We start from the raw sequence: 108,036 nt of genomic DNA on the forward strand, positions 1-108,036 counted from the left end.
AAGAAAAATAAATTAAGTCCGCCGCCGGGCGGAACTCCCGGCCTCGGAAAACAAACCAGCGACAGGAGGTGAACCAGATCAAGCCGCCTCCTCCTCAAGCTCAGCAGAAGACCGACGCGCACTCCCCCCACCCAACCGATCAAACGCCAGATAAATAACAGGCGTAGTGAACAAAGTCAGCAGCTGACTAACGATCAACCCGCCAAAAATGGCCAACCCCAGAGGACGCCTCAACTCCGCCCCATCCCCAAAACTGAACATCAGCGGCACAGCAGCAAACAGCGCAGCCAAAGTAGTCATCAAGATCGGCCGAAACCGCAACAGAGCAGCTTGATGAATGGCTTCCCGAGCCGACTTCCCCTGCGTCCGCTCCGCATCGATAGCAAAGTCGATCATCATGATCGCGTTCTTCTTCACGATGCCGATCAGCAGGATGATCCCGATGATCCCGATCACCCCCAGATCATTGCCAGTCAGCATCAAGGCCAACAAAGCCCCAACCCCAGCAGAAGGCAACGTAGACAAGATCGTCAACGGATGCACATAGCTCTCGTACAGCACCCCCAGCACGATGTACACACAAACCACCGCCGCCAAAATCAACCACAGCTGATTCGACAACGACTTCTCATAAGCCCCAGAAGCCCCCAGAAAAGTCATCGTCACACTGCTCGGCAGCCCGATCTCTTTAGCAGCCGCGCGAATCGCGGCAACCGATCCACCGAGCGACACCCCCGGCGCCGTATCGAAGTTCAACGTGCTCGCCGGATACTGCGCCACGTGCGTAATCTGCAACGGCGCCTGCCGCTCGCTGATCTCCGCAAACGCCGACAACGGCGTCGCCGTGCCAGACCCCGCAATGAGGTTCAACTGCCCCAGCGTCTGCGGCGTGTTCACCATGCCAGGCTGGGCCTCGAGGATCACGCGGTACTGATTCGTCTCGGTAAAGATGGTCGACACGATCCGCTGCCCGAAGGCGCTGTACAGCGCGTCATCCACCGAACTCGCAGTGATCGACAGCCGCGACGCCGTATCGCGGTTCACGTTCACATACGCCGCCAGCCCCTGCGCACCGGCATCGCTGCTCACGTTGCGCACCTTGTCCGACTCCTGCAGCTTCGCCACCAGCTTCTGCATCCACTCGGTGACCAGCGCACTGTTCACGCCTTCGAGCGACACGCGGTACTCGGTCGGCCCGGTCTCGGCGTCGATGGTCAGGTCCTGCGTGGGCTGCAGGTACAGCGTGAGGCCGGCCACCTGCCGCACGCGCTCGCGCAGGCGCTCCATCACCTCCTGCTGGTTGTCGTGGCTCTTGGTCAGGTTGATGAGCATGCTGCCGGTGTGCAGCATCGTGTTGTTGGCCGCGTCCACGCCGACGAAGGAGCTGAGGTTCTCGACGTCATGGTCTTCGAGGATGGCGCGCGCGGCCTGCTGCTGCAGCTGCGCCATGCGCTCGAAGGAGACGTCTTGCGCGGCCTGCACGCGGGCCTGCAGCTGGCCGGTGTCCTGCGTGGGGAACAAACCCTTGGGGATCGTGAGGTACAGCACCACGGTCAGCACCAGGGTGAGCAACGCCACCAGCAGCGTGAGCGGCTGGTGCGCGATCACCCAGTGCAGCGAGCGGTCGTAGCGCACCATCACGCCGTCGAAGAAACGCTGGGCGCGCGCGCCGAAGCCGGTGCCCGATGCGTCTTTCTTCGGCTCGTGCTTGAGCCAGCGCGCCGACATCATCGGCACCAGCGTGAGCGACACCACGCCCGAGATCAGGATGGTGATCGCCAGCGTCACCGCGAACTCGCGGAACAGGCGGCCCACCACGTCGCCCATGAACAGCAACGGGATCAGCACGGCGATGAGCGACACGGTCAGCGAGATGATCGTGAAGCCGATCTGCGCCGCGCCCTTGAACGCGGCCTGCAATGGCTTCTCGCCCTCCTCGATGTAGCGCGCGATGTTCTCGATCATGACGATCGCATCGTCGACCACGAAGCCGGTGGCGATGGTCAGCGCCATCAGGCTCAGGTTGTTCAGGCTGTAGCCCAGCAGGTACATCAGGCCGAAGCTGCCGATGAGAGAGATCGGCACGGCGATGCTGGCGATGACGGTGGCGCGCAGGCTGCCCAGGAAGGCGAAGATCACCAGCACCACGAGCACCACGGCCAGCACCAGCTCCATCTCGACGTGCTGCACCGACGAGCGGATGCCGGCGGTGCGGTCGCTCAACACCTCGACCTGCAGGCCCGCGGGCATGCCGGCCTGCAGCTCGGGCAGCTGCTTCTTGATGGCGTTGACGGTGGCGATCACGTTGGCGCCGGGCTGGCGCTGCACGTTCAGGATGATGGCCGGCGTGAGCTGCACCTGCCCGTCGACCTTGCGCCCGGCCCAGGCACCGAGCTGCGTGTTCTCGGCGCTGTTGACCACGCGCGCCACGTCGACCATGCGGATCGGCGCGCCGTTCTTGTAGCTGACGATGAGGTTCTTGTAGTCGTCGACCGTGAGCAGCTGGTCGTTCGAGTTGATGGTGTAGGCGCGCTTGGGGCCGTCGAAGCTGCCCTTGGCACCGTTGGAGTTGGCCGCGCTGATGGCCGTGCGCAGCGAATCCAGCCCGATGCCGTTGGCCGCCAGCGCCTGCGTGTTGGCCTGGATGCGCACGGCCGGGCGCTGCCCGCCGCTGAGCGACACGAGGCCCACGCCGGAGACTTGGCTGATCTTCTGCGCGAGCCGGGTGTTCACGAGGTTCTGCACCTCGGTGAGCGGCAGCGTGTCGGAGGTGATGGCCAGCGTGAGCACCGGCGCGTCGGCCGGGTTGACCTTGGCGTACACCGGCGGCGCGGGCAGGTCGGCCGGCAGCAGCGAGCCGCCGGCGTTGATGGCGGCCTGCACTTCCTGCTCGGCGACGTCGAGCGTCTGGCCCAGCGAGAACTGCAGCGTGATGATCGACACGCCCGCCGCGCTGGTCGAGCTCATGCGGTCCAGGCCCGACATCTGGCCGAACTGGCGTTCGAGCGGCGCGGTGACGGTGTTGCTCATGACCTCGGGGCTGGCCCCGGGGTAGAGCGTCTGGACCTGGATGGTCGGGTAGTCGACCTGCGGCAGCGCCGCCAGCGGCAGGAAGCGGAACGCCACCAGGCCGGCCAGCACGATGGCCAGCATCAGCAGCGAGGTGGCGACCGGCCGCAGGATGAACGGGCGCGAGGGGCTCATGGGCTGCGCCGTCCCTCACCACCGCGTTCGCCACCGCCGCCGGCGCCGCCGCGCTCGGCCATGCGCTGCCAGCGCTCCAGCGCGGCCGGCTCGCCGCGGTCGAGGGCTTCGAGGAAACGCTTGCGGCGTTCAAGCTGTTCGGGATCGTCCTTGGCCGCGTCGAGCATGCGCTGGCGCTGCTCGGCGGTGGGGAGCTTGGCGGGCGTGGCTGCAGGTGCAGGCGTTGCTGCCGCTGGCGCTGCAGCCGGCGCAGCCGTTCCGGCGGCAGGTGCAGCCGGTGCCTGCGATGGCGAAGCCGGTGCCGCCGCTTCGGCGGGACGAGCACCGCCGCCCTGCGCACCACCGCCACCTTCCTGCCGACGTCCTCCACGCCGTCCGCCCGGCGCTGCAGCGCCCGAGGCCGCACCGGCCGGCCGGTCGACCGTGGTCTGCACGCGCGCGCCGTCCTTCAGGCGGTCGCCGCCTTCGGTGACCACGGTTTCGCCGGGCTGCAGGCCCTTGGTGATGGAGGCGAAATCGACGCTCGATTCGCCGCGCGTCACCGGCCGTTGCGAGGCCGTGTTCTCGGCCGTCACCACGTACACGTAGTCGCCGTTCGGGCCATGGCGCAGCGCCGTGACCGGCACCACCACCGCGCTGCTCACGGTGCGCAGCAGCAGCCGCAGGTTGACGAACTGGTTCGGGAACAGCGCACCGTCGGCGTTGGTGAAGCGCGCCTTGGCCTTCACGGTGCCGGTCTGCGTGTCGACCATGTTGTCGAGCGTGGAGAAGCTGCCGTCGGCCAGCCGGCGCGTGCGCGTGCGGTCGAAGGCGGTGGTGGCAAGCGTCGCGCCCTGGCCCAGCCGCTCCTGCACCTCGGGCACGCGGTCTTGCGGAATGGCGAACTCGACGTCGATGGGCGCGATCTGCGTGATGGTGGCCACGCCGCCGGTGCTGCCGGTCGAGATGTAGTTGCCCGCGTCCACCGGCCGCAGGCCGATGCGCCCGCTCACCGGCGCCGTGATGCGGCTCCAGGCCAGGTTGAGCTTGGCGGTGTTCTCGTTGGCGCGGTCGATGGCCACAGTGCCTTCGAGCTGCTTGACCAGCGCGGCCTGGGTGTCGACGTCCTGGCGGGCGATGGAGTCCTGGCCCAGCAGCGTCTGGTAGCGCTGCAGCGTGACGCGCGCCGCGGCCAGCTGCGCCTCGTCGCGCTGGCGAGCACCGGCGGCCTGCGCCAGCGCGTTCTCGAAGGGCTGCGGGTCGATGGTGGCGAGCACGTCGCCCTTCTTGACCATCTGGCCTTCCTTGAACAGCACGGCCGTGAGCACGCCCGACACCTGCGGCTGCACCGTCACATTGGCCAACGGCGTGACCGTGCCCAGCGCTTCGAGCTGCACCGGAATGTCGGCCTGCCGCGCGACGGCGGTGCCGACGGTGCTGGAGGCCGGGCCTCCGCCGCCCGCCCGACCGCCGGGCCCGCCGCCACCTGGGCGGCCTGCGCCTGCACCCGGTCCGCCCGCGCCCGGTGCCGGCGACTTGGAACGCTGCACCAGGTACCAGGCGCCGCCCCCGAGGGCCACCAACAGAAGCAGGGCCAGCAGGCTCCCGACCCAGCGGCGCCGGCGCGCCGGAGGATGGGTCGGCGACACGACGGGAGGCAGGGGTTCGGGAGGCGTTTGGGAATCCATGGGCGGTGCGTGCGAAGGGGTGCGAAAAGGCGGCCTGAAGGGAGGCGGCCTAGAGTACAGCGCGAAATATCACTCCCGCAGTTTTCCGTGCCGTAAAGCGACGGTAAAGCTTCCGTTTGCGCGGCGACCCCGCCATCCCGCGCCCGCCATTCGCGCCGGTGGCCGGCACTTCACGCCGCCCACCCGCATTTCGTCGCATGGCCGTGGCGGGGGCCGGGCGGCCTCGGCACAGTCCGCTCCATCGATTCCCTGCCCCCTTTGTCTTCTTCCAACCGAACGGAGCCTCTCATGCTGATGCAAATCCTTCTTCACACCCCGAAGTGGGTGTTCGCCGTGTTCGTCCTGCTGGCCTGGCTCGGTGGCCGGCAGCTCGTGGCCAACCGCATCGGCCTGAACCGCGTGCTGGTGATGCCGGTCGCCATGGCCGGCCTGTCGTTCTGGGGCGTGGTGTCGGTGTCCGGCGAGTCGGCCGGCGCCCTGCTCGGCTGGGCCGTGGCCGCGCTGCTGCTCGTGGCGCTGGTGCTGCGCCGCCCGCTGCCGGCGACCACGCGCTACGACGCCGCGGCGCGCCAGTTCGAGGTGGCCGGCACCGCCGTGCCGCTGATGCTCATGATGGGCATCTTCCTCACCAAGTACGTGGTGGGCGTGTCGCTGGCCCTGCATCCGGAGCTGCGCCACCAGGCCGCCTTCGCCCTGGGCGTGCCGGCGCTGTACGGCGCCTTCAGCGGCATCTTCGCGGCCCGCGCCGCACGCCTGTGGCGCCTGGCCGCCGCGTCGGGCGCGATGGTCAGCAGCGCCCGCGCGGCCTAAGATTCCGACGCCCCGCCCGCCCTTCGCCGCCAGGAACCGCCATGACCGTGCTCGTGTTGATCCTCAAGATTTCCATCTCGGTGGTGCTGCTTGCCTCGCTGGCCGAAGCGCTGGTGCTGTCGTGGCGCAACGGCTGGCGCAGCTACGACTGGAAGGCGGCGGGCATCTCGGTGTTCGACTTCCTGGTGCGCGAATACCCGCTGCGCTGGCTGCTGCCGCTGGCCTTCTGGGTCGGCGCGATGGACTGGCTCTACGCCCACCGGCTCTTCACGCTGCCGATGGACCACTGGACCGGCTGGCTCGCCTGCTTCGTCGGCCAGGAGTTCTGCTACTACTGGTACCACCGCGCCGCGCACCGCGTGCGCTGGTTCTGGTGCACCCACGCCGTGCACCACTCGCCGAACCAGCTGAACCTGTCGGCCGCCTACCGCTTCGGCTGGACCGGCCGGCTCACCGGCACGCTGGCCTTCTTCCTGCTGGCGCCGCTGCTGGGCATGCCGCCGCGGATCATCCTGCTGATGCTCACGCTGAACCTGCTCTACCAGTTCTGGATTCACGCGACCTGGATTCCGAAGCTCGGCCCGCTCGAATGGGTGCTCAACACGCCCTCGGCCCACCGCGTGCACCATGCCTCGAACCTGGAGTACCTGGACGGCAACTACGGCGGCGTGCTGATCGTGTTCGACCGCCTGTTCGGCACCTACATCCCCGAGCGAGCCGACCTGCCCTGCCGCTACGGGCTGGTGAAGCCGATCACCTCGTACAACCTGTTCGAGATCGAGTTCAGCCAATGGCGCGACCTGTGGCGCGACCTGCGCTCGGCGCGTTCGCTGCGCGCCTTCGTCGGCTACCTCGTGAAGCCGCCGGGCTGGCGCGCGGACGGGCCGGGCGAGACCACCGAGGAGCTGCGCCAGCGCGCGGCCCTGCCACCTTCACCGTCGATGCCGGCACCGGCCGCCAGCGACTTCGTTCCCCTTTCACCTGTCTCTCTCAAGGAGCTGTCATGACCCCCATGTCCTCTTCCTCTTCCTCTTCTTCCTCCCCTTCTTCGTCCGCCGACATCGAACGGCGCGCCCGCCGCCGCGCCGGCGCCAAGATGGGTTGGTTCATCCATGCCTTCGTCTATGTGGTCGTCAACGTCGGGCTGGTTGCACTTGCCGCCTCGCGCGGCCACAACTGGGCCGTGTACCCGCTCATGGGCTGGGGGCTGGGCCTGCTGATCCATGGCGCCGTGGTCTGGCTCATCGCGCCCGGCGGCGGCCTGTACGACCAGCTGCTGGAACGTGAGCGCCGCGCGCTAGGTGGCGGGGACCGCCGGTGACGGCCACGGCGGACGACACGCCACGCCCGTCGCGCTTTCGCGCCGAGAACCTGCGGGACATCCTGCGACACGGCCTGATCACGGCCGCCTTCTGCTGCGTCATCGCCGCGGCGCTGACCGTCTCGGGCATGGGCAGCTGGAGTTCGCAGATGGTGTATTCGCTGTCGATCGGAACGATCAGCTGGCTGGTCATCGACACCGGGCGCCTGTTCATCAGCGGCCACCAGAACGTGCTCTGGCCGCACGGTCCCTGGGGCTTCGTGCTGGTGGCCTTCGGCGTCACGCTGGGCTTCCTCGGCGGCGGCGCCATCGGGGACGCCTGGGTCGGCCGGCCGCTGTTCGACTTCACGGGCTTCGCCCGGCACCGGATGGTCTCCACCATCGTCATCACGCTGGCGGCCACCATCGGCATGTGCTACTTCTTCTACAGCCTCGGGCGCAGCAAGCACATGCAGCGCCAGCTCGACCTGGCGCAGCGCGACGCCACCGACGCGCGCCTGAAGCTGCTCGAAACCCAGCTCGAACCGCACATGCTGTTCAACACGCTGGCCAACCTGCGCGTGCTGATCACCGTCGACCCGCCGCGCGCCGTGGCCATGCTCGACCGGCTCAACAGTTATCTGCGCATGACGCTCAGCGGCTCGCGCGCACTGTCGCATCCGCTATCGGCCGAGTTCGACCGGCTGGGCGACTACCTCGAACTGATGTCGGTGCGCATGGGCGAGCGCCTGCGCTACACGCTCGACCTGCCCGACGACCTGCGCGACACACCCGTGCCACCGCTGCTGCTGCAGCCGCTGGTCGAGAACAGCATCCGCCACGGCCTCGAGCCCCAGGTCGAAGGCGGCGAGATCGCCGTGCGCGCGCGCCGCGAGGCGGGCGAACTGGTCATCGAGGTGAGCGACACCGGTGTCGGGCTCGATGCGGCACCGCAGCCGTCGGAAGGTGGCGGCTTCGGGCTCGAACAGGTGCGCGAGCGGCTGGCCACCGTGTACGGCGAGCAAGGCCGCCTGAGCCTGGCCCCCGCGCCCACGGGCGGCGGAACGCGCGTCACCCTGAACCTTCCCCTGCCCGCTTGAACAGGCCCCACGACGACAACAAGACGATGCCCCTCACCGCCCTCATCGCCGAAGACGAACCCCTGCTGGCCCAGGCCCTGCAGGCCGAACTGGCCGCCGCCTGGCCTGAGTTGCGCGTGGTCGCCACCGCCCGCGACGGCCGCAGCGCCGTGCGCGAGGCGTTAAGGCTGCTGCCGCAGGTGCTGTTCTTCGACATCCGCATGCCCGGCCTGGACGGCCTGGGCGCCGCCGCCGAGCTGGCCGACAGCTGGCCCACCGACGAGGCGCCGATGCCGCAGCTGGTGTTCGTGACCGCCTACGACGAGTACGCCGCGCGCGCCTTCGAGGCCGAAGCCATCGACTACGTGCTCAAGCCCGTGCAGCCCGAGCGCCTGCGCAAGACCGTGGCGCGGCTGCGGCAGGCGCTGGCGGCGGCCGCGCCGTCGATGACGCCGCCCATCCCGGCCGACGAGGCGCTGGAGCGCACCCTCGCCCAGTGGCGCCAGGTGCTGGGCGCCGCCGGCGGGGCCCCGTCGGCATCGGCGTCGCCATCAGCGCCGCTGCGCATGATCGCCGCCAGCGATGCCGGCGGCGCCACCGTGCGCATGGTGCCGATCGACGAGGTGCTGTATTTCGAAGCCGCCGACAAGTACCTGCGCGTGCTCACCGCCACGCAGGAATACCTGATCCGCACGCCCCTCAAGCAACTGCTGCCCCAGCTCGATGCCGACACCTTCTGGCAGGTGCACCGGGCGGTGGTGGTGCGCAGCGCGGCCATCGAGGCGGTGCACCGCGACGAGGCCGGCAAGCTGCACCTCGCGCTGCGCGGGCGGGCCGAGAAGATCCCGGTCAGCCGGCTCTACGCCCACCTGTTTCGCGCCATGTGAAATCCAGGCGCCGGGCACGCAGCAAAAAGCCGGCCTTTTCGGGGCCGGCTTTTTTCATTCAGTCACGAATGGCGTTGTAAATCAGCGCCAGTGGCCGTGTCCGTGGCCATGACCGCGGTGATAACCACGACCGTAGTAGCGCGGGCCGTAATAGGCCGGCGGCGGTGCGTAGTAGACCGGTGCCGGACGGTAGTACACCGGCGGCGGCGGACGGTAGTAGACCGGGGGCGGCGGTGCGTAATACACCGGGGCCGGCGGCGCATAGACCGGGGCCGGGTAGTAGGCGGGACCGCCCACGCCGACCGCCACGCCGGGCACGCCGACGCCGATCGACCAGCTCACGTCGCCGCGGGCGCTGGCCGAGGTGGCGGCAAACAGCGCACCGAAGGCCACCGCACCGGCGGCGGCCCATTTGAAGAGGGTAGAACGTGTGACGCTCATGATGTGGGACTCCTTGTTGGGGGGCGTTGTGCGCCCCATGTCCGTATTGAACGCTGCAATTGCAAAGCGGGTGGACGCTGCATTGTGAAGAGCGTTGCCAAAAGTAACCCCCGCAGGCCCCCCTCTAGAATGACGCGATGACCTCCCCGACCGACAAAAGCGGCACCAAAACGACCGCTGCACCGAGCAATTTCCTGCGCCACGTGATCGAGAACGACCTCGCACAGGGTGCCTACGCAGGCCGCACCTGGGGCGGTTCCCCGGGCGACGCCGCCCACCACGCCCAGGGCATGCCCGACCCCGCCAAGGTCCGCATGCGCTTTCCGCCCGAGCCCAACGGCTACCTGCACATCGGCCACGCCAAGAGCATCTGGCTGAATTTCGAGCTGGCCAAGGAATACGGCGGCGTGTGCCACCTGCGCTTCGACGACACCAACCCCGAGAAGGAAGAGCAGGAGTACGTCGATTCCATCCGCGACGCCGTGAAGTGGCTCGGCTACGAAACCTATCTGGCCGACCGCCCCAGCGCGCCCGGCACGATTCAGGAGCACGAGTACTTCGCCAGCAACTACTTCGACTTCATGTACGAAGCCGCCGAGTACCTGATCGGCACTGGCCTGGCCTATGTCGACGAGCAGACGCCCGAAGAAATGCGCGCCAACCGCGGCGACTTCAACACGCCCGGCACCGACAGCCGCTTTCGCAGCCGCACGCCCGACGAAAACCTGGCGCGCTTTCGCGAGATGCGCGACGGCAAGCTCGCCGACGGCGCCGCCATCCTGCGCGCCAAGATCGACATGGCGAGCCCCAACATCAACATGCGCGACCCCGCGCTGTACCGCATCCGCCGCGCCACCCACCACAACACGGGCGACAAGTGGTGCATCTACCCGATGTACACCTACGCGCACCCGATCGAAGACGCGCTGGAGCAGATCACCCACTCCATCTGCACGCTCGAATTCGAAGACCAGCGCCCCTTCTACGACTGGCTGCTCGACCGCCTGGCCGAAGGCGGCCTCGTCGCCAGCCCGCACCCGCGCCAGTACGAGTTCGCCCGCCTGAACGTGACCCACGTGATGACCAGCAAGCGCAAGCTGCGCCAGCTGGTCGAGGAAAAGCACGTCGACGGCTGGGACGACCCCCGCATGCCCACCATCGCCGGCCTGCGCCGCCGCGGCTACACGCCTGCCGCGCTGCAGCTGTTCTGCGAACGCAGCGGCACCACCAAGTCGGGCGGCTGGATCGAGTACGCCAGCCTGGAGGCCGCGCTGCGCGACACCCTCGACCCCATCGCGCCGCGCGCCATGGCCGTGCTCGACCCGGTGAAGCTCGTCATCACCAACTGGGGTGAGCTGATGGGCAGCAACGACGCGCTCGACGACTGCTCCGCCCCCGTGCACCCGCACCACCCCGAGATGGGCAAGCGCGAATTCAAGCTCGGCCGCGATGTCTGGATCGAGCGCACCGACTACGAGGACGTGCAGCCCAAGGGCTTCTTCCGCCTGTTCCCCGGCAACAAGGTGCGCCTCAAGTACGGCCACGTCATCGAATGCACCGGCGCCACGCGCGACGCCGACGGCAAGCTCCTCGAAGTGCAGGCCACGCTGGTGCCCGACACCAAGAGCGGCACGCCCGGCGCGGACGCGATCAAGGTCAAGGGCAACATCACCTGGGTGGCCGCAGCCGATGCCGTGCAGGCCGAGGTGCGGTTGTACGAGCGCCTCTTCGCCGAAGCCAACCCCGGCAGCGGCGAGCTGCTGGACGAGCTGAACAAGCACAGCCTCGAGGTGTGCACGGCGTTCGTCGAGCCGTCGCTCGCGAAGGCCGAGCCGGGTGTGGGCATCCAGTTCGAGCGGCATGGCTACTTCGTGCGCGACACGAAGGGCGCCGCGGCCGGCGGACAGGTGGTGTTCAACCGCGCGGCGGGGATGCGGGACAGCTGGGCCAAGTAGGCCCGCTGGTCGCGTTCTCCCGCAAAGCCGGGGCCGTTGTGGCTCCGGCTTTTTTCTTGCGCCGAGCGTCGACAGACCCCGGCTATCCTGTCGGTTCATGAACGCTACGAGCCCTTCTTCTCGCCTCATCCGCTTCAACAAACCCTACGGCGTCCTCAGCCAGTTCACGCCCGAGGGCCGTTGGCGCGGGCTGAAGGACTTCATCGACCTCCCCGGCGTCTACGTCGCCGGCCGGCTCGATGCCGACAGCGAGGGCCTGCTGCTGCTCACCGACGACGGCAAGCTCCAGGCGCGCATCGCCGATCCGCGCTTCAAGATGGAGAAGACCTACTGGGTGCAGGTCGAGGGCGTGCCGACCGACGAGGCGCTGGCGGCGCTGCGCAACGGCGTGCAGCTCAACGACGGCCCCACGCGCCCCGCACGGGCGCGCCGGCTCGATCCGCCGCCCGACGTGTGGCACCGCGAGCCCCCCATCCGCGAGCGCAAGCTCATTCCCACCGCGTGGCTGGAGCTGGCGATCAGCGAAGGCCGCAACCGCCAGGTGCGGCGCATGACGGCGGCCGTCGGGCTGCCGACGCTGCGCCTCATCCGCGCCGCCATCGGGCCGTACACGCTCGACGGGCTCGCGCCCGGAACCTGGCTGGAACAGAGCGGCGGCTGAGCCGCCGCACCATCAACTCCTCATTCGAATCCTGTCCATGCACATGAACCTTCCTCTCTCCGATCTCCCTTCTGCTGCGTTGATCCGCCGCAGCGCCGTGCTCGGCGCCCTCGGCTTGCTGGCGCTGCCCGCCGGTGCCGCGGCCCCGGCCAAGAAGAACAACAGCAAGCCGCAGGCGCCCGACGTCTGGCCGCGCGCCTCGCTGGTGCCGGGCGGCGTCGCCCGCCTGTCGCTCGGCCCCGCCGCCACGCGCCCCAAGGCCTTCGCCGGTGATGTGCCGGTGCTCGTGCTGGGCGATCCGATCGAATGGACCGCGCTGGTCGGCATTCCGCTCTCCACCCCACCGGGCGAGGCCCGCATCAGCGTGCGCGCCGAAGGCAAGCCCGAGCGCCAGATCGCCTACACCGTCGCCCCGAAGCAGTACCGCGAACAACGCCTGACGGTGGCGCCGCGCACGGTCGACCTGTCGCCCGAAGACGAAGCGCGCTACACCAAGGAACGCGATCACCTGACCGGCGTGATGGCCACGCTCACCGACCTGCGCCCCGACGCCGCGCTGCAGATGCGCGTGCCCGTGCCGGGCCGCCGCTCCAGCTCGTTCGGCCTGCGCCGCGTGTTCAACGGCCAGTCGCGCAATCCGCACAGCGGCATGGACATCGCGGCCGGCACCGGCACGCCCGTGCGCGCGCCGCTGGCCGGCAAGGTGATCGACACCGGCGACTACTTCTTCAACGGCGGCACCGTCTGGGTCGACCACGGCGGCGGCCTGCTGACGATGTACTGCCACCTGAGCCGATGGGACGTGAAGGTGGGCGACGTGCTCAAGGCCGGCGACCCGTTGGCCGCGGTGGGCGCGACGGGACGGGTGACCGGGCCGCACTTGCATTGGGGGGTGATGCTGAACCGGACGATGGTGGACCCGGCGTTGTTCGTTGCGGGTTGAGGCACCCAGCCGGAATGCCGTCATGCCTGACAAAGCGCCGCCCCTCTTCACCGAAGCCTGCCTCGCCTCCTCGTTCGCCCCCACCGAACGCCGCGAAGCCCTCGCCCGCCTCAACACCCTCTTGCACCCCGCCCTGCAGCGGATCGTCGCCGCCGAAGTCGCCGCGGGCAACCGCGTCGTCGATGTCGGCATCGACTGGCCCGACGAGGGCTCGGTGCACGTCACGCTCCAAAGGCATTTCACGGCCCGGCACGCCGGCAAGCAGGCCGCGTTCAGCCTCTGCGACGACCCGCACTACTGGCATGCCGACTACAGCACCGCGGACAAACCGCGGCACCTGCTGATCTGCTGAACTGAAGGGCGCCGGCCTCAGAGCGGCCTGGTCAGGTACACCGCTTCGCGCCCCACGATCGTGCGCTGCGCGGGCATGAAGATCGTGCAGTCGTCGCACGGCGCGCGGATTTCGTCGGGGCCGTTGGTGGCGATCAGCTCGCCCTTGGCAAAGGTCTCGAAGCCGATCAGTGGACGCACGAAGGCGAAGTCTTCCGACTTGATCACGTGCGTCTGGAGCAGCTCGAAGCGACGCTGCTCGCCGGGCGCGGGCACGGCCGGGTCCTTGTCGATGAGGCCGAAGTGCGCCAGGAAGTCGAGCGAGATGGCGGTGGCCAGCTCGGAGGCCGAGCGCAGGAAATGCTGGCCGCACTCGGCCACCAGCGCCACGCCCTTGCCGTCGGCCCGGCCATGCTGGCCGTGCTGGATCAGCGGCGTGCCCGAGCCCAGGCCGTCGGGCATCACCAGGTGCACCGACGGGCGGCCGATGGCCATGGCGGCCTCGGCGTTGCGGTCGAAGGCCGGATACACCCAGAACGGGATCACGGGCTGGCTCGTGGAATGGATGTCGAGGATGTGGTCGGCCGCGCTCACCACCGGGCGCAACTCGCGGGCGCGGCGCAGCTCGGGGCTGTCCTCGCTGCCGTCGAGCCATTCGGGCGACCACACGCGGTTGAGGTTGTGCACCAGCTGGCGGCTGTCGAAAGGCAGCGCCTCGTTGAAGGACTCGTAGGCCGCCACGTTGGCAAAGCTGACGGTGAGCGTGCCGATCTTCGGGCGCACGCCGGTGTCGAGCAGGTGCGTGGCGGCGGTCATGCCGCAGATCTCGTTGCCGTGCGTCAGCGCGTTGATCAGCACGTGCGGGCCGGGCTTGCCGGACTCGAAGCGGTGCACGTAGTCGATGCCGACGTTGCCCTCGCGGTAGGCGGACAGGTCGCGGGGGAGGACTTCGAGGGCGGGGGGCAATTGGGTCATGGGGTGGTGAACAGGTGGGATCGGGGGCCGCCGGCAAGTTTGCTACAGCTGGCAAATTCGTGCCGTGCGCCGCAAATCCCCCGATGCGGCTCATGTCCTGAGCCGCATCGCCCTCACCAGTTCACTTCCCGCTCCGGCGTCGCCGAAATGTGGTGGATCGACAGGTCCGCCCCGTCGTACTCCTCCTCCTGCGACAGCCGCAGCCCCATCGTCGCCTTGAGCACGCCGTACACCACGGCGCCGCCGATCAGCGCCCAGACCACGCCGAGCAAGGTGCCGATGAGCTGCGCCCACAGGTTCACGCCGCCGATGCCGCCCAGCGCCTGCGTGCCGAAGATGCCGGCCGCGATGCCGCCCCAGGTGCCGCACAGGCCGTGCAGCGGCCACACGCCGAGCACGTCGTCGATCTTCCATTTGTTCTGGGTGCGCGTGAACATGAACACGAAGATGGCGCCGGCCACGCCGCCCGCCACGAGCGCGCCCAGCGGGTGCATCAGGTCGGAGCCGGCGCACACGGCCACGAGGCCGGCGAGCGGGCCGTTGTAGACAAAGCCGGGGTCGTTCTTGCCCATGGCCAGCGCCACCAGCGTGCCGCCGACCATCGCCATCAGCGAGTTGACGGCGACGAGGCCCGAGATCTTGTCGATGCTCTGCGCGCTCATCACGTTGAAGCCGAACCAGCCCACGCACAGCACCCACGCGCCCAGCGCCAGGAACGGGATGTTCGACGGCGGGTGTGCGCTCAGCGAGCCGTCGCCGCGGTAGCGGTTGCGGCGCGCGCCCAGCAGCAGCACGGCCGGCAGCGCGAGCCAGCCGCCCACGGCATGCACGACGACCGAGCCGGCGAAGTCATGGAACTCGTGGCCGGTGACCGAGGCGATCCAGCCCTGGATGCCGAAGGCCTTGTTCCAGGCGATGCCCTCGTACAGCGGGTAGACGAAACCGACGATCACCGCGGTGGCGATCAGCTGCGGCCAGAACTTGGCGCGCTCGGCGATGCCGCCCGAGATGATGGCCGGAATGGCCGCCGCGAAGGTCAGCAGGAAGAAGAACTTCACCAGCTCGTAGCCGCTTCTTGCCGACAGTTCGGTGGCGCTGACGAAGAAATGCGTGCCGTAGGCCACGCCGTAGCCCACCAGGAAGTACACGATGGTCGACACCGAGAAGTCGACCAGGATCTTGACCAGCGCATTGACCTGGTTCTTCTTGCGCACGGTGCCCAGTTCCAGAAAGGCAAAGCCGGCATGCATGGCCAGGACCATGATGGCGCCGAGAAGGATGAACAGCGCGTCAGCGCCCTGTTTGAGTGCGTCCATGAGAGCTTCTTGCAGGTTTTTGGTTTGATTTGGTGCATCGCACCCGAACGGCTCGGGGCGCCGGCGCAAGAAAGCAAAAATGGTGCCTGAAGGCTCTTGAATGGTGCGAAACGACCCAGGAATGGGCCGATTTCGCAGGGCACGCACCGGATCGGAACGCGACGCCGCAGCGATCAGCCCGCGCCGCCGCGCAGGGCGTCGCGGTAGCGCCGGCTGCAGGGCACGGTCGTGCCGTCGTGCATGTGCAGCCGGGCGTCGCCACCGTCGAGCGGCTCGATCTCCTTGATGCGACCCAGGTTCACCGCGTGGCTGCGGTGCACGCGCACGAAGGTGGCGGGGTCGAGCTGGGTCAGGAAGTCGGTGAGCGTGGCACGCAGCAGGTAGTCGTGGCCGTTGACGTGCAGGCCGACGTAGTTGCCCTCGGCCTGCAGCCAGTCGATGTCGGTGGCGGCGATGAGGAATTCGCGGCGCAGCTTGCGCACGAGGAAGCGTTCGGGGCGGGCCGGCGGCGGTGCTGCCGGCGGGGGCACGTCCTGCACGGAGGGTTCGAAACCCTCCGGTTCCGCCAGCGCCTCGGGCACCGGCGCCACACCCTCTTCCGGCGGATCGAGCACGCGCGCCTCGCCCTGCAGCCGCAGCATGAAGAGCCGATAGGCCCACACGCCGAAGACCATCGTGGCGTAGACCCGCACGTCCTTCAGGTACTCGTAGCCCCATCGCCCCATGGCGCCGGCGAAGTCGTAGGACTCGCCGGCGGCCGCGTACACCGCGGCGCGCAGCCCGAACATCGCCGCGACGTGCGCCAGGCTCAGGAGCACGCTGGCCACCAGATGCCCCGCAAGAAAGCGCACCCAGTGGTCGCGCGCCAGCGGCGACAGCCGGCGCTCCACGGCCACCAGCACCGGCACCAGGGCCAGCAGCGCGATGTGGCTCGACACCTCCCAGGTGACGACCTCCCAGTTCGCGCGCGGCACGGCGCGGCTGCGGGCGTCGATGAGCGCGACCACGGTGCTGATCGCGGCATGCACCGTCATCAGCACGATCCAGAAGCCGACCTCGACGTACCGTCGGATCGGTTCGTAGCGCTCGTACAGGTTCTTGCGCGGCTCGCTCATGCGGGGATTCTCGCGAACCGGGGGCCGGATTTCGTCCCTGAGGGCCATCGTTCGTCACAAATCCGGGCCGATCCGTCCCGGCGATGGCCCCGGGGACGGGCGCGGGGGCCACGATGACCGCCGTTTCCTCGTTCCAGGAGCTCGCCATGCCCTCCGATTCCGTTCCCACGCCACAGCGCCGCCACGACATCGACGCCCTGCGCGCCCTCGCCTTCCTGCTCGTCATCCTCTACCACGTGGGCATGTACTACGTGGCCGACTGGCCCTGGCACCTGAAGAGCCCGCACGCGGCCGAGTGGCTGCCGTGGCCGATGCGGGTGCTGAACCTGTGGCGCATGGACCTGGTGTTTCTCATCTCGGGCGTGTCGCTCGGTTTCCTGAGCCGGGGTCAGGGCACCTGGGGCCTGTTGCGCAGCCGGGGGCTGCGGCTGATGCTGCCGCTGGCCTTCGGCATGGCGGTGGTCGTGCCCTACCAGGCCTATGCCGAGGGCGTGGCGCGCGGGCTGGTGGCGCCGGGCTTCGGCACCTTCCTGCTGCGCTACCTGTCGATGGGCGCGCCCTGGCCCAAGGGCGCGTTCGCGGGGGCGGAGTTCGGCATCACCTGGAACCACCTCTGGTACCTGCCCTACCTGTTTCTCTACACGGCACTGGTCGCGTTGACGCTGCCGCTGTGGCGCTCGGCGGCCGGCCAGTGGGTGCGGCGGCGCTTCAACGGGCTGCGCGGCTGGCAGCTGCTGATGCTGCCCGCGCTGCCGCTGCTGGCGTGGACGGTGCTGCTGGCGCGGCACTTTCCGGCCACGCACAACCTGGTGTGGGACTTCCACCTGCACAGCATCTACTTCACCGTCTTCCTCTACGGCTACTGGATGGGCGTGGACACCGGCATCTGGCGCGAGCTCGAACGGCTGCGCCGCGTGTCGCTGCTGCTGGCGGTGGCGGCGATCGGCGCGTTCATCGCACTGCGCGTCGGGGCCGTCGTTGCGCCCAAGGGCCTGTTGATGAACGTGCTGCGCACCGCCTACCTGTGGCTCGCGGTCGCCACGATCCTGGGCCATGGCCACCGCCACCTGAACCGCCCCTGGCCGTGGCTGCGCTGGGCCAACGAGTCGGTCTACCCGTGGTACATGCTGCACCAGACGCTGATCGTCGCGGGGGTGGCGCTGCTGGTGCCGCTGGCGCTGGGCCCGGTGTGGGAGCCCGTGGCGCTGGTCGCCGTGACCATCGCCGGCTGCTGGCTGCTGACCGACGGGCTGATCCGCCGCATCGGCTGGCTGCGCCCGCTGTTCGGACTGAAGCGCAAGCCCGAGGCCGAGCCTGCCGTGGTGGTTACGCCGCCTGCTTCGGCTTCGGCGTCGTCGACGCCTCGTCCACCGGCACCAGGATGGCGTTCGCCGTCGCCACGAGCTTGAGCTTGTCTTCGCCCTGACCCGCAGGCTGAGCGAAAAGCTCGGCCCCGACGAACACCTGCTTGCGCCCCGCCTTCACCACGCGCCCGCGCGCCACGAAGGCCTCGCCGATGGCGGGCGAGATGCAGTTGATGGAGAAATGCGAGGCCAGCACGCGGCCCGCCACGGTGGCGGCCGCGAAGCCGCTCACGGTGTCGAGCAGCGCGGCGATCATCCCCGCGTGCAGGAAGCCGGTGTACTGGCCCATGTCTTCCTCGCGCCATTTCATGCGCAGTTCGGCCTGCCCGTCGGCGGCCTGGGTGACGTCGAAGCCGGCCCAGCGATTGAAGGCGGCCGAACGGTTGATGGCCTGGATCGTGTCGAGCATGGGGGGTCCTTTCAGGGTGAATCAATGGAGGGAAGGCGAGACCCACTCTAGGAAGTGGAACCGCCGCGCACCGTCTCTTGGGTGACCGGTTCGCCGCCGGCAGATGCCTGCGCGACAGCAACGCGCCCGCGTCACACCGGCGTCATGAAAAAAACTTCGCGACGCCTTAACCCCGTTCGCCCGCCCCGTCCGTAGAAGCGGAGATTCGTCACCGACTTTCTTCCGGAAGGCTTTCCATGCACACACCGTTCTCCGCCCGTCCCCTCCTGCGTGCCACCGCCGTCGCCGCCCTCTGGCTGACCGCGGGCGTCGGCGCCCATGCGCAGCTGCAGGCCGATGCCTCGCGCATCACACAGGTCAAGGTCTATCCCGGCAGCGCCACGGTGGAGCGCGTGGCGCGCGTCGCGGCGGGCAGCCGCTCGGTCACCTTCGCCTGCCTGCCGGCCGGGCTCGACGTGCAGAGCCTGCAGGTGTCGGCTGGTGCGGCCGTGCGCGTGGGCGAGACCTCGGTGCTCAGCGAGGCGCACGAGCTCTCGGCGAACTGCGCGACCAGCGCGCTCGACGGCCGCATCCGCGAACTCGAAGACCGCAAGGCCGCGTTGCAGGCCGAGACCGATGCGCTGGGCATGGTCACGGGTTATCTCAAGGGGCTGTCGGGCACCGAGTCGGGCCCCGGCGCGCGCGCGCCGATGGACGCGCGCAACCTCACAGCCGTGACCGACGCGATGCGCCGCTCGGGCCAGGACGCGCTGCTCAAGCAGCACCAGATCCAGCGCCGCCAGACGGACCTCGACCGCCAGCTCCAGCCGCTGCTGGCCGAGCGCGGTCGCACGCAGGGCCAGGGTGCGCAGGTGACGGCCGTGACCGTCACGCTGGCCGCCAGTGCCGACGCCGACGTGAAGCTCAGCTACCAGGTCAACGGCCCCGGCTGGACGCCGAGCTACCGCGCGCTGCTCGACACCACGACGCGCAAGGTGCGCATCGAGCGCCAGGCGCTGGTGGCGCAGGCCACGGGCGAGGACTGGCGCGGGGTGAAGCTGGTGCTGTCCACCGGCCAGCCACGCCGCGAGACCACGGGGCGCACGCCGAGCGCATGGCGCATCGGCATCGAGCCGCCGCCGCGCGCGAATGCCGAGTCGGCGTACATGGCCGCACCGATGCCTGCCGCCGCCCCGGCCGCCATTGCCGCCGACCGCAAGATGGCCATGGAGCGCGCACGCGAGCCGCTGTTCGACGTGAGCGTGTTCGACAACAGCTTCGCCACCGAATTTTCCGTGCCGCAGAGCATTGACGTGCCTTCCAACGGACAGCGCGTGACCCTGGCACTGGGCCAGCATGAGGACACGGCGCAGCTCGCCGCGCGCACCAGCCCGCGCGTGGACCCGAGCGCCTTCCTGGTCGCCGAGATGGCGCAGCCCGCGGGCGTGTGGCCGGCCGGCCCGATGCAGCTGTACCGCGACGGCAACTTCGTCGGCCAGGGCCGCTGGAATGCGCCGAGCGACGCCAAGCTCACGCTCTCGTTCGGCCGCGACGAGCTGGTGCGCGTGCAGGTCGAGCCCGAGCGCGACAACCAGGGCTCGGGCGGCTTCGTCGGCTCGCGCGCCGAGCGCCAGGTGCAACGCGCCTACGTGGTCGAGAACCGTCATCGCACGCCGATCGCGGTGCAGGTGCTGGAGGCCGCGCCGGTGTCGGTCGACGAGCAGGTGCGCGTGACCACGCGCTTTGCGCCGCAGCCGGCCGATCAGGCGTGGAACAAGCAGCCGGGGCTGGCGATGTGGCGCTTCGACCTGGACGCGGGGCAGACGGCGCGGGTGTCGGCGGACTACACGATCGGGTATCCGAAGGATGCGCGACTGCAGATGCGCTGAAGCGGGGGTTGTTCAGGGCGTGTGCACAGGCCACCGGGTACTTCCCTCCGCGAATGTCCCCCGGCCTGCGGCCTCCTCCTTGATTTCGCTGCGGGAAGCACCCAGTGTCCTGCGCACACTGGGCGCTGTCGGTTCTCCTCAGCGGCCGGGCTTCAGAAATCGAACTTCGCCGACACCTCGAAGGTCCGCCGCGGCGCCAGCAGAACCTGGCTCGCGGCGCGGCCGGTCCAGGTCGCGTAGAGCCGGTCCGTCAGGTTGCGCACGCGAAAGCTCAGCAGCGCGTTCTTCAAGCGATAGCTCACGGCCGCATCGACCGTGGTGAAGCCGTTGATGCGGATCTGGTTGGCGTTGTCGGTGTACATCGGCCCGGTGTGGTTCAGCGACGCGAAGTATTCGAACTTCGAACCGTCGGGCCGGTAGGTGGCGAAGACGTTGGCCATGCGCTCGGGCACGTTCGGCGGGGTCTTGCCCACGCGCGGGACGTTGCCGGCTTCCACCAGCGTGTCGAAGCGCGCATCGAGCGCCGCCAGGTTGCCCGCCAGCGTCCATTCGCGCGTGGGCTTCCACACGGCCGACAGCTCGAGGCCACGTGACGACTGGCGGCCGTTGTTCACGGTGGTGGCCGCGTTGTTCGGGTCGCGCGAGAGCACGTTGTCGAGTTCGATCTTGTACAGCGCTGCGGTCCACTCCATGTTGGCCGCGGGCAGGCTCTGCTTGAAGCCCACCTCGGCCTGCTTGCCGCGCGACATCGGGAACGCAGCGTTCGACGCCGACAGCAGGAACAGCGAACCCACCGGCAGCGTGGCGTTGGTGTACTGCGCATACAGGCTCGACTGCGGCGACAGGTCGTACACCGCGCCGAGGCGCCCGGAGGTGGCGCGGTAGCTCGCGCCGAAGCGCGTGACGCTGCCCGCGTTCAGGTCCCAGATGCGGCGGTCGACCTCGGTGCGGTCGTGGCGCAGGCCGCCGACCAGCGTGAGGTCGCGCATCGGCTTGAGCGCGTCTTCCACGAAGACCGAAGCGACCTTCACGCGCGAGAAGGTGTCGGCGCGATTGCCCGCGCCGGTGGTCAGCGCGGGGTTGTCGTCGAAGTAGCCGGTGTACGGGTCGAACACCGGCACGCGCAGTTGCGCGGTGGTGGTGGGGCTGCTGTTGGAGAAGCGGCGCTGGCTGCCGAAGCGAGTTTCGCTGTACTCGCCGCCGACGACGAAGCGGTTGTCCAGGCCGGCGATCTTTCCCTTGTGCGTGGCGTCGAAGCGGTCGAGCCAGAAGTCCTGGTCGTGCGTGATGAGTGTCTGGTCGCGCGCGATGCTGGCGGGCGGCACGAAGGTGGCGCTCTCGGAATTGCGGAACATGCGCTTGGACTGGTTGGCCGAGAACTCGTTGCGCCACGACCAGCCGCCGTCGAGTTGCCCCGTGAGGCGCGCGCGCAGCCAATAGGTTTCTGAAGAGTTCTCGTCGTCGCGCACGTTGTAGTTGGTGCGCGCCATGCGCCGGTCGATCACGCGGCCGTCGGGCGTGCTGACGACGTTGGTCGGCTGCGTGGCGAAGCTGCGCGGCACGAGCGGCGTGCCCCAGTAGGCGTCGTTGTCGTCGCGCAGGTAGTCGAACGACAGGTCGAGCTTCACCGAGCCGCCCAGGTCCACCAGCAGGCCGCTCGTGAAGTGGTCGATGCGCTCGCCGTTGCGGTCGATGGTGCCCACCTTCGTTTCGTTGCGGCTGTAGTCGAGCCGGTAGGCGCTGGCCTCGCCGAGTGCGCCGCCGAAGCCGAAGGCCGCGCGCGTGGAGCCATAACTGCCATACGAAAGCAGCGCTTCCTTGTGCGGGTTGCTGCGGTCGGGCCGCTTGGTCACGAAGTTGACGATGCCGCCGATGGCGCCTTCGCCGTCGAGCACCGAGGCCGGGCCCTTGAGCACTTCGATGCGCTCGTAGTTCCAGGTGTCCTGCACGCGGTTGGTGACGCCCGCGCCCGAGCTGCGCACGCCGTCGTACAGGTACATGAGGCTGGTGAAGCCGCGCAGCGACAGCGTGGTCGGCGACGACGGGGGGCCGCCGCCCGACAGGCCCGCCATGCCGCGCAGCGCCTCGCTGAAGGTGCGCGCGCCGCGTTGCTGGATCGCGTCCTGCGACAGGATCTCGACCGAGGCCGGCGTCTCGCGCACCGACAGGCCCAGGCGCGAAGCCGAGCCGCTCGAATCATCGAGGTGCAGGCTGTTCGCGTCGCGGCTGCCTTCGATGGTGACGGTGCCGAGTTCGGCGTTGCTGCTGTCTTGTGCAGAGGCGACTTGCAAGGCGGTGAAGGCGGCCAGCGCGACGGTGGTGCGGGTGAACGGGGTCATGGAGCGGTGCGTGGAAGAAATGAAGAAAGCGTCAGGCCACCGAGAAGCGCCGCAGCCGCCAGGCCGCAAGGCCGAACAGCAGCAGGCTCGGCACCAGCAGTTGCAGCACGGCGAGCGCGGCCTGCCCGCGCACGAGGTCGGCGGGCTCCTCGTGCCAGGCGAAGGTGGGCATGCGGTCGAAGTCGGCCGGGGCGAGCGCATCGCGCGCGTCGATGCGCGGGAAGAAGAAGGCCTTCCAGGCTTCGTGGTGCGCCACGGTCTGCGCATCGAAGCGCGCATGGCGGCGTGCGCCGTTGCCGGCCAGTGCGGTCATGCCTTCGTAGGCCACGGCCGCCGGCGACACGGCGCCGAAGCGGCCCACCAGCGCCTGCTGTGCCGCCTGTTGTGCGTCGAAGCGCGCGAGCGCGGGGCGGATCGCTTCGTCGACCTCGCGCTGGATGCGGTAGTTGGCCAGCGAGCGGCCGGCGATCTCGATCTTGCCGTCGCGCGGCACGAGGATGGCGCCCTGCCCCACGTGCTGGTATTCGGTGCCCAGCAGGTCCTGGTAGCGCTTCATCGCCTCGGCCGTGACCACGCGCTGGCGCGTGGCCAGCTCGGTGCGCGACGGCGCGGGCGCGGCCTGCGTGACGGCCAGGTTCAGCAGCACCGGCGCCACGAGCACCAGCAGCACCCAGGCGATGACGAGCACCATCGCGTTCGTCGCCGACGAGGCGCCAAAGGCGTTCACCGCCACCACCAGCGCGAACCAGAACAGCGCGTAGGCGCCGACCAGCAGCGCCCACCACAGCGTGGCGCTGCCCGCGCCGCCGGCAGTGAGCCCCGCATGGCGCGCAATCCACAGCACCGCCACCGGCAGCAGCACCGCCGGCCCCAGCAGCACGGCGGCGCGCACCGTGAGCTTGCCCGCGAGCAGCGTGCGCAGCCGCAGCGGTTGCGACAACAGCAGGCGCAAGGTGCCGTTCTCACGCTCGGCCGACAGCAGGTTGTAGCTGAGCGCGAAGATGAGCAGCGGCAGCAGGTAGACGATGACGAAGGCCAGGTCGAAATGCCCGCTCAGCAGGTGCCACGGGTTCTCGATGTCGCTCGGGTTCATGAACACCACGCGGCTCTGGTTCGTGACCTGGTACTGGCTCGGGAACAGGTCGCTCTGCCCCAGCGCCACCGGGCCCAGCGGCGCGGTCGGCAACAGCACGTGCTGGCCGCCGTAGCCGCTCGCCATGCGCGAGGGGTCGGCCGGGTTCTCGAAGGGCGTGGGCTGCGCGGTACCGGCGAAGATGGCTTCGAGCAAGGTGCGCTGCGCGGTGCGGGTGTCGCGGTCGGCCTGCGCCACGGCCGCCTGCGCGCGGTCGCGCTGGGCGGTCTGCAGCAGGCCATTGCCCAGCGCATAGGCGACGAGCAGAAGGAACAACGCGCCGACGACCCACAGGCCGCGCTCGGCGAGCATCAAACGGACTTCCTGGCGCATCACGGCCAGCAGGCGGCGGCCTTGGGGAGGATGGATGGAGGACATGGGTGGCATCCCCTCTCAGAGCGCGCGCTGGCGCAGGGTGGCGAAGGCCGCGAACGCCGCCGCGAGCAGCAGGCCGGCGCACAGCACGAGGAAGCTGCGCGCCTGGTGCCGCAACGCCCACCCGGCCCCCGGCGGGTGGTAGTCGAAGGGCGGCACGGTGGCCCAGAGCTCGGGCGTGGCCTGGTAGGAGAAGTGGCGGTCGCCGAGCGGATCGGCATGCGCCACGAGGTCCTTGCTCATCAGGTCCTGGATGTGGCGGCGGTGCAGTTCGGCCGCCGTGGTGAAGCGCCGGTGGTGCGAGAAGTCAGTGCCCGCCATGCCCATCGAGAAGCTGCGCACCGCGAGCAGCGGCAGCAGCAGGCCGCTCCACTCCTGCACTTTCTGCTGCTGTTCCCAGGTGTCCCACAAGCGGCCGTAGTGGCGGTCGTACACGGGGTACGAGGCCTGGTCGTCCAGGCGCAGCGCGATGCCCCACTTGCTCAGCGGCACATCGCGCCCCCAGCGTTCGGTGGTGCCGAAGTTCTGCTGCCAGACCTGGTTCGACACGGCCTTGAGTTCCGCGCCCAGCGCTTTGTTGAACTCGAGCCGCGTTGGGCTCGGATACCAGGTGCGCGAAAGCTCGGACAGCACGCGCGGCGCCATCACGGCCTGCCCGATCCACAGCGCGAGCAGCACGGTGATCGCCATGCGCGAGGTCGACGACAGCGCCGACACGCCCAGCACCAGGCACACGAAGATGCCGAGGTACACCGCGTAACCCAGCGACCACGCGCCCAACCGCAGCAGCGCATCGACGCGCCCGCCCGGCTCCGCGCCCACCGCCACGGCAACGGCCGCAACCAAGGCCGCCGGCACCAGCAGCACCGCGAGCAGCGCCGACAGCGCGAGCGCCTTGCCGGCCAGCAGGCGCAGCGGTGCCACGCCCAGGCTCAGCGTCTGGCGCAGTATGCCCTGCTCGCGCTCGCCCGCGAAGGCGTTGAAGCCCAGCACGATCACCAGCAGCGGGCCGAGCACCTGCAGGATCCAGCCCACCGACAGGTTGCCGAAACGCTGCAGGCCCGTCGCGTCCTGCGCGGCGTTGAACTTGACCTCGCTCTGGCGGTGCGCCTGCAGCCACACGGTGCTGCCGATGTAGGGGTTGATGCCCGCATCGACCATCGACAGCGGCGGCTCGGGCTTGAAGGCATGCATGCCCTGGTGCGCGGCGTCGTGCGGATGGCGCTTGTCCTGGTGCAGCCAGTCGCGGTAGTCCATGGCCTGCGCGACGACCTGCTCGGCATGCGCGCCGCGCTGGTGCGCCCAGCCGACGGCCAGCGCGGTGAGGAGCAGCACGGCCACGAGCCCGCCGGCCCAGTACAGGCGGCCGTCGCGCAGGCGTTCGGTGAATTCGCGTCGGGCGATCCAGCGCATCGTCATCGGGTCAGGCCCTCATGTGTTGCAGGTAGAGGGACTGCAGGTCGGTCTGGCCGATCTGCGCGCCGTCGAGGCTTTCGACCAGCCGGCCGCGCTTCATGATCCCGACGCGCGTGGCGGTCTGCTGCGCATGGAACAGGTCGTGCGTGGTGGTGAGCACGGCCACGCCGCGGTCGGCCGCGCGGCGCAGCAGGTCGGAGAACTCGGCCGCGGCATGCGGGTCGAGCCCCGAGGTGGGCTCGTCGAGCAGCAGCGCCTTGGCCTCTTTGGCCAGCGCCACCGCGATCCACACCTTCTGGCGCATGCCCTTCGAATACATGCTGACGCGCTTGTCGGCGGCGGCGTGGTCGAGCCCCACCTCGGTCATCAGCGCGAGCAGGCGTTCGCGCGGCAGTTCGTGGCCCAGCGCCAGGCCGGCGAAGAAGCGCAGGTTTTCCAGGCCCGAGAGCGTGCCGTACAGCGTGACCTGCTCGGGGATGTACGCCACGTCCTGCTTGGTCGCGACCGGGTGGCGCGTGACGTCGGTGCCGTTGATCTGCACCGTGCCGTCGGTCGGCGCGATGAAGTTCAGGAACAGGTTGATGGTGGTCGTCTTGCCCGCGCCATTGGCGCCCAGCAGGCAGTAGATGTCGCCGCCGCGGATGTCGAGGTCGAGACGGTCGAGCGCGGTGTGCGCGCCGTAGCGTTTGGTGAGGCCGGAGGCTCGGAGCATGGCGGAGGGGTTCCGATGGAAGGAAGAAGGAAAGGAAAGACGCGCGCAGGCACGCCCCGGCGTGGGCACGCCGATGCGGTCATCGAGGGGGAATGAAGGCGGCAGCGGTGCCGCCGCGCGTCAGCGCTTGTTCTTGTTCTTTGCGCCGCCTTGCCGCGCCTTGAAGCGCGGGTTGGACTTGCAGATGACGTAGGTGCGGCCGCGCCGCGTCACCACCTGGCAATCGCGGTGACGCTTCTTGGCTTCCTTGAGCGAGGACAGGACTTGCATGTGCGTGGCCGGGGAGTTCGTTCGGACACGCGAATATACGTTATTGCGAATTCATTCTCAATAACTTTGTTGACCTTTCCCCGGCATCCGGGGCCCCGCCGTCGTCAGTGCGGCGGGTGCGCCTTCGGCGCTTTCGCGCCGGCGTCGACACAGGCGGCGCACAGGCCATGCAGCGTGACCTCGTGGTGCGTCACCTGGAAGCCCTTGGGGGCCAGGTCGTGCATCGGCCCCGGGCAGGCGTGCAGCAGGAACACCTGGCCGCACTGCGAGCAATGGAAGTAGTGATGGTGGTGGTGCCCCGCGTCGTCGCTTGCGCCGTGCGAAGCGTGATCGTGTGGATCAGCCTTGCAGGCCACTTCGTAACGCGCCGGTTCGCCCGGCAGTTCGACCTTGGCGATCTCGCCGTCGGCCAGCAGCAGCGAGACCTGGCGGTACACCGTCGACAGGCTGATCTCGGGCACGATGGCCCGTGCGTGTTCGAGGATTTCGGGGGCGGTCAGCACGCGGCCGGCGTCGCTGAAGGCGGAGAAAACGGCGTTGCGCTGGCGCGTGAGACGTTGCATCTCTCGATGATAGGGGCGGCCCGCGCGGCGTTCAGCGCGGCGCGCGCAAGACCTTCACGCGTCGGCCGTTGGGCCGCCGTCTGCCTCGGGCGCCTCGGGCTTGGCCTTGCCCTTCTTGCCGCGCGCCGCCTTCTTCGCGGCGCGCTCGGCGTCGGCGCGCTGGCCGGCAGCCAACCACTGCGCGAACTCTTCGGGCGTCTCGAGCGTGATGCGCCCCAGGTTGCCGGCGCGGAACTCGTGCATCACGATCTCGGCCGCCTTCTGCAGGTTGACCTTGCCCTTGCCCAGCAGCGCGCCGCGCTTGCGGCCGATGGTGTCGAGGACGTCTTCGTCCTTCATGCCGCCCAGGGTGGCGGCATCGAGCTCGACGAGCTTGAAGCGCGCGACGATGCCCTCGGCGTAGTTCGCCTTGAGATAGTCGAGCAGCTCCAGCGCCACCTCTTCTTCATCGAAAGCGTTGCGCCCCACCGCGCCGCTGGCCGCGAGGTTGTAGCCGCTCTTGGGCACGATGATGCGCGGCCACAGCATGCCGGGCGTGTCCCACAGATAGAAGTCGTCGGCCAGCGTGATGCGCTGCTCCAGCTTGGTGATGCCGGCCTCGTCGCCGGTCTTGGCCTTGCGCCCGCCGGTGAGCGTGTTGATGAGGGTCGACTTGCCCACGTTGGGAATGCCGCAGATCAGCACGCGCATCGGCTTGGCCATGCCGCCGCGGTTGGGCGACAGCTCGTGGCAGGCGCGCACGATGCGCTGCGCGGGCATGGTCAGGCTGGCATCGAGCGCGATGGCGCGGGTGTCGGGCAGCGCGTTGTAGTGCGCCAGCCAGGCCTCGGTGCGCGCAGGGTCGGCCAGGTCCTGCTTGTTGAGCACCTTCAGCGTGGGCCGCCCGGCCGTGAGCTCGGCCAGCATCGGGTTGGCGCTGGAGCCGGGCAGGCGCGCGTCGAGCAGTTCGATCACCACGTCGATGTCCTTCACCCGTTCGGTGATGGCCTTCTGGGTCGAATACATGTGACCGGGGAACCACTGGATCGCCATCGATGGATGCTCTTTCTTTCGCGCTGTCTGGAAGGGGACCGGCCTCGCAGGCCGGGTGCGCATTGTGAACCGGGAAACGGACCGATTCCTCGTTGCTGCGCTTTTGATAGCACCAACTGGCGTATTCACTGGCTTGTTGGCCGCCAGATCACCCCTAGAATCCGCGCGCTGCGCCCGCAGCCGTTTCAAAAAGTCACACCGAGGGAGATCCTTTTCATGGTCCAGCGCCTTGCCGCCGCCCTGCTCGCGGCCACCACCATCCTGTCCGCCACCGCTGTGCATGCCCAGCGCCCGTCGCCACCGCCCGGCCCGCTGACCGACGGCTTCCTGTGCTGCAACATGCGCACCTACGGCGACTCGATCAGCGACATCAACTACGACGAACAGGGCACGAGCGTCGTCCCCGTGGGCACGCCGGCGCGCATCACGGCCTACGACTTCCGCTTCTTCAACCTCGATCTCGCGGGCAAGCCCCAGCGCATCAAGAACGACTACAGCCGCAACATCACGCTGATCGACTTCGCCAAGCGCTATGTGGTCACCGAAGACCCCAAGCGCAAGATCGCCAGCTTTCCGCCCGCGGTGGGCGCCGCCATCCTCGCGGGCAAGGTGATGCCGGGCATGACGCGCGAACAGGTGCTGATGGCGCTGGGCTACCCGGTGGCCAGCGAGAACCCGAGCCTGGACGCGCCGGTGTGGCGCTACTGGCGCGACAGCTGGTCGGAGTTCCAGGTGAACTTCGACGCGCAGGGCCTCGTGAAGGACGTCGCGGGCAATGCCGTGGCGCTGAGCCGCGTGCTCGCCGCCGCGCCCTGAGCACCCTTGATCATCCCCGGGTTCGTGTGCGCGGCATGACACGCGCAATACCCGGGAGGGTTTTGCATCGCGAAGGGCGATTCCGCCCCTATGATTTGTCCGAAGCACGGCGCCGCCACGTGCGTCGGCCGGATCGAAACCCCTGAATGGAGTGCCTGCGATGAAACCCGTCTCCGAACTGCTCAAGCGCCACGATTCCGCCGCCTGGCGCACCTCGCCCGACACCAGTGTGTTCGACGCGCTGGCCACGCTGGCGCATTTCGAAGTGGGCGCGCTCATGGTGATGGACGGCGAAAAGCTCGTGGGCTTTTTGTCCGAGCGCGACTACACCCGCAAGGTGGCGCTGCAGGGCAAGAACTCCAAGGAGATGAAGGTCGCCGAGATCATGACGCCCGACGTGATGACCGTCACCCCGCAGACCCGCACCCGCGCCTGCATGGCGCTCATGAGCCAGCGCAAGTTCCGCCACCTGCCCGTGGTCGACGGCGACAAGGTGGTCGGCATGATCTCCATTCAAGACCTGATGGACGACATCATTTCCGAGCACGAGCAGACCATCACCCAGCTGACCAGTTACATCCAGAGCTGAGCACGCGGCCATGCCCCGGCAAAAAGGGGCAACACACCTACGCACAGGGGCACTCTTTCGGGTGCACAGTGAAGGCTCGTTCACCATCCAGCAGGGACATACGCAATGCAGATCCAGGTCAACACGAGCAATGGCATCACCAACAAGGACACGCTGGAGCGCTGGGCAGACACCGAGATCAAGCAGCACCTGAGCCGTTTCGTCGAAGACGTGACGCGCGTCGAGGTGCACCTGAGCGACGAGAACCACGACAAGGCCGGCGGCGGCGACAAGTGCTGCGTGATGGAAGCGCGCCTGGCGCACCACCAGCCGCTCGCGGTGACACAGCACGCCACCAGCCTCGACGAGGCCTTCCGCGGCGCGGCCGACAAGCTCAAGCGCCTGCTCGACAACACGCTGGGCCGCCTCAACAACCACCGCGCCCGCGATTCGATCCGCCGCGACGGCGAGGGCTTCGTCGCCGAGTAGTCGAGTCGAAGCTCAGCGCGCCGGCTTGCGCTTCGGTGCGGGCAGGCGCTGCGGCGTTTCCACCGGAATGAGCGGCGGGCGCCGCCCGTCGGCCATCCAGGCGTCGTAGAAATCGATCTTGCGATCAACCAGCGACAGCGCCTGCTGCCAGTCGGCGATCGTCTGGTGCACGCGCGCGCGGTGCGCCTCGAGCAGGTCGCGCCGCTGGCGCAGCGTGGCCTTGCCCTGCAACGCGAGCGCCGTGTAGTCGCGCATCTCGGCGATCGACATGCCGGTGCGGCGCAGCCGGTCCATCAGGTCGAGCCAGCCCACGTGCAGTTCGCCGTACACGCGCCGTCCGCCCGCGTCGCGCGCCACGCCGGGCACGAGGCCCTGCGATTCGTACCAGCGGATGGCGTGCACCGTGCGGCCCGTGCGTGCGGCCAGCTCGCCGATGTGAAACGGCGCGGCGGCAGCGCTAGAGTCAGCCGGCATGGGCAGTCGGCGCATCGAGCGCCCGCTCGACCAGCGCGGTGTCGAAGTACTCGGTCAATGTCTTCACCTGGCCTCCTTCGAGTCGGTAGACGTAGCAATAGCGGTTGTTGTAGCGCTTGCCGGCCTTGGTGGGCACGTCGCCGCTGAACAGCACCACCACGCGGTCGCCTTCCGCAATGATGCATTCGGTCTTGCTCACATAGGGCCCGGCGAACTGCCCGAACAGCGGCTTGATCAGCTCCTCGCGGATCGCCTGCTTGCCCTGGTACGTGCGCGACCAGGGCGTGCTGCCTTCCAGCGTCCAGCTGGCGTCGTCGGCCAGGCTGTCGATGAAGGCCTGGCCGTTGCCCTTGTCCAGCTCCGCGTGGATGCGCTGGACCAGGGCCTTGTTGTCGATCGTGTGCATGGCGTGATTTCCTTGGATGAATGAAGACACCGGACATCCGGTGAATTCATTGGAAATGCTCGAGTGCGCTCGAAGTCAAGCGCCCTGCACCGCGTGACGAAGGCTCAGCGTCGGCCGGCGTTCGCCTGGCCCTTGGCGACTTCGTTCGCGCCCTGGGCGGTGCCGCTTTGCGGCACGGCCTCGCCCTCGCGCGCGGTCACTTCCGACAGGCGCGCGGCCAGTTGCTCGGGCGTGTCGGCGGCAATGCCCAGCCAGGCGCCCTGCGTCAGCGTGATGTGGGCGGCCTCGAAGGTGCCGGCGCCGGCGCAGAGGATCGTGCGGTTGGGCGCGTCCTGCGCGGCCAGCACCAGCATCGCGGGCACCACGGCCTCGGGGCGGAAGGCCTCGAGCATGTCCTTGGGGAACAGGTCTTCCGTCATGCGCGTGGCGGCGGTGGGCGCCAGGCAGTTCACGCGGATGTCGTTCTTGGCGCCTTCGATGCTCAGCGTCTGCATGAGGCCCACCAGCGCCAGCTTGGCGGCGCCGTAGTTGCTCTGGCCGAAGTTGCCGTACAGGCCCGAGGACGAGGTGGTCATCACGATGCGGCCGTACTTCTGCTCGTTCATGAGCGCCCAGACGGCCTTGGTGCAGTTCACGGCGCCCATCAGGTGCACGTCGACCACCAGCTTGAAATCGTCCAGTTCCATCTTGGCGAAGCTCTTGTCGCGCAGGATGCCGGCGTTGTTCACCAGGATGTCGACGCGGCCCCAGGCGTCGACCGCCTGCTTGACCATGGCCTGCACGGCCTCGAAGTCGGTCACCGAGGCGCCGTTGGCAATGGCTTCGCCGCCGGCCGCCTTGATCTCGTCGACCACCGCCTGTGCGGCGCTGACCGAGCCGCCGGAGCCGTCGCGCGCGCCGCCCAGGTCGTTGACCACCACCTTGGCGCCGCGCGCCGCCAAGGCCAGCGCATGCTGGCGGCCCAGGCCGCCGCCCGCGCCGGTCACGATGGCCACGCGGCCCTGGAAGTCGATGGAGGTGCTGTTGCTCATGAGGTCTCTGCTCGCTGTCTGAACTGTGTGGGTCGGTGTTGGTGAGGGTTGCCAATTGACAACAACCCAACGTTTTACCTCAGTTCCCCGCCCCGTTCGCCGCCGGGCGCCCCCGGCGGGAGTCACCCATGCGACGGCTGGACGGTGGCGCAGTACGCCACCAACTGGTCGAGTTCGGCTGATTTGTCGAAGAAGGCGTCGGCACCCAGCTGCTGCGAGCGCAGGCGCATGTCGGCGGTGGCGTAGTTGCTGAGCACCACCACCTTCTGGTGCGGCGAGCGCTGGCGGCAGGCGTTCAGCACGGCCAGGCCGTTGCCGCGCTGCAGGAACAGGTCGACGATGGCCAGGTCCCAATCGCTCTTGTGATCGCGCAGCCAGTCGAGCGCTTCGTCGGCGGTGCTGGCCGAGGCGATCACGTGCGCATCGACCACGTCCTCGAGAAAGTCGACCAGGTTCTCGCGGATCACCGGACTGTCCTCGACCAGGTAGGCATGGAGCGTCATGGTGGGTGTCTCGGGTCCGGAACTGGGCAGCGCATGACGCCATCTTCCGGGCTGGCCGCCGCGCCACGGTGAGCCGGACAGGTCAATGGCTGTAGGCCATCGGCCAGCGGCGCTGTCGGCATGCGCCGGCCGGCGCCGCCGGGGTGACCGTCTCAGGCCGCGACCGGCAGGCGGCCGGGGGCCATGCCCAGGCGCGCCGGCGAGACGTACTGCTCGCGGTAGATCTCGAAGGGCATGGTGTCGGCCGCCTCGATGCGCTTTTGCGCCTGGATCGACTCGGCCGTCATCTGCTCGAACCCGGCCTGCTGCGCGGCCGAGAACGGCAGCGCCAGCAGCGCGGCGCGGGTCTGCTCCGACTGGGCGCGCACGAAGCCGACGAAGGAGTTGCCGTGCTGCTGCTCGATGGCCGCGAGCACGCGGGCCGAGGGCAGGCTGTCGGGGTTCTCGAGGCCGGCCTTGGCGGCGCGCACCGCGTCGACGTGCTGCGTGCCGCCCTGCGCCGCGTCGAGCGCGGCGGCAATCGGCAGGCACTGCTCGACCAGCTCCAGGCCCCAGTCGGTGAGCCCGACCTCGCGCCCGTCGCGGCGCAGCTTCAGCCCCGGCTCACGGCCGCGCGCGGCCGTGAGGTGCTGGTTCTGCGCCAGGTCGGCGATTTCTTGCGGCGTGTCGTCGGGGCTGTCGTTCAGCAGGCAGTGCAGCAGGAACACGTCGATGAAGCGCATGGTCTGCGCATTGATGCCGACGGTCTCGAAGGGGTCGAGGTCCATCAGGCGCACCTCGACGTACTCCACGCCGCGCTCGCGCAGCGCATGCAGCGGGCGCTCGCCGGAGTGGATGACGCGCTTGGGGCGGATGGTGCCGTAGAACTCGTTCTCGATCTGCAGCAGGCTGGTGCCCAGCTGGTTGTAGTCGCCGCCCAGGTTGCGGATGCCGATGGCCTCGTAGGCCGGCCACGGGCGCGTGAGCGCGTCCTGCAGCGAGGCGCCGTAGCCCTCCAGGCTGTTGTAGCTCACGGCCAGCGAGGCCTGCGCCTCGCTCTGGTAGCCCAGGCGGCCCATGCGCAGCGATGTGCCGTGCGGCATGTACATGCTGCCGTCGCCCAGCGGCTGCAGCTCGTGCGGGCGGCCCGCGACGAAGCTCGAACACAGGGCCGGCGAGGCGCCGAACAGGTACAGCAGCAGGAAGGCCTGGCGGCGGAAGTTGCGGATGAGCGCGAAGTACTCTTCGCTCGACACCTCCGGCAGCGACCAGTTGTAGTGGATGCCCGAAATGGTCTGCATGCGGCGGCCATAGCGATGGCTCAGGCCCATGCGGTACACGCTCTTGGCGCGGCCCACGTTCGACGAGCCGTAGCGGCCGATCGGAATGGTCTCGTCGGTCGGCAGGCCGCAGGGCATGCTCGACACCCACAGGCGCTCGTCGCCGAGCTGGTCGAGCACGCGGTAGGTGAACTGGTGCACCCGCGTGAGCTCTTCGAGCGCCGACTCCACGCCCGCGTGCACGCCCGTGATGAGTTCGAGCTGCGATTCGCTGAAGTCGGTCGTGATGTGCGGATGCGTGAGCGCCGAGCCCAGCGCCAGCGGATGCGGCGTGAGGGCCAGCTTGCCGTCGGGCAGCGCGCGCAGGCTTTCCTTCTCGATGCCGCGACGCATTCCCTTCAATCGCGCGGCCGGGAGTGCACCCAGCCTCTCCTGCAATCTGTTGCTCATGTTCTTATGACCCATCAATCTTCTGTGGGGCTGGAAGGTAGCACGGGCGGACAGGCACTGCTGAAGCAGGGAATCCCGCATCCGGCTATGCTGTTTTTTGCTACTTTTTTCATAGCTACCCTCTCAAATACCACCGGCCTTTCGGCGCGCAGCGGGGTTCGAAATTCAGGCCTTGGCGCGGCCCGCCGACAGGTCGATCTCTTCCGACTGGTAGACATGGATCGACGGCACGCCGTCGGCCATGGCCGCGAGCGCCTTGCCGAAAGCGCGCGACGCATCGACGCGAAAGTGCGCCTGCAGCGCCGCCATGTCGCTCCAGCGCTCCACGAAGGTGAGCTGCAGCGGGTCTTGCACGTCGGTCGTGACGTCGTGCGAGATGCAGCCGGGCTCGGCGCGCGAGCGCAGCACGTGTTCCACGCTGATGGCCAGCATCGCCTGCAGGGTGTCGGCCTTTGCCAGCGCGTGTCCGATGACCAGGATCATGGGGGTCTCCTTCTGTGCGTTCTTGCGGGGTGACAGGATCAGGATGGATGCGCGCGCGGCCCGGCGTGGCGGGCCTTCAGCCGAACACGCGCAGCAGGAAGTGGTTGAGGTCGGCGATCTCTTCCATGCAGACCGAGTGCGCCATCTGGTATTCGTGCCATTCGACGGGGTGGGCCAGCGCCACCAGCGCGTCGCGCGACTGTTCGGCGCGCGCCAGCGGCACCACCGGGTCCTGCCGGCCGTGCGCGAGGAACACGGGCGTGTCGTGGTTGGCGCCGTGGCGCTCGGCCGCCGTGGTCGCAGCGATCGGCAGGTAGCCCGAAAGGCCGACGATGCCGGCCAGCCGCTCGCCGTAGCGCAGCCCCGTCATCAGCGCCATCGCGCAGCCTTGTGAGAAGCCGGCCACCACGATGCGGTGGGCGGGGATGCCGCGTGCTTTTTCGTTGGCGATGAGGGCCTCGATGCTCGCCTGCGAGCGGCGCAGGCCGGCCTCGTCCTCGCGCGCCACCAGATCGGCCACCGCGATGTCGTACCAGGCGGGCATCTCGTAGCCGCCGTTGATGGTCACGGGAATGACGGGCGCGTTGGGGAACACGAAGCGCACCGGGCCCACGGCCGACAGGTCGAGTTCGCCGGCGATCGGCACGAAGTCGTTGCCGTCGGCACCCAGGCCGTGCATCAGGATCACCGAGGCGGTGGGGTTCGGGGCGGTTTCGATTTCGATGGGGGGACGGGACATGGTCAACGAAGGTATTCAGGAATGCGAATGCCCAGACCTTAGCGCATTCGGGCGACCCGGGCCGCGGCGAAACGGCCGGTTGGCTGACTTGCACCTCGCAACATCCGGGCCCCCGGCTGTCCTTGCCGTCGCAAGGGGGCGCCGGATGCAACACAATGGCGTTTCGCATGAAGACCACCCCGAACCCGTCCCCGAAGACCTCGTCGCCCGGCCCCGCCTTCGACAGCGAGGCGCTGCTGCGCGGCAGCGGGCTGCGCGTGACGCGCGCCGCCCAGACCGTGCTCGAGCTGCTCGAACACGGCTCGCAGCCGCTGACCCACGAGGAAGTGGCCGCCGCCTACACCGCCGCCACGGGCGAGCCGCCCGACCGCGTCACGCTCTACCGCGTGCTCGACCGGCTGGTCGAGGCCGGCCTGTGCGACCGCCGCGTGGGCGCCGACCGGGTCAACCGCTTCGCGCGGCACGTCGACACCGCCTCGGGCAACACCTTCGAATGCGACCAGTGCCACAAGGTGCTGGCCCTGCCCTCCGACCCCGAACTGCCCAAGGTGATGGGCCGGCTCGGCAAGGCGCTGCGCAAGCAGGGCATCGACACGCGGCACACGGCGCTCACGCTGCACGGCATGTGCGGCGACTGTGCGCGGTAGCTCGCCGAGCCGATCAGGCCGCGCGTGTACGTCTCCCGGCACCACCGCCAGCCCGACCTCGGCGCGAGCCACGCGCTGATCGACGCGCATCCGCTGGGCGCCTGGGTCGTGCCAGGCGCCGACGGACTGGTCGCCAACCACCTGCCCTTTCTGCTCGACCGCTCGCGCGGCCCGTTCGGCACGCTGCTCGGCCACGTGTCGCGCGCCAATCCCGTGTGGCGTCAGCTCGATGCCCCGGCTGCTTCGGTCGTGATGTTCCAGGGGCCGCAGGCCTACATCACGCCCGGCTGGTACCCCGGCAAGGCCGAGCACGGCCAGGTGGTGCCGACCTGGAACTACGCCGTCGCCCATGCGCACGGCATCGCGCGCGCCATCGACGACGAAGCCTGGCTGCTCGACCTGCTCGCGCGGCTGACCGCGGCGAACGAGGCCGGCCAGCCCGTACCCTGGCAGACCACGGACGCGCCCGAGACCTTCATCCGCAAGCTGGCGCGCGCCGTGGTGGGCATCGAGATCCCCATCGACCGCCTCGAAGGCAAGCTCAAGGCCAGCCAGGACGAAGCCCTGCAGGACCGTCAAGGCACGGTGCAGGGCCTGGCCGCCGTCGGCAGCGAGAACGCGTCGGCCATGGCCCGGCTGGTGCAACAGGCGATGCAGCCCGGCAGCGCCGGCGACTGAACCGCCCGCGCGCTCACGCGTTCCACGACGGAAACGGATCGGGCAGGTTCTGCCACCACGAGGGGCCGAAGCGCATCTCGTTGGGCGTGAGCAGGCAGGCATCGAGCCGCGCGCGCAATGCGGCTTCATCCATGCCGATGCCGATCAGCACCAGCTCCTGGCGCGCGTCGCCGGTGGCGTCGTCCCAGTTCTTGCGGATGAGTTCGAGCCCGTCGGGGTCGGTCGGCCAGTGCTCGCGCGGCACGGCCGCCCACCACAGGCCCGCCACGCCGTAGCGGCAGGCACCGCCGGCCTGCGACCACGCACCCGCGCGGGTCGGCCGGCTCGCGAGCCAGAAGAAGCCCTTGGAGCGCACCACGCCTTCCCACTCACTCTGCACCAGGTCCCAGAAGCGCTGCGGATGGAACGGCAGGCGCGACCGGTAGACGAAGCTGCGGATGCCGTAGGCCTCGCTCTCGGGCACATGCTCGCCGCGCAGCTCGGCCAGCCAGCCGGGCGCCTGCTCGGCCTGCTCGAAATCGAACAGGCCCGTGTCGAGCACGCGGTCGAGTGCGACGCGGCCGAACTCCGACTCTTCGATGCGCGCACGCGGGTTGAGGCTGCGCAAGATGGCCATCAGCCGCTCGCGCTCCTCGCCCGTCACGAGGTCGGTCTTGTTGACCACGAGCACATCGCAGAACTCGATCTGCTCGATCAGCAGGTCGACCACGGTGCGCGTGTCTTCGTCGCCCAGCGACTGGCCGCGCTGGCCCAGGCTGTCGGGCGAGCCGTAGTCGCGCAGGAAGTTGAAGGCATCGACCACAGTGACCATGGTGTCCAGCCGCGCCACGTCGGCCAGGCTCTGGCCGTCTTCGCCCGCGAAGGTGAAGGTCTCGGCCACGGGCAGCGGCTCGGAGATGCCGGTCGATTCGATCACGAGCTGGTCGAAGCGCCCTTCCTTGGCGAGCCGCTTCACCTCGATCAGCAGGTCTTCGCGCAGCGTGCAGCAGATGCAGCCGTTGCTCATCTCGACCAGCTTCTCGTCGGTGCGCGACAGCGCGGCGCCGCCTTCGCGCACCAGCGCCGCGTCGATGTTGACCTCGCTCATGTCGTTGACGATCACCGCCACGCGGCGGCCCTCGCGGTTGTGCAGGATGTGGTTGAGCAGCGTGGTCTTGCCGGCGCCCAGGAAGCCGGACAGCACGGTGACGGGAAGACGATCGGCCATGAGGGCAGGCTCCGTAGTTGCAACAGAATTGCATTATATGGATTGACGCAACTCAGTTGCATTTCATGCAAACGTGACCGACAGGCGCGCGCTCGCCTACCATCCAGCGCATGACCGATTTCTCTGCCTTCGTCGCCCCGCCGCCCTCCGACGCGCCGCACGCGGCCGTCGTCGCCGCCGCGTCGACCTGCCTCGACCGCTTCACCGCCGCGTTCAACGCCTCGGACACGCGCGGCATGGATGCCGAGCTGCACTTTCCGCACACGATGCTCTCGGGCGCGCAGCGGCTCGATTGGCCCGCGCCCGGCCAGCACCCGGTGGATTTCTTCGACACGCTCAAGGCCGGCGGCTGGGCCTCCACGCAGTACGAGAAAAAGGAGCCGGTGCTCGTGAGCCACGACAAGGTGCACTTCGTCGTGCACTACACGCGGCGCGATGCGGCCGGCGCGGTGCTCAGCACGCACGCCAACCTCTGGATCGTCGTGCAGGCCGAGGGGCGCTGGGGCATCGCCCTGCGCTCGTACTGAATGAATCCGAACAAAAAAGGACCGCGTCCCATGTCCCCCTCCGCCCTGCAACTCGTCTGGCCGTCGCCCGATCACCTGCCCGGCTACATCGCCGCACTGGAGCGCGGCTGGTCGCCCAACAACCTGCGCGCCGAAGCCGGCCGCGAAGAGCTGGCGCTGATCCGCACCGACCCCGACCGCTTTCTCGCCGGCCTCGTCGACCGCGAAGCCAAGGGCCCGCCCATCGCGCTGCCCACCTGCGGCACCGTGCCGCGGCTGCCGGGCTACCGGCGCTGGCTCTGGGACGGCGAGTTCTGCGGCAGCATCCAGCTGCGCTGGCAGCCGGGCACCAACGCCCTGCCTTCGTACTGCCTCGGCCACATCGGCTACGGCGTGGTGCCGTGGAAAAGCGGCCGGGGCTACGCCACCGCCGCGCTGCGCGCGCTGCTGCCCGATGCGCGCGCCATCGGCCTGGACCACGTCGAGATCACGACCAGCCCCGACAACCTCGCCTCGCAGCGCGTGATCCGCGCCAACGGCGGCGTGCTGGTCGAGGAGTTCATCACCGAGCCCGGGCTTGGCGGCGCGCCCGAACTGCGCTTTCGCATCGACGTGCGCGCACTCGGCTGACGCTACATCTCGAACGCCTCGACCTGCCGCCCATCGATGTCGGTGAAGCCGTAGGCACGCGCCAGGTCGGCCACGCGCAGCACCTGGCCGGTCTTGTCGAGCACCTGCGCATCGCCCGCCAGCGCGGCCACGGCGCGGCCCAGGTAGCGCGGCGATTCGGTGCGCGCCAGCGCGGGGCGCTCCTGCCAGTGCGCCTCGTCGGTCTTGTGGCCCGCGAGCACGAACTCGGTGCGCATCCAGCCCGGCGACACCGCCACCGAAGCCACGCCGTGCGGTTGCAACTCCTGCGCGATGCCGAAGGCCAGCCGCGTCATCGACGCCTTGGCGAGGTCGTAGAACAGGTTGCCGCGCAGGTAGTGGCCGCGGTCCCAGAAGGTGGTGGTGACGATCAGGCCCTGCTTGCGCGCCACCATGCCCGGCGCGGCGCAGCGGCTGGCCACGAGGTGGTTGCGCACGCCGCGGTCGAACATCGAATCCCAGTTGGAGAGCGGGTGTTCCCAGAACGGCGCCTCGAAGACACCCGTGAAGCTTTCGTGGCCGCCCCAGGCGTTGTTCACGAGCAGGTCGAGCCGGCCCTGCTCGCGCTCGACGCGCGCGAACAGCGCCGCCACCTCGTCTTCCTTCGTGTGGTCGCAGGCCACGGCGATGCCGCGCCCGCCGAATTGCGTGACCTCGTCGGCGGTGTCGTCGATGGTGCCGGGCAAGGCAGCCAGCTCGGACAGGGCGAGCAGCTGCCCGTAGCTGTCGGCCGGCCGCGCGCGGGTGCTGCGCCCGGTCACGTACACGGTGGCGCCGGCCGCGCCCAGTTCCTGCGCGATGCCGCGGCCCGCGCCGCGGCTGGCGCCGGTGACCACGGCCACGCGGCCCGCCAGCGGACGGTGCGCGGCATCAGGGGTGGAGGGGGCTGCTGTCATGTGTCGTTGCTCCTTCGTTCGGTGAGGGTCCTTGGGCAGGACAAGCGGCCACGATAGGCCGGCCTCAGCGCGCCGTCTTGGAAGAAACCGAAACCCGGCGCCCGAGGAACTCGGTGGGCGTCACGCCGCACAGGGCGCGGAACTCGTTGACGAGGTGCGACTGGTCGTAGAACCCATGGTCCAGCGCCATGTCGGCCCAGGCCGGCGCGCTGTGCAGGCGCAGCGCGCGCAGACAGGCATGCAGCCGCGCGAGCCGGCCCCAGGCGCGCGGCGACAGCCCGACGTGCGCATGAAAGAGCTGCTGCAACCGGCGCTCGCCCACGCCGACCGCCTGCGCCACCTCGCGCAATGCCTGGCGCCCGTCGGCGGCGGCGATGAGCCGCGCGGCGTGCATCGCGGCGGCCGGCGGCGTGCCGTCGCCGGCTTTCTGCAGGCGCTTCATCAGGGCCTGTTGCAGCAGGTCGGCGCGTGCGGCATCGCCGTGCGCTTCGGCCATGCGCGCGAGCAGCGTCGTGCCCTCGCCGCCCCAGAGTTCGTCCAGGTGCACCGCGCGGCCCGCGATCTCGCCGGCCGACACGCCCAGCAGCGCCGCCGCCGCGCCGGGGCGCAGCGCCACCGACAGGCCTTCCACCGTGTCGCGCATCCGCACCACGGCGGGCGCGGCGAAGGCGCCGATGGCTTCGACCGCCTGCCCCGGCGCGTCGTCGGCCGAGGGCGCATCACCGAAGTTGAAGACCAGCCGGATCGCACCGTCGGGCAGCACGCGCTCGCGCACCTCGTGGCCGGGCGCGAAGGTCTCGCGGTACATCAGCAGGTGCGAGACATGCGACCGCAGCGCCGGCGCGATCGGCAGCACCTGCAGCGTGCCGTCGGGCACGCCCGACTCCGGCCCGTGCAGCGGGTCGTCGTGAAGCCGGAGGAAAAGGCGTTCGCCCATGGCGGTCGATTGTGAGGAAAAACCCGCCGCCGCGCGACCGGGCGGGCACGGGCCGACAATCGGCTGGCGCCCCTTGTCCACCCGTCGTTCACATGCCCGATTCCGCCCTCCCCGTGCTCTATTCGTTCCGCCGCTGCCCCTATGCGATGCGGGCCCGGCTCGCGCTGGTGGCGAGCGGGCAGCACTGCGAGTTGCGCGAGATCGAGCTGAAGCGCAAGCCCGCCGAGATGCTCTCGGCCTCGCCCAAGGGCACGGTGCCCGTGCTGGTGCTCGATGGCGGCGCGACGGTGCTGGAGCAAAGCCTGGACGTGATGCTGTGGGCGCTGCGCCGCCACGATCCGCTGCGCTGGCTGGTCCCGGAGCGCGGCACGCTCGACGAGTTGCTCGCACTGATCGCCGCCTGCGACAACGACTTCAAGCCGCTGCTCGACCGCTACAAATACCCGGCGCGTTACCCCGCGTCGGAAGGCTCCGCACGTGACGACGGCGCGCGCTTTCTGCAAGGGCTCGATGATCGACTCGCGATGTCAGCGCAACTGGCCGGCGCGCACGCCACGCTGGCCGATGCGGCGCTGATGCCTTTCGTGCGCCAGTTCGCAATGGTCGATGCGACCTGGTTCGACGCTCAGCCGTGGCCGCGCCTGCAGGCCTGGCTGGCAGGCTGGACCGCGTCGGAGCTGTTCGCACGCGTCATGACCAAGTACGCGCCCTGGCAGGCGGGCGAACCGGGCGTGGACTTTCCGCCCGCCTGATCAGTACACGTCGCGGCGATAGCGCCCTTCGGCGATGAGCGCGTCCATGCCGCTCTCGCCCAGCACCTCGGTGAGCGCTGCATCCACGCCCGGCGCCATGCCTTCGAGGCTGCCGCAGACGAAGACGATCGCGCCCTCTTCGTCCACCCACTGCTTCAGCACCTCGCCAGCCTCGCGCAGGCGGTCCTGCACGTACACGCGCTGCGCCTGGTCACGCGAGTAGACGAAGTCGGCGCGCGCGACCAGACCACCGGCCTGCCATGCCGCGACCTCGTCCGCGCCGAAGCCGTCGTGCGCCGCCTGCCGCTCGCCGAACACCAGCCAGTTGCGGCCATGCCCGCGGCGCGCACGCTCGCGCAGCAGCGCGCGCAGGCCCGCAAAGCCCGAGCCGTTGCCGATGAAGATGCAGGGCCGCGCGTCGTCGGGCAGCGCGAAGCCCGGGTTGGCGACGAGGCGCAGCGCGAGTTCCGTGCCCATCGGCGCGCCGACCGTGAGCCAGCCCGAGGCCACGCCCAGGCCGTTGTCGTGCCGTGCCTGGCGCACCAGCAGCTGGACGGCACCGTCGGACGGAATCGACGCGACCGAATAGCTGCGCGGCGCGGGCGCCGGGGCACCGTCGTCGTGCATCTGGCGCGGCACGATCTCGACCAGTGCGCCGGGCACCCAGTCCATCGTGCTGCCATCGACGCGCCGCAGCTCGATCTCGAACAGCGGATCGCCCTGGCTGCCCGCATTGAGCAGGCGCCGGCCGTCGAGCCGCCAGGCTTCGAAAGCCGGCGCGGTCGACACGGGCCACGCGGCATCGCGCACCCCGAAGGTTTCGCGCAGCGCATCGTGCCAACGCGCGAGCGCTGCCGGGTCTTCGCCGTCCACCTCGACCATGGGGAACAGCGGCTGCGCACCCTGGTTGTGCAGGTCGTGGTCGAGCTTGCGGCCGAAGCCGCAGAAGGTCGCGTAGTGGCGGTCGCCCAGCGCGAGCAGGCCGTAGCGCAGATGGCGCAGACCCGGGCCGCCTTGCCGCGCGAATGCACGGGCAAAGGCACGCGCGCTGTCGGGCGGCTCGCCCTCGCCGAAGCTGCTGGCCACCCACAGCACCTGGCGGAAATGCAGCAGCGCATCGGCACTCAGCGCGGACACGGGCCGCACCACCGCCGCGACACCGGCGGCCTGCAACGCGCCGGCCGTCTGCAGCGCGAGGCGCTCGGCATGGCCGGTCTGGCTCGCGAAGGCGACCAGCACCTGCCCCGCGTCGCCCGCCGCGGCGGGCACGGCGGCCGCATCGAGCCGCGCGCGCTCGGCGCGCACGGCCTTCGCGGTGCGGCGGCGGCCGAGGTACATCATCCAGCCGCTGATCGCGAACAGCGCGAGCCCCAGGCTCGTGAGCATCATCACGATGCGCCCCGGCAGGCCCCAGTAGGTGCCCATGTGCAGCGGGTAGATGCTGTTCACGAAGCGGCCCATGGGCGGCTTGTCGGCATAGCGTTCGTGGCGCAGCGTCTCGCCGGTCGCGGCCTGCAGGTACAGGCGGTTGCGCGCGCGCTCGTGCTCGGCATGCGTGCGCAGGTAGACGGCCTCCACCTGCGTGCCGTTGCGCGCGGGCAGCCGCAGCGTCACCTGGGTCCAGTCGCCGCCCGTGGTGTCGACGAAGGCCTGCCAGACGCGCGCCAGGTCGAGCGTCACCGGGGCATCGGCCGGCGCGCGTTCGGCACGCACTACACGGCCCTCGCCGACCGCGCCGTCGACCGCCTTGCGCAAGCCGTCGAAGGCCCAGTACATGCCGGTGGTGGTCGACACCACGTAGGCCAGCAGCGCGACGGTGCCGACCACCGCGTGCAGGTTCCACAGGAAGGCACGACCGCGCAGCGCGAAGTCGATGCGCAGCCACTGGCGCCACGCGAAGGGCCGGCGCGGCCAACGCAGGTACAGGCCCGACAGCGCCAGCAGCAGCAACAGGCCGGCCAGCGAGCCGGTGAGGGGCTTGCCGTCGTCGCGCGGCAGCAGCAGCCAGCGGTGCAGCTCCTCGACGAACTCGAAGAAGTGCTCGCCCACCGGATCGGGCAGCAGCGCGCCGGTGGCGGGATCGGCGAAGCGCGTCTCGCCGCGCCGCTCACCGGGTGGCGGCGCGAACCCGACGCGCGCGGCGCGCCCGGGCTCGGTGGAGACGGCGACAGTGGCGATGCGCCGCCCGGGCATCTCGGCCTGCACGCGCGCGACGAGCGCGGGCGGTGCCAATGCGGGTGCGGCCGAGGCCGCGGGGATCGGGTTCAGCAGGTCGGTGATCTCGGCGCGGAACGACAGCGTCGCCCCGCTCAGGCCGATGACGACCAGCACGCTGCCCGCCGTGATGCCGATGAACCAATGGATCTGGAACCAGACGCGACGCAGCAAAGCCATGAAAAACAGAAGAAAACGGGAAACAGGAAGCCCCGCCAAGGCGGGGCGCGCGGGTTCAAAGATCGATCTTGACCAGGGCCTTGATCGTACGCGGCGTGCCGACCGCCAGCCGCGTGCCGGCCGCCGACCAGTAGCGCTTGTCGCCCACGTTGTCGATGTTCAGCTGGAAGGTGGTGCGCTTGCCCATGAGCTGCGCCACGTAGCGCGCGCCCAGGCCGAAGACGGTGGTGCCGCCGATGAAACCCTGGTTCAGGTCGTCGACGGGACGGCGCCCCGTGAAGTACGCGCCGCCGTTGACCGACAGCCCCGGCACCGCCGCGATGTCGTACGAGAGGAAGGCGCTCGCCGTGGTGCGCGCCGTGTTCTCGGGCCGCTTGCCGTCGTACTGCGCGTTGATGCGGCGGAACTCGGCATCGAGCCACTGGCCCGAGAGCTGCCACGCCAGCGCGGGCGTGAGCCGCCCCTGCGCCGACACCTCGAGGCCGCGGTAGCGCTGGCGCCCGCTGGCCACGAAGGTGTTGGCGCTGTCGGTGTAGGCGCCGGGCCGTTCGATGTCGAACAGCGCGCCCGACAGCAGCGTGCCGCTGCCGGTCAAACAGCGCAGGCCGATTTCCTTCTGCCGGCTCACGCCCGGCGGCATGCGCGTGTTCTGGTTGGCGGTGCCGGCCGGCGCCACCTCGCCCTCTTCCACGCCCTGCGAGTACGACACATAGGCCATGAGGTCGGGCGTGAACTTGTAGCTCAGCGCCGCCAGCGGCGTGGTCTTGCGCACGCTGTAGTCCAGGGCCGGCAGCGTGGCGCTCGCGCCCTGCCAGCTCTGGTAGCGCGTGTGGCGCAGGCCGGCCACCAGCTGCCACTGCGGCGAGAAGGTGATGCGGTCGAGCGCGTACAGGCCCAGCTCCTCGCTGTCCTGCGCGCCCGAGGTGGGCCGCGACGGCATCGCGCTCAGCGCCAGCGCGCCGATGGGCACGGGGTTATACAGGTTCTGCAGCGTGGTCGCACCGCCATAGTTGCGCTGGAACACGGGCGCCTGCGTCTTGTCGCTGCGTGCCGCGCCGAGCGTCAGCTCGTGCTGCAGCGCGCCGGTGGCGAAGGTGCCGAACAGCTCGGCGCGCAGCAGGTCGGAGCGTTGCTCGAGGTGCTGCACGTTGCCCGTGAGACGGCCCAGGCCGGTGCGCACGTTGTAGGTGCCGAACTGCGCCAGGCGCCGGTCGCGCTCGGCCTCGGAATGGCCGGCTTCCACGCTGAGCGCCCAGTTGTCGCTCAAGGCGTAGTCGGCGCGCAGTTGGGTGTTGGTGACCTCGGCCTCGAACACGGCCCAGGGCGGCGCGATCAGCTTGTGCGGATCGGGCAGCGCCGGCAGCGCGATGACGCCGTTGACGGCCGCAAGCCGCGCGATGCCGGCCTGCTCGGTGATGCGCTTGCGGTAGTGCTCGATGTCGGCCTTCAGCGTGAGCCGTCGGTTCACGCGCCAGTCGAGCGCGGCCGAGACGAATTTGCGGTCGCCGTCCACGCCGTCGATGGTCGAGCCCAACTGGCCGCCGGCCGCGTTCAGCCGCAGCCCGAACTGGTCGTTCTCGCCGAACTGGCGGCCGATGTCGAGCTGGCCCTGCAGTCCGCCCTGGTTGTCGACGCTCATCCCGAGCGAGGTGACGGGCGTGCGCCCCGCACGCTTGGTGACGAAGTTGATCACCCCGGCCGGCGTGGTGAAGCCGTAGTACAGCGCCGACGCGCCCTTGAGCACCTCGACGCGCTCCTTGTTCTCCATCGGGATCTCGGACACGTTGGGGATCGCGAGCGCGCCGTTGAGGCGGTAGTTGGTGCGGTTCTCCACGGCAATGCCGCGGATGACAAGCTGATCGAAGGTGTCGCCGCCGTTCTGCTGGCGCGTCACGCCGGCCGTGTTGCGCAGCACGTCGTACACGCCCGCCGCGCCCTGCAGCTCGATCACCTCGCGCGTCACGGTGTTGACCGTGGCCGGCACGTCCATCACGGACGCGCCCCGGAACGTGCCCGCCTCGACCGTCTCGGCCAGGAAGCCGTTGGCGCGCGAGGCCTCGACGTTGACGATGCTCAGTTCGCTTGCCCGCGATTCGGGGGCAGCGGACGCAGGCACGGATTGCGCCTGCGCTGCCTGTACGGCGGCGAGCGCGAGGCCCACACAAACTCTCTTCATTCAAATCCCTTGGATGTCTTCTGGCGGCGCGCCTCCCGGCGGCCTGGTGACGCTTCCGGCGTGCGGAAGCGGGAGGGATTATGAATGAGAGGAGTTCTCATTTGACAACAGTTGCCAGACCCTGCCGATAGGATCAGACGTCAGAGCGTTCGATGTCGAAACGCCATCAAGGAGGAATTCATGACTGCCAGTGAAACATCGACCAGGCGGGAGGCCCTGCGATGAAGACGGCCGGACGCCTGGCGCTCGGCGTGCTCGCCTGGGTCACGGTGGTTCCGTTGCTGGGACTTCTGTGCATGTGGCTGGGCCCGTCGGTCCTTGACTCGCCCGAAGCCTCGCGCGTCACCATGTATGCGGTCCAGGCCATCAACCTCGGCGCGGCCGCGCTGCTCTACTGGTATGCCGTGCCGAGCGTGCCGCACTGGGGCCGACGCCTGGCCTACTTCGTCGCCTTCGTGGTGCTGATGGTGGTCGCCAGCGCCCTCGTGGCCTTCGGCGTCAAACTGCTTTTCGTGGCACTGGTGCTGTTCTCGCGTTGAGCAAAGGCCCGGCGGGCCGTTACGTCGCCCTCATCGCAGACGCCCGCTGGATGCACTCGATGAAGTGCTGCGCCGCCGGCGTCGACGGCTGCCCGCGCCGGCGCACCACGCACACGTTCAGCACCGGCAGCGTCTCCCGCACATCGACGCGCCGGATGCCGTGGCGCTTGAAGCTGAGCCCGGCCAGCGGCTCGACGAAGAGGCCGATCAAATCCATGTGCCCCACCAGCGCCAGCGCCACGGTGACCGAGTGGCCCTGCAGCACGCGCGTGGGCGGCGACAGCCCGAGCGGGGTGAACAGCGGCGCCACGGCGTTGGTTCCGCCATGGTCGTCGCCCGGCAGGACCCACTCGGCGGCATAAAGGTCGTTCAGCGAGCGCGCATTGCGCAGCGGATGGCGCTCGCGCAGGCCGACCACCAGCTGCACCGGAAACAGCTCCAGCGCCTCGAACTGCGGATCGAGCGTGCCGGGCACGATGTGCGCCACCGCGAAGTCGAGGTACCCGTCGCGCAGCCGCGCGAGCATCCACGGCAGCACGGCCTCGCTGAACTGCACGTCGACCGCCGGCAGGCGGGTGTGGAAGTCCTTGAAGGCGGCGGGCAGCACGGTGAGCGCGAACGAGGCGCTCACGGCCAGCGAGACGGAGCCGGTGGCGCCGTCGCGGATCTGCGCAATTTCGTCGCGGGCGCGTTCCATGTCGGCCAGCAGCAGCCGCGCGCGCGGCGCGAAGGCCAGGCCGAACTGCGTGAGCCGCACGCCCTTCACGCTGCGCTCCACCAGCGGCGCGCCGACCTCGCGCTCCAGCTCGCGCACGATCTTGGTCACGGCCGGCTGCGAAATGCCGAGCACGCGCGCGGCAGCGCGGATGCTGAGCTGCTCGACCACGGCCACGAAGGCATGCAACTGATTGGGTTTCATCTTTGGAGTGACAACCAAAAGTTATCGTTGACGCCCAATTATTGTCTTTTCATGACAGCGGCGAGTCTCTAGCATCCGCCGCGGTTCGGGCCCCCGCGGCCTGCGCCCCCGATACACACAGGAGACACATGAACACCCCCGCTTCCCAGCCCTCGCCCACATCGCCCTCGTCGCCGGCCCGCCGGCGCCAGACCATCGTGGCCACCACCATCGGCAACGGACTGGAATTCTTCGACTTCACGGTCTACGGCTTTCTCGCGCTGGTGATCGGCAAGCTGTTCTTCCCCACCTTCAGTTCCTACGGCCAGCTGCTGCTGACGGTGGCGAGTTTCGGCGTCGGTTTCATCATGCGGCCGCTGGGCGGCATCGTGATCGGCGCGTACGCCGACCGTGCAGGCCGCAAGAAGGCCATGACGCTCACGATCTTCCTGATGGCGCTGGGCTGCGCGCTGATCGCCTTCACGCCGACCTACGCGAGCATCGGTGTCGCGGCGCCGATCGTGATCGTGCTGGCGCGCCTGATCCAGGGCTTCTCGGCCGGCGGCGAGGTGGGCGCATCCACCACGCTGCTGGTGGAGCACGCCACGCCGGCCAACCGCGGCTACATGGCGAGCTGGCAGTTCGCGAGCCAGGGTCTGGGCGTGCTGATGGGTGCCGTGGTGGTCGGCGTGCTGACCGTCTCGCTGTCCGCCGAAGCCATGCAGAGCTGGGGCTGGCGCGTGCCGTTCGTGCTCGGCATGCTGATCGCGCCGGTGGGCATGTACATCCGTCGCCACCTCGAAGAGTCGCTGCACATCACGCCCGAAGACGCGAAGGCGCCGCGCGAGAGCAGCCTGAAGATCGTCTGCACGCAGCACGGCAGGACGGTGCTGGCCGCCATCCTCGCGCTGGTGGGCGGCACCACGGCGGCCTACGTGGTCACCTTCTACATGCCGACCTACGCAGTGCGCGAGCTCGGCCTCACGCCCTCGGTGGCGCTGTTCGGCGCGGCGCTCACGGGCCTGCTGTCGTTCGCGCTCGCGCCCTTCGTGGGCAAGTGGTCGGACATCGTGGGCCGCAAGCCGCTCATCCTCTGGAGCCGCATCGTGATGGCGATCCTGATCTACCCGGGTTTTCTGTGGCTCAACGCCTCGCCCACGCCCGTGGTGCTGTTCACCGTGCTCGGCGTGCTGAGCATCGGCCTGGTGGTGCAGACGGTGCCGGGCATCACGATGCTGCCGGAGATGTTTCCCAAGCGCGTGCGCGCCAGCGGCATGTCGCTGGTCTACAGCGTCGGCGTGGCGCTCTTCGGCGGCTTCGCGCCCTTCATCAGCACCTGGCTGGTCAACGCCACCGGCAGCAAGCTCGCGCCGGCCTGGTACCTGGTGGGGATGACGCTGGTGTCGCTGCTGGGCCTGCTCTGGCTGCGCGACCACACCGGCCGCGACATCGATGCGGCCAACGCCCACGCGCCGGCCTGATACCGTCTTCCTCCTTCCCGCCTTCATGCACAGGAATCTTCCCGCCATGTCCCAGCCTGCCACCGCCGCCACCCGCCACTTCTCGGGCACGTACGTCGAAGCCCGCGCCAAGTTCCTCGAGGCCGCCGCGGCGCGCGGCGCCACCATCGAGTCGTTCGTGCACCCCACGCACCGCGGCGCGCTCGGCGAAGAACTCGCCACCGACGTCGCGCTGATCGGCGCGGCCGACGCGAAGAAGGTGCTGCTCGTCACCTCGGGCACGCACGGCCCCGAGGGCTTCTGCGGCTCGGGCGCGCAGGTGGCCACGCTGAACGACGCCGACCTGCTCGCGCGCCTGGAGCGCGCGGGCGTCGCGCTGCTGCTGGTGCATGCGGTGAACCCGCACGGCTTCTCGCACCTGCACCGCACCAACGAAGACAACATCGACCTGAACCGCAACCACATCGACTTCAGCGCGCCGCTGCCGGTGAACGCCGAGTACGCCGACGTGGAGCCGCTGGTGCTGCCCGCCAGCTGGCCGCCGACGCCGGCCGACGACGCGGCGGTGGCCGCCTACATCGCCACGCACGGCATGACCGCCTTCCGCGCGGCCGTCACGCGCGGGCAGTACACCTCGCCCGACGGCCTCTTCTACGGCGGCACCGCGCCGTCGTGGAGCAACCGCACCATCCGCGCCATCCTGCGCGGCTATGCGGCCTCGGCCACGCACCTGGGCTGGATCGACGTGCACACGGGCCTGGGGCCCTACGGCCACGGCGAAAAGATCTACCCGGGCCGCAACACGCCCGAAGACCTCGCGCTGGCCCATGCCTGGTGGGGCGCCGACGTGTTCGCGCCCTTCGCGGGCGACTCGGCCTCGGCCGACGTGTCGGGCCCGGTGATCTCGACCGCCTACGACGAATGCCCGAACGCGCGCGTCGCGCCCATGGGCCTGGAGTTCGGCACGCTGCCCGACCTGGAAGTGCTCGACCGCCTGCGCGCCGACACCTGGCTGCGCCGCCACCCCGAGGCGCCCGAAGCGCAGAAGCGCGAGATCCGCCGCCGCCTGCGCGACGCGTTCTACTGCGACAACGACGAGTGGAAGGGCATGGTGCTGGGGCAGACCCGCGTCGTGCTGCTGCAGACCTTGCAAGGGCTGAGCAAGGCCTGATCCGGCAGAGGTCGGCTCAGCCGAAGTTCGGCGCGCGCTTCTCGCGCAGCGAGGCCACGCCCTCGCGCACGTCGGCGCCCGCGAAGCCCATGAACTCGAGTGCCAGCGAGGCGTCGAAGGTCGGCCCCGCCTGGCGCAGCCAGTTGTTCAGCGCGTACTTGGTGAAGCGGATCGCGCTCTGGCTGCCGGCCGCGAGGCGGTCGGCGATCTCGTAGGCGCGCGGCAGCAGGTCGGCCTCGTCCACGGCGAGCGACACCAGGCCGATGCGCTCGGCCTCCTCGCCGCTCACCGGCTCGCACAGCAGCAGGTGGTACTTGGCCTTGGCCATGCCGCACAAGAGCGGCCACACGATGGCCGCATGGTCGCCCGCCGCCACGCCCAGGCGGGTGTGACCGTCGACGATCTTCGCGTTCTTCGTGGCGATGGAGATGTCGGCCAGCAGCCCCGCCACCAGCCCCGCGCCCACGGCCGGGCCGTGCATGGCGCTCACGATGGGCTTGTCGCAGTTGATGATGTTGTAGACCAGGTCGCGCGCCTCCTTCCACACGCGCTGGCGCACGGTGTCGTCGGTGGTCATGTCCTGCACCATGCCCAGGTCGCCGCCGCCCGAGAAGCCCATGCCCTCGCCGCGCAGCACGGCGCAGCGCACCGTGTCGTCGGCTGCCACGTCGCGCCAGATCTCGGCCAGCTCGCGATGGCCGTCATGGCCGGCCGTGGGCAGCTTGCCGTTGGCGGCGCGCATCTGGATGTCGAGCACCGCGCCGTTCGTGCCGCGGCGCGTGAGGGCGAGGGTCTGGTAGCGGGTGTAGTCCATGCGTGTGTCTCCGCCCCGCACGCACGGCCATGGCGCGGGGACTTCGTTCGGTGAGAGGAAGGACGAAAGGCCGGAGGCCTATTTTTGCGCGGCCAGCTCGCGGCAGCGCTTCACGTTCGCATCGAAACGCGGTGCCAAGCCCGGCTCGCAGGCGTCGTCGGCGGGGTTCAGCCTGCACATGCCGACCACCGCGTAGTCCATGACGGCCGCCGTGCACATCGGGTAGGCGGCCAGCTCGGGGTTGGCCTTGGCCTTGAAGCCCCAGCGCTCGGAGAACTGCACCATGCGCGTCATCGCGCCGAGGAAGAAGCTGCGGTCCTTCGCGGCAATGGCCGCTTCCATGCGCGGCAGCTCCTCGTTGAGGTAGCCGACCGAGTCCAGCGGAAAGCCGGCGGGGTCGGGCTGCGGCTGCGCGAAGGCCGTGGCGGCCATCACGGCCAGCGAGGCGCCCACGCAGGCGCGTCGCAACGGAAGGAAGAAGGCGGAACCGGTGGGCAGGTGGCGGTATGGCATGGCCTGCGATTCTGCAACGTTTGGAAGCATTTTTGCGCGCCGAGCGATGCGCGCACGCGACGTTTTGCGGTGCCCCCGACCTGCCCGCGCGGCGCGGGACAATGGCCGCTTCCGTTTTCCCTTGCAAAGACCCCCATGGCCCGACGCCCCCAACGACAGCTGCGCACCATCGAGCGCGGCATCCTCTGCCTCCTGATCGGCGTCGCCGTGCTGCTGGGGCCGCGCTTCCTCCAGGGCACGCGCTGGTTCGAGATGGTGGCCGGCGCGTACCTCGTCGGCTGGTTCGCGCTCGCGCTGGGGGTGGCGCTGGTCGGCGTCGGCCTGTTCCAGCGCGGCAAGCCGGACCGCTGAGGCCCCGCCGTCAGCCCTTAGTGCGCCGCCGCCTTCTTGCCGCGCAGCTTGCCGACGAGTTCCACCACGGCCAGCACGACGGCGCCGGCCACGATGCCGACGACAGCATTGACGCCCATCGAGCCCAGCGTGCCGAACACGCCGCCCGTGGCCTTGGCCCAGTCTTCGACCGCATGGCCGAACGCCGGCACGCCGTGCACCAGGATGCCGCCGCCCACGAGGAACATGGCGGCCGTGCCGGCCACCGACAGGCCCTTCATGAGCCAGGGCGCCGCCGCCAGGATGCCGCGGCCCAGGGCGCGCGCCGCCGCGCTGCTGCGCTGGCTCAGGTACAGGCCCGCGTCGTCCAGCTTCACGATGCCGGCCACGAGGCCATACACGCCCACCGTCATGATCAGCGCAATGCCGACCAGCACGCTGAGCTGCGTCGTGAACGGCTGGCCCTGCACGGTGCCCAGCGTGATGGCGATGATTTCGGCGGAGAGGATGAAGTCGGTGCGCACCGCGCCCTTGATCTTGTCCTTCTCGACCGCGACCACGTCGACCGTGGTGTCGGCCACGGCCTTCTGGTGGCGCGCGGTGTCGGCCTCGTGCTCCTTTTTGTGCAGGAACTTGTGGACCAGCTTCTCGGCGCCCTCGAAGCACAGGAACGCGCCGCCCACCATGAGCAGCGGCGTCACCAGCCAGGGCAGCCAGGTGCCGATGGCCAGTGCGGCCGGCACCAGGATCGCCTTGTTGACGAGGGAGCCCTTGCACACGGCCCACACCACCGGCAGCTCGCGCTCGGTGCGCACGCCGGTGACCTGCTGCGCGTTCAGCGCGAGGTCGTCGCCGAGCACCCCGGCGGTCTTCTTGGCAGCAACTTTGGTGAGGACGGAGACGTCATCGAGCACGGTGGCGATGTCGTCGAGCAGCAGGAGCAGGCTGGTGGCCATGGGCGAAAGTCGGGCTGTGGAAGAAGCGGCGAGCTTATCCGCAGCCGATGGCCGCGCCGGTGAAGACCGTACGCGGCATCCGGGGGTGGATCAGTCCACCGCCCGCTTGAGGCGGATTTCTTCGACGCGCACGGTGCCCAGGGCCGTGGTCTTGGCGGTCTTCATCTCGCGCTTGAAGCCGGCGAGTTCGTGGAAGCGCATGGCGCGGTCGTTGCGCAGCGGCACCCAGATGGTGACCGTGGTGCAGCCTTCTTCGGCCAGGCCTTCGCGGGCGGCGTCCCACAGGGCCACGCCGGCGCCCTTGCCCCAGTGCTCGGGCTTGACGTAGATGGCCCAGATCTCGCCCGTGGTGGGCGGCGTCTTGGGGTCGCGCGAGCGGTCGAAGCCCACGAAACCGACGATCTCGCTGCCGTGCGTCACCACGTGGACCTGGGGTTCGCTGAATTCGATGGCCTCGCGCCACTTGGCCTCGCGCGAGGCGGGGGCCAGCACGCGCAGGTCGTCTTCGGACAGGATGCCTTCGTAGGCAGCCTTGGCAGAGAGGGCATGGACTTCGGCGACGGCCTTGGCGTCGCGCATCGTGGCGGGGCGAACTTCGTAATCGGACATGAAAGCGGAAAAACGTGTGGAACCGGCTATTGTCGCCGCACCGCTAAACTCCTCCGGCATCCGCACGTATCAACTGGAGAAAGCACATGGCCAAGGGTCAGCAACGCACCAACAAGGAAGCGAAGAAACCGAAGAAGGACACCTCGCCGCCGAAGGCCCCCACCGGCGGCATCGAGCCCGTGCGCACCGTCACCACGGCGGTGATTCCGCGCGGCAAGCTCAAGAACAAGTGACCGAGTGACCGACGTCCCCGCGCCCGCCCCCAAGCCGGCGCAGCCGCGCAACCCGTTGCATGGCCTCACGCTGGAGGCCATCGTGACTGCGCTGGCCGATTACTACGGCTGGGAGCAGCTGGGGCACCTGGTGCCGATCCGCTGCTTCATCAGCGAGCCCAGCGTGGGTTCCAGCCTCAAGTTCCTGCGCAAGACGCCCTGGGCGCGCGACAAGGTCGAGAGCCTGTACCTCTTCATGCTGCGCGAGCAACGCCGCGAACAGCAGCAACAGCAGCAAGAACCTCCCGCGCGATGAAGGTCCGTCTCGAACCGTCGGGCCTCGAATTCGAGGCCGAGGCGGGCGTCACGCTGCTGCACGCAGCGGAGGCGGCCGGCATCGAGCTGCCCAGCTCGTGCCGCAACGGCACCTGCCGCACCTGCATCTGCCAGCGCCTGTCGGGCGAGAGCCGCCACCTCATCGAATGGCCAGGCCTGAGCTTCGACGAAAAGATCGACGGCTGGATTCTTCCCTGCGTGGCCGAGGCGCTGAGCGACCTCACGCTCGACGTGCCACAGGCCCGCGCCCTCTTCGACTGAGGATCAGGACCGCGCCGAAGCCGGCGCCGCGACCACCAGCCGGTCGCGCTGCGCCAGCGACGGGAACAGGCGGAACCACGTCAGCGCCACCAGCATCGTCCCCACGCCGCCGAGCACCACCGAGCCGACCGGCCCCAGCAGCGCCGCCGTGGCGCCCGATTCGAACTCGCCAAGCTGGTTGCTCGCGCCGATGAAGATCGAGTTGACCGCGCTCACCCGCCCGCGCATGGCGTCGGGCGTTTCCAGCTGCACCAGCGTCTGGCGGATCACGACGTTGACCATGTCGGCCCCGCCCGATACCGCGAGCGCAACGAGCGAGACGAGAAAGCTCTTCGACAGCCCGAACACCACCATGCACAGCCCGAACGCCCCCACCGCCAGCAGCAGCGTGCGCCCCACGTTGCGCTCGACCGGCCGGCGCGTGAGCGCGATCGACATCACCAGCGCGCCCACCGCCGGCGCGCTGCGCAGCAGGCCCAGGCCCCAGGGGCCGGTGTGCAGGATGTCCTTGGCATAGATCGGCAGCAGCGCCACGGCGCCGCCCAGCAGCACCGCGAACAGGTCGAGCGACACGGCGCCCAGCACCGGCTTGCGCTTCCAGATGAAATTGACGCCCGCGAACACCGTGGCCAGCGTGACCGGCTCGCGCGCGGCCGGCGCGTGGTCGTAGCGCAGCCGCAGCACCAGCACGCAGGCCACCGCGAAGCACAGCACGCTCGCGCCGTAGACCACCGCCATGCCCGCCACGAACAGCAGCCCGCCGAGCGCGGGGCCGCCGATGATCGCGCCCTGCATGCCCGCCGAGCTGAACGCCATCGCGCGCGACAGCAGCAACGGCGGCACCAGCAGCGGCGTGAGCGCCTGCTGCGCCGGCATCTGGAAGGCGCGCACCGCGCCCAGCACCAGCGACAGCCCGAGCAGCAGCCCGCGCGTGTCGTTCCTGTGCAGCACCGCGAACAGCAGCGCCAGTGCCACGGTGCCCTGCACCGCGAAGCACACCGCCACGATGCGGCCGCGGTGGTGCCGGTCCACCACATGGCCGGCCAGCAGCGCCAGCAGCAGCGCGGGCACGAACTGGTACAGGCCCACCAGGCCCAGGTCCCACGCGCTGCCCGTCAGCTCGTACATGTGCCAGCCGATGGCCACGAGCATCATCTGCGAGGCGGCGGTGCCGAACAGGCGCGCCACCCACAGCTGCATGAAAGGGCGCTCGCGCCTCAGGTCGGTGAACGTGGGAGACAAGGGAGGAGAAGCGGCGCCGGGCATATCGGTCGAGGATAGCCCAGCCTTCTTCCGGCTTTCTGAGCCTCTCTACACTCGCTGTCCCCATGACCGCTTCGCCGCCCGACCTGCTCCCCGTTCACGAAGACGCCCACCTGCTGGTGCTCGACAAGCCCGCCGGCCTGCTGTGCGTGCCCGGGCGCGGCGAGGACAAGCAGGACTGCCTGAGCGCACGCGCCCAGCGCCAGTGGCCCGACGCGCTCATCGTGCACCGGCTCGACATGGGCACCAGCGGCCTCGTGGTGATGGCGCGCGGCCTGGAGATGCAGCGCGCCCTGAGCGCGGCCTTCGCCGACCGCGAGGTGCACAAGCGCTACGAGGCGATCGTCGACGGCGTGATGCCGCAGCGCGACGACTGGTCGCTCATCGACGCCCCGCTGATGGCCGACTGGCCGCGCCGGCCGCTGCAGAAGATCGACCCGGCCGGCAAGCCCAGCCTCACGCGCTGGCGCGCGCTGGCCAGCGTGTCGCCGCCGGGCGGCCCTGCGGCCACGCACGTGCTGCTGGAGCCGCTCACCGGCCGTTCACACCAGCTGCGCGTTCACCTGCTGTCGATCGGGCACCCGATTTTGGGCGATGCGCTGTACGGCGACGCCGCGCTGCAGGCACGCGCGCCGCGCCTGCTGCTGCATGCCAGGGAACTGGGGTTCGTGCATCCCGCGACGCGGGAGCCGTTGCACTTCGAACGTGCGGCGGGCTTCATGCTCAGCGGCCCTTGACGACGAGCACCGGCATGGTGGCGTCCTGCAGCACGCGCTGCGTCACGCTGCCCAGCAGCAGTTTCTCGATGCCGCTGCGCCCGTGCGAGCCCATCACGATCAGGTCGGCCGCGATGGCGATGGCCGTGTCCACGATGCCTTCGTGCACCACGTGGCCGTCGATCACGCGCTGGTCGCTGTGCAGGCCTTCGGCCGCCAGGGCAGCCACGCCGCGTGCGAGCGCCGCGTTGGCGCTGGCGGTGGCCGCCGCGAGGTATTCGTTCTGGCCGAGCGCATAGTCCGCGCCCACGCCGATGAAGGGGTAGTTGTCGATCACGTGGATCAGCGTGATGCGGCTGCCGAAGGCCAGGGCGAGACCGCTGGCCTTGCTGACCGCGAGCATGGAAGTTTCGGAGCCGTCGATGGGGACCAGGATGTGATTGAACATGGCGGGACCTCGCTTAGCGTTCGCAGACAGACAGACTGACGGACCCGGTTCGCACCGGGTCGGGCCCCGAATTTAACCGCTATGCAGAACCCGCCCTGTAGGACTCCGACCAGCGAAGTCCGCAGGCGTCTCAATCCCCCTGGAAACCCTCAGATCGGCAGGTGACCACCAGCGTGTCGCGCCAGCCATCGCCGCCCTCTTCCATCGGCTGGATCGGCGTCGATTCATGGATCACGCGCGCATCGTCCAGCAGCAGCAGCGTCCACGGTTCGGTCATGGTGAAGCGCTCGCCGCGCCGGCCGTTGGCCTCGAACACGCGCGTCTCGCCGCCCTTGATGCCCTGGCGCCCGATCAGCACCACCGCCACCAGGTCGACACCGTCGCGGTGCGCGCCTTCGGGCGTCGGGCGGCCGATGCCGCCGGCGGTGTCGATGCGGAACTGGTGCGCTTCCACGAACCAGCGCTGCGGTGCGCCGCGCATGTCGCTGCTGACCTGGCCGAGCTGCTGCATCAGCCGCTGCCACACGGGCTGCGCCACCGTGGCGTCGAGCATCGGCGCGAACCAGCGCTGCATGCCGCCGTGCAGCGCGTTGTATTCGACCGGCTGCCAGTGCGCGCGGTGCGGCACCTGCGCCAGCGTGGCGTCGGCCTCGACCGTGAAGCAGGCATGGCGCCGCGTGCGGTAGCGCCCGCCGTCCTTCAGGTACTCGTCGGGCGGCAGGTCGTTCCAGTCGGCGTGCAGCGCCTCGAGCTGCGCCAGCGGCACGCCGAGCCAGTCGCACACGCCCTGCGGGCTGAGCACCGCGTAGCCGTGCTCGCGCAGCGCACCGGCCAGTTCGGCCGGCGGCGTGAACGGGGGAGCGAAGGCGGCGGTGCTCACTGGGCGCTGACCTTCACGTCCTTCCAGAACGCGACGCGGTCACGGATTTCCTCGGCTTCGGGCTTCGGGTCGGGGTAGTACCAGGCCGCGTCGGCGTGCAGTTCGCCGTTGACCAGCAGCGAGTAGTAGTTCGCCGAGCCCTTCCACGGGCAGGTGGTCTTGTGGTTGCTGAAGGTGACCACGTCGCGGTTGAGCGAACTCATCGGGAAGTAGTGGTTGCCTTCGACGAGCACGGTGTCGTCGCTTTCGGCGATGGTGACGCCGTTCCAGGTTGCTTTCATGGGATCGATCTCCGGGGAGGTGCAAGGTGCCGATGCCGCATTGCGCGCTCGGGACAGCGGCTATTGTGACGCTGGCGCGAGGTGCTTTCCTTGCGCCGGGTCATCCCGGCCCGATGCCGGCAGGGTTTCCCCCACAGTGTCAGCCGCGACCGCGCCCCGTGCGCCCCGACGCCGGCTCGAGAAACAGCTGCCGGAAATAGTTGCGGAACGCCGTCATCGCCGGCGAAAACTCCACGCCCTGCTTCCACCCCAGCCCGATGTTCATCGTGGGCACCGCGTCGCGCAGGTTGATGGTCTCGATGCGCTTGCCTTCCAGCGACCACGGCCGGTAGACCATGTCCGACAGCACCGTCACGCCCAGCCCGTTGGCCACCGTGCTGCGCACCGCTTCCACCGAACTCGTGCGCAGCCGGATCTGCGGCTGGTGCGGCGTCTTGCTCCAGTACTTGAGCGCGGTGGCCGCGGCCTCGTCGACGGTGAGCATGATGTAGGGCTCGGCCGCCACGTCGGCCAGCGTCACCTCGGCCTTGTCCAGCAACGGATGCTTGGCCGGCACCCACAGCCGGCGCTGCGAACCGAAGAAGGTTTCGAGCGACAGCTCGCGCAGCACCACGTTCGAGGTGAGCACCACGCCGATGTCGTAGCGCTGCGTGATCAGGCCTTCTTCGATGGCCTCGCGCGCCACCTCGTGCACCTTCACCGTCACCTGCGGATGCAGCTGCTCGAAGCGCTGCAGGTGGTGCGGCAGGAAGTAGCCCAGCACCGTGTAGCTGGCCGCGATGGTGAGCGAGCCCTCGACGTTCTCGCCCTCGTGTGGCATGCGCACCGCCTCGTCGGCCGCCGACAGCACCGCGTAGGCGTGGCTCAGGAAGCGGCGCCCGGCCTTGGTGAGTTCCACGCCATGCGGGTGCCGCTCGAAGAGCTGCTGCCCCATCAGCTCCTCGAGCTCGCGGATGGCGGTGGTCACGGCCGACTGCGAGATATTGAGCTGCAGCGCCGCGTGCGAGATGCGCCCCACCTCGGCCACCGCCGAGAAGTACTTGAGCTGGCGAAGGGTCAGGGACATGGCGCCGTCTTCCTAGGGTATTTACGGATACGCGCTGCCCGCCTCGGGCGAAAACCCGATACCGCGCGATCGCTTCCCTCCAGCGTAGCGCCCAATCCGGTGGCTTGCAGCATCTGTTTTTCAGATATCGGGCCGCCTGAAAACAATGCTTTTCGGCCTTTCGACTGCTGGCTAACCTTCGCGCCAACCTGCACCGCCCCCTTGGCGATGCGCACCACACAAAGGCGGGACGACGTGACGAAGACAACGCAGATCGATCTGAATTCCGACATGGGCGAAGGCTTCGGCCCCTGGACCATCGGCGACGGCGTGGACGAGCAGCTCATGCCGCTGATCAGCTCGGCCAACATCGCGACCGGCTTCCATGCCGGCGACCCGAACATCATGCGCAGGATGGTGCTGCTGGCCCGCGAACACGGCGTGGGCATCGGCGCACACCCGGGCTTTCGCGACCTCGTGGGCTTCGGGCGCCGCCACATCACCGCGCCGGCCGACGAGCTGGTGAACGACATGGTCTACCAGCTCGGCGCGCTGCGCGAGTTCGCGCGCCTGGCCGGCATGACGCTGCAGCACATCAAGCCGCACGGCGCGCTGTACATGCATGCGGCGCGCGACGAGGCGCTGTCGCGCGCCCTCGTCACCGCGCTGCAGCAGATCGAACCCACGCTGCGCCTGTTCTGCATGGAATCGTCCGTCACCTTCCAGGTGGCGCGCGAGCTGGGCCAGCCGGTGGTGCGCGAGTTCTATGCCGACCGCGACTACGACCTGAGCGGCTCCATCGTCTTCACGCGCCGGGTCGGCGCGCTCGACCCCGAGGCCGTGGCCGCCAAGGTGCTGCGTGCCTGCATCGAGGGCGTGGTGCGCACGGTCGAAGGCGAGGACGTGGCGGTCGGCTTCGACTCGGTCTGCATCCACAGCGACACGCCCGGCGCGCTCGCCCTGGTGCAGGCCACGCGCCGCGCGCTGGCCGGCCACGGCATCGAAGTTGCAGGCCTTGCCAAGCCCGCCTGAGTTTTTTTCCTCGTTACCCGAACCTGTTCCAGGAGTGTCCCGATGCCCGCTACCCATGAAGTCCTGAGCCCGCTGCCGGGCACCTTCTACCGCCGCTCGGCGCCCGACGCGCCGCCGTTCAAGGCCGAAGGCGACACCGTGGCCGTGGGCGACGTGCTCGGCCTGGTCGAGGTGATGAAGCAGTTCAGCGAAGTCACGGCCGACGCGGCCGGGCGCCTGGCCCGCTTCGCCGTCGAGAACGGCGAGCCGGTCGATCCGGGCCAGTTGCTGGCCGTCATCGAAACGGACTGAGGCAGCTGCCCATGACCGCCGCATTCGACACACTGCTGGTCGCCAACCGGGGCGAGATCGCGGTGCGCATCATCCGCGCCGCGAAAGAACTGGGGCTGAAGACCGTGGCCGTCTACAGCGACGCCGACGCGCAGAGCCTGGCCGTGCGCATGGCTGACCAGGCCGTGCGCATCGGCCCGGCGCACGCCACCAAGAGCTACCTGAGCATCGACGCGATCCTGCAGGCCGCCGCCGACAGCGGCGCCGGCGCGGTGCACCCAGGCTACGGCTTCCTTTCGGAGAACGCCGCGTTCGCCGAGCGCGTCGAGGCCGCGGGCCTGGTGTTCGTGGGCCCGACGCCGCATGCGATCCGCACCATGGGCGACAAGGCCGCGGCACGCGCCGCCGCCCTGCGCGCCGGCGTGCCCACCGTGCCCGGCAGCGCGGGCGTGGTGACCGACCCCGACACCGCGGTCGAAGTGGCGAAAGACATCGGCTACCCCATCATGATCAAGGCCTCGGCCGGCGGCGGCGGGCGCGGCATCCGCGTGGCGCACGACGAAGCCGAGCTGCGCCAGCAGTTCGCCACCGCCACCGCCGAAGCGCAGGCGGCCTTCGGCAACGGCGAGGTGTACCTCGAACGCTTCATCCGCCAGGCGCGCCACATCGAGGTGCAAATTCTTGGCGACGGCGAGCGCGTGGTGCACTGCTTCGAGCGCGAGTGCTCGCTGCAACGGCGCCGCCAGAAGGTGTGGGAAGAAGCGCCCTCGGCCGCCATCAGCGAAGCCACGCGCGCCGCGCTGTGCGAATCGGCACTGCGGCTGGCGCGCGCCGTGGCCTACCGTGGCGCGGGCACGCTCGAATACCTGTACGACGACGACACGCGCGAGTTCTTCTTCATCGAGATGAACACGCGCATCCAGGTCGAACACCCGATCACCGAGATGGTCACCGGCGTCGACCTCGTGAAGGAGATGCTGCGCATCGCGCTGGGCCAGCCGCTGCGCCTGCAGCAGGAGGACATCCGCCTGAACGGCGCGGCCATCGAGGTGCGCATCAACGCCGAGAACGCGGCGAAGAACTTCATGCCGAGCCCCGGCCTCGTGTCGCAGTTGGTGGTGCCCGGCGGCCCCGGCGTGCGCTTCGACAGCTTCCTGTTCCCCGGCTACACCGTGCCGGCCTACTACGACTCGCTGCTCGGCAAGCTCATCGTGCACGACACCGACCGCGCCAGCGCCCTGGCCCGCATGCGCCGTGCGCTCGACGAGTTGCAGGTGGAAGGCATTCACACGACGATCCCGCTGCACCGTGCGCTGTGCGAGGACGCGGACGTAGCGAAGGCCGCGTTCCACACGGGATTTCTCGAAACCTGGCTCGCGGCGAATCCACTCGCCGATGCGCCTCCCATGTTGAAGGTGGCCGCATGACCGCTGCAAGCACCCTCCCCGCCCAGGCCCGCTACAGCTTCGGCGGCGACGAGCACCTGTTCGTCGAGATCAGCGAAGAGATGTCGCTGCCCGCCTTCTTCAAGGGCATGGCGATCTGCAACGAGCTGCGCCGCCGCGCCCTGCCCGGCGTGACCGAGATCTGCCCGGCCAACGCCGCGTACCTCGTGCGCTTCGACCCCGACACGATCGCGCCCGACACGCTGCTCGCCACGCTCAAGGAAATCGAAGCGGGCCTGGGCGATGCCGACCTGCAGATGCAGACGCGCATCGTCGAGATCCCGGTGCTCTACAACGACCCGTGGACGCACGAGACGCTGATGCGTTTTCGCGAGCGCCACCAGGACCCGTCGAGCACCGACATCGAGTACGCCGCGCGCATCAACGGCCACGCCTCGGTCGAGGCCTTCATCGAGGCGCACTCGTCGGCGCCGTGGTTCGTGTCGATGGTCGGTTTCGTGGCCGGCCTGCCCTTCCTGTTCCAGATGGTCGAGCGCCAGCGCCAGATCCAGGTGCCCAAGTACCTGAGCCCGCGCACCGACACGCCCAAGCTCACGCTGGGCCACGGCGGCTGCTTCAGCTGCATCTACTCGGTGCGCGGCGCGGGCGGCTACCAGATGTTCGGCGTCACGCCCGCGCCGATCTTCGACCCGGCCCAGCGGCTGTCGTACCTCAAGGACCTGATGGTGTTCTTCCAGCCCGGCGACATCGTCAAGTGGAAACCCATCGACCGCGCCGAGTACGACCGCCAGGTGGCGCAGGTCGAGGCCGGCACCTACGCGCTGCGCATCGCGCCGGTGTCGTTCTCGCTCAATGAATTTTTGGCCGACCCGGACGGCTACAACCAACAGCTCCTGAAGGTGCTCCATGGCGATTGAAGTCCTCAAGCCCGGCCTCGCGACCAGCGTGCAGGACGCCGGCCGCCCCGGCTACTACCACCTGGGCATTCCGCTGTCGGGCGCGCTCGACCAGCAAAGCCTGGTGCTCGCGAACCTGCTGGTGGGCAACGACGAAGGCGCGGCCGTCATCGAAAGCACGTTGCTCGGGCCCGAGCTGCAGTTCGACGCGCCCGCGCTGGTGGCGGTGACCGGCGCCGACGCGAAGATCAAGCTCAATGGCAACGAAGCGCCGCGCAACACCTCGTTCGCCGTGCAGGCCGGCGACAAGCTGAGCTTCGACTTCATGAAGCTCGGCGCGCGCATGTGCATCGCCGTGGCCGGCGGCATCGACGTGCCGGTGGTGCTGGGCAGCCGCTCGACCTACGGCCTGGGCGCGTTCGGCGGCTTCAACGGCCGCAAGCTGCTGGCCGGCGACAAGTTGCCCGTGGGCACGCCCGCTGCCGGCGCCCGCGCAGGCCGCACGGTCGATGCCGCGCTGCTGCCGGTGCTCGAGAAGGAAGTGGCCCTGCGCGTGCTGCCGGGCATCTACTTCCATCGCCTGCAGGATGTGTCGGTGCAAAGCTTCTTCGCCGACACCTGGACCGTCGGCTCCGAGGCCGACCGCATCGGCTACCGCTACAAGCACGGCACGCCGCTGAAGTTCCAGGACCGCACGCCGCCCTTCGGCGCGGGCGACGACCCGTCGAACATCGTCGATGCGGGCTATCCGTACGGCTCCATCCAGGTGCCGGGCGGACGCGAGCCGATCATCCTGCACCGCGACGCGGTGTCGGGCGGCGGCTATGCGATGGTCGGCACGGTCATCAGCGCCGACATGGACCTCATCGCCCAGATGCAGCCCAACCACAAGGCGCGCTTCGTCGAGGTCGACATGGCGCAGGCGCTCGAAGCCCGCGCCGAACGCCGACGACGGCTCGACCGCCTGCGGGCCGCACTCGCGGCCTGACGCGTTCCCTCCCCTTTTTCTTCACTGCTGTCACCCAAGGAGTTCTTCATGAACAGCTCGCCCCTGCGCGTTTCATTGATCGCCGCTTCGCTCGCCACCGCCCTGGCGTGGCACGCCCCGGCCTCGGCCGCCGACTGGTTCCCCTACAAGGCCGAGGCCACCGAGCCCGCCTTCTCGGCCGAGGGCACGAAGAAACCCATCGACTACACGCCGCTGGCCAAGGCGTCGAAGAAGTGGGACATCTGCGTGTCGTTCCCGCACATGAAGGACGCCTACTGGCTCGGCGTGGACTACGGCGTGATCGAAGAGGCGCGCCGCCTGGGCGTGAAGCTGCAGGTGGTCGACGCGGGCGGCTACACCAACCTGAGCAAGCAGGTCTCGCAGATCGAGGACTGCGTGGCGCGCGGCGCCAATGCGGTGGTCATCGGTGCGATCTCGGGCGATGGGCTGAACAACGTCATCAAGGCCACGGCCGCCAAGAAGGTGCCCGTGATCGACCTGGTCAACGGCATCAGCTCGCCCGACCTGTCGGCCAAGTCGCTCGTTTCGTTCTACACGATGGGCCAATCGACCGGCGAGTACCTCGCCAAGAAGCACCCCGCAGGCTCGCCGCCGGTGAAGGTCGGCTGGTTCCCCGGCCCGGCCGGCGCGGGCTGGGTCGAGGCCGCGCACAAGGGCTTCATGGAAGCGATCAAGGGCAGCGCCGTGACGGTGCTCGACCCGAAGTACGGCGACACCGGCAAGGAGGCGCAGGCCAAGCTGGTCGAAGACGTGCTGCAGGGCAACCCCGACCTCGCCTATGTGGCCGGCACGGCAGTGACCGCCGAGGCCGCCACCGGCATCCTGCGCGCGCGCAACCTCGACAAGAAGGTGCAGGTGCTCTCGTTCTACATGACGCCGGGCGTGTACGAAGGCATCCAGAAGGGCCGCATCGTGGCCGCGCCGGCCGATTCCATGGTGATCCAGGGCCGCATCGCGGTCGACCAGGCCGTGCGCCTGCTCGAGAACAAGGACGTGGTGAAGCACGTCGGCCCGAAGATCTTCGTGGTCGACAGCGGCAACATCAAGACCGTGAAGCAGGCCGACATCCTGCCGCCGACCGGCTTCAAGCCGGTGTTCGAGGTCAAGTAGGCCGGCCATGGCTCCCGTGCTGCTGCAGACCCTCGGCCTGGGCAAACGCTACCCCGGCGTGCTCGCGCTCGATGCGATGGACTTCGAGCTGCGCGCCGGCGAGGTGCACGTGCTGTTCGGCGAGAACGGCGCCGGCAAGTCGACGCTGATCTCGCTGCTGGCCGGTGCCAATGTACCGACGGCGGGCGAGATCCGCATGCACGGCGCGCCGGTGAAGTTCGCCAACGTGCACGACGCGCGGCGCCACGGCATCAGCGCGGTGTTCCAGGAGTTCTCGCTGATCCCCACGCTGTCGGTGGCGCAGAACCTGAGCCTGGGCGAAGAGCCTTGCCAGGGCGGCCTGCTCGACCGCGCGGCGGTGCGCGAGCGCGCCCGCACGATGCTGGCCGACCTGGGCTTCGAGATCGATGTCGACGCACCCGTGGCGGGCCTCACGCGCGCGCAGCAGCAGATGGTGGAGATCGCCAAGGGCCTGCGCGGCGAGGTGTCGGTGCTGATCCTCGACGAACCCACCGCCTCGCTCACCGACACCGAGACGCAGCGCCTGTTCGAACTGGTGGCGCGGCTGAAGGCGCGCGGCGTGGGCATCGTCTACATCTCGCACCGCATGCAGGAGATCGCGCAGATCGCCGACCGCATCACGGTGCTGCGCGACGGGCGCAAGGTCACAACCGTGGAAGCGAACGCCACGAGCGCCGACCGGCTCATCGAGCTGATGAGCGGGCGGGCCATCGACAACATCTACCCGCGCATCGCCGCCAACCCCGGCGAGGTGGTGCTGCAGGTCGAAGGGCTGGCCTCGCCCAACGGCGTGCGCCATGCCAGCCTCACGGTGCGGCGCGGCGAAGTGGTCGGGCTGGCCGGGCTGGTCGGCTGCGGCAAGTCGGAGCTGTTCCGCGCGATCTACGGCCTCGACCCCGTGAGCGAAGGCCGCGTGCTGTTCAAGGGCCAACCGCGCACCGGCGCGACGGTGCGCCAGCTGCTCGACGACGGCCTCTTCTACCTGCCGCCCGACCGCAAGGGCGAAGGGCTGGTGCTCGGCTTCACCTCCCGCGCCAACATCACGCTGCCGCTGGTGCACGGGCCGCTGCGCGGGCGCGGCGGCTGGCTGCGCAAGCGCCTCGGGCGGCGGCTTTCGACGACGGCCGCCGAGCGCGTCGAGCTCGCGCCGCGCAACCTCGAACGGCCCGTGGGCCTGCTCTCGGGCGGCAACCAGCAGAAGGTGCTGTTCGGCAAGGGCATGACGCGCGACGCCGCGCTCTACGTGTTCGACGAGCCCACGGTCGGCGTCGACGTCGGCACGCGCAGCGCGCTGTACGAGGTGATCCGCAAGCTCTGCGAAGGCGGCGCGGCGGTGGTCGTGATCTCGTCCGACCTGCCCGAGGTGCTGCACCTGAGCCACCGCGTGTACGTGATGTGCCGCGGCGAGATCGCCGGCGAGCTGCACGGCGACGCCATCCAGGAAACCGCCGTGCTCAACCTGTTTTTCGGCCCCAGCGAGAACCCCTCCTCATGACTTCGCCTTCCCTCACCGCCGCCCCGGCGGCCCCCACGCCCGGCCTGGCCGGGCGTGCCCTCAGCCTGCTGCGCAGCCTCTTTTTGCGCCTGGGCGTGCTGCCCTTCATGCTGGTGATCGCCTGCGTGGTGTTCGCCACGCTGTCCGACCAGTTCCTCACGGTGCAGAACCTCGTGAACCTGCTGCGCCAGTCGGTCTACCTGATCCTCGTGTCGCTGGGCCAGATGCTGGCGCTGGTCACCGGCGGCTTCGACCTCTCGGTGGGCACGGTGATGGCAATCACCTCGGTGGTCTCCGCGCTCGCCATGCAGGCGCTGGGCGCGGCCTTTCCCGACGCGGCCTGGATGGTGGTGCTCGTGGGCTGCGCCTGCGGGATGCTCGCCGGGCTGGTGGTGGGCCTGGTCAACGGCTTCGGCGTGGCGGTGATCGGCGTGTCGCCCTTCATCGTGACGCTGGGCGTGCAGTCGATCGGCTTCGGCTTTGCGCTGTTCCTCACGGGCGGCGTGCCGGTGTCGGGCATGCCGGCGCAGTTCAGCGAGCTGTTCGGCTTCGGCACCATGCTCGGCGTGCCGGTGCCGATTCTCGTGACGGCCGTGTGCGTGGCCGGCATGGGCGTGCTCATGGGCCGCCTGCCGACCGGCACGCACCTGCTCGCGGTGGGCGGCAACGCCAAGGCCGCGGCGCTGTCGGGCATCGACACGCGCCGCGTGCTGCTCATGGCCTACCTGCTGTGCGCGGGCCTGGCGGCCGTGAGCGGCCTGCTGCTCACGGCGCGCGTGGAAACCGGCGAGGCCAACCTCGGCGGCACCGTGGCGCTCGAATCGATCGCGGCCTGTGTGATCGCCGGCGTGAGCCTGCGCGGCGGCATCGGCCGCGTGCCCAACGTGGTGATGGGCGCGATCTTCATCGGCCTGGTGCAGAACGGCATGAACCTGGCCAGCGTGGGCTCGTACCTGCAGATGGTGGTGCTGGGCACCCTGCTGATCGTGGCCGTGGTCGCCGACCAGATCCGCCATCGCATGGTGGCGCCGGGCAGCCACTGAGCCCCTCCCATCAAAACAAGCAACGAAGGAATCTCATGACAACCAGGACCAACGCCGCCATCGACGCGCGCCGCATCGCCGCCACGCCGCGCGGCGTCGGCATCGGCTTTCCCATCTATGCAGAGCGCGCGCTGAACGCCGAGCTGTGGGACGTCGAAGGCCGGCGCTACATCGACTTCGGCTCGGGCATCGCCGTGCTCAACACCGGCCACCGGCATCCGCGCGTGGTCGAGGCCATTCGCGCGCAGCTCGAGCGCTTCACCCACACGGCCTACCAGGTGGTGCCGTACGAAAGCGTGGTGTCGCTGGCCGAGCGCCTGAACCGCCTCACGCCCGGCACCCACGCCAAGAAGACCGCCTTCTTCACGACCGGCGCCGAGGCGGTCGAGAACGCGATCAAGATCGCGCGCGCCGCCACGCGCCGGCCCGGCGTGATCGCGCTGAGCGGCGGCTTTCACGGCCGCACCTTCATGGGCATGGCGCTCACGGGCAAGGTGGTGCCGTACAAGACCGGCTTCGGGCCCTTTCCCGGCAGCATCTTCCACGTGCCCGCGCCGATCGCGCTGCACGGCGTGTCGGTGGACGATTCGCTGCGCGCCATCGACAAGCTGTTCAAGGCCGACATCGAGCCCGAGCAGGTGGCGGCCATCATCCTGGAGCCGGTGCAGGGCGAAGGCGGTTTCTACGCCGCGCCGCCCGCTTTCATGCGCGCGCTGCGCGAGATCTGCGACCGCCACGGCATCCTGCTGATCGCCGACGAGATCCAGACCGGCTTCGCGCGCACCGGCAAGTGGTTTGCCATGGATCATCACGACGTGGTGCCCGACCTCATGACGATGGCCAAGAGCCTGGCCGGCGGTACACCGCTGTCGGCCGTGTGCGGCCGCGCCGAGATCATGGACGCGCCCGCGCCCGGCGGGCTCGGCGGCACCTACGCCGCCAACGCACTGGCCATCGCGGCCGCGCATGCGGTGCTCGACGTGATCGAGGACGAACGCCTGTGCGAGCGCGCGCAGGTGCTGGGCGACCGGCTCAAGGCGCGCCTCGAAGGGCTGCGCGCCAAGGTGCCGCAGATCGCGGACGTGCGCGGCCTGGGCGCGATGGTGGCGGTCGAGTTCGCGGGGGCCGACGGCGCGCCCGACCCCGAGTTCACGAAGCAGGTGCAAATCCGAGCGCGCGACGCGGGTTTGCTGCTGCTGACTTGCGGCGTGCACGCCAATGTGGTCCGCTTCCTGTTCCCCCTGACCATCGAAGACGCGGTGCTCGGCGAAGGCCTCGACATCCTCGCCGCCGCCCTGCAAGCCTGAGACACACCCCCATGCCACTGAAACTCCAAGACCCGACCCTGCTGCGCCAGCAGGCCTGCATCGCCGGCACCTGGGCGAATGCCGACAACGGCACCACCGTCGCCGTCACCAACCCCGCCACTGGCGAGCACATCGGCACCGTGCCGATGTGCGGCACCGAGGAAACCGTGCGCGCCATCGCCGCCGCCGAGAAAGCGCAGAAGGCCTGGGCCAAGGTGCCCGCCAAGGAACGCTCGGCCATCCTGCGCAAGCTCAACGACCTGATGCTCGCGAACGTGGACGACCTCGCGCTCATCATGACCACCGAGCAGGGCAAGCCCCTGGCCGAGAGCCGCGGCGAGATCGCCTACGCCGCCTCGTTCATCGAGTGGTTCGCCGAAGAGGCGCGCCGCGTGTACGGCGACACCATTCCCGCGCCGCAGGCCGACCGCCGCATCCTCGCGCTGAAGCAGCCCGTGGGCGTCACCGCCGCCATCACGCCCTGGAACTTTCCCACCGCCATGCTCACGCGCAAGGCCGGGCCCGCGCTCGCGGCCGGCTGCGCCATGGTCGTGAAGCCGGCCACGCAGACGCCGTTCTCGGCGCTGGCCTTTGCCGTGCTCGCCGAACGCGCGGGCGTGCCCAAGGGCCTGCTGTCGGTGCTCACCGGCTCGGCCAGCCAGATCGGCGGCGAGATGACGCGCAGCCCCATCGTGCGCAAGCTCACCTTCACGGGCTCGACCGAGGTGGGCCGCACGCTCATGAAGCAGTCGGCCGACACCATCAAGAAGCTGTCGCTCGAACTCGGCGGCAACGCGCCCTTCATCGTGTTCGACGATGCCGATGTGGATGCCGCCGTCGAAGGCGCGATGGTCTCCAAGTACCGCAACACCGGCCAGACCTGCGTGTGCGCCAACCGCCTCTACGTGCAGCGCGGCGTGCTCGAGGCCTTCACGCAGAAGCTGGTGGCCAAGGTCAACGCACTGAAGGTCGGCAACGGCACCGAGGCCGGCGTCAACCAGGGCCCGCTGATCGACGCCAAGGCGGTCGAGAAGATCGAGGAGCACGTGGCCGACGCCGTCGCCAAGGGCGGCACCGTGCTCGCGGGCGGCAAGCGCCATGCGTTGGGCGGCCTGTTCTACGAGCCGACCGTGATCGGCGGCGCCACGCCCGACATGCTGTTCGCGCGCGAGGAAACCTTCGGCCCGCTGGCGCCGATCTTCGCGTTCGACACCGAGGCTGAGGCCATCGCCGCGGCCAACGACACCGAGTTCGGCCTGGCCGCGTACTTCTACAGCCGCGACATCGGCCGCATCATGCGCGTGGCCGAGGCACTCGAATCGGGCATCGTGGGCGTGAACACCGGGCTGGTGTCGACGGCCGAGGCGCCGTTCGGCGGCGTCAAACAGTCTGGGCTGGGGCGCGAAGGTTCGAAGTACGGGCTCGACGACTTCCTCGAAGTGAAGTACGTGTGCCTGGCGGGGCTGGACAGCTAGGAACTCGCCGCCCGTGACAACGTACCAAGGCGCTTGCCATTGCGGCGCGTGCCGCTTCGAGGTGGACACGAACCTCGACCATGTCCGCAGCTGCAACTGCTCCGTGTGCCGGCGCCGCGGCGCGCTGATTCACCGCGTGCCCGCATCGGCGCTTCGCCTGCTCACGCCGCTGGAAGACCTCACGGTCTATGAATGGCACACACGGACCGCACGCGACTACTTCTGCCCCACCTGCGGAATCATGCCGTTCCGGATTCCCAGCGCGCCCACCGCGCAAGAGGCAGCCGAAGGCAAGCTGCCGTTCACAGGATGGGCCATCAATGCGCGCTGCCTGGAAGGCGTGGACCTGGCCAGCGTGCCGGTCCGGCTCGTGAACGGCGCGGACCTGTCCTGAGGCTCAGCTCAGGAGCCAGTGCACGCTGAACAGCCGCTCGGGGTCGGTCCACACCGCCCCGACGCGGAAGCCCGCGCGCACCGCCAGGGCCTGCAGGCCTTCGACGGTGAACTTGTGCGAGTACTCGGTGTGCAGGGTCTCGCCTTCCTCGAACGAGAAACACTCGCCGCGCAGCTGCACGCTCTGCGCGCGCCGGCTCACGAGGTGCATCTCGATGCGGCGCATCGGCGCGTTGTAGAAGGCCGCGTGCGAAAAGCCGTCGAGGTCGAAGTCGGCCGACAACTCCGCGTTCGCGCGCCGCAGCAGGTTGAGGTTGAACGCCGCCGTCACGCCCTGCGCGTCGTTGTAGGCCGCGTGCAGCCGGTCCGGGTCTTTCACCAGGTCGACGCCGATCAGCAGGCCGCCGCCGCGCAGCATGCGCGCCGCGAGCTGCAGGAACGCCAGTGCCTCGTCGGGCTCGAAGTTGCCGATGGTCGAACCCGGGAAGAAGCCCACGCGCCGGCCCGCCCCGGCCAGGGGCGCGGGCAGCACGAGCGGCATGGTGTAGTCGGCCGCGATGGGCTGCACCGCGAGCGCCGGGTAGTCGGCCTTCAGGCGCGCCGCCGCGGCTTCGAGGTGCTCGCCCGAGATGTCGATCGGCAGATAGCGCTTGGGTGATTCGAGCGCATCAAGCAGCAGCCGCACCTTGGTGAGCGAACCCGCGCCGAACTCGACGATCTCGGCGTTCGGCCCGATCTGCGCGGCGATCTCGCCAGCGCAGGCCCCCAGGATGCCCAGCTCGGTGCGCGTGGGGTAGTACTCGGGCAGCTCGCAGATGCGGTCGAACAGCTGCGAGCCGGCCACGTCGTAGAAGAACTTGGGCGAGATGTGGCGCGGCGTGCGCGCCAGGCCGGCCTGCATGGCCCGGCCGAACTCGGACCACGGGGCGGTGTCGGGCGGGGTCGCCGCTTCCTGTCGCTGCAGGTGGCTGGCGAGGGCGAACGGGGCGGTCGGATTGCGCATGGTGCTCGGCTCCATCGAGGTGTCGGTCAAAGGTCTTTCGCGAGCCGCAGCCCCGAGAACTGCCAGCGTGCCGCCGGCGGAAAGAAATTGCGGTAGCTCGACCGCGTATGGCCGGCCGGCGTGACCACGCTGCCGCCGCGCAGCACCAGCTGGCCCACCATGAACTTGCCGTTGTATTCGGCCGCGATGCCGGGCAGCGGACGAAAGCCCGGGTACGGGTCGTACGAGGAACGCGTCCATTGCCAGACGTGGCCGCTCATCTGCGCGATGCCGGGCGCGTCGAAGGCGGCCTCCCATTCGAACTCGGTGGGCAGCCGCGCACCGGCCCATTCGGCGTATGCGGCGGCCTCGTAGAAGCTCAGCTGGGACACGGGCGCGTCGGCCTCCATCGGCCGCACGCCGTGCAGGCCGAACACCTGCCAGCCGCCGGGCGCGGCAGGGCCGCCGCCCGCGCCGAGGGTGGCGATGCGCGGGTCGTCGGCTTCAAGCCAGTAGGCCGGGTGGCGCCAACCCTGCGCCTGCACCGTGGCCCAGCCGTCGGACAGCCACAGCTCGGGCCGGCGGTAGCCGCCGTCGGCGATGAACTGCGCGTAGTCGCCGCAGTTCACCAGCCGGTCGGCGATGGCATAGGGGCGCAGCAAGGCGGTGTGGCGCGGCGTCTCGTTGTCGAAGCAGAAGCCTTCGCCCGCATGCCCGACCTCGACCGTGCCGCCCGGCTGTTCCAGCCAGCGCACCTCGGCCGGCACGGCGGCCAGCCGCCGCGCAGGGCCGCTCGCGGGCTTGTACGCCGGCAGCAGCGGGTTGCACGACAGCGCATGCAGGATGTCGGTGAGCAGCAGCTCCTGGTGCTGCTGCTCGTGGTTCAGCCCGAGCGCGACGATGGACTCGATGGCCGCCCAGTCGAGCGCCTCCGACGCCGCGAGCAGCGCGAGCACCGCCTCGTCGACATGGTGGCGGTAGGCATGCACTTCGTCCAGCGAGGGCCGCGTGAGCAGCCCGCGCTGCGGCCGCGGGTGGCGCGGCCCGAGCGCCTCGTAGTAGGAGTTGAAGAGGTAATGAAAACGCGCATCGAAGGGTCGGTACCCCGCCGCATGCGGCTGCAGCAGCACGGTCTCGAAGAACCACGTCGTGTGCGCCAGGTGCCACTTGGTCGGGCTGGCGTCGGGCATCGACTGGATGCACTGGTCCTCGGCGGACAGCGGCGCGGCCAGCGCCACGCTGGCGGCGCGCACCGTGCGGAATTGCTCGCGCAAGGCGCTCGCCACGGGGGCGATCGGCCGGGAAAACGTCATGGTGTCTCCAGTCGGGTGAGCCGGAAGTTTTAGCCCATTCGGGCGACAAAGGCACGTAGGACAAGACGCCGCTGCCGCGCCGCCGCAGGAGCCCGTCCTGCGCGCAAGCGGCCCCGGAACGCCCCGGCCCGCTGCGTATGATCCGGGCGATGCAAACCCCCTCTCCTTCGGCCAGGCCCCACGTTGTCATCATCGGCTGCGGTTTCGGCGGACTCGAGGCAGCGCGCAAGCTGCAGCGGGCCGACGTCGATGTGACGGTGATCGACAAGACCAACCACCACCTGTTCCAGCCCCTGCTCTACCAGGTGGCGACCGCCGGGCTCGCGGCGCCGTCGATCGCGGCGCCGGTGCGGGCCCTGTTCCGCAAGCAGTCCAACGTGACCACGCTGCTGGCCGAGGTGACGGGCATCGACCCGGCCGCGCGCACGGTGCAGCTGGCCGATGGCAGCCAGGTGGCCTACGACCACCTGATCGTGGCGGCCGGTGCCACCCACAGCTATTTCGGGCACGACGAATGGGCGCCCGCCGCGCCGGGCCTGAAGACGCTGGCCGACGCCTTCGAGATCCGCCGCCGCGTGCTGATGTCCTTCGAGACGGCCGAGACCACCGCCGACCCCGAGCGCCGCCGCGCCCTGCTCACCTTCGTGGTGATCGGCGCCGGCCCGACCGGCGTCGAGATGGCCGGCACGCTGGCCGAGATCGCCAAGCACACGCTCGCGGGCGAGTTCCGCCGCATCGACCCCGGCAGCGCGCAGGTGTTGCTGGTCGAGGGCGGCCCGCGCGTGCTGCAGGCCATGCCCGAAAGCCTGAGCCAGAAGGCGCTCGAACAACTGGAACGGCTCGGCGTGGAGGTGCGGCTGAACGCGCGCGTCACCGCCATCGACAACGCCGGCCTCGAAGTGCAGACCGGCGGCGGCCCCGACGGCGCGCCGCTGCAGAGCTACCGCATTCCCAGCAGCTGCGTGGTGTGGGCGGCCGGTGTCGCGGCCTCGCCGCTGGGCCGGCTGCTCGGCAATGCCACGGGCGTCGAGTGCGACCGCGCGGGCCGCATCAAGGTCGAGCCCGACCTGAGCCTGGCGGGCCACCCCGAGATCAGCGTGGTGGGCGACCTGGCCGCCGCCATGAGCCACGCGCCCGGCAAGCCGCCCAAGCCGGTGCCCGGCGTGTCGCCCGGCGCCAAGCAGGCCGGCCGCGCGGCGGCGGCGAACATCCTGCGCCGCCTGGCGGGCCAACCCACCGTGCCGTTCCGCTACGCCGACTACGGCAACCTGGCCACCATCGGCCGCAACTCGGCGGTGGTCGACCTGGGCACGCCCTTCGGCCCGCTGCGCTTCAGCGGCCGGCCCGCGTGGCTGTTCTGGCTGTTCGCGCACGCGTACTTCCTCATCGGCTTCCGCAACCGCGTCGTCGTGATGTGGGACTGGGCCAGCGCCTACTGGAGCTTCCAGCGCAACGCGCGCGTGGTGGCCGACGTGCAGGGCCGCAGCGAGTCGTAAGCACGCCCCACGCCGCGCGATGACGTTGCTCTGGTGGGTCGTCTTTCATGCGCTCGATGCGCTGTTCTGGCTCTGGATCCTGCGCTGGGGCGGCGCGGCCTGGCTCGAAGGCACCTTCCTCTCGGGCTTTCTCGTGAGCATCTTCGCGCCACGCTGGGGCGCCGAGGGCCTGCGCATGTTCGCGCTGCTGATGCTGGTCGTGTGCGCGATCAGCTTCGTCTGGGGCCTGCTCATGCCCGAGATGCGCTGCTGGTACTCGGGCCACTGCTGAAGCCCCGAGGGCGCCCCGCGAGGCGCCCCCTTGGCTGCGTCAGCTGCCGATCACCCCGCCGTCGATCTTCGTGATGACCACCGTCGCCGAGCGCGGCCGGCCCGCGCCGTCGGGCCACTTCGACACGGCCAGCGGGCGCTCGGGGTCGCTGCGCTCGTTGGCCGGCTCGCCCGGGTGCTGGATGTTGATGAACAGCGTGCGCAGGTCGGGCGTGGCCGTGAGGCCGGTGATCTCGCAGCCGGCCGGGCCGAGCAAAAAGCGGCGGATCTCGCCCTTGGTCGGGTCGCAGGCCAGCATCTGGTTGTTGGGCAGGTTCGTGTAGTCGCCCTTGCCGAGCGTGGAGGTCGACACGTCGGTCTGGATCCACAGCACGCCGCGCGCATCGACCATCAGGCCGTCGGGGCTGCCGAAGGCGTCGCCCTTGACGTTGCCCTGCGCCTCGTAGCGCGTCTGCTTCGGGTCGCCCGCGAGCACGAGGTGGTTCCACGCGAACTTCGTGGCGTCGAGGTCGCCGCTTTCCTTCCAGCGGATGATCTGGCCCATCGTGTTGTTGGAGCGCGGGTTGGCCGCGTCCATGAAGGGCTGGCCCGGGGCGCCGCGGTTGCTGTTGTTGGTGAGCGTGCAGTAGACCTCCTTCGTCAGCGGATCGACGGTGGTCCACTCGGGGCGGTCCATCTTGGTGGCGCCGAGGATGTCGCTGGCCTGGCGCGACTTGATGAGCACGTCGCCCTGCGTGGCGAAGCCCTTGTCGGCCACCAGCCCGCCCTTGCCCTGCACCAGCGGCAGCCATTCGCCCGTGCCGTCGACGTCGAAGCGGCCCACGTAGAGCGTGCCGTGGTCGAGCAGGTCGCGGTTGGCGGCGGCGCCGCCGGGGCGCACCTTGTCGCGGCTCACGAACTTGTAGATGTATTCGAAGCGCGAGTCCTCGCCCATGTAGACCACGGCGCGGCCGTCGTCGGTGAGCGCCACGGCGGCGCCTTCGTGCGCGGCGCGGCCCAGCGCGGTGCGCTTGCGCGGCGTGGAGTTCGGGTCTTGCGGATCGATCTCGACCACCCAGCCGTAGCGGTTCGATTCGTTCGGGTGCTTCTCGACGTCGAAGCGCTCTTCGTGCTCGTGCCAGCGGTACTTGGCGCCGTTGCCCTTCTTGAGGCCCCAGCGCTTCTGGTGCGCGTCGGGCGTGGCGGTGCCCTCGAAGTAGTCGGCGAAGTTTTCCTCGCAGGTCAGGTAGGTGCCCCACGGCGTCTGGCCGTTGGCGCAGTTGTTGAAGGTGCCGAGCACCTGCGTGCCCGAGGGGTCGCCCGCGGTGCGCAGCATCGGGTGGCCGGCCGCGGGGCCGGTGAGCGTCATCGGCGTGAGCGCGGTGATGCGGCGCGCGAAACGCGAGGGCAGCACCTGCTGCCAGGCCGCGCCGTCGCGCTGCAGCTCGATCACCGACACGCCGTGCGCATGCATCGACTTGCGCACCTTCGCGGCGCTCCAGGTCTTCATGCCGTCGGTGTGCAGCAGGCCGTCGTCCACGTACTCGTGGTTCAGCACCAGCAGGCCGCGGTTCGATCCGTCCAGCGGGAAGAAGGCCATGCCGTCGTGGTGCATGCCGGCCTGCAGCGCCTGGTCGTCGGCGGTGTCGGAGGCATCGGTCTTGAACGCAGGCATGCGGCCTGCGATGCCCGTGGGATCGCCCCAGCGGTAGATCACCTGCGTGCGGTAGCCCTCGGGCACGACCACCTGGTCGACCGCCGCCATGGGCACGCTCTTGAAACCGATGGCGCGGCCCAGGCCGCTCACGGCGCTATTGCTACTGCCGCTGCCCGTGCTGGCACAGCCGGCCAGCGGCCCGAACAGGCCCGCCACGGCCGCCGCCAGGCCGCCGCGCACGAAGACCCGCCGCTGCGGATCGGACACGTCGTGGATGGTGGGATTGCCGGAGGGGTTCGAGTCCTCCATGCGCGCGAAGTCTTTGGCCATGTCCTGGGGGTCCGTGGGAATCGTGGGAGCCTGCGATGCTCCCGCGCGCCCATGAAGCCGTCATGACAGGGGTTCGAAGCGCACGTCACCCCAGGGCTGCGAGCCGCCGTGGTTGTTGTTGCCGCGTGGCTGCTCCCGGCGTTCGCGCCGCCAGTCCCACGGCGGCGTCGGCGCGGTGTCGGCCCACAGGCCGATGTGCTGCGCGCGCGCCGCGGCCTCGAGGCGGAACAGGTCGCCACCGCGCTTCTTCGCGATGCCGTGGTAGTCGTACACCCAGGCCCAGCCCTCGGCCACCAGGCGGCGGCCGGCGTCTTCGCCGTTGCAGCGCACGTCGGCCACGGTGCGGCCGTAGCGGTCGGTGTCGCGCTCGGTGATGACGGCCTTCTCGGCGTAGCACAGGCGGCTCAGCGCCTGGCGGCTGCGCTGGCCGTAGGGCTGCGCTTTCTCGGGCGCGTCGATGGCGGCGATGCGCACCTTGACCTGCTCGTAGGCGCCGCTGCGACCGCAGCGTGCGGTGAGCGTGTCGCCGTCGCTCACGCCCACGACGAGGCAGGTGCGCGACGACGCGGCGTGGGTCAGCAGCGGGAGGGAAAGACCGAGGGAAAGAAGCAGGAAGACGGGACGAAAGCGCATGCGAAAAGGAAGCGGAACACGGGGCCGGGAATGGCCGACGATTCTCGGCGCGAAGTGTGCGCACCGCCCTTCGGATGCATTTGTTTTCGTCTTCGCTCAGCGCGCGGCCGGCGCGGCCGTCGACTTGCGCACCACCAGCTCCGGCCGCAGCACCACGGTGGAGGCCGACAGCGCCTGCCCGTCGATCTCCTCGAACAGCATCTCGGCCGCGCGCCAGCCGAGTTCGCGGTGCGGCAGCCGGATGGTGGTGAGCGGCGGATCGACCATGTCGACCAGCGGCATGTCGTTGTGGCCGGTGACCGAGATGTCCTGCGGCACGCGCAGGCCGGCCTCGCGCAGCGCGTCGTAGGCGCCCAGTGCCACGAGGTCGTTGCAGCAGACCACGGCCTGCGGCGCGGCGCCGGCCGCGAGCATCTGCTTCATCGCGGCCGCGCCCGCCTCGCGGCTGTAGCTCGCGCACTCGACGATGCGCGCCGGCTTCATGCGGTGGTCGCGCAGCGCCTGCTCCACGCCCAGCAGGCGGCCCACGCCGGTGGGGATGGTCTGCGGCCCCGCCAGGTGCGCGATGCGCTTGTGGCCCAGGCCCACGAGGTGATCGACCGCGAGCTTCATCGCCAGCCGGTCGTCGCTCACCACGGCGGGCAGGCGACCGGTCTCGTCGGCGCGGTTGACCAGCACCGCGGTCATGCCGGCCTTGGCGACGAAGTCGACCAGCGGGTCGTCGCGCGTGGCGGTGGCCAGGATCACGCCGTCCACGCGCTGCGCCAGCATGCGCTCGAGCACCGGCCGCGCGAGCGCCGGATCGACCACGTTGGTGACGAACACGAAGTAGCCGCGCGCGGCCGCGCTGGCCTCGATGCCCTGCAGGATCGGCGGGAACACCGCGTTCGTGATGTCGGGCACCAGCACGCCGATGGTGTGGGTGCGGCCCGTGCGCAGCGCCGAGGCCGCGCGGTTGGGCCGGTAGCCCAGGCGCTGCGCGGCCTCCTCGACCACGCGCAGCACCTCGTCGCTGATCAGCGAGCGCTTCTCGGGACTGAGCGCGCGCGACACGGTCGACACATGCACCCCGGCGGCACGGGCGACGTCGCGGATGGTGACGGGGCTGGAGGGGGGATGGGTGCTCATTGGTGCAAACGATTGTTGGTCATCCGGTACGCCATGGTCGGCGAATTCCCATTCTGACATCCCGGATACCCGCCATTTTACTTTTTGGGAATCTGCCTTAAGATAATGCAAACGATTGCAAGGATTGCAGATGAACATCGCCACCTCCCCCGATTCGGTGCTCGGCTTTGCGCTCGACGCCATGCAACGCACCCCCGACCCGCGCCTGCGCACCGTGATGGACGCGCTCACGCGCCACCTGCACGCCTTCGTCCAGGAGGTGAAGCTGACCGAGGAGGAGTTCGAGCAGGCGCTCGAATTCATCGTCGCCATCGGCCACGCCACGGGCGAGACCAAGAACGAGGTGGTGCTGGCGGCCGACATCCTGGGCGTGTCCACCGTGGTGGCGCTGCAGAACAACCAGGACCCGCACGGCGAATCGCCGGCCGCCCTGCTGGGCCCCTTCTGGCGCGCCAACTCGCCGGCCTGCGCGGCGGGCGAGAGCATCGCGCGCTCGGGCACGCCCGGCACGCCGCTGGAGGTGACGGGCACGGTGCGCGACGTGAGCGGGCAGCCGATGGCCGATGTCACGGTCGACGTGTGGCAAGCCTCGCCGGTCGGGCTCTACGAGAACCAGGACCCGGAACAGGACGACATGAACCTGCGCGGGCGCTTCACCACCGACGCGCAAGGCCGCTTCCGTTTCCGCAGCGTGCGCCCCGCCGGCTACCCCGTGCCCACCGACGGGCCGTGCGGCGTGCTGCTGCGCGCGCAGCAACGCCACCCGAACCGGCCCGCGCACCTGCACTTCATGCTGAGCAAGCCGGGCCACAAGGTGCTGGTCACGCAGGTGTTCGCCGACGACGACGAGAACCTGGAGAGCGACCCGACCTTCGGCGTGACGCGCCAGCTCATCGGCCGCTTCGCGCTCGCGCCCGACGGCGGTAGCGCGACGCTGCAGTACGACTTCCAGCTCGAACCGGGAGAAATGAAGTTCCCCCGCCCGCCGATCCCCTGATTCCGCAACTTCCCTTCATCCCATGAGCTTCGATCCCCAATCCCGACTCCACGGCAAGATCGCCGTCATCACCGGCGGCCTCGGCGCCATCGGCTACGCCACGGCCACGCGCCTGGCCGCGCTGGGCGCCACCTGCGTGCTGCTGCACCGCGGTGGCGACGACAACGCCGCCGCGCGCGCCGCCGCCCTGCCCTCGGACAGCGGCCAGCGCCACGGCGCGATCCGCGCCGACATCGTCAACACGCCGAGCCTGCAGGCCGCCGCCGCCGAGGTGAAGGCCGCGCACGGGCGCTGCGACATCCTGGTCAACAGCGCGGGCCACACGCAGCCCGTGCCGGCCGGCGACCTCGATGCGCTGACCGACGAACTCATCGACGACCTGCTGCGCGCCAACTTCCGCGGCGTGTTCGCCACCATCCGCGCCTTCGCGCCGATGCTCAAGGCGACCGGCGACGGGCTGGTGGTCAACATCTCGTCCATCGCCGGCTTCACGGGCGTGGGCAGCAACCTCGCGTACGTCGCGGCCAAGGCCGGGCTCGACGTGGTGGGCGACGCGCTGGCCAAGGCGCTGGCGCCGGCGGTGCGCGTGGTGTCGGTGTCGCCGGGCGCGGTCGAGTCGGGCTTCGTGCCCGGGCGCGGCGCCGAGTTCGCCGACAAGATGGCCAGCACCACGCCGCTGGGGCGCATCGGCAAGCCCGACGACGTGGCGGCCACCGTCGAGGCACTGGCGACGACGCTGCGCTTCGTCACCGGCACGCGCATCGTGGTCGACGGAGGGCGCCACCTGTGAAAAACGCCAAGACGCTCATCACCTGCGCCGTCACGGGCAACCTCGTGAAGCCAGAGCAGACGCCGCACCTGCCGATCACGCCGGTGCAGATCGCCGACGAATGCCTGGCCGCGGCCGAAGCCGGCGCGGCGCAGGTCCACATCCACGTGCGCCACCCGGAAACGGGCAAGCCCTCGATGGAGGTCGAGCTGTACCGCGAGGTGGTCGACCGCATCCGCCGCGAGAACCGCGAGCTGATCGTGAACCTCACGACCGGGCCGGGCGGGCGCTTCATTCCCAGCGAGGACGATCCGAAGATCGCCGCGCCCGGCACCACGCTGCTGCCGCCCGAAAAGCGCGTGGAACACATCGCGCTGATCCGGCCCGACGTGTGCTCGCTCGACCTCAACACCATGAACTCCGGCCCCGACGTGGTGATCAACACGCCGAAGAACGTGCGCCGCATGGCGAAGGTGATGCGCGAGGCCGGCGTGAAGCCCGAGCTGGAGATCTTCGACTCGGGCGACATCCACCTGGCGCTGGACCTGATCGCCGACGGCACGCTCGACGGGCCCGCCATGTGGACCTTCGTGCTCGGCGTGAAGTACGGCTTCGCGCCCACGCCCGAGACGCTGCTCTATGCGCGCAACCTGCTGCCGCGCGGCGCCTTCTGGAGCGCCTTCGGCATCGGCCGCACGGAGTTCCCGATCGTCGCGCAGTCGTGGCTGCTGGGCGGCCACGTGCGCGTGGGCATGGAAGACAACATCTACCTCGAGAAAGGCGTGCTGGCCGAAAGCAACGCGCAGCTCGTGGCGAAGGCGCGCGACATCCTGCGCAGCCTGGGCGGCGAGGTCGCCAACCCGCGCGAGGCCCGCGCGATGCTGGGACTGGCCGACACCCGCGCCGTTCAGGGAGCCGCACGATGAGCGCCATCCTTCATGAACCCCGCGCCCTGCGCGTGAACGGCAAGGCCGCCAACCTCGAGGCGCTGCACCTGGAGGCCGCGCCGCAGCCCGAGCCCGTGGCGCCGCCCGGCCATGCCGTGGTGCGCGTGATGGCCGCCGCCGTGAACCCGAGCGACGTGAAGGCCGCGCTGGGCCTCATGCCGCAGGCCGTCTGGCCGCGCACGCCGGGCCGCGACTTCGCGGGCACCGTGGTGAACGGCCCTTCGGAATGGGTCGGCCGCGAGGTCTACGGCTCGGGCGGCGATGTCGGCATCACGCGCGACGGCTCGCATGCGCGCTACCTCGTGCTGCCCGAAGCAGCGCTGCGCGCCAAGCCGAAGGGCATCTCGATGGACGAGGCCGGCGCGGTGGGCGTGCCCTTCGTCACGGCCTACGAGGGCTTTCGGCGCAGCGGCATGCCGCAAGCGGGCCAGACGGTGCTGGTGCTGGGCGCCAACGGCAAGGTCGGGCAGGCGGCGGTGCAGCTGGCCGCGCAGGCCGGCGCGCGCGTGATCGCGGTGCAGCGCGGGCCCGGGCCCTTCGCGGGGTTCGCGAGCGCGCCGGTCGACGTGGTCGATGCACGCCACCACGCCGACGTGGGCGCGCAGGTGCGCGAACTCACCGACGGACGCGGCGCACACATCGTCTACAACACCGTGGGCAGCGCCTACTTCGAGGCCGCGAACAAGGCGATGGCCAAGGGGGCCACGCAGATCTTCATCGCCACGCACGACCGCGCGGTGCCCTTCGACATCTTCGCGTTCTACCGCGGCATGCACACCTACGTGGGCATCGACTCGCTGGCGATGGACTGCGTCGCCTCCACCGCGCAGCTCGACGCGATGCGCGAGGGCTTCGAGCGCGGCACGCTGAAACCCTTTCCCGTGGCACGCCACTTCGCGCTCGACGAAGCGATCGACGCCTACCGGCTGGTGCTGTCGGGCAGCACCGACCGCGTCGTGCTGCGCCCCTGAACCTCGAGGACACCCACCATGCATGTGACCCGTTTCAGCGAGGCGCCGCACTACGAGGCGCCCAACCACTTCGACATGCGCTGCCTGCGCCTGCAGGGCAAGGAGGCTGGCCCTTCGACGCAGATGTGGATGGGCATGAGCCAGATCCTGCCCGGCGGCCGCACCGGGCTGGACGGCTCGCCGATGGAAAAGCTCTACCTCGTGCTCGAGGGCGAGCTGCACGTCGTCGGCGAACTCGACGGCGCGCACCAGGAAGACGTGCTGCTGCCCTACGACAGCTGCCGCTTCGCGCCCGGCGAGAAGCGCCAGCTGGAGAACCGCAGCAACCGCCCGGTGCTGGTGGCGCTGGTGATGGCTAACGCACCGCCCGCCTGACGCGCCCCTTTCTCAGTCAGTCATTCATCGCTCGCACCAACAAATCAACGGAGACAAGACGCATGAAGCAGACATTCCCCTGGAGCCGCCGACAGGCACTCACGGTCGCCGCGGCACTCGCGGCCTGCACGCTCGGCAGCGCCCATGCACAAGGCGCGTGGCCGGGCACGCAGCCCATCAAGCTGGTCGTGCCCTTCACGGCGGGCAGCGGCACCGACATCGTCGCGCGCCTGGTCGCCGAAAAGCTCGGGCCCGCGCTGGGCACCAGCGTGATCGTGGACAACCGCCCCGGCGCGGGCGGCACGCTGGGCGCGGCCATCGCCGCCAAGGCGCCGGCCGACGGCTACACGCTGCTGGTGCATTCGGCCGGCCACCTCGTGAACCCGTGGATCTACAAGGGCCTGTCGTACGACACGCTGAAGGACTTCACGGGCGTGACGCCGATGGCCAGCCTGCCCAACGTGCTGGTGACCGCGCCTTCGCACTTCACCGATGTGAAAGACCTCGTGGCCAAGGCGAAGGCCAAGCCCGGCGGGCTGAACTACGGCTCCGCGGGCAACGGCTCGGCCACGCACATGAATGCCGAGGTGTTCCGCCTCGCGGCCGGCGTCGACGCGCAGCACGTGCCCTTTCGCGGCACGCCCGAAGCCATGACCGAGGTGATGGCCGGGCGCGTCGACTGGTTCTTCGCGCCGATGGTGTCGGCGCTGCCGCTGATCAAGAGCGGCAAGCTGAAGGCGCTGGCCGTGGGCACCGCCGGCCGCTCGTCCGCCCTGCCCGATGCGCCCACCACCGTGGAGGCCGGCGTGCCGGGCTCGGCCTACCTGTTCTGGGTCGGCCTGTTCGCGCCCGCCAGGACACCGCAGCCCGTGGTGGAGCGGCTGCAGGCCGAGGTCGCGAAGATCATGGTGTCGCCGGAACTGAAGGAGCGGCTGGAGAAGCTCGGCGCCGAGCCTTTCACCATGCCCTCCGCGCAGTTCAACAAGTTCATCGCCGACGAGACCGCGAAGGCGCAGCAGGTGGTCAAGGCCGCAGCCATCAAGGTGGACTGACCTCAGCGCAGCAGCGCCGCCAGCACCGGCGCAAGCCCCGCACCACCGGCCACGGCGGCAGCGCCGGCGCCCCACGCCACGGCGCGTGGGCGGTACGGCAACAGCAAGGCCACCGGCAACGCACCCGCCGAAAGCAAGCCCAGCCACGCGACCGTCCCGACCGTCGGGCCCCACGCCATCACGCAGGGCACGATGGCCGCTGCCAGCAGCACCATGCCGATCGCGCGCAAGCCCGTGCGCCGGCGCGCGGGCACTTCGCGTCCGCGCGTCAGCTGCTCGTGGTGCCGGTCCATGGCAAAGCTCAGGCACGACATGCCTGCATACGCCAGCGCAAGGCCAAGCAACGAAGCCCATGCCGCCGTCATCGCGCCACCTTCCGCAGCAGATGGCGCAGCGCGCCCAGCGCCGCAAGCCCGAAGGCCACGACGCCCAGTTCGACGCCGAGGCTTTCCCAATCACTGCGCAGAAACTGCGCCAGCAAGTGATCGCCCGTGGTCACGAAGTTGAGCACCGGCAACAGCAGACACAGCGCAGCCAGCGCACCGAGCTGCTCGCGCCACGCGCGCGCCGGCTGGCGCACGAAGGCGTGCACCAGCGCCAGCGCCCACAGCGCGAAGAAGACCTGCAGTTCGCGGTCCGCGCGGTGCCCGATGCCCACCGGCACCAGCCGGTTGGCCCACAGGTAGCCCACGCAGGCGATGGCGAGGCCGGCGATGGCCGCGACGTTCAGCGCTTCGACCAGCCGGTAGACCCGCGCCGTCGCGCCACCGAACTCGCCCAGGTGCTTCTGGCGGCGCTTGACGATGAACAGCACGGCGCCCGAACCCATCATCGCGGTGCCCGCGAGCCCGCACAGGAAGTAGAGCCACTTCATCGGCCAGCCGCCGAAGGTGACCATGTGCAGCCCGCCCATGGCCGACTGCGCGAGCATGGCGGCCCCTCCGTCCGCGGCGCCCGGCAGGCGCACGCGCTGCACCTCGCCGGTGGCGGCCGAGAACTGCACCATGCCGGTGGTGGCGCTGAGCCGGCGCGCGGATTCGTCGTCGCCATTCCAGCCGTACACGCCGATGCGCGCAGCCGCGTCGCCCGGATGATCAATGACGACCGCGCGCACCGGCTGGCCCATGCGCTCCTGGCCGCGCGCCGCGAAGGGTTCGAGCACGGGCACGGGCATCGCGCGGCCGGTGGCGGCGGGCTTGTCGCTGTCGCCCAGCTCGGAGACGAAGCGCACCTGCGCCTGCGGGCCGGTGCCGTAGTGCAAGACCTTGGGGGCCGGCATGAAGCTGGTGCCCGAGATCACGAGGCCGGTGTAGGCGATCATGAACTGGAAGGGCAAGGTCAGCACCGCCACGGCGTTGTGCGCATCGAGCCAGCTGCGCTGGCCTTTCTTCGGCCGGAAGGTGAAGAAGTCCTTGAAGATGCGCTTGTGCGTGATGACGCCCGACACCAGCGCCACCAGCATCGCCATCGCGGCGATGCCGACGATCCACAGGCCGACGGTGCCGGCGTGCAGCTCGTAGTGGAAGTCGACGAAGTGATGCCCGCCGAGCGTGGCGCGCGCCGCGTGGCCGCCCTCTTCCTTCAACGGCTTGCCGGTGGCGGGGTCGAGCGCGACGCCCGCGTACTGGCGGTTGGCGTCGAACCAGAACACGCGCAGCTCGCCACCGCCTTGCGCGTCCGAAGGCCACAGCTCCCACATCGAGGCGCCCGGGTGGTGCTCGGCCATGTAGGCCATGCCCCAGGCCAGGCGCTGCGCGCGGTCGACCGTGGGCTCGCCCTTCTCCTTCTTGGCTGCAGCGGCGGCTTCCTCGGCGTGGTGCTCCGGCGTCATCCAGTGGGTGATGGGCTCGTCGAACACGGCCAGCGTGCCGGTGAGGAACACCGCGAACAGCAGCCACGAGAACCACAGGCCGCACCAGGTGTGCAGCCAGGCCTGGGCTTGGCGAAAGCCCCCTTGCGAGGGCGCCTTGGTTGTCTTCGTGCTCATGCCCCGCCTCCCGCGCCGCGCAAGGCCAGGCCGAGCCCGGCCAGCACCACGGCGGGCAGCAGCAGGCCGGCCCAGGCGCGCGACAGCGACACGGGCGCGAACGCCCAGATCACGGCGACGGTGTAGACCGCGAAGCTGAACTGCATGCCCCCGAGCGCGGCCTCGGCGGGGCCGGCCGGCAGCACGGCGGCCAGAAAGACAGCGGCGGCCGAGGCCAGCGCGTAGCCGCCGAGCACGGCGGCCGCGACGCGGGACAGCAGCCGCAGGGCGGGAGAAAAAGAGGAGGTGCGGGTGTTCATCGGGGACCGGAAAACGGGGCGCGGACATGCGCCCCTCCCCTACATGACAAACGAGAACGAAAAAAGGGTCATGCCCCCCGCTCTTTCCCGGTCAGAACGCGTAGCTCAGCGTCGCCACCGCATTGCGCGGCGTGCCGAAGTAGGCCTGCCCGTCGATGTTGCTGTAGTACTTCTTGTCGAAGAGGTTCTCGATGTTCAGCTGCAGCGCCAGCTTGGGCGTGAAGGCGTAGCGCGCCATCAGGCTCACGACCGCGCGCGAGCCCTGCTGGTAGCGCAGGTCGACATCGCCCACGCTGTACGCGTAGGAGGTGCGGTTCTGCCAGTTGACGCCGCCGCCCAGCGTGAGCCGGTGCCACGCGCCGGGCAACCGGTAGGTGGTGAACAGCGTGGCCTGCGTGGTCGGCATGGCGGTGTTGATGCGGTTGCCGTTGCCTTCGCGGCCCAGCGTGCGCGCGATGCCCGCGTTCAGCTGCCAGCCCGGGGCCAGCTCGCCCGACACCTGCAGCTCGATGCCCTTGCTGGTCACGCCGCGCGCGCCGTAGTAGGCGCCTTCGCTCGAGTTGGGCACGAGCTTGGTGCCGTCGCGCTGCGCCACGTTCTCCTGCTCGGCGCGAAAGACGGCGATGGAGGTGTTGAGCTTGCCATTCAGGTGCTCGCCCTTGAGGCCGATCTCGTAGCTCTTGCCGGTCACCGGGTCGAGGTACGCGCCGCCGGCGTCGCGGTAGCTCTGCGGCTGGAAGATGTCGGTGTAGCTCGCGTACACCGAGTAGTTCTCGCTCAGGTCGTACACCAGGCCCGCGTAGGGCGTGAACACCTCGTGCTTGCGCGTGGCCGGTGCGTCGGCGGTCAGGCGCGTGGAGCGCCAGCTGTTCTGGCGCCCGCCCACGATGAGTTTGAGCGAATCGGCCAGCGACAGGCGCGCGGCGCCGTAGTAGCCGGTCTGGCGCGTCTTGGTGATGGCCGAGACCTTCAGCGGGTCCCAGCCCGGCTCGGGGTACGACGCAGCGTTCCAGTCGTAGAAGTTGCCGGTGTCGGGCAACGCGCTGGTGCGCGGATGGCTCGCCTCCACGTAGCGCGACTGGCTGTTGCTGACACCCACCACGAGTTCGTGCGTGCGCCCCAGCAACGTGAACGGGCCGGTGGCCTGCAGGTCGAGGCTGTTCTGGCGGAACTGGTGCTCGAAGTAACCGGGCAGCGAGCCCAGGCCGGTGCCGGTGAGGCGGTCGAGGTCGCCGTAGAGGTACAGCAGCTTGGCGTTCTGCTTGCTCTGCCGGTGCGAGCCGTTGGCCTTGAGCTTCCAGCCGTTGTCGAACTGGTGCGTGAGGTTCGCGAAGGCGGTGGTGGTGGTCGCGTCCCAGTGGGTCCACGGTGTGCCGACGGTCTTGGAGCGGTCCCAGCGCGTGGCTGTGCCGTCGCTGAAGGTCAGCGGCAGGCCGCCCCAGGTCGACGAGGTGGGCCGCGTGGCCTGCGACTCGATGCCCACGCTCAGCGTGGTGCTGGGCGTGAGGTCGGCATCGACCACGCCGTACAGCACGTGCTTGCGGCCGTGGTACATGTCGATGAAGGAGTCGCGGTCTTCCGTCATGCCGATGAGGCGGGCGCGCACGCGGCCGTCTTTCGTCACCGGCGTCTGCAGGTCGACCGTGCCGCGGCGCAGGTTCCACGAACCCAGCGCGAGCGACGCGTTGCCGGCGAACACCTTGCTGTCGGCGTGCTTGCGCACCAGGTTCACCGAGGCCGAGGGGTTGCCCGCGCCGGTGAGCAGCCCCGTCGAGCCGCGCACGACCTCGATGCGGTCGTACAGCACCGGGTCGTTGGTGGAGGCGCCGAAGAAGTCGGTGGTGACCGTGGTCGGCACGCCGTCGTACTGGTAGTTGTCGATGTAGAAGCCGCGCGCGTACAGGTCGGTGCGGTCGCTGTCGGAGCTCACCGAGAACACGCCGGGCACGCTCTGCATGGCCTGGCCGAGCGACAGCAGGTTCTGGTCGTCGATCTGCTGGCGCGTGATGACGGTGACCGACTGCGGCGTCTCGCGCGGCGAGAGCGCCAGCCCCGTGGCCGCCGCCGTGGCGCGCGTGGTGTAGCTGCCGGTTCCTTCGGTGGTGCCGCTGCGGTCGGCCTCGGCCGTGACGGTGACGGGCGAGAGCGTGTCGATGCCGCCCTGCCCCGCAACAGGTGCGCCGGCCTCGCGGCGGTGCAGCGTGTAGCTGCCGTCGGTGCGCGCCACCACCTGCAGGCCGCTGCCCGCGAGCAGGCGCTCGATGGCTTCGCGCGCGGTGTAGCGGCCGGCCACCGCGGGGCTGCTGCGCCCCTGCGTGAGCGCGGGGTCGAACGACAGCGCGATGCCGTTGCCGGCCGCGAAGGCGGCGAGCGTGCGGCCCAGCGGGCCGGCGGGAATGTCGTAGGCGCGGGGCGCGGCGGCGTCAAGCGAGGACGACGACGCCTGCGCGAAGGCCGGCCCTCCTGCGCCGGCCAGGCCGCCGAGGGCAAGCGCCATCAGGGCATGGCGAAGGACGGTGTTCAGGCGGCGCTCTGCGAACGGGCGCAAGGCGGACGGGCGGGGTGCAGACATGGAGACGGGCCTTTCGGTTGGGCAACGGTGGGTTCTTCACCCTCCTTGCCAGCCGAAACGAAAAAAAGTCTCACCCCCGGATCGATATATTTTTCGAAGCGCCCGTCGCGCGCTCTTCGGGTGCCGCGCGCGGCACGAGCGTGACCCAGTAGCCGCGCAGGCGCGTGGCCGCATCCACCGGGTAGGTCGACACCAGCATGCGCAGCACGCCGTCGGTGTCGGCCAGCGGAAAAGCGCCCGAGACGCGCAGCTCGGCCACCGCCGCGTCGCACTGCAGCAGGCCGGGGCGGTAGCGCGACAGCTCGGCGGCGAAGTCGGCCAGCCGCATGCCGTCGGCCAGCAGCATGCCTTGGGTCCACGCCAGCACCGAGGCGTCCGCCGGGCGGAAGTCGTCGATGCCGTCGGCCGTGAAGCGGGCCTGCTGCCCCGCCGGCAGCACGCGCGCGGCGGCGCGCTCGGGCGTGATGCGCACCGCGCCTTCGAGCACGGCGATGTGGGTGACGCCGCCCGCCTCCTTGCGCACGCTGAAGCGCGTGCCCAGGGCCTCCAGCGTGCCGCCGGCGCTGGCCACGCGGAACGGGCGGTGCGCGGCGGCGGGGTCGGGCGCGGTGGCGATGAAGATCTCGCCCGCCTGCAGCACCACGCGGCGCTGCGTGCCGTCGAAATGCACATCGACCGCGCTGGCGGTGTTGAGCGTGAGGCGGCTGCCGTCGGCCAGCCGCAGTTCGCGGCGCTCGCCGGTGGCGGTGCGGTGCCCGGCCATCCAGCCGCGCTCGCCCGCCATCTCGACCGCCTGCCAGCCGAGCCAGCCGGCGGGCACGGCCGCCAGCAGCGCGGCCAGCCGGCCGAGGGTGGCGCGGCGGTTGTTCGCGTTGCCGCGCGCGGGCCGCGCGAGCGAAGACATCGCCAGCGCCGGCGGCAGGCCGCCGAGCTTGTTCATCAGCTGCTCGGCGCGTGCCCAGGCGCGGGCGTGGTCGGGGTGGCTCTGGCGCCAGCGCTCGCAGGCGCGGCGGTCTTCGTCGGTGACGGCGCTGTCGTGCAGCCGCATCAGCCATTCGGCGGCTTCGTCAAGCACGCGAGGCGCAAGTGCTGACGTTTCGAAATTCATCGCGCTCATCAGAATGCCTTCGTGCTTCGCACTTCGGCGCGCGCTTGCTTGGGGCGGCCCGGCGCGGCGCTCATGCCATCACCGCCAGGCAGCCCCGGAAGCCCTGCTGCATGTAGCGCTTGACCGTGACCAGCGACACGCCCAGCTCGCGCGCGATGTCCTCGTACTTCATGCCGTCCAGCTGCGACAGCAGGAAGGCCCGGCGGGCGAGCGGTTTGAGGGCGTCGAGCATGGCGTCGATCTCGTGCAGCGTCTGCAGGATCACCAGCCGCTGCTCGGGCGACGGCGCCTCGGGCTCGGGCATGACGGCCAGCGCCTCGAGGTAGGCCCGCTCCAGCGCCTGGCGCTGGTACCAGTTCACGAGGATGTTCTTGGCCACGCTCGTGAGGTAGGCGCGCGGCTGCACGATGACCTCGGGGTTGCGCGCCGTCAGCAGCCGCGCGAAGGTGTCCTGCGCCAGGTCGGCCGCGTCGCACGAGTTGCCGAGCTTCTTGCGCAGCCACGACTGCAGCCAGCCGTGGTGGTCGCTGTAGAGGGTGTGGACTTGCTGGAAGGCGGCTTCGGCAGCGGACATGGCGGGCGGCACGGCGGCGGGGGCTCCGCCTACAAATAAGAATTATTCTCATTTTAAGCAAAAAGGCTGCAGTGCTGCCCTGCCTCTTGCTTCGGGCACCCGTGTGTTGAATTCCGCCGGTCTCCTACCCTAGATTTCCATTGAATGCTGATTTGAGCTGAAGGCCTTACGGTGGGGATAGGTGCTTGGCGTTCTCCTTGTTAGGCTGGGTGGGTGGATCTGCCGCAGATCGCACCGCTATTTCCGCGTTTTGGTTGCCTCAGTCGCAAGCCAAGTCGCGAGCTTCCTAGCGCAGGGATCGAGCTTGTTTGAGCTCGTCCGCCTAGCGTCGCCGCCTCCCGGGTACTTCTTTACGGTATTGCGAGACATGCCTGCAAGCCAGGCTATCTCGCAAATGGGCATCTGCTCGCGCAGGAGTCCGGTGTCCGATGACACTCAAGGTCGCCGCGTCTATCACTTCTCGGATCTCTGATTTAAGAATGTGCAGGGGACGGTTTTGCGTGGGTCACGTCTTAGACGGAAATTACTGCGTTAGCTGGGTCAATTTTCGGCAGCAATCACCACCCGACTCGCCCGCGAAGCCACGCCGCGCGTCCATCGGTCTATGGCGTCAAATTTCCTCGACTTAAGTAGGATGCGCCATGAACAAGCCCGAGCCGAAAATTAGAGCAACCCCACGTGCCCTTCGCGTCGCCTACGTGCTGGAGGATGGCATTGACGCACACGCTTGGCTCGATGCGATTTTCTCGCACTGCTTCAGCCGCGATGGTGGCCGGCAATCTCTGATCGTTCCGTTGACGGACGGTCAGATCTCGGCGCGATTCAAGGCCTGGCTGCGCTTGCTCGATCCAGACTTCGTGGTGCTGCTTACCTACGACAACGGCGGGTTAGTCCAGGAGCTGAACGCCCTTCTGAGCGATACCGTGCTGCTCGAACAGCAACGTCATCGAGATCGACCAGAAGCGCATCCGAGGATCGGCGTCGAGAGACCAGTGGGCCTTACCGCACTCTCCTGGTTGCCTTTTCTGAAAACCGTTTCCGGATTTCAGCCTGCACCTCCTACACAAATTCTGGATTGCTATCCAGTGTGGGTCGACGATGGACTCATCAAAGACAACTTCGGAACCCTCTCGGGCAGCGTGAATGGATTCCCAATGAATCAGCAGATTGGTTTGCGCAGCCTTCTCTTGACACCGGAGAATCCCCCCGCGGATCGGTGGCACTTTCGGTCTATCGACGGAGACGAGGTACAAGATGCCTACGCCGCTCTCGAAAGCTTGGGGAGCCGTCGCGGATTAGCGACGCTTGGGCAACTGTCAAACCTTCGCGCGCAACCACACAGACTCGAACATCAATGGACTGAAGGCTTCTGCTTGGTGGTCGGTGACGCCTTTGAAGATCGCGTCTCCTGCTGGAATGCAGGCCTTCTATTCGAAGACGCGCAGAACCAGCGTTACAAGACGCTGAGAGTTCCAGCAGCTTCCGCAGTCGATGCCGAGAAAACCGCGAGGATCGGCTATTTTTTGCGCAATGCCAACTGGATCGCAAGCACAAATGGACCGCCTCGTGTTTTCGTCAGATCTCAATCGATCAACGCTACCGACCTCGAGGAGTTCGTGGCCCGCTTGCGAGAAGCATCGAGATCCACTGTCACGTTTGCAGCGATTTCATCGACAGAAGATTGCTGTCCGTCAGATGCAGTAGGCGGCCGGATGGCCTTCAACTACTTCAGAAATGGACCGGCTACGGTGGAAACAGTGATTTCCGGCTCTACCGTAGCGTTGAACGCTCCGCAGCCGATGCAGCTTTCCTATTGCAGGGGCCTGCACCCGATATTTTCTCTGGGCGCATGGTTCGTCGACTTGTCAATCGACCGCTTGAACGATACCGGCCGTTTCAGCAATATTCGCGAGGCTTGGTCGCTGCCGAGCAGACATCAGTTGGTTCGCTACTTCTGTGAAGCTGATGGCGCCAGATTGAAAGGTTTCGGAGTCGTCTCGTTGCCGGTCACGATTGACTCACGCGCACTGGAGATCAAACAACCCGAAGATAGCGTCGTCTTTCAGAGTCTCTTGACAGAAAAGGGCTACTTTGAGCACCGAGACTTGCGGAGGTGGCAAATTAAGGAGGCTCCCTATAAATACGCCGAGTCCTCTGACAAGGGGAGCTACCTTCAGGGCCTGATTGGGATGTTCGGGTCATTAAGTGACATCGAGCGCACGATGAGCACGCACTTCTGGCGCAAGCAGTTCGAAGGTATGGCGGCTCCAGCGCAAAGCCAACGCGATGAGGTGATCAAGGATATTCAACTCCGTATGCGAGCACGAGACGGAAAATTGGTGATCGACGATGAAGCCGGTTGGCAGAACCTAGCGCAGCGAATCGTACAGAAGGCAAGCAGGCTAAAGGTGCCACGTCAACGGACGCGCTACGACAAGCTCTTGGCGGCATGGACAGAGGAACTTACAGCGGCAATCGAGAGCGCCGACGACTTGAAGCAACGCAGGGAAGAGATGCTCGGCGAGCGCGAGGATGAGCTGAAGCGGTCGCTAAGTTATCTTTTCGAGCGCAGCGTCATGTACCGCGGCCACGAATGGAGTTGCAGGGAATGCCGTCACCGCAATTGGCTAGGCGTGGAAGCATTGAAAGAAAAAATGCCCTGTGAAGTCTGTGGTCACGAGCACCCGCTTCCCGTCGATATTTCTCTTGACTTCCGCATGAACGAATTTTTCGCTACGTGCCTTCGCGAGCACGATACGTTAACTGTCGCCTGGGCTCTTGGTGCCCTGCAGCAGCAAGCTAAAAACTCCTTCATATATGTCCCGCAAACCGCCCTCTATCGCGACTACCCTGAAAACCAAGGCGGTCGCGCTGATCGCGAACTCGACTTGGTCTGCGTCATGGATGGCAAATTCACCATCGGTGAGGTGAAAGCGGGTAGCGAACTCATTGCGAAATCTGACATTGAAGACCTTGCTGCCGCAGCGAAAGAGGTCGGTGCAGATATCGCGGTGTTGGCGGCCATGAAAGGAGAGCGAGCATTGATGGAGTCGAAGGTACAGGCTCTCCGAGAACTGCTGCCTTCCACTATCGAGGCTAAGTGGTTGATATCGGACTGGAATGAGGAACCGTCGAGCTACCTATGAATCTTGCGGCCGTGGGGTAGTTTCTGGCTTGCCTGACGACTGCTACGCGTGGCAATCGAAAGCGTCGTGTGACTTTAACTTCTCCCCTTCGGCCCGCACGCTCCGCGTTCTTCGAGCGCTTCTCGCGCGCCGTGGGCCTGCCGCCGATGGAATACCTGCTGGCGTGGCGCATGGCGCTCGCCAAGGACCTGCTGCGCCGCGGCGGCTGTGCGCCGGCGGAGGTGGCCGCGCGCGTCGGCTACAGCTCGGCCAGCACGTTCAGCACGGCGTTCAGCCGCCATGTGGGCCAGGCGCCGGGGCGCTACGCCCGCCAGCCCTAGCAAGGACAAGGGCGACGGCTCAGGCCGCCGTGCCTTCCTTCTCCTGCAGCAAACGCCACATCACCTTGCCGCTGCCACTCTTGGGCAGCGCATCGACGAACTCCACCTTGCGCGGAATCTTGTAGACCGCCATGTTCTCGCGGCACCAGTCGATGATCTGCTGCTCGGTCGTGTCCTTGTGCGTGGCGCGCAGCACCACCACGGCCTTGACCGATTCGCCGCGGTAGTCGTCCTTGGTCGAGATGACGCAGGCCTCCTGGATCGCGGGGTGGCGGAACATCAGCAGCTCGACCTCGGCCGGCCACACCTTGAAGCCGCTCGCGTTGATCATGCGTTTGAGGCGGTCGGTGATGAAGAAGTAGCCCTCCTCGTCCATGCGGCCCATGTCGCCCGAGCGGAAGAAGCGCTTGCCCTCGAACTCGACGAAGGCGGACTTGGTGGCGTCGGGGCGCTTCCAGTAGCCCTGGAACACCTCGGGGCCGTGGATGATGATCTCGCCCGACTCGCCGATGGGCATCTCTTGCAATGTGTCGGGGTCGACCACGCGCGCGTCGGTGCTCATGAACGGGATGCCCAGGCACTGCTGCTTGGGGTGGTCCGAGGGGTTGGTGTGCGAGGGCGCTGCGGTCTCGGTGAGGCCGTAGCCCTCCTGGTACTTCAGGCCGTACTGCTCGAACAGGCGCTGCGCCACGGCCTGCGGCATGGCGGCGCCGCCGCCGCCGATGTGGGTCATGCTCGTGAGGTCGTAGCTCGCGAAGTTGGGGCTGGCCATGAGGTCGATGACCATGGTGGGGATGTTGGTCCAGCTCGTGACCTTCCAGCGCGAGATGAGCCGGCCCGCCACGTCGCGGTCCCAGCGCGGCATGATGACCAGCGTGGCCGCCGCGAGGATCGAGGTGTGCATCATGCTCACCACGCCGGTGATGTGGAACATCGGCACCACGGCCAGCACCACCGCCTCCGACGTGGCCTGGCCCCAGAGCTGGCCGGCCATCGCGTTGTGCATGAGGCTCGAATGGTGGTGCACGCAGCCCTTGGGCAGGCCGGTGGTGCCGCTGGTGTAGGGCAGCAGCGCCATGTCGTTGGCGCCCACCACGTGTGCGGGGGCCGGGTGGCCGGCCGCGAGCGCGTCGGTCCACGCCATGACCTGGCCGTCGGCCAGCGCGGGCAGCGGGTGGCGCGTGCCGAGCCAGTCGGCCCAGGCCGGCGCGGGGGCGTCGTCGCCGGTCACGCCGGCATCGAAGGCGTCGGTGAACTGGCTCACGATGAGGTGCGACAGGCGCTGCTCGGGCGGCAGTGCGTCGCTGGCCTTGGCCAGCTCGGCCGCGAGGTCGCCGGTGGTGATCGCCACCTTGGCGTCGGGGTCGACGATGTAGTGCTTGAGCTCTTCGGCCCGGTTCATCGGGTTGACCGGCACCACGACGGCGTTGGCGCGCAGGATGGCGAAATGCGCGATCACCAGCTGCGGGCAGTTCTGCATGTTCAGCACCACGCGGTCGCCGCGCTGCACGCCCAGCGCATGCAGCGTGCCGGCCAGCCGCTCGACCTGGTCGGCCACGTCGCGGTAGCTCAGCACGCGGCCGAAGAAGACCAGCGCGGCCTTGTCGGGGTAGCGCGCCGCCGAGGTGGCCAGGTTGTGCCACAGCGAGGTCGCGGGGACGGTGATCGAATGCGGGAGGCGCTTGGGCCAGAACTTGTAATGCGGGCGTGGTTGCATGGTCTGTGAACAGGCAAAGGAGGAGGAAGGAGAGGGGAAAGAAAGCGGTGCGAAAAGGCGCAATGCGCCAGCCTAAGCCGCACCGGCCGCCGCTCCCATCGGGGAAGCCCCCGGGGCGTCACCTTGGCGACGCCCATTCTTCGTACGTCGGGTAGGCACAGCGCATCGGCTATCGTGCGGGCTCCGCTTCACCCGTACCTGTCTGCCATGCCTGACCCCGCCCGCACTCCCCTGCGCCGACGCATCGCCCTCTTCGGTGCCGCACTGGCCGCCCTGGCCGCGGCGGGCTGCTCGCGGGTCCCCCGGTTCGGCATGTCGGCCCCCGCGACGGACCAGCCGTCCAAGGAACCGCCGACATGGTTCGTGGCCGACTGCTGGCTCGGGACCGAGGACGTGGTCCCGCCGCACAAGGGCAAGGCCGGCGGCTCGGCGGCCGGCACGCTGACGCTGGCCACCGGGGTGTTCGAATGGCGCGTGAACGCCGCACGCCTGAGCGGGCCGGCGACGGTCGTCGGCTTCTACGGCCCCGCCGCCACGGGCAGCAATGGCCCGCTGGCGATCCAGCTGCCGCTGCCCAGCGAGGGGGAGCCGCGCAACGACGGCACCGGCGCCGGCTACGAGCGGACCGGCACGAGCCGGTTGACGCCCGCGCAGATGGCCGACCTGATGGCCGGCCTCTGGTACGTCAGCGTGTCGACCCAGGCCTGGCCGGGCGGCGAGGTCCGCGGACAGCTCAAGCGCAGCACCTGGGGCGTGCACGGCGGCTGACGTCGGCCCCCGATGCGATGCGCTCTGCGACTACAGACAGGCGCGGATTTCGGAGCGATACCTGCGGTTCTCCCTCCGATCCACCCTCCACCTGACTGAAGGAATGTCCATGGCAGCAGACAAGCACGCAAGCGTTCATTGGGAAGGCGCCGGCAAGACCGGCAAAGGCCTGGTCAGCACCGAGACCGGCGCCCTCAAGGACTATCCCTACGGCTTCGCCAGCCGCTTCGAAGACGACCGGCGCGGCACCAACCCCGAGGAAATCGTCGGCGCGGCCCATGCGGCCTGCCTGACGATGGCCTTCGCCTTCGCGCTGGAAGCGGCGGGCCTGACCGCGACGCGCATCGACACCAAGGCCGCCGTGCGGCTGGCCAAGGACGGCGCCGGTTTCAAGATCGACCGCATCCAGCTCGAACTGGACGCGGCCGTGCCGAACCTCGACGAAGCGAAGTTCCAGGAAATCGCCGCCGCCGCCAAGGCCGGCTGCCCGCTGTCGAAGGCGCTGGCGAGCGTGCCCGAGATCACGCTGAAGGCCACGCTGGCGAGCTGACCGCGCTGCTTATGATCGTCTCCACAAAAAAGGAGACGGATCATGAGCAAGCCCACCCGGACCGCATCGGCGGTCCTTTCTTTCGCCCTCGGCGCGTTCGGCGCATTCGGCGCGTTAGGCACCACGGCGGCCCTGGCCGCCTACCCCGACAAGCCGATCAAGGTCGTCATCGGCTTTCCGGCCGGCGGCCCGCTCGACCAGCATGCGCGCCTGTTGACCGACAAGCTGCAGGCCGTGCTCGGCCAGCCGCTGATCGTCGACTACAAGCCCGGCGCGGGCGGTTCGGTCGGTGCCGACTTCGTCGCCAAGAGCCCGGCCGACGGCTACACGCTGGTGCTGGCCAACACCGGGGTGGCGGTGATCAACGGCGCGCTCTACAGCAAGCTGCCCTACAACACGCAGCGCGACTTCGTTCCGATCGCGCGCACCGCGATGCAGCCGCTCGCGCTCCTGGTCACGCCCAAGCTGCCGGTGCAGAACCTCAAGCAGTTCATCGACTACGCCAAGGCGCGGCCGGGCCAGGTCAACTACGGTTCGGCGGGCAACGGCGGCATCAGCCACCTCGTGCCCGAGATGTTCAAGACCGCGACCGGCCTCTTCATGGTGCACATCCCCTACCGCGGCAGCGCGCCGGCCTTCACCGACCTGATGGGCGGGCAGGTGCAGTTCATGGCCGAATCGATTCCGCAGGCCGCCAATTATCACAAGCAGGGCAAGGTGCGCGCGCTGGCCGTGACCAGCCGCGAGCGCAACCCCGCGCTGCCCGACGTGCCGACCGTCATCGAGTCGGGCGTCAAGGGCTTCGAGGTGGTGGGCTTCTACGGTTTCCTGGCACCGAAGGACACGCCCAAGGACGTGGTCGCCAAGCTCAGCGATGCGTTCAGGCAGGTGCTGACCAGCCCCGAGGTGCGCGAGCGCATGGTGAGCCAGGGCGCGGACCCGGCCTACCTGGGCAGCGAAGACTTCGCACGCTTCCTCGCGACGGAAACGCCGCGCTGGGACAAGGCGGTGAAGGCCTCCGGCGCGCGGATGGACTGACCCCCGCTGGCGTTCAGCGCGGCGTGGCCGCGTGCCGCTCCAGCTGCGCGCGGTCGAGCAGCTCGATGCTGCGGTAGCGCACACGCAGCGTGCCGTCTTCCTCCCACAGCTTGAGCTGGCGGTTCACGCTCTGGCGCGACACGCCAAGCATGAACGACAGGTCTTCCTGCGACACGCCCAGCAGCGTGCCGCCACCGTCCTGCGCCGGCGCGACCGCGCGCGCGTCCAGCGTGAGCAGCCGGTGCGCCAGCCGCACGGGCAGCGGCATCAGGATCACGTCGTCGATCCAGGCCAGCGCCTGGCGCAGCCGCAGGCACACAAGCCGGGTGAAGGCCATGTGCACGTCGGGATGGTCAGCCACCAGCCGGTGGAAGTCGGCCGCCGCGACCACGGCCATCTCGGTGGTGTCGACGGCGCAGGTGTCGTAGACGCGCTCGCGCCCCACCAGCAGCGAGACCTCGCCGAACCAGTGGCCCGGCTCGAGCATCGCGATCACCGCCTCGCGCCCGCCCGACGCCACCACGCTCACGCGCAACGAGCCGCTGACCACGCCGAACAGCGCGTCGGGCGATGAGCCCTTGTGGAACAGCGATTCGCCGCGCACCAGCGTGCGCCGGTGCGCCACCGCGAGCAGGCGCTGCTGCACGTCGTCGGCCAGCCGCATGTCGCTGTTGTGCACGGGCGAAGGCTGCGCGTCCGGCTCGGCGGGGCTGGCGCTGGAAGAAGGGGAAGAGCGTGGCATCGCGGGTTTGTCCGGGGCCTCGATTGCCAACACCGGACAGTCTGGCTTCGAGGCGCTGTCGATAGTACGCAGGCCACCCGGGTCGACGCATTCGCGGCAACCCGATGTCCCCCGTCACCCCTGTCGCATGGAGCACACCCCGATGACCACACTGACCGACCTGCAAGCCCGCCGCGAGCGCCTCGTGCTCGACCATTTCGCCGACGAGACCCGCCAGGACTTCGACGCGGTGCTCGGCACCTTCCCGCACCCGCACTACGAGCTGATTCCCAGCGGCGAGGTGCACGACGGCATCGCCGACGTGCGCCAGTACTACACCGACACGCGCCGCGCCTTCCCCGACCAGCGCCACGAGATCATCCAGCTGCGCCATGCCGACGATTCGGTGATCGTGGAGTTCTGGCTGCTCGGCACGCACCGCGGCCCGCTCAAGGGCCTGCCGCCGACGGGCAACAGCTTTCGCTGCCGCATGAACGCCTTCTTCATCTTCGAGGGCGACCGGCTGGTGTGCGAGCGCGTCTACTTCGACACGCTGACGATGCTGCGCCAGCTGCTGGTGGGCGTGCCCCCGGAGATGGTGGGCGGGCTGGTCGCCGGCCTGCTCGGCCAAACCGCCCCGCGGGCCGAGGCCGCCACGGCATGACCGGCACGCTCGCCCGGCCGCTCGAAGGACGCCATGCGATCGTGACCGGCGGTGCGCGCGGCATCGGCCTGGCCATCGCGCGGCGCTGCCTCGCGAACGGCGCGAGCGTCGCGCTGTGGGACGTCGAGGCCGCGACGCTGGCGGAGGCCATGGCGCAACTGGCGCCGCTGGGCACCGTGGTCACAGCGTTGGTCGACGTGCGCGACGAAGACCAGATCGCCCACGCGGCCTCGCAGTCCCAGGAGCGCTTCGGCCGCGTCGACATCCTCGTCAACAACGCGGGCGTGCTCGGACCGACCGTGCCCGCGTGGGAGCACACGCCCGCGCAATGGCGCCACGTGCTCGACATCAACCTCACGGGCGCCTGGCTGTGCTGCCGCGCCGTCGCGCCGCTGATGCTGGCGCAGCGGCGCGGGCGCATCGTCAACATCGCCTCGGTCGCGGGCAAGGAAGGCAATGGCTTCAACGCCGCCTACTCGGCCTCGAAGGCCGGGCTCATCGCGCTGACCAAGTCGCTCGGCAAGGAGCTGGCGTCGTCGGGCGTGCTGGTGAACTGCATCACGCCGTCGGCGGCCGACACGGCCGTCTTCGCGGACGTGCCCGCCGAGCACCGCGAACAGCTGCGCACCGCCCTGCTCTCGCGCGTGCCGATGGGGCGCTTTGTCGACGTCGACGAGGTGGCGGCGATGGCCGCGTGGCTGGCCTCGGACGAGTGCTCGTTCAGCACCGGGGCGGTGTTCGATATCTCCGGAGGGCGCTCGATGTACTGAGCGACGCACCCGGAAGCCCACGCATCCAGACACAGGAGACGACCATGACCCGAGACCCCGACCCCACCGGCTTCGCGCAGATCACCGAGCTCGACGGCACGCGCCACGCCGCCATGCCGCAGGACCGCCTGCGCGCCATCCGCCACGGCGCCGAAGCCCTGCGCGAGCGGCTGCTCGATGCGCCGCCCGTGCACTTCGCGCGCAGCTTCAACCTGCTGCGCATTCCGTACCCCGCGTGGTTCGCCTTCACCGGCGTGTACTCGCAGCAGCTGCTCAAGCCGCACATGGTGCATCTGCTGGCGCGCACCGTGCTCGTCCAGTACGACGACTTCGAAGGCCGGCTGCGCACACTGCTCTTCACGCCGGCCGACTTCGAGGCCGGCAACGCAACGCCCTACTTCAAGCGCCTGAGCGACCAGACGCCGAAGTTCCTGCACAAGGCGATCGCGCCGGTCTACCAGACCGTGCTGCAGGCGCTCGCCGGCTGCGGCGTCGCGCCCGAGCAGATCGACCACATCACCTACGACCACCTGCACACGCAGGACGTGCGCCGCTGGCTCGGCAGCGCGGGCGCGCCGGGCCTGCTGCCGAACGCGAAGCTGCTGGCGCATCGCCAGGAACTCGCGAACGTGCAGGGCCTGCTGCCCGTGCAGGCGGAGTGGTACTGCCCGCACGGCCTGGACGGGGTGCCGGCCGAACGCGTCGTCGCCTTCGACGGCAGCCTGCAGCTCGGCCCCGGCGTCGCGCTGGTGCACACGCCGGGGCACACCGAAGGCAACCACTCGCTGGTGTACCGCACGGGCGACGGCCTGCGCGTGAGCAGCGAGAACGGCGTGTCCGCCGACAGCTGGGCGCCGCTGCAGTCGCGTCACAACGGCATCCGCCGCTATGCGCAGGCCACGGGCGCCGAGGTGATCCTCAACGGCAACACGCAGGAGAGCAGCAACGACCAGTACCTGTCGATGGTGTTCGAGAAGACACTCGCGGGCACCTCGGCGCTGCACGGGTTCAGCAACGTCGTGCCGTCGGCCGAGTGCTCGCCGCACTGGCTGTTTCCGGGCGCGCCGACGAGCCACCTGTGGGGCGAAACCAGCTTCGGCGCGCTCGTGCGAGCCTGACCTGCCAACACGCGCACAAAAAAGAGAAGGAGACACACCGATGAACACCGCCACCCTCGACGCCGCCGCCGGCGCACGCACGCCGGCTTCGGCCGATGCGCGCGACGACGCCGCGCTCTTTCGCAAGATCACCTGGCGGCTGATGCCGCTGCTGTGCGCCTGCTACGTGCTGAACTACCTGGACCGCACCAACGTCGGCTACGCGCAGCTGCAGATGAAGGACCAGCTGGGCTTCAGCGACGCGGTGTTCGGCCTGGGCGCTGGCATCTTCTTTCTGGGCTACGCGGTGTTCGAGATCCCGAGCAACCTGATGCTCGCGAAGATCGGCGTGCGCGCCACGCTGCTGCGCATCATGGGCCTGTGGGGCCTGGCCTCGGCGGCGATGATGTTCGCCACCACGCCCACGCAGTTCTACGTGCTGCGCTTTCTCATCGGCGTGTTCGAGGCCGGCTTCGCACCGGGCGTGCTGTTCTACCTGACGCTGTGGTTTCCCTCGCGCCGCCGCGCGCAGGCGACCGCGCTCTTCTTCATGGCCTTCGGCGCGGCGCCCATCGTCGCGGGGCCGATCGCCGGGCTCACGATGACCTACCTGGACGGCGTGCTGGCGCTGCGCGGCTGGCAGTGGCTCTTCCTGCTCGAAGGGCTGCCGAGCGTGTTGCTGGGCGTCATCGCCTTTCGCACGCTGTCGAACAGCCCGGCGCAGGCGCCGTGGCTCTCGGCGACCGAGAAGCAGCGCGTGGCGCACCTGCTGGCCGAGGACCAGGCCGCGCACGGCGCCACCGGGCGCCACACCTTCGGCGCGGCGATGCGCGACGGGCGCGTGTGGCTGATCGGCTTCATGTCCTTCCTGATCATCCTGGGCATCTATGCGCTGTCGTTCTGGCAACCGACGATCCTGAAGTCGATGGGGCTCAGCGTGCTGCAGATCGGCTTCTATTCGGTGATTCCCGCCGTGGCGGGCATCGCGGCCAACATCGTCGTGGGGCGCCACTCCGACCGGCACCAGGAGCGCCGCTGGCACTTCGCGCTGGGCGCGCTCGCGGGCGCGGCCGGGCTGGCGCTGACCACGCTCTTCATGCACAACCCCGTGGCCGCCGTGCTGTGCCTGGCGCTGGCGTCGATGGGCATCTCGAGCGCTTTCACCGTGCTGTGGGCGATTCCCGGCAGCTTCATGTCCAAGAGCGCGGCGGCGGCGGGCATTGCGCTCATCAGCACCATCGGCGGCAGCGCGGGGCTGGTGGCGCCGATGATGGTGGGCGCGCTCAAGACGCTCACGGGCGGCTTCACGGCCAGCCTGTATGTGCTGAGCGGCGCGCTGGTGCTGTCGGCGCTGCTCATGCTGCTGGCCCTGCCCCGCAGCGCACTCGGCCAGCGGTAGCGCGCACCGCCGGCGCACCACGGCCGGCCCATTTCGGTGCACACGGCTTGCATACCAGTTGGCACGGAAGCTGCTGATATGCAGGCCTATGGCCATCTCCGCATCCGAAATCAGTGCACGCATCGTCGAAGCGGTGATGGCGCAGAAGCTCGCGCCCGGCGCGCGCCTGGGCGAGCAGCCGCTGGCGATGCTGTTCGACTGCAGCCGCACCATCGTGCGCGAGGCGCTCACGCGGCTGGCCGCGCGCGGCATCGTCACGGTGAGCGCACGGCGCGGCTGGTTCGTCATCGAGCCCTCGCAGGACGAGGCGCGCGAGGCCTTCGAGGCGCGGCGCGTGATCGAGCTCGGGCTCATCCGCAGCACAGACAAGATCGACAAGGCCGCCCTGCGCCAGTTGAAGGCGCACCTGCAGCGTGAAAAGGCCGCACTGAAAGAGAGCGACGTCGGCCACCGCAGCTTCCTGCTGGGCGACTTCCATGTGTGCCTGGCCGAGTGCCTGGGCAACACGTTGCTGGCCGACACGCTGCGCGACTTCACCGCGCGCACCACGCTGATCGCCATGCTCTACCAGAGCACGCACGACGCGGTGCAGTCGTGCGAAGACCACGTGCGGATCGTCGCGGCGCTGGAGCGCGGCGACCACGCCGCCGCCGAGGCGCTGATGGCCAAACACATCGGCACGGTGCAGTCGGCGCTGCGCGTGCAGGCGCCCGCCGACCCGCTCGCGCAGCTGCGCGATGCGCTCGCACCGCTGAACAACACCCCCGCGCCGAAGCGCCGCCGCAAGGCCGCGCCCGCCGACGACGCCACCACCGATTCATCGACCTACCTAGGAGCCCTGCTATGACCTCTTTCGCCACCCGCCGCTTCGCCCTCGCGCTGGCCAGCGTCGCCCTGCTGGCCGCCACCGGCGCCGCCCAGGCGCAGAACGCGCTCGACAACGTGCTCAAGGCCAAGACGATCAAGATCGCCGTGCCCACCGACTACCCGCCCTACGGCTCAGTCGACCGCAACATGCAGCCGCAGGGCCTGGACGTCGAGATGGCGCAGCTCGTCGCCGCCAAGCTCGGCGTGAAGGTCGAGCTGGTGCCGGTGACCAGCGCCAACCGCATTCCCTACCTGCAGACGCGCAAAGCCGACCTCGTGATCTCCACGCTCGGCAAGAACGTCGAGCGCGAGAAGGTGATCGACTTCAGCGCGGCCTACGCGCCCTTCTTCCAGGCCGTGTATGCGGCCAAGAGCATGAAGCTCACGAGCTTCGCCGACATGGCCGGCAAGACCGTCGCCGTGACGCGCGGCGCCATGGAAGACCAGGAACTGAACAAGGTGGCGCCGCCGAACGTCGACTACCGCCGCTTCGAGGACAACAACGCGACGATCGCCGCCTTCGTGGCCGGCCAGACGCAGACCCTCGCCACCAGCGCGGCGGTAGCCGGCGACATGCTCGCGAAGAACCCGAAGGTGAGCGCCGAGTACAAGCTGCTGCTGAAAGACAGCCCCTGCTTCATCGGCATCGCCAAGGGCGAAACCGCATTGAAGACCCGGGTCAACGAGATCATTGCCGCCGCCAAGAAGGACGGCACGCTCGACGCGATGTCCAAGAAGTGGCTCGGCAAGGCCGCCGGCGACCTGCCGGTCTGAGCGAAGGGCGCGGCCATGGGCATTGAATTCGACTTTGGCGCCGTGCTCGCCGAGTGGCCGCTGCTGCTGCGCGGCGTGGCGTGGACGCTGGGCCTCACGGCCGTGGGCACCGTGCTCGGCCTGGCCGTGGGCACGCTGTGCGCGTGGGCCCGTTCGGGCGGGCCGGCGTGGCTGCGCGCGCTCGTGGGCGCGTACGTAGAGCTGATCCGCAACACGCCCTTCATCGTGCAGCTGTTCTTCATCTTCTTCGGCCTGCCGGCCGCGGGCGTGAAGCTCTCGCCCGAGGTGGCGTCGGTGATCGCGATGGTGATGAACCTGGGCGCGTATTCCACCGAGATCATCCGCGCCGGCATCGAGGCCACGCCCAAGGGGCAGATCGAGGCCGCCGTGAGCCTGGCGCTCAGCAAGGCGCAGGTGTTCCTGCGCGTGGTGCTGCCGCCGGCGCTCAAGAAGGTGTGGCCCGCGATGGTGAGCCAGATCGTCATCGTGATGCTGGGCTCGGCGGTGTGCGGGCAGATCTCGACCGAAGAGCTGAGCTATGCGGCCAACCTGATCCAGAGCCGCAACTTCCGCGCCTTCGAGTCCTTCATCGTCGCCACGCTCATCTACCTGGCGCTGGCCGTGGCGCTGCGCCGCCTGCTCCAGTGGGCGGGGCCGCGCTTCTTCTTCGGCCGCTGAACGCGAGGCCCTTGCACCATGGTCGATTTTTCTCTGTGGGACATCCTGCGCAACCTGCTGATGGCGCTGCGCTGGACCGTCGTGCTCTCGCTCATCGCCTTCGTCGGCGGCGGGCTCGTGGGCGCGCTGCTGCTGTTCGCGCGGCTGCGCGGCGGCAAGGCGGCGCAGCGGGCCGTAGGCCTGTACGTGCAGCTGTTCCAGGGCACGCCGCTGCTGATGCAGCTGTTTCTCGCCTACTTCGGCATCGCGCTGTTCGGCATCGACGTGTCGGCGTGGACCGCCGCGAGCGTGGCGCTCACGCTGTACACCAGCGCCTTTCTCACCGAGATCTGGCGCGGCTGCGTGGCCTCGATCCCCAAGGGCCAGTGGGAGGCCTCTGGCAGCCTGGCGCTGAGCTTCGGCGAGCAGATGCGCCACGTGATCCTGCCGCAGGCCGTGAAGATCGCCATCGCGCCGACGGTCGGTTTCCTGGTGCAGGTGATCAAGGGCACGGCGCTGGCGTCGGTGATCGGCTTTGTCGAACTCACCAAGGCCGGCAGCATGATTTCGAACGCCACCTTCCAGCCCTTCGTGGTGTTCAGCTGCGTCGCCCTGCTTTACTTCGTGCTGTGCTTCCCCGTGAGCCTGTACGCCAAGACCCTCGAGAGGAAGACCCATGGCCGCCGTGCTTGAACCCCAAACACAACCCGAAGCCGCACCGTTCGCCGCGCCCATCGTGCGCATCACGGCGCTGCGCAAGTCCTACGGCACGAACGAGGTGCTCAAGGGCATCGACCTGGACGTGAAGCGCGGCGAGGTGATCGCCATCATCGGCAAGAGCGGCTCGGGCAAGAGCACGCTCCTGCGCTGCATCAACGGGCTCGAGGTGTTCCAGGAAGGTGCGCTCACTGTCGACGGCAAGCCGCTCCTGCACGAGAGCGCGATGGCCATGCGCACGCTGCGCCAGCGCGTGGGCATGATCTTCCAGGGCTTCAACCTGTTCCCGCACCTCACGGTCGGCAAGAACGTGATGCTGGCGCCCACGCTGGTGAAGAAGCGTTCGTCGATGGAAGCCGCTTCGCAGGCGCGCAAGCTGCTCGAGCGCGTGGGCCTGGCCGAGAAGTTCGATGCGATGCCCGAGCAACTGTCTGGCGGCCAGCAGCAGCGCGTGGCCATCGCCCGCGCGCTCGCGATGGAGCCGGCCGTGCTGCTGTGCGACGAGATCACCTCGGCGCTCGACCCCGAGCTGGTGGGCGAGGTGCTGCGCGTGGTGGAGTCGCTGGCCGACGAAGGCATGACGCTGTTGATGGTCACGCACGAGATGAGCTTTGCGCGCAAGGTCAGCGACCGCGTGATCTTCATGCACCAGGGGCGCGTGCACGAGATGGGCCCGCCGGCGGAGCTGTTCGGCGCGCCGCAGACGCCGGAGCTGAAGCAGTTCCTGTCGTCGCTGCACGACTGACCGCGCGCGTGGCGGCGGCAGCAGCGGCCGCCGCTACAGGTGCTGCGATTCGTCGATGCCCAGCCGCAGCCCCGCGGCCAGCGGCGGCACCAGCCGCCCGCCGCGCCGCTCGACCTCTTCGCCCGCCTTCAGCAGCTGCTGCACCTGCTGGAAGAGTTCGTCGCCGGCCGCGGTCAGCTGCACGCCCTGCTGGCTGCGCGCGAACAGCGCGTGCCCGAGGATGCCTTCGAGCTCCCTCACGCGGGCCGTGATGGCCGGTTGGCTGACAAAGAGGTGGCGGGCCGCCGCGTTGACGGAGCCCAATGTCGCGGCCCAGTGAAAGGCCTCCAGTTGCCGGAAGGTGATGCGCAACACCGCAGCCCCCTTTCAGCCGGGGGCTGTCGTGGACGTGCAGGGGTACACCGCGGCCTGTTCGCTCTTCTGCTTCATGTCTGCCTTCTTTCAAAGCAATTCAATCGCATCGAATGGCGAGAAGGCCACGCAACGGGGAATTCTAATTGCGTGAATTCCCATGACCACGGACGCAAACCACGGTTCCAATCCAATTCAACAGAGGTGATTCCTTCTCATCAAATCCTTGAATTAACCGACTCCCAGGCTTGTAAGGCATCGCCGGGAGTGAATTGAGAATTTAGTGCAATTGCAGTTCCTGTTAAAGAGAAATTTTCTGATATAGAACTTTGGTGGTAGGTGCAATTTGATCGAAAGCCACGGGAATCGGTGGGCCTTGCGGGCCTGACCGGGGCCGCGCGTCAATGCGCCGTCAATGCGCCGTCAACGCGCGCTCCCGCCAGGCCCCCAGGCCTTCCGGCCCGAAGCGCTCGGCGATGCGGTGCAGCCAGATGGTGAAGTGCGCCGGGGCCCGCGCCAGCTCGCGGTGCAGGTCGGGCAAGGCCAGCCATCGCCACTCGCGCACCTCGCCGGGGTCGGGTTGCGGCAGGTCGTGCGCGATGCCCACGAACACGTGGTCGTACTCGTGCTCGACCAGCTCCGCGGACACCGCCTCCCGGTAGAGAAAGGCTGTCACCGGCTGCAGCGCGCACCGCAGGCCCAGCTCTTCGTGCAGCCGCCGCACGGCGGCCGCGCCGGTGTCCTCGCCGGGGCGCGGATGCCCGCAGCAGCTGTTGCTCCACAGGCCGGGCGAGTGGTACTTGCCCAGCGCGCGCTGCTGCAGCAGCACCCGGCCTTGCGTGTCGAACAGGAAGATCGAGAACGCCCGGTGCAGGATGCCCTCGCGGTGGGCACTCATCTTTTCGACCGCGTGCAGCGGCCGGTCTTCGGCGTCGACGGCGATCAGGAATTCGTCCATGAGCTGCTCCAGAAGTGGGGGCCCGGAGCCTCGCGGCCCTGCGATTTCCGTGGCCTGGCGGCTTCGAAAAAACCGGCTCGCTTCTTTAGCACGTATTTTTTGCCAGACCGCAATAAGAAATTCAAATTAGTTCGAACTTATTACATCGAAGAAGAATATAAAAAACGGAATAAACACAAATAATTACATAGATAACAAAAATATCGAATCCGATTAACAAATGAGCCCAAATCGCCCCACAGGTATTTCTTGCGCATTTCGAACCGTGGTTCCTGGTTCGCCCCTCGCCGCCCGGTCAATGGCGCGCCATCGGCAACGCGTGATCGCCGGCGCTTTCCCGCGCGCCCCGGGCCGGGTTAACCTCGCCCTCATGGCCCGCCTTCGCACCGCATCGATCATTCGCCCGCTCTCGCGAGAGCGGGTGAGCTAGCGCACGGTTCGAAACCACGCCATGCAACCCGCCCCAGGAGGCGGGTTTTTCTTGTCCGTCTCCCGAGGTCTGTTCCCCCCACCCGCAGGAGACCGAATGACATCGACACCCCCCACATCTCCCCCGCCCGTGCTGCACATGGTCTGCGGCAAGATCGGCGCCGGAAAGTCCACGCTGACCCGGCGCCTGGCGCAGGCGCCCGCCACCGTGTGCATCAGCGAGGACACCTGGCTCGCCGCGCTCTACCCCGGCGAAATCCACGCGCTGCCCGACTACGTGCGCGCCGCCGGCCGGCTCAAGCAGGCGATGGGCGACCACGTCTGCGCGCTGCTGGGCGCCGGCGTGTCGGTGGTGCTCGACTTTCCGGCCAACACCGTGAGCAACCGGGCCTGGGCGCGCGGCCTCTTCGAGCAGGCCGGCGCGGCGCACCAGCTGCACTTTCTCGACGTGCCGGACGAGGTCTGCAAGGCGCGGCTGCGGGCGCGCAACGCGTCGGG

The 108,036-nt window shown here is 69.3% G+C and carries 111 protein-coding genes and 1 pseudogene (1 of these 112 only partly in view); 61 read left to right on the top strand and 51 right to left on the bottom strand.

Annotated features, from left to right (window positions below):
• Window positions 1-78: 78 nt before the first annotated feature.
• Both AC07YS_RS09985 and AC07YS_RS09990 read right to left on the bottom strand, forming a co-directional pair.
• Window positions 79-3,204 carry an efflux RND transporter permease subunit gene (locus AC07YS_RS09985; protein WP_495270195.1) on the bottom strand — a complete coding sequence of 1,042 codons (3,126 nt, stop codon included), beginning with the start codon at window positions 3,202-3,204 and terminating at the stop codon, window positions 79-81.
• Complete coding sequence (locus AC07YS_RS09990) at window positions 3,201-4,871, bottom strand: efflux RND transporter periplasmic adaptor subunit (RefSeq protein WP_495270196.1); 1,671 nt, start codon at window positions 4,869-4,871, stop codon at window positions 3,201-3,203. The genes AC07YS_RS09985 and AC07YS_RS09990 overlap by 4 nt, the downstream gene beginning before the upstream one ends.
• A 288-nt stretch (window positions 4,872-5,159) precedes the next feature.
• Here AC07YS_RS09990 and AC07YS_RS09995 point away from each other — a divergent pair, with 288 nt between their 5' ends.
• The 5 genes from AC07YS_RS09995 to AC07YS_RS10015 are packed head-to-tail and all read left to right on the top strand — an operon-like array spanning window position 5,160 to window position 8,947.
• A complete protein-coding gene (locus AC07YS_RS09995) occupies window positions 5,160-5,681 on the top strand; it encodes a DUF6622 family protein (RefSeq protein ID WP_495270197.1) in 522 nt (173 codons plus the stop codon).
• 41 nt (window positions 5,682-5,722) lie between these two features.
• Window positions 5,723-6,688 carry a sterol desaturase family protein gene (locus AC07YS_RS10000; RefSeq protein WP_495270198.1) on the top strand — a complete coding sequence of 322 codons (966 nt, stop codon included), beginning with the start codon at window positions 5,723-5,725 and terminating at the stop codon, window positions 6,686-6,688.
• Window positions 6,685-7,002, top strand: a complete 318-nt coding sequence (locus tag AC07YS_RS10005) for a 2TM domain-containing protein (RefSeq protein ID WP_495270199.1) — start codon at window positions 6,685-6,687, stop codon at window positions 7,000-7,002. Before AC07YS_RS10000 ends, AC07YS_RS10005 begins: the two co-directional genes overlap by 4 nt.
• Complete coding sequence (locus tag AC07YS_RS10010) at window positions 6,999-8,081, top strand: sensor histidine kinase (protein WP_492684385.1); 1,083 nt, start codon at window positions 6,999-7,001, stop codon at window positions 8,079-8,081. The genes AC07YS_RS10005 and AC07YS_RS10010 overlap by 4 nt, the downstream gene beginning before the upstream one ends.
• Before the next feature lie 26 nt (window positions 8,082-8,107).
• Entirely contained in the window at window positions 8,108-8,947 is an 840-nt protein-coding gene (locus AC07YS_RS10015; RefSeq protein WP_495270200.1) for a LytR/AlgR family response regulator transcription factor, read from the top strand.
• A gap of 81 nt (window positions 8,948-9,028) precedes the next feature.
• Here the strand turns inward: AC07YS_RS10015 and AC07YS_RS10020 are convergent, their stop codons facing one another.
• Window positions 9,029-9,388 carry a hypothetical protein gene (locus tag AC07YS_RS10020; protein WP_070062581.1) on the bottom strand — a complete coding sequence of 120 codons (360 nt, stop codon included), beginning with the start codon at window positions 9,386-9,388 and terminating at the stop codon, window positions 9,029-9,031.
• A gap of 137 nt (window positions 9,389-9,525) precedes the next feature.
• On the opposite strand from AC07YS_RS10020, the gene AC07YS_RS10025 reads away from it, so the two are divergent.
• From AC07YS_RS10025 to AC07YS_RS10040, 4 genes are all read left to right on the top strand, one after another.
• Complete coding sequence (locus AC07YS_RS10025; RefSeq protein WP_495270201.1) at window positions 9,526-11,343, top strand: glutamine--tRNA ligase/YqeY domain fusion protein; 1,818 nt, start codon at window positions 9,526-9,528, stop codon at window positions 11,341-11,343.
• A gap of 97 nt (window positions 11,344-11,440) precedes the next feature.
• A complete protein-coding gene (locus AC07YS_RS10030) occupies window positions 11,441-12,004 on the top strand; it encodes a pseudouridine synthase (protein ID WP_159270937.1) in 564 nt (187 codons plus the stop codon).
• Window positions 12,005-12,047: 43 nt separating this feature from the next.
• Window positions 12,048-12,947, top strand: coding sequence for a peptidoglycan DD-metalloendopeptidase family protein (locus AC07YS_RS10035; RefSeq protein ID WP_495270202.1), 900 nt, complete (start codon window positions 12,048-12,050; stop codon window positions 12,945-12,947).
• A gap of 22 nt (window positions 12,948-12,969) precedes the next feature.
• Window positions 12,970-13,299: a hypothetical protein gene (locus AC07YS_RS10040; RefSeq protein ID WP_495270203.1), complete on the top strand. Its 330-nt coding sequence runs from the start codon at window positions 12,970-12,972 to the stop codon at window positions 13,297-13,299.
• A gap of 17 nt (window positions 13,300-13,316) precedes the next feature.
• Here the strand turns inward: AC07YS_RS10040 and AC07YS_RS10045 are convergent, their stop codons facing one another.
• The 3 genes from AC07YS_RS10045 to AC07YS_RS10055 all read right to left on the bottom strand — a co-directional run bounded on the left by AC07YS_RS10045 (window position 13,317) and on the right by AC07YS_RS10055 (window position 16,683).
• Window positions 13,317-14,252, bottom strand: coding sequence for a M14 family metallopeptidase (locus tag AC07YS_RS10045; protein WP_492696539.1), 936 nt, complete (start codon window positions 14,250-14,252; stop codon window positions 13,317-13,319).
• A 113-nt stretch (window positions 14,253-14,365) separates the two neighbouring features.
• Window positions 14,366-15,568, bottom strand: coding sequence for an ammonium transporter (locus tag AC07YS_RS10050; RefSeq protein ID WP_062476947.1), 1,203 nt, complete (start codon window positions 15,566-15,568; stop codon window positions 14,366-14,368).
• A gap of 173 nt (window positions 15,569-15,741) precedes the next feature.
• Complete coding sequence (locus tag AC07YS_RS10055) at window positions 15,742-16,683, bottom strand: LytTR family DNA-binding domain-containing protein (RefSeq protein ID WP_495270100.1); 942 nt, start codon at window positions 16,681-16,683, stop codon at window positions 15,742-15,744.
• A gap of 146 nt (window positions 16,684-16,829) precedes the next feature.
• Between AC07YS_RS10055 and AC07YS_RS10060 the strand changes: the two genes are divergently transcribed.
• On the top strand, window positions 16,830-18,092 hold the full coding sequence (locus AC07YS_RS10060) for an acyltransferase family protein (RefSeq protein ID WP_495270099.1): 1,263 nt from the start codon (window positions 16,830-16,832) through the stop codon (window positions 18,090-18,092).
• Here AC07YS_RS10060 and AC07YS_RS10065 read toward each other — a convergent pair.
• Window positions 18,010-18,456, bottom strand: coding sequence for a PaaI family thioesterase (locus AC07YS_RS10065; protein WP_390342541.1), 447 nt, complete (start codon window positions 18,454-18,456; stop codon window positions 18,010-18,012). The two genes, AC07YS_RS10060 and AC07YS_RS10065, sit on opposite strands and share 83 nt — an antisense overlap.
• Window positions 18,457-18,692: 236 nt before the next feature.
• Here AC07YS_RS10065 and AC07YS_RS10070 point away from each other — a divergent pair, with 236 nt between their 5' ends.
• Entirely contained in the window at window positions 18,693-20,324 is a 1,632-nt protein-coding gene (locus AC07YS_RS10070) for a DUF4139 domain-containing protein (RefSeq protein WP_495270098.1), read from the top strand.
• Window positions 20,325-20,476: 152 nt separating this feature from the next.
• Here AC07YS_RS10070 and AC07YS_RS10075 read toward each other — a convergent pair whose 3' ends face one another.
• From AC07YS_RS10075 to ylqF, 7 genes are all read right to left on the bottom strand, one after another.
• Complete coding sequence (locus AC07YS_RS10075) at window positions 20,477-22,663, bottom strand: TonB-dependent receptor (protein ID WP_495270097.1); 2,187 nt, start codon at window positions 22,661-22,663, stop codon at window positions 20,477-20,479.
• A gap of 31 nt (window positions 22,664-22,694) precedes the next feature.
• A complete protein-coding gene (locus AC07YS_RS10080) occupies window positions 22,695-24,173 on the bottom strand; it encodes an ABC transporter permease subunit (RefSeq protein ID WP_495270096.1) in 1,479 nt (492 codons plus the stop codon).
• 15 nt (window positions 24,174-24,188) lie between these two features.
• The gene (locus AC07YS_RS10085; RefSeq protein ID WP_495270095.1) at window positions 24,189-25,589 is read right to left on the bottom strand and encodes an ABC transporter permease subunit; all 1,401 of its coding nucleotides are present in this window, start codon (window positions 25,587-25,589) and stop codon (window positions 24,189-24,191) included.
• Between the two features lie 4 nt (window positions 25,590-25,593).
• Window positions 25,594-26,298, bottom strand: a complete 705-nt coding sequence (locus AC07YS_RS10090; protein WP_062476970.1) for an ABC transporter ATP-binding protein — start codon at window positions 26,296-26,298, stop codon at window positions 25,594-25,596.
• A gap of 120 nt (window positions 26,299-26,418) precedes the next feature.
• Window positions 26,419-26,568 (bottom strand): type B 50S ribosomal protein L36, encoded by a 150-nt coding sequence (gene ykgO, locus AC07YS_RS10095; protein WP_013542562.1) that lies wholly within the window; start codon window positions 26,566-26,568, stop codon window positions 26,419-26,421.
• A gap of 104 nt (window positions 26,569-26,672) precedes the next feature.
• Window positions 26,673-27,131, bottom strand: a complete 459-nt coding sequence (locus AC07YS_RS10100; RefSeq protein WP_095746174.1) for a Fur family transcriptional regulator — start codon at window positions 27,129-27,131, stop codon at window positions 26,673-26,675.
• A 54-nt stretch (window positions 27,132-27,185) separates the two neighbouring features.
• Window positions 27,186-28,163: a ribosome biogenesis GTPase YlqF gene (gene ylqF, locus AC07YS_RS10105; RefSeq protein WP_495270094.1), complete on the bottom strand. Its 978-nt coding sequence runs from the start codon at window positions 28,161-28,163 to the stop codon at window positions 27,186-27,188.
• Window positions 28,164-28,379: 216 nt separating this feature from the next.
• On the opposite strand from ylqF, the gene bamE reads away from it, so the two are divergent.
• From bamE to AC07YS_RS10120, 3 genes are all read left to right on the top strand, one after another.
• Entirely contained in the window at window positions 28,380-28,979 is a 600-nt protein-coding gene (gene bamE / locus AC07YS_RS10110) for an outer membrane protein assembly factor BamE domain-containing protein (protein ID WP_495270093.1), read from the top strand.
• Window positions 28,980-29,139: 160 nt separating this feature from the next.
• The gene (locus tag AC07YS_RS10115) at window positions 29,140-29,568 is read left to right on the top strand and encodes a CBS domain-containing protein (RefSeq protein WP_070062567.1); all 429 of its coding nucleotides are present in this window, start codon (window positions 29,140-29,142) and stop codon (window positions 29,566-29,568) included.
• A 105-nt stretch (window positions 29,569-29,673) separates the two neighbouring features.
• Window positions 29,674-30,036: an HPF/RaiA family ribosome-associated protein gene (locus AC07YS_RS10120; RefSeq protein ID WP_062476985.1), complete on the top strand. Its 363-nt coding sequence runs from the start codon at window positions 29,674-29,676 to the stop codon at window positions 30,034-30,036.
• Window positions 30,037-30,048: 12 nt separating this feature from the next.
• Here AC07YS_RS10120 and AC07YS_RS10125 read toward each other — a convergent pair whose 3' ends face one another.
• The 7 genes from AC07YS_RS10125 to AC07YS_RS10155 all read right to left on the bottom strand — a co-directional run bounded on the left by AC07YS_RS10125 (window position 30,049) and on the right by AC07YS_RS10155 (window position 35,381).
• Window positions 30,049-30,510 carry a MerR family transcriptional regulator gene (locus AC07YS_RS10125; RefSeq protein WP_159270920.1) on the bottom strand — a complete coding sequence of 154 codons (462 nt, stop codon included), beginning with the start codon at window positions 30,508-30,510 and terminating at the stop codon, window positions 30,049-30,051.
• Entirely contained in the window at window positions 30,500-30,916 is a 417-nt protein-coding gene (locus AC07YS_RS10130; protein ID WP_095948937.1) for a nuclear transport factor 2 family protein, read from the bottom strand. Before AC07YS_RS10130 ends, AC07YS_RS10125 begins: the two co-directional genes overlap by 11 nt.
• A 104-nt stretch (window positions 30,917-31,020) precedes the next feature.
• Entirely contained in the window at window positions 31,021-31,947 is a 927-nt protein-coding gene (locus AC07YS_RS10135) for an SDR family NAD(P)-dependent oxidoreductase (RefSeq protein ID WP_492727849.1), read from the bottom strand.
• A 122-nt stretch (window positions 31,948-32,069) separates the two neighbouring features.
• Window positions 32,070-32,450 carry a response regulator transcription factor gene (locus AC07YS_RS10140; protein WP_139706529.1) on the bottom strand — a complete coding sequence of 127 codons (381 nt, stop codon included), beginning with the start codon at window positions 32,448-32,450 and terminating at the stop codon, window positions 32,070-32,072.
• A gap of 152 nt (window positions 32,451-32,602) precedes the next feature.
• Window positions 32,603-34,159: a glutamate--cysteine ligase gene (gene gshA, locus AC07YS_RS10145; RefSeq protein ID WP_062477001.1), complete on the bottom strand. Its 1,557-nt coding sequence runs from the start codon at window positions 34,157-34,159 to the stop codon at window positions 32,603-32,605.
• A gap of 165 nt (window positions 34,160-34,324) precedes the next feature.
• Window positions 34,325-34,642 carry a putative quinol monooxygenase gene (locus tag AC07YS_RS10150; RefSeq protein ID WP_159270917.1) on the bottom strand — a complete coding sequence of 106 codons (318 nt, stop codon included), beginning with the start codon at window positions 34,640-34,642 and terminating at the stop codon, window positions 34,325-34,327.
• Window positions 34,643-34,718: 76 nt separating this feature from the next.
• On the bottom strand, window positions 34,719-35,381 hold the full coding sequence (locus AC07YS_RS10155) for an alpha/beta hydrolase (protein ID WP_495273717.1): 663 nt from the start codon (window positions 35,379-35,381) through the stop codon (window positions 34,719-34,721).
• A gap of 167 nt (window positions 35,382-35,548) precedes the next feature.
• On the opposite strand from AC07YS_RS10155, the gene AC07YS_RS10160 reads away from it, so the two are divergent.
• Window positions 35,549-36,028, top strand: a complete 480-nt coding sequence (locus tag AC07YS_RS10160; protein WP_062477006.1) for a Fur family transcriptional regulator — start codon at window positions 35,549-35,551, stop codon at window positions 36,026-36,028.
• 24 nt (window positions 36,029-36,052) lie between these two features.
• Window positions 36,053-36,706, top strand: coding sequence for an FMN-binding negative transcriptional regulator (locus tag AC07YS_RS10165; RefSeq protein WP_369646325.1), 654 nt, complete (start codon window positions 36,053-36,055; stop codon window positions 36,704-36,706).
• Window positions 36,707-36,719: 13 nt separating this feature from the next.
• Here AC07YS_RS10165 and zigA read toward each other — a convergent pair whose 3' ends face one another.
• Entirely contained in the window at window positions 36,720-37,913 is a 1,194-nt protein-coding gene (gene zigA / locus AC07YS_RS10170; RefSeq protein ID WP_495268349.1) for a zinc metallochaperone GTPase ZigA, read from the bottom strand.
• A 110-nt stretch (window positions 37,914-38,023) separates the two neighbouring features.
• Here zigA and AC07YS_RS10175 point away from each other — a divergent pair, with 110 nt between their 5' ends.
• Entirely contained in the window at window positions 38,024-38,440 is a 417-nt protein-coding gene (locus tag AC07YS_RS10175; RefSeq protein ID WP_495268350.1) for a hypothetical protein, read from the top strand.
• A gap of 30 nt (window positions 38,441-38,470) precedes the next feature.
• Window positions 38,471-39,049, top strand: a complete 579-nt coding sequence (locus AC07YS_RS10180; protein WP_495268351.1) for a GNAT family N-acetyltransferase — start codon at window positions 38,471-38,473, stop codon at window positions 39,047-39,049.
• Between the two features lie 2 nt (window positions 39,050-39,051).
• Here the strand turns inward: AC07YS_RS10180 and AC07YS_RS10185 are convergent, their stop codons facing one another.
• Together AC07YS_RS10185 and AC07YS_RS10190 are read right to left on the bottom strand one after the other, a co-directional pair.
• Window positions 39,052-39,963 carry an SDR family oxidoreductase gene (locus AC07YS_RS10185; protein WP_495268352.1) on the bottom strand — a complete coding sequence of 304 codons (912 nt, stop codon included), beginning with the start codon at window positions 39,961-39,963 and terminating at the stop codon, window positions 39,052-39,054.
• Window positions 39,964-40,027: 64 nt separating this feature from the next.
• Window positions 40,028-40,900, bottom strand: coding sequence for a helix-turn-helix transcriptional regulator (locus AC07YS_RS10190; RefSeq protein ID WP_495268353.1), 873 nt, complete (start codon window positions 40,898-40,900; stop codon window positions 40,028-40,030).
• 92 nt (window positions 40,901-40,992) lie between these two features.
• Between AC07YS_RS10190 and AC07YS_RS10195 the strand changes: the two genes are divergently transcribed.
• Window positions 40,993-41,652, top strand: a complete 660-nt coding sequence (locus AC07YS_RS10195; protein WP_495268354.1) for a glutathione S-transferase — start codon at window positions 40,993-40,995, stop codon at window positions 41,650-41,652.
• On the opposite strand, the gene AC07YS_RS10200 is transcribed toward AC07YS_RS10195, so the two are convergent.
• The gene (locus AC07YS_RS10200) at window positions 41,653-44,046 is read right to left on the bottom strand and encodes a PepSY domain-containing protein (RefSeq protein ID WP_495268355.1); all 2,394 of its coding nucleotides are present in this window, start codon (window positions 44,044-44,046) and stop codon (window positions 41,653-41,655) included. It abuts the gene before it with no gap.
• 55 nt (window positions 44,047-44,101) lie between these two features.
• Window positions 44,102-46,222, bottom strand: coding sequence for a TonB-dependent siderophore receptor (locus tag AC07YS_RS10205; RefSeq protein WP_495268356.1), 2,121 nt, complete (start codon window positions 46,220-46,222; stop codon window positions 44,102-44,104).
• Window positions 46,223-46,443: 221 nt separating this feature from the next.
• On the opposite strand from AC07YS_RS10205, the gene AC07YS_RS10210 reads away from it, so the two are divergent.
• Window positions 46,444-46,761 carry a hypothetical protein gene (locus AC07YS_RS10210; RefSeq protein ID WP_495268357.1) on the top strand — a complete coding sequence of 106 codons (318 nt, stop codon included), beginning with the start codon at window positions 46,444-46,446 and terminating at the stop codon, window positions 46,759-46,761.
• Between the two features lie 19 nt (window positions 46,762-46,780).
• Here the strand turns inward: AC07YS_RS10210 and AC07YS_RS10215 are convergent, their stop codons facing one another.
• Window positions 46,781-47,680, bottom strand: a complete 900-nt coding sequence (locus AC07YS_RS10215) for a LysR substrate-binding domain-containing protein (RefSeq protein ID WP_369646315.1) — start codon at window positions 47,678-47,680, stop codon at window positions 46,781-46,783.
• 128 nt (window positions 47,681-47,808) lie between these two features.
• On the opposite strand from AC07YS_RS10215, the gene AC07YS_RS10220 reads away from it, so the two are divergent.
• Together AC07YS_RS10220 and AC07YS_RS10225 are read left to right on the top strand one after the other, a co-directional pair.
• Window positions 47,809-49,140, top strand: coding sequence for an MFS transporter (locus tag AC07YS_RS10220; protein WP_495268358.1), 1,332 nt, complete (start codon window positions 47,809-47,811; stop codon window positions 49,138-49,140).
• Window positions 49,141-49,186: 46 nt separating this feature from the next.
• A complete protein-coding gene (locus AC07YS_RS10225) occupies window positions 49,187-50,290 on the top strand; it encodes a M14 family metallopeptidase (protein WP_307696133.1) in 1,104 nt (367 codons plus the stop codon).
• 16 nt (window positions 50,291-50,306) lie between these two features.
• Here AC07YS_RS10225 and AC07YS_RS10230 read toward each other — a convergent pair whose 3' ends face one another.
• Both AC07YS_RS10230 and AC07YS_RS10235 read right to left on the bottom strand, forming a co-directional pair.
• Window positions 50,307-51,104 carry an enoyl-CoA hydratase/isomerase family protein gene (locus AC07YS_RS10230; RefSeq protein WP_487848272.1) on the bottom strand — a complete coding sequence of 266 codons (798 nt, stop codon included), beginning with the start codon at window positions 51,102-51,104 and terminating at the stop codon, window positions 50,307-50,309.
• Between the two features lie 78 nt (window positions 51,105-51,182).
• Window positions 51,183-51,617, bottom strand: a complete 435-nt coding sequence (locus AC07YS_RS10235; protein WP_223301410.1) for a hypothetical protein — start codon at window positions 51,615-51,617, stop codon at window positions 51,183-51,185.
• Between the two features lie 135 nt (window positions 51,618-51,752).
• On the opposite strand from AC07YS_RS10235, the gene AC07YS_RS10240 reads away from it, so the two are divergent.
• A complete protein-coding gene (locus AC07YS_RS10240) occupies window positions 51,753-51,968 on the top strand; it encodes a hypothetical protein (RefSeq protein ID WP_062477590.1) in 216 nt (71 codons plus the stop codon).
• Between the two features lie 17 nt (window positions 51,969-51,985).
• Here AC07YS_RS10240 and AC07YS_RS10245 read toward each other — a convergent pair whose 3' ends face one another.
• On the bottom strand, window positions 51,986-52,903 hold the full coding sequence (locus AC07YS_RS10245) for a DUF808 domain-containing protein (protein ID WP_095746193.1): 918 nt from the start codon (window positions 52,901-52,903) through the stop codon (window positions 51,986-51,988).
• A 90-nt stretch (window positions 52,904-52,993) separates the two neighbouring features.
• On the bottom strand, window positions 52,994-53,512 hold the full coding sequence (locus AC07YS_RS10250; RefSeq protein WP_062477596.1) for a GNAT family N-acetyltransferase: 519 nt from the start codon (window positions 53,510-53,512) through the stop codon (window positions 52,994-52,996).
• Window positions 53,513-53,598: 86 nt separating this feature from the next.
• Between AC07YS_RS10250 and AC07YS_RS10255 the strand changes: the two genes are divergently transcribed.
• Genes AC07YS_RS10255 through AC07YS_RS10265 form a run of 3 tightly spaced genes read left to right on the top strand, consistent with a single transcriptional unit; the run spans window position 53,599 to window position 54,321 of the window.
• Window positions 53,599-53,745 (top strand): hypothetical protein, encoded by a 147-nt coding sequence (locus tag AC07YS_RS10255; RefSeq protein ID WP_167395057.1) that lies wholly within the window; start codon window positions 53,599-53,601, stop codon window positions 53,743-53,745.
• Window positions 53,746-53,749: 4 nt separating this feature from the next.
• Window positions 53,750-54,040, top strand: coding sequence for a VF530 family protein (locus AC07YS_RS10260; RefSeq protein ID WP_062477599.1), 291 nt, complete (start codon window positions 53,750-53,752; stop codon window positions 54,038-54,040).
• The gene (locus AC07YS_RS10265; RefSeq protein WP_495268359.1) at window positions 54,037-54,321 is read left to right on the top strand and encodes a 2Fe-2S iron-sulfur cluster-binding protein; all 285 of its coding nucleotides are present in this window, start codon (window positions 54,037-54,039) and stop codon (window positions 54,319-54,321) included. Before AC07YS_RS10260 ends, AC07YS_RS10265 begins: the two co-directional genes overlap by 4 nt.
• Window positions 54,322-54,324: 3 nt before the next feature.
• On the opposite strand, the gene AC07YS_RS10270 is transcribed toward AC07YS_RS10265, so the two are convergent.
• Window positions 54,325-55,521, bottom strand: coding sequence for an MFS transporter (locus AC07YS_RS10270; protein WP_495268400.1), 1,197 nt, complete (start codon window positions 55,519-55,521; stop codon window positions 54,325-54,327).
• Window positions 55,522-55,649: 128 nt separating this feature from the next.
• Between AC07YS_RS10270 and AC07YS_RS10275 the strand changes: the two genes are divergently transcribed.
• Window positions 55,650-56,321: an RluA family pseudouridine synthase gene (locus tag AC07YS_RS10275; RefSeq protein WP_495268360.1), complete on the top strand. Its 672-nt coding sequence runs from the start codon at window positions 55,650-55,652 to the stop codon at window positions 56,319-56,321.
• Here the strand turns inward: AC07YS_RS10275 and AC07YS_RS10280 are convergent.
• The 4 genes from AC07YS_RS10280 to AC07YS_RS10295 form a co-directional block, all read right to left on the bottom strand.
• On the bottom strand, window positions 56,308-56,748 hold the full coding sequence (locus tag AC07YS_RS10280; protein ID WP_056579296.1) for a universal stress protein: 441 nt from the start codon (window positions 56,746-56,748) through the stop codon (window positions 56,308-56,310). The two genes, AC07YS_RS10275 and AC07YS_RS10280, sit on opposite strands and share 14 nt — an antisense overlap.
• 130 nt (window positions 56,749-56,878) lie before the next feature.
• Window positions 56,879-57,628 (bottom strand): 2OG-Fe dioxygenase family protein, encoded by a 750-nt coding sequence (locus AC07YS_RS10285; RefSeq protein WP_159270900.1) that lies wholly within the window; start codon window positions 57,626-57,628, stop codon window positions 56,879-56,881.
• The gene (locus tag AC07YS_RS10290; protein WP_056579293.1) at window positions 57,625-57,909 is read right to left on the bottom strand and encodes a DUF427 domain-containing protein; all 285 of its coding nucleotides are present in this window, start codon (window positions 57,907-57,909) and stop codon (window positions 57,625-57,627) included. Before AC07YS_RS10290 ends, AC07YS_RS10285 begins: the two co-directional genes overlap by 4 nt.
• A gap of 139 nt (window positions 57,910-58,048) precedes the next feature.
• Window positions 58,049-58,975, bottom strand: coding sequence for a LysR family transcriptional regulator (locus AC07YS_RS10295; RefSeq protein ID WP_070062541.1), 927 nt, complete (start codon window positions 58,973-58,975; stop codon window positions 58,049-58,051).
• A 234-nt stretch (window positions 58,976-59,209) separates the two neighbouring features.
• On the opposite strand from AC07YS_RS10295, the gene AC07YS_RS10300 reads away from it, so the two are divergent.
• Genes AC07YS_RS10300 through AC07YS_RS10350 form a run of 11 tightly spaced genes read left to right on the top strand, consistent with a single transcriptional unit; the run spans window position 59,210 to window position 70,412 of the window.
• On the top strand, window positions 59,210-59,986 hold the full coding sequence (locus tag AC07YS_RS10300; RefSeq protein WP_495268361.1) for a 5-oxoprolinase subunit PxpA: 777 nt from the start codon (window positions 59,210-59,212) through the stop codon (window positions 59,984-59,986).
• 42 nt (window positions 59,987-60,028) lie between these two features.
• Window positions 60,029-60,277 (top strand): acetyl-CoA carboxylase, encoded by a 249-nt coding sequence (locus AC07YS_RS10305; protein ID WP_495260355.1) that lies wholly within the window; start codon window positions 60,029-60,031, stop codon window positions 60,275-60,277.
• Between the two features lie 11 nt (window positions 60,278-60,288).
• Complete coding sequence (locus AC07YS_RS10310; RefSeq protein ID WP_495268362.1) at window positions 60,289-61,683, top strand: acetyl-CoA carboxylase biotin carboxylase subunit; 1,395 nt, start codon at window positions 60,289-60,291, stop codon at window positions 61,681-61,683.
• Window positions 61,680-62,579 carry a 5-oxoprolinase subunit B family protein gene (locus AC07YS_RS10315; RefSeq protein ID WP_495268363.1) on the top strand — a complete coding sequence of 300 codons (900 nt, stop codon included), beginning with the start codon at window positions 61,680-61,682 and terminating at the stop codon, window positions 62,577-62,579. Before AC07YS_RS10310 ends, AC07YS_RS10315 begins: the two co-directional genes overlap by 4 nt.
• Complete coding sequence (locus AC07YS_RS10320; protein WP_495268364.1) at window positions 62,569-63,546, top strand: 5-oxoprolinase subunit C family protein; 978 nt, start codon at window positions 62,569-62,571, stop codon at window positions 63,544-63,546. The genes AC07YS_RS10315 and AC07YS_RS10320 overlap by 11 nt, the downstream gene beginning before the upstream one ends.
• 48 nt (window positions 63,547-63,594) lie before the next feature.
• Entirely contained in the window at window positions 63,595-64,677 is a 1,083-nt protein-coding gene (gene torT, locus AC07YS_RS10325; RefSeq protein WP_495268365.1) for a TMAO reductase system periplasmic protein TorT, read from the top strand.
• 7 nt (window positions 64,678-64,684) lie between these two features.
• Window positions 64,685-66,193, top strand: a complete 1,509-nt coding sequence (locus AC07YS_RS10330) for a sugar ABC transporter ATP-binding protein (RefSeq protein WP_495268366.1) — start codon at window positions 64,685-64,687, stop codon at window positions 66,191-66,193.
• Window positions 66,190-67,236 carry an ABC transporter permease gene (locus AC07YS_RS10335; RefSeq protein ID WP_495273715.1) on the top strand — a complete coding sequence of 349 codons (1,047 nt, stop codon included), beginning with the start codon at window positions 66,190-66,192 and terminating at the stop codon, window positions 67,234-67,236. Before AC07YS_RS10330 ends, AC07YS_RS10335 begins: the two co-directional genes overlap by 4 nt.
• Window positions 67,237-67,271: 35 nt before the next feature.
• Window positions 67,272-68,543 (top strand): 4-aminobutyrate--2-oxoglutarate transaminase, encoded by a 1,272-nt coding sequence (gene gabT / locus AC07YS_RS10340; RefSeq protein WP_495268368.1) that lies wholly within the window; start codon window positions 67,272-67,274, stop codon window positions 68,541-68,543.
• Between the two features lie 11 nt (window positions 68,544-68,554).
• The gene (locus AC07YS_RS10345; protein WP_495268369.1) at window positions 68,555-70,018 is read left to right on the top strand and encodes an NAD-dependent succinate-semialdehyde dehydrogenase; all 1,464 of its coding nucleotides are present in this window, start codon (window positions 68,555-68,557) and stop codon (window positions 70,016-70,018) included.
• Window positions 70,019-70,031: 13 nt separating this feature from the next.
• On the top strand, window positions 70,032-70,412 hold the full coding sequence (locus AC07YS_RS10350; protein WP_495268370.1) for a GFA family protein: 381 nt from the start codon (window positions 70,032-70,034) through the stop codon (window positions 70,410-70,412).
• A 3-nt stretch (window positions 70,413-70,415) separates the two neighbouring features.
• On the opposite strand, the gene egtD is transcribed toward AC07YS_RS10350, so the two are convergent.
• Together egtD and egtB are read right to left on the bottom strand one after the other, a co-directional pair.
• On the bottom strand, window positions 70,416-71,414 hold the full coding sequence (gene egtD / locus AC07YS_RS10355) for an L-histidine N(alpha)-methyltransferase (protein ID WP_495268371.1): 999 nt from the start codon (window positions 71,412-71,414) through the stop codon (window positions 70,416-70,418).
• A gap of 26 nt (window positions 71,415-71,440) precedes the next feature.
• Window positions 71,441-72,706 carry an ergothioneine biosynthesis protein EgtB gene (gene egtB / locus AC07YS_RS10360; protein WP_495268372.1) on the bottom strand — a complete coding sequence of 422 codons (1,266 nt, stop codon included), beginning with the start codon at window positions 72,704-72,706 and terminating at the stop codon, window positions 71,441-71,443.
• A 149-nt stretch (window positions 72,707-72,855) separates the two neighbouring features.
• Here egtB and AC07YS_RS10365 point away from each other — a divergent pair, with 149 nt between their 5' ends.
• Window positions 72,856-74,202, top strand: a complete 1,347-nt coding sequence (locus AC07YS_RS10365; protein ID WP_447746174.1) for an NAD(P)/FAD-dependent oxidoreductase — start codon at window positions 72,856-72,858, stop codon at window positions 74,200-74,202.
• Window positions 74,203-74,221: 19 nt separating this feature from the next.
• Window positions 74,222-74,473, top strand: a complete 252-nt coding sequence (locus AC07YS_RS10370; protein ID WP_070062528.1) for a hypothetical protein — start codon at window positions 74,222-74,224, stop codon at window positions 74,471-74,473.
• A gap of 39 nt (window positions 74,474-74,512) precedes the next feature.
• On the opposite strand, the gene AC07YS_RS10375 is transcribed toward AC07YS_RS10370, so the two are convergent.
• From AC07YS_RS10375 to AC07YS_RS10385, 3 genes are all read right to left on the bottom strand, one after another.
• Window positions 74,513-76,438 (bottom strand): PhoX family protein, encoded by a 1,926-nt coding sequence (locus tag AC07YS_RS10375; protein ID WP_495268373.1) that lies wholly within the window; start codon window positions 76,436-76,438, stop codon window positions 74,513-74,515.
• A gap of 60 nt (window positions 76,439-76,498) precedes the next feature.
• Window positions 76,499-77,071, bottom strand: coding sequence for a thermonuclease family protein (locus AC07YS_RS10380; protein ID WP_495268374.1), 573 nt, complete (start codon window positions 77,069-77,071; stop codon window positions 76,499-76,501).
• Between the two features lie 96 nt (window positions 77,072-77,167).
• Window positions 77,168-78,199 (bottom strand): LacI family DNA-binding transcriptional regulator, encoded by a 1,032-nt coding sequence (locus AC07YS_RS10385; protein ID WP_495268375.1) that lies wholly within the window; start codon window positions 78,197-78,199, stop codon window positions 77,168-77,170.
• Between the two features lie 130 nt (window positions 78,200-78,329).
• On the opposite strand from AC07YS_RS10385, the gene AC07YS_RS10390 reads away from it, so the two are divergent.
• The 6 genes from AC07YS_RS10390 to AC07YS_RS10415 all read left to right on the top strand — a co-directional run bounded on the left by AC07YS_RS10390 (window position 78,330) and on the right by AC07YS_RS10415 (window position 83,310).
• Window positions 78,330-79,196: a dioxygenase family protein gene (locus tag AC07YS_RS10390; protein ID WP_493193681.1), complete on the top strand. Its 867-nt coding sequence runs from the start codon at window positions 78,330-78,332 to the stop codon at window positions 79,194-79,196.
• 22 nt (window positions 79,197-79,218) lie between these two features.
• Window positions 79,219-79,986, top strand: coding sequence for an SDR family NAD(P)-dependent oxidoreductase (locus AC07YS_RS10395; RefSeq protein WP_495268376.1), 768 nt, complete (start codon window positions 79,219-79,221; stop codon window positions 79,984-79,986).
• On the top strand, window positions 79,983-80,891 hold the full coding sequence (locus tag AC07YS_RS10400; RefSeq protein ID WP_492684428.1) for a beta-keto acid cleavage family enzyme: 909 nt from the start codon (window positions 79,983-79,985) through the stop codon (window positions 80,889-80,891). Before AC07YS_RS10395 ends, AC07YS_RS10400 begins: the two co-directional genes overlap by 4 nt.
• Window positions 80,888-81,883 carry a quinone oxidoreductase family protein gene (locus AC07YS_RS10405; protein WP_492684429.1) on the top strand — a complete coding sequence of 332 codons (996 nt, stop codon included), beginning with the start codon at window positions 80,888-80,890 and terminating at the stop codon, window positions 81,881-81,883. The genes AC07YS_RS10400 and AC07YS_RS10405 overlap by 4 nt, the downstream gene beginning before the upstream one ends.
• Window positions 81,884-81,901: 18 nt before the next feature.
• Complete coding sequence (locus AC07YS_RS10410) at window positions 81,902-82,258, top strand: cupin domain-containing protein (protein ID WP_070062522.1); 357 nt, start codon at window positions 81,902-81,904, stop codon at window positions 82,256-82,258.
• 62 nt (window positions 82,259-82,320) lie between these two features.
• The gene (locus tag AC07YS_RS10415) at window positions 82,321-83,310 is read left to right on the top strand and encodes a Bug family tripartite tricarboxylate transporter substrate binding protein (RefSeq protein ID WP_492684430.1); all 990 of its coding nucleotides are present in this window, start codon (window positions 82,321-82,323) and stop codon (window positions 83,308-83,310) included.
• Window positions 83,311-83,312: 2 nt separating this feature from the next.
• Here the strand turns inward: AC07YS_RS10415 and AC07YS_RS10420 are convergent, their stop codons facing one another.
• The 6 genes from AC07YS_RS10420 to AC07YS_RS10445 form a co-directional block, all read right to left on the bottom strand.
• Complete coding sequence (locus AC07YS_RS10420; protein WP_492684431.1) at window positions 83,313-83,675, bottom strand: DUF3325 domain-containing protein; 363 nt, start codon at window positions 83,673-83,675, stop codon at window positions 83,313-83,315.
• Window positions 83,672-85,297 (bottom strand): PepSY-associated TM helix domain-containing protein, encoded by a 1,626-nt coding sequence (locus tag AC07YS_RS10425; protein ID WP_492684432.1) that lies wholly within the window; start codon window positions 85,295-85,297, stop codon window positions 83,672-83,674. Before AC07YS_RS10425 ends, AC07YS_RS10420 begins: the two co-directional genes overlap by 4 nt.
• The gene (locus AC07YS_RS10430) at window positions 85,294-85,596 is read right to left on the bottom strand and encodes a DUF3649 domain-containing protein (protein ID WP_492684433.1); all 303 of its coding nucleotides are present in this window, start codon (window positions 85,594-85,596) and stop codon (window positions 85,294-85,296) included. Before AC07YS_RS10430 ends, AC07YS_RS10425 begins: the two co-directional genes overlap by 4 nt.
• A 91-nt stretch (window positions 85,597-85,687) precedes the next feature.
• The gene (gene fhuE, locus AC07YS_RS10435; RefSeq protein ID WP_492684434.1) at window positions 85,688-88,168 is read right to left on the bottom strand and encodes a ferric-rhodotorulic acid/ferric-coprogen receptor FhuE; all 2,481 of its coding nucleotides are present in this window, start codon (window positions 88,166-88,168) and stop codon (window positions 85,688-85,690) included.
• A gap of 70 nt (window positions 88,169-88,238) precedes the next feature.
• Window positions 88,239-89,285: a FecR domain-containing protein gene (locus AC07YS_RS10440; RefSeq protein ID WP_495268377.1), complete on the bottom strand. Its 1,047-nt coding sequence runs from the start codon at window positions 89,283-89,285 to the stop codon at window positions 88,239-88,241.
• A gap of 61 nt (window positions 89,286-89,346) precedes the next feature.
• Window positions 89,347-89,850, bottom strand: a complete 504-nt coding sequence (locus AC07YS_RS10445) for a sigma-70 family RNA polymerase sigma factor (protein ID WP_070062515.1) — start codon at window positions 89,848-89,850, stop codon at window positions 89,347-89,349.
• Window positions 89,851-90,491: 641 nt separating this feature from the next.
• Here AC07YS_RS10445 and AC07YS_RS10450 point away from each other — a divergent pair.
• On the top strand, window positions 90,492-92,996 hold the full coding sequence (locus AC07YS_RS10450) for a hypothetical protein (RefSeq protein ID WP_495268378.1): 2,505 nt from the start codon (window positions 90,492-90,494) through the stop codon (window positions 92,994-92,996).
• 95 nt (window positions 92,997-93,091) lie between these two features.
• Window positions 93,092-93,316: pseudogene (locus AC07YS_RS10455) on the top strand (helix-turn-helix transcriptional regulator); the annotation flags it as partial.
• Window positions 93,317-93,335: 19 nt separating this feature from the next.
• Here the strand turns inward: AC07YS_RS10455 and AC07YS_RS10460 are convergent.
• The gene (locus AC07YS_RS10460) at window positions 93,336-95,033 is read right to left on the bottom strand and encodes a long-chain fatty acid--CoA ligase (protein WP_062475913.1); all 1,698 of its coding nucleotides are present in this window, start codon (window positions 95,031-95,033) and stop codon (window positions 93,336-93,338) included.
• Between the two features lie 207 nt (window positions 95,034-95,240).
• Here AC07YS_RS10460 and AC07YS_RS10465 point away from each other — a divergent pair, with 207 nt between their 5' ends.
• The 3 genes from AC07YS_RS10465 to AC07YS_RS10475 all read left to right on the top strand — a co-directional run bounded on the left by AC07YS_RS10465 (window position 95,241) and on the right by AC07YS_RS10475 (window position 97,389).
• A complete protein-coding gene (locus AC07YS_RS10465; protein ID WP_495268379.1) occupies window positions 95,241-95,801 on the top strand; it encodes a CHRD domain-containing protein in 561 nt (186 codons plus the stop codon).
• Between the two features lie 109 nt (window positions 95,802-95,910).
• Window positions 95,911-96,351, top strand: a complete 441-nt coding sequence (locus tag AC07YS_RS10470; RefSeq protein ID WP_062475918.1) for an OsmC family protein — start codon at window positions 95,911-95,913, stop codon at window positions 96,349-96,351.
• 42 nt (window positions 96,352-96,393) lie between these two features.
• Window positions 96,394-97,389, top strand: a complete 996-nt coding sequence (locus AC07YS_RS10475; protein WP_139705721.1) for a Bug family tripartite tricarboxylate transporter substrate binding protein — start codon at window positions 96,394-96,396, stop codon at window positions 97,387-97,389.
• 13 nt (window positions 97,390-97,402) lie between these two features.
• Here AC07YS_RS10475 and AC07YS_RS10480 read toward each other — a convergent pair whose 3' ends face one another.
• Window positions 97,403-98,131, bottom strand: coding sequence for a Crp/Fnr family transcriptional regulator (locus AC07YS_RS10480; RefSeq protein ID WP_492742436.1), 729 nt, complete (start codon window positions 98,129-98,131; stop codon window positions 97,403-97,405).
• A gap of 142 nt (window positions 98,132-98,273) precedes the next feature.
• On the opposite strand from AC07YS_RS10480, the gene AC07YS_RS10485 reads away from it, so the two are divergent.
• The 9 genes from AC07YS_RS10485 to AC07YS_RS10525 all read left to right on the top strand — a co-directional run bounded on the left by AC07YS_RS10485 (window position 98,274) and on the right by AC07YS_RS10525 (window position 105,800).
• Window positions 98,274-98,774 carry an ester cyclase gene (locus tag AC07YS_RS10485; protein ID WP_223301409.1) on the top strand — a complete coding sequence of 167 codons (501 nt, stop codon included), beginning with the start codon at window positions 98,274-98,276 and terminating at the stop codon, window positions 98,772-98,774.
• Window positions 98,771-99,544: an SDR family NAD(P)-dependent oxidoreductase gene (locus AC07YS_RS10490; protein WP_495268380.1), complete on the top strand. Its 774-nt coding sequence runs from the start codon at window positions 98,771-98,773 to the stop codon at window positions 99,542-99,544. Before AC07YS_RS10485 ends, AC07YS_RS10490 begins: the two co-directional genes overlap by 4 nt.
• 44 nt (window positions 99,545-99,588) lie before the next feature.
• Window positions 99,589-100,662, top strand: coding sequence for an MBL fold metallo-hydrolase (locus tag AC07YS_RS10495; RefSeq protein ID WP_495268381.1), 1,074 nt, complete (start codon window positions 99,589-99,591; stop codon window positions 100,660-100,662).
• Between the two features lie 40 nt (window positions 100,663-100,702).
• Complete coding sequence (locus tag AC07YS_RS10500; protein WP_495268382.1) at window positions 100,703-102,040, top strand: MFS transporter; 1,338 nt, start codon at window positions 100,703-100,705, stop codon at window positions 102,038-102,040.
• Window positions 102,041-102,128: 88 nt separating this feature from the next.
• Window positions 102,129-102,887 carry a GntR family transcriptional regulator gene (locus AC07YS_RS10505; protein ID WP_495268383.1) on the top strand — a complete coding sequence of 253 codons (759 nt, stop codon included), beginning with the start codon at window positions 102,129-102,131 and terminating at the stop codon, window positions 102,885-102,887.
• Window positions 102,884-103,681: a transporter substrate-binding domain-containing protein gene (locus AC07YS_RS10510; RefSeq protein WP_495268384.1), complete on the top strand. Its 798-nt coding sequence runs from the start codon at window positions 102,884-102,886 to the stop codon at window positions 103,679-103,681. The genes AC07YS_RS10505 and AC07YS_RS10510 overlap by 4 nt, the downstream gene beginning before the upstream one ends.
• Window positions 103,682-103,696: 15 nt before the next feature.
• Window positions 103,697-104,359 carry an amino acid ABC transporter permease gene (locus AC07YS_RS10515; protein ID WP_062475944.1) on the top strand — a complete coding sequence of 221 codons (663 nt, stop codon included), beginning with the start codon at window positions 103,697-103,699 and terminating at the stop codon, window positions 104,357-104,359.
• Window positions 104,360-104,377: 18 nt separating this feature from the next.
• On the top strand, window positions 104,378-105,031 hold the full coding sequence (locus AC07YS_RS10520) for an amino acid ABC transporter permease (RefSeq protein WP_354343738.1): 654 nt from the start codon (window positions 104,378-104,380) through the stop codon (window positions 105,029-105,031).
• Window positions 105,015-105,800 carry an amino acid ABC transporter ATP-binding protein gene (locus AC07YS_RS10525; protein WP_495268385.1) on the top strand — a complete coding sequence of 262 codons (786 nt, stop codon included), beginning with the start codon at window positions 105,015-105,017 and terminating at the stop codon, window positions 105,798-105,800. Before AC07YS_RS10520 ends, AC07YS_RS10525 begins: the two co-directional genes overlap by 17 nt.
• Before the next feature lie 33 nt (window positions 105,801-105,833).
• On the opposite strand, the gene AC07YS_RS10530 is transcribed toward AC07YS_RS10525, so the two are convergent.
• A complete protein-coding gene (locus AC07YS_RS10530) occupies window positions 105,834-106,154 on the bottom strand; it encodes a LysR family transcriptional regulator (RefSeq protein WP_159275929.1) in 321 nt (106 codons plus the stop codon).
• 409 nt (window positions 106,155-106,563) lie between these two features.
• Entirely contained in the window at window positions 106,564-107,109 is a 546-nt protein-coding gene (idi, locus tag AC07YS_RS10535) for an isopentenyl-diphosphate Delta-isomerase (protein WP_495268386.1), read from the bottom strand.
• A gap of 526 nt (window positions 107,110-107,635) precedes the next feature.
• Between idi and AC07YS_RS10540 the strand changes: the two genes are divergently transcribed.
• Window positions 107,636-108,036: the 5' portion of a P-loop nucleotide/nucleoside kinase family protein gene (locus tag AC07YS_RS10540; RefSeq protein ID WP_495268387.1), read on the top strand. Its footprint extends 103 nt past the window's final position; 401 of the gene's 504 nt are visible here — the first part of the coding sequence; its start codon is at window positions 107,636-107,638; its stop codon lies off the right edge, out of view.

The organism is Variovorax sp. GW458-11-26-14-LB1 (assembly GCF_059423965.1).

Excerpts from the sequence above, each read along its gene's own strand:
- AC07YS_RS10065 (WP_390342541.1), bottom strand. The coding sequence starts at position 18,456 with ATGCTCGACACGATCCAGGCCATCAACCGTTCGGCCGCCTTCAATCGC.
- AC07YS_RS10465 (WP_495268379.1), top strand. The coding sequence starts at position 95,241 with ATGCCTGACCCCGCCCGCACTCCCCTGCGCCGACGCATCGCCCTCTTC.
- AC07YS_RS10055 (WP_495270100.1), bottom strand. The coding sequence starts at position 16,683 with ATGAGCGAGCCGCGCAAGAACCTGTACGAGCGCTACGAACCGATCCGA.
- AC07YS_RS10215 (WP_369646315.1), bottom strand. The coding sequence starts at position 47,680 with ATGAAACCCAATCAGTTGCATGCCTTCGTGGCCGTGGTCGAGCAGCTC.
- AC07YS_RS10280 (WP_056579296.1), bottom strand. The coding sequence starts at position 56,748 with ATGTTCAATCACATCCTGGTCCCCATCGACGGCTCCGAAACTTCCATG.
- AC07YS_RS10035 (WP_495270202.1), top strand. The coding sequence starts at position 12,048 with ATGAACCTTCCTCTCTCCGATCTCCCTTCTGCTGCGTTGATCCGCCGC.
- AC07YS_RS10080 (WP_495270096.1), bottom strand. The coding sequence starts at position 24,173 with ATGTCCTCCATCCATCCTCCCCAAGGCCGCCGCCTGCTGGCCGTGATG.
- AC07YS_RS10365 (WP_447746174.1), top strand. The coding sequence starts at position 72,856 with ATGCAAACCCCCTCTCCTTCGGCCAGGCCCCACGTTGTCATCATCGGC.
- AC07YS_RS10310 (WP_495268362.1), top strand. The coding sequence starts at position 60,289 with ATGACCGCCGCATTCGACACACTGCTGGTCGCCAACCGGGGCGAGATC.
- gabT (WP_495268368.1), top strand. The coding sequence starts at position 67,272 with ATGACAACCAGGACCAACGCCGCCATCGACGCGCGCCGCATCGCCGCC.
- ylqF (WP_495270094.1), bottom strand. The coding sequence starts at position 28,163 with ATGGCGATCCAGTGGTTCCCCGGTCACATGTATTCGACCCAGAAGGCC.
- AC07YS_RS10510 (WP_495268384.1), top strand. The coding sequence starts at position 102,884 with ATGACCTCTTTCGCCACCCGCCGCTTCGCCCTCGCGCTGGCCAGCGTC.
- AC07YS_RS10185 (WP_495268352.1), bottom strand. The coding sequence starts at position 39,963 with ATGACAGCAGCCCCCTCCACCCCTGATGCCGCGCACCGTCCGCTGGCG.
- AC07YS_RS10470 (WP_062475918.1), top strand. The coding sequence starts at position 95,911 with ATGGCAGCAGACAAGCACGCAAGCGTTCATTGGGAAGGCGCCGGCAAG.
- idi (WP_495268386.1), bottom strand. The coding sequence starts at position 107,109 with ATGGACGAATTCCTGATCGCCGTCGACGCCGAAGACCGGCCGCTGCAC.
- AC07YS_RS10475 (WP_139705721.1), top strand. The coding sequence starts at position 96,394 with ATGAGCAAGCCCACCCGGACCGCATCGGCGGTCCTTTCTTTCGCCCTC.
- AC07YS_RS10255 (WP_167395057.1), top strand. The coding sequence starts at position 53,599 with ATGGCCAAGGGTCAGCAACGCACCAACAAGGAAGCGAAGAAACCGAAG.
- AC07YS_RS10100 (WP_095746174.1), bottom strand. The coding sequence starts at position 27,131 with ATGCAACGTCTCACGCGCCAGCGCAACGCCGTTTTCTCCGCCTTCAGC.
- gshA (WP_062477001.1), bottom strand. The coding sequence starts at position 34,159 with ATGAGCAACAGATTGCAGGAGAGGCTGGGTGCACTCCCGGCCGCGCGA.
- AC07YS_RS10245 (WP_095746193.1), bottom strand. The coding sequence starts at position 52,903 with ATGGCCACCAGCCTGCTCCTGCTGCTCGACGACATCGCCACCGTGCTC.
- AC07YS_RS10075 (WP_495270097.1), bottom strand. The coding sequence starts at position 22,663 with ATGACCCCGTTCACCCGCACCACCGTCGCGCTGGCCGCCTTCACCGCC.
- AC07YS_RS10235 (WP_223301410.1), bottom strand. The coding sequence starts at position 51,617 with ATGCCATACCGCCACCTGCCCACCGGTTCCGCCTTCTTCCTTCCGTTG.
- AC07YS_RS10415 (WP_492684430.1), top strand. The coding sequence starts at position 82,321 with ATGAAGCAGACATTCCCCTGGAGCCGCCGACAGGCACTCACGGTCGCC.
- bamE (WP_495270093.1), top strand. The coding sequence starts at position 28,380 with ATGGTCCAGCGCCTTGCCGCCGCCCTGCTCGCGGCCACCACCATCCTG.
- AC07YS_RS10265 (WP_495268359.1), top strand. The coding sequence starts at position 54,037 with ATGAAGGTCCGTCTCGAACCGTCGGGCCTCGAATTCGAGGCCGAGGCG.
- AC07YS_RS10445 (WP_070062515.1), bottom strand. The coding sequence starts at position 89,850 with ATGTCCGCTGCCGAAGCCGCCTTCCAGCAAGTCCACACCCTCTACAGC.
- AC07YS_RS10495 (WP_495268381.1), top strand. The coding sequence starts at position 99,589 with ATGACCCGAGACCCCGACCCCACCGGCTTCGCGCAGATCACCGAGCTC.
- AC07YS_RS10230 (WP_487848272.1), bottom strand. The coding sequence starts at position 51,104 with ATGGACTACACCCGCTACCAGACCCTCGCCCTCACGCGCCGCGGCACG.
- AC07YS_RS10045 (WP_492696539.1), bottom strand. The coding sequence starts at position 14,252 with ATGACCCAATTGCCCCCCGCCCTCGAAGTCCTCCCCCGCGACCTGTCC.
- AC07YS_RS10250 (WP_062477596.1), bottom strand. The coding sequence starts at position 53,512 with ATGTCCGATTACGAAGTTCGCCCCGCCACGATGCGCGACGCCAAGGCC.
- AC07YS_RS09985 (WP_495270195.1), bottom strand. The coding sequence starts at position 3,204 with ATGAGCCCCTCGCGCCCGTTCATCCTGCGGCCGGTCGCCACCTCGCTG.
- AC07YS_RS10155 (WP_495273717.1), bottom strand. The coding sequence starts at position 35,381 with ATGTCCCGTCCCCCCATCGAAATCGAAACCGCCCCGAACCCCACCGCC.
- egtD (WP_495268371.1), bottom strand. The coding sequence starts at position 71,414 with ATGCGCAATCCGACCGCCCCGTTCGCCCTCGCCAGCCACCTGCAGCGA.
- AC07YS_RS10420 (WP_492684431.1), bottom strand. The coding sequence starts at position 83,675 with ATGACGGCGGCATGGGCTTCGTTGCTTGGCCTTGCGCTGGCGTATGCA.
- AC07YS_RS10120 (WP_062476985.1), top strand. The coding sequence starts at position 29,674 with ATGCAGATCCAGGTCAACACGAGCAATGGCATCACCAACAAGGACACG.
- AC07YS_RS10450 (WP_495268378.1), top strand. The coding sequence starts at position 90,492 with ATGAACAAGCCCGAGCCGAAAATTAGAGCAACCCCACGTGCCCTTCGC.
- AC07YS_RS10085 (WP_495270095.1), bottom strand. The coding sequence starts at position 25,589 with ATGACGATGCGCTGGATCGCCCGACGCGAATTCACCGAACGCCTGCGC.
- AC07YS_RS10460 (WP_062475913.1), bottom strand. The coding sequence starts at position 95,033 with ATGCAACCACGCCCGCATTACAAGTTCTGGCCCAAGCGCCTCCCGCAT.
- AC07YS_RS10195 (WP_495268354.1), top strand. The coding sequence starts at position 40,993 with ATGCCCGATTCCGCCCTCCCCGTGCTCTATTCGTTCCGCCGCTGCCCC.
- AC07YS_RS10210 (WP_495268357.1), top strand. The coding sequence starts at position 46,444 with ATGAAGACGGCCGGACGCCTGGCGCTCGGCGTGCTCGCCTGGGTCACG.
- AC07YS_RS10515 (WP_062475944.1), top strand. The coding sequence starts at position 103,697 with ATGGGCATTGAATTCGACTTTGGCGCCGTGCTCGCCGAGTGGCCGCTG.
- AC07YS_RS10500 (WP_495268382.1), top strand. The coding sequence starts at position 100,703 with ATGAACACCGCCACCCTCGACGCCGCCGCCGGCGCACGCACGCCGGCT.
- AC07YS_RS10070 (WP_495270098.1), top strand. The coding sequence starts at position 18,693 with ATGCACACACCGTTCTCCGCCCGTCCCCTCCTGCGTGCCACCGCCGTC.
- AC07YS_RS10150 (WP_159270917.1), bottom strand. The coding sequence starts at position 34,642 with ATGATCCTGGTCATCGGACACGCGCTGGCAAAGGCCGACACCCTGCAG.
- AC07YS_RS10295 (WP_070062541.1), bottom strand. The coding sequence starts at position 58,975 with ATGTCCCTGACCCTTCGCCAGCTCAAGTACTTCTCGGCGGTGGCCGAG.
- AC07YS_RS10225 (WP_307696133.1), top strand. The coding sequence starts at position 49,187 with ATGTCCCAGCCTGCCACCGCCGCCACCCGCCACTTCTCGGGCACGTAC.
- AC07YS_RS10000 (WP_495270198.1), top strand. The coding sequence starts at position 5,723 with ATGACCGTGCTCGTGTTGATCCTCAAGATTTCCATCTCGGTGGTGCTG.
- zigA (WP_495268349.1), bottom strand. The coding sequence starts at position 37,913 with ATGGCCGATCGTCTTCCCGTCACCGTGCTGTCCGGCTTCCTGGGCGCC.
- AC07YS_RS10520 (WP_354343738.1), top strand. The coding sequence starts at position 104,378 with ATGGTCGATTTTTCTCTGTGGGACATCCTGCGCAACCTGCTGATGGCG.
- AC07YS_RS10005 (WP_495270199.1), top strand. The coding sequence starts at position 6,685 with ATGACCCCCATGTCCTCTTCCTCTTCCTCTTCTTCCTCCCCTTCTTCG.
- AC07YS_RS10480 (WP_492742436.1), bottom strand. The coding sequence starts at position 98,131 with ATGCCACGCTCTTCCCCTTCTTCCAGCGCCAGCCCCGCCGAGCCGGAC.
- AC07YS_RS10380 (WP_495268374.1), bottom strand. The coding sequence starts at position 77,071 with ATGCGCTTTCGTCCCGTCTTCCTGCTTCTTTCCCTCGGTCTTTCCCTC.
- AC07YS_RS10190 (WP_495268353.1), bottom strand. The coding sequence starts at position 40,900 with ATGGGCGAACGCCTTTTCCTCCGGCTTCACGACGACCCGCTGCACGGG.
- AC07YS_RS10220 (WP_495268358.1), top strand. The coding sequence starts at position 47,809 with ATGAACACCCCCGCTTCCCAGCCCTCGCCCACATCGCCCTCGTCGCCG.
- AC07YS_RS10440 (WP_495268377.1), bottom strand. The coding sequence starts at position 89,285 with ATGAGCGCGATGAATTTCGAAACGTCAGCACTTGCGCCTCGCGTGCTT.
- ykgO (WP_013542562.1), bottom strand. The coding sequence starts at position 26,568 with ATGCAAGTCCTGTCCTCGCTCAAGGAAGCCAAGAAGCGTCACCGCGAT.
- AC07YS_RS10315 (WP_495268363.1), top strand. The coding sequence starts at position 61,680 with ATGACCGCTGCAAGCACCCTCCCCGCCCAGGCCCGCTACAGCTTCGGC.
- AC07YS_RS10485 (WP_223301409.1), top strand. The coding sequence starts at position 98,274 with ATGACCACACTGACCGACCTGCAAGCCCGCCGCGAGCGCCTCGTGCTC.
- AC07YS_RS10040 (WP_495270203.1), top strand. The coding sequence starts at position 12,970 with ATGCCTGACAAAGCGCCGCCCCTCTTCACCGAAGCCTGCCTCGCCTCC.
- AC07YS_RS10290 (WP_056579293.1), bottom strand. The coding sequence starts at position 57,909 with ATGAAAGCAACCTGGAACGGCGTCACCATCGCCGAAAGCGACGACACC.
- AC07YS_RS10375 (WP_495268373.1), bottom strand. The coding sequence starts at position 76,438 with ATGGCCAAAGACTTCGCGCGCATGGAGGACTCGAACCCCTCCGGCAAT.
- AC07YS_RS10430 (WP_492684433.1), bottom strand. The coding sequence starts at position 85,596 with ATGAACACCCGCACCTCCTCTTTTTCTCCCGCCCTGCGGCTGCTGTCC.
- AC07YS_RS10390 (WP_493193681.1), top strand. The coding sequence starts at position 78,330 with ATGAACATCGCCACCTCCCCCGATTCGGTGCTCGGCTTTGCGCTCGAC.
- AC07YS_RS10050 (WP_062476947.1), bottom strand. The coding sequence starts at position 15,568 with ATGGACGCACTCAAACAGGGCGCTGACGCGCTGTTCATCCTTCTCGGC.
- AC07YS_RS10490 (WP_495268380.1), top strand. The coding sequence starts at position 98,771 with ATGACCGGCACGCTCGCCCGGCCGCTCGAAGGACGCCATGCGATCGTG.
- AC07YS_RS10015 (WP_495270200.1), top strand. The coding sequence starts at position 8,108 with ATGCCCCTCACCGCCCTCATCGCCGAAGACGAACCCCTGCTGGCCCAG.
- AC07YS_RS10330 (WP_495268366.1), top strand. The coding sequence starts at position 64,685 with ATGGCTCCCGTGCTGCTGCAGACCCTCGGCCTGGGCAAACGCTACCCC.
- AC07YS_RS10405 (WP_492684429.1), top strand. The coding sequence starts at position 80,888 with ATGAGCGCCATCCTTCATGAACCCCGCGCCCTGCGCGTGAACGGCAAG.
- AC07YS_RS10270 (WP_495268400.1), bottom strand. The coding sequence starts at position 55,521 with ATGCAGCTGTGGGTGGCGCGCCTGTTCGGCACCGCCGCCTCGCAGATG.
- AC07YS_RS10205 (WP_495268356.1), bottom strand. The coding sequence starts at position 46,222 with ATGAAGAGAGTTTGTGTGGGCCTCGCGCTCGCCGCCGTACAGGCAGCG.
- AC07YS_RS10135 (WP_492727849.1), bottom strand. The coding sequence starts at position 31,947 with ATGAGCAACAGCACCTCCATCGACTTCCAGGGCCGCGTGGCCATCGTG.
- AC07YS_RS10395 (WP_495268376.1), top strand. The coding sequence starts at position 79,219 with ATGAGCTTCGATCCCCAATCCCGACTCCACGGCAAGATCGCCGTCATC.
- AC07YS_RS10090 (WP_062476970.1), bottom strand. The coding sequence starts at position 26,298 with ATGCTCCGAGCCTCCGGCCTCACCAAACGCTACGGCGCGCACACCGCG.
- AC07YS_RS10240 (WP_062477590.1), top strand. The coding sequence starts at position 51,753 with ATGGCCCGACGCCCCCAACGACAGCTGCGCACCATCGAGCGCGGCATC.
- AC07YS_RS10175 (WP_495268350.1), top strand. The coding sequence starts at position 38,024 with ATGACCGATTTCTCTGCCTTCGTCGCCCCGCCGCCCTCCGACGCGCCG.
- AC07YS_RS09990 (WP_495270196.1), bottom strand. The coding sequence starts at position 4,871 with ATGGATTCCCAAACGCCTCCCGAACCCCTGCCTCCCGTCGTGTCGCCG.
- AC07YS_RS10180 (WP_495268351.1), top strand. The coding sequence starts at position 38,471 with ATGTCCCCCTCCGCCCTGCAACTCGTCTGGCCGTCGCCCGATCACCTG.
- AC07YS_RS10025 (WP_495270201.1), top strand. The coding sequence starts at position 9,526 with ATGACCTCCCCGACCGACAAAAGCGGCACCAAAACGACCGCTGCACCG.
- AC07YS_RS10160 (WP_062477006.1), top strand. The coding sequence starts at position 35,549 with ATGAAGACCACCCCGAACCCGTCCCCGAAGACCTCGTCGCCCGGCCCC.
- AC07YS_RS10060 (WP_495270099.1), top strand. The coding sequence starts at position 16,830 with ATGCCCTCCGATTCCGTTCCCACGCCACAGCGCCGCCACGACATCGAC.
- AC07YS_RS09995 (WP_495270197.1), top strand. The coding sequence starts at position 5,160 with ATGCTGATGCAAATCCTTCTTCACACCCCGAAGTGGGTGTTCGCCGTG.
- AC07YS_RS10305 (WP_495260355.1), top strand. The coding sequence starts at position 60,029 with ATGCCCGCTACCCATGAAGTCCTGAGCCCGCTGCCGGGCACCTTCTAC.
- AC07YS_RS10320 (WP_495268364.1), top strand. The coding sequence starts at position 62,569 with ATGGCGATTGAAGTCCTCAAGCCCGGCCTCGCGACCAGCGTGCAGGAC.
- torT (WP_495268365.1), top strand. The coding sequence starts at position 63,595 with ATGAACAGCTCGCCCCTGCGCGTTTCATTGATCGCCGCTTCGCTCGCC.
- AC07YS_RS10125 (WP_159270920.1), bottom strand. The coding sequence starts at position 30,510 with ATGCCGGCTGACTCTAGCGCTGCCGCCGCGCCGTTTCACATCGGCGAG.
- AC07YS_RS10130 (WP_095948937.1), bottom strand. The coding sequence starts at position 30,916 with ATGCACACGATCGACAACAAGGCCCTGGTCCAGCGCATCCACGCGGAG.
- AC07YS_RS10140 (WP_139706529.1), bottom strand. The coding sequence starts at position 32,450 with ATGACGCTCCATGCCTACCTGGTCGAGGACAGTCCGGTGATCCGCGAG.
- AC07YS_RS10410 (WP_070062522.1), top strand. The coding sequence starts at position 81,902 with ATGCATGTGACCCGTTTCAGCGAGGCGCCGCACTACGAGGCGCCCAAC.
- AC07YS_RS10345 (WP_495268369.1), top strand. The coding sequence starts at position 68,555 with ATGCCACTGAAACTCCAAGACCCGACCCTGCTGCGCCAGCAGGCCTGC.
- AC07YS_RS10020 (WP_070062581.1), bottom strand. The coding sequence starts at position 9,388 with ATGAGCGTCACACGTTCTACCCTCTTCAAATGGGCCGCCGCCGGTGCG.
- AC07YS_RS10115 (WP_070062567.1), top strand. The coding sequence starts at position 29,140 with ATGAAACCCGTCTCCGAACTGCTCAAGCGCCACGATTCCGCCGCCTGG.
- AC07YS_RS10335 (WP_495273715.1), top strand. The coding sequence starts at position 66,190 with ATGACTTCGCCTTCCCTCACCGCCGCCCCGGCGGCCCCCACGCCCGGC.
- egtB (WP_495268372.1), bottom strand. The coding sequence starts at position 72,706 with ATGACGTTTTCCCGGCCGATCGCCCCCGTGGCGAGCGCCTTGCGCGAG.
- AC07YS_RS10425 (WP_492684432.1), bottom strand. The coding sequence starts at position 85,297 with ATGAGCACGAAGACAACCAAGGCGCCCTCGCAAGGGGGCTTTCGCCAA.
- AC07YS_RS10275 (WP_495268360.1), top strand. The coding sequence starts at position 55,650 with ATGACCGCTTCGCCGCCCGACCTGCTCCCCGTTCACGAAGACGCCCAC.
- AC07YS_RS10370 (WP_070062528.1), top strand. The coding sequence starts at position 74,222 with ATGACGTTGCTCTGGTGGGTCGTCTTTCATGCGCTCGATGCGCTGTTC.
- AC07YS_RS10525 (WP_495268385.1), top strand. The coding sequence starts at position 105,015 with ATGGCCGCCGTGCTTGAACCCCAAACACAACCCGAAGCCGCACCGTTC.
- AC07YS_RS10385 (WP_495268375.1), bottom strand. The coding sequence starts at position 78,199 with ATGAGCACCCATCCCCCCTCCAGCCCCGTCACCATCCGCGACGTCGCC.
- AC07YS_RS10030 (WP_159270937.1), top strand. The coding sequence starts at position 11,441 with ATGAACGCTACGAGCCCTTCTTCTCGCCTCATCCGCTTCAACAAACCC.
- AC07YS_RS10200 (WP_495268355.1), bottom strand. The coding sequence starts at position 44,046 with ATGGCTTTGCTGCGTCGCGTCTGGTTCCAGATCCATTGGTTCATCGGC.
- fhuE (WP_492684434.1), bottom strand. The coding sequence starts at position 88,168 with ATGTCTGCACCCCGCCCGTCCGCCTTGCGCCCGTTCGCAGAGCGCCGC.
- AC07YS_RS10505 (WP_495268383.1), top strand. The coding sequence starts at position 102,129 with ATGGCCATCTCCGCATCCGAAATCAGTGCACGCATCGTCGAAGCGGTG.